General features: G+C 66.7%; 99 protein-coding genes, 1 tRNA gene and 1 other RNA gene (1 of these 101 only partly in view). 37 read left to right on the top strand and 64 right to left on the bottom strand.

The window, feature by feature from the left end; translation table 11 throughout:
• The 5 genes from ACQR1E_RS05940 to ACQR1E_RS05920 form a co-directional block, all read left to right on the top strand.
• Nucleotides 1–144, top strand: partial view of an ABC transporter permease gene (locus ACQR1E_RS05940; RefSeq protein ID WP_315715432.1) — the 3' end only. 585 nt of this gene lie to the left of the window's left edge; 144 of the gene's 729 nt are visible here — the last part of the coding sequence; its start codon lies beyond the left edge, outside the window; the stop codon is at nucleotides 142–144.
• A complete protein-coding gene (locus ACQR1E_RS05935) occupies nucleotides 144–1127 on the top strand; it encodes a 2-hydroxyacid dehydrogenase (protein WP_434896804.1) in 984 nt (327 codons plus the stop codon). Before ACQR1E_RS05940 ends, ACQR1E_RS05935 begins: the two co-directional genes overlap by 1 nt.
• Nucleotides 1128–1219: 92 nt before the next feature.
• The gene (locus ACQR1E_RS05930) at nucleotides 1220–1816 is read left to right on the top strand and encodes an AprI/Inh family metalloprotease inhibitor (RefSeq protein ID WP_315715433.1); all 597 of its coding nucleotides are present in this window, start codon (nucleotides 1220–1222) and stop codon (nucleotides 1814–1816) included.
• A 159-nt stretch (nucleotides 1817–1975) separates the two neighbouring features.
• On the top strand, nucleotides 1976–3628 hold the full coding sequence (locus tag ACQR1E_RS05925; RefSeq protein ID WP_434896803.1) for a PAS-domain containing protein: 1653 nt from the start codon (nucleotides 1976–1978) through the stop codon (nucleotides 3626–3628).
• A 107-nt stretch (nucleotides 3629–3735) separates the two neighbouring features.
• Nucleotides 3736–4065, top strand: coding sequence for a hypothetical protein (locus ACQR1E_RS05920; RefSeq protein WP_315715302.1), 330 nt, complete (start codon nucleotides 3736–3738; stop codon nucleotides 4063–4065).
• A gap of 3 nt (nucleotides 4066–4068) precedes the next feature.
• Here ACQR1E_RS05920 and ACQR1E_RS05915 read toward each other — a convergent pair whose 3' ends face one another.
• Entirely contained in the window at nucleotides 4069–5544 is a 1476-nt protein-coding gene (locus ACQR1E_RS05915; RefSeq protein ID WP_434896802.1) for a PLP-dependent aminotransferase family protein, read from the bottom strand.
• Nucleotides 5545–5629: 85 nt separating this feature from the next.
• Between ACQR1E_RS05915 and ACQR1E_RS05910 the strand changes: the two genes are divergently transcribed.
• On the top strand, nucleotides 5630–6490 hold the full coding sequence (locus tag ACQR1E_RS05910) for a DMT family transporter (protein ID WP_434896801.1): 861 nt from the start codon (nucleotides 5630–5632) through the stop codon (nucleotides 6488–6490).
• Between the two features lie 11 nt (nucleotides 6491–6501).
• On the opposite strand, the gene ACQR1E_RS05905 is transcribed toward ACQR1E_RS05910, so the two are convergent.
• From ACQR1E_RS05905 to ACQR1E_RS05890, 4 genes are all read right to left on the bottom strand, one after another.
• Nucleotides 6502–7215, bottom strand: coding sequence for a hypothetical protein (locus tag ACQR1E_RS05905; RefSeq protein ID WP_434896800.1), 714 nt, complete (start codon nucleotides 7213–7215; stop codon nucleotides 6502–6504).
• Nucleotides 7216–7364: 149 nt separating this feature from the next.
• On the bottom strand, nucleotides 7365–8078 hold the full coding sequence (radC, locus tag ACQR1E_RS05900) for a RadC family protein (protein ID WP_315715434.1): 714 nt from the start codon (nucleotides 8076–8078) through the stop codon (nucleotides 7365–7367).
• A gap of 71 nt (nucleotides 8079–8149) precedes the next feature.
• Entirely contained in the window at nucleotides 8150–8317 is a 168-nt protein-coding gene (locus ACQR1E_RS05895; protein ID WP_434896799.1) for a hypothetical protein, read from the bottom strand.
• 36 nt (nucleotides 8318–8353) lie between these two features.
• Nucleotides 8354–9904, bottom strand: a complete 1551-nt coding sequence (locus ACQR1E_RS05890; protein ID WP_434896798.1) for an alpha/beta fold hydrolase — start codon at nucleotides 9902–9904, stop codon at nucleotides 8354–8356.
• A 148-nt stretch (nucleotides 9905–10052) separates the two neighbouring features.
• Here ACQR1E_RS05890 and mddA point away from each other — a divergent pair, with 148 nt between their 5' ends.
• Entirely contained in the window at nucleotides 10053–10838 is a 786-nt protein-coding gene (gene mddA, locus ACQR1E_RS05885; protein ID WP_315752241.1) for a methanethiol S-methyltransferase, read from the top strand.
• A 209-nt stretch (nucleotides 10839–11047) separates the two neighbouring features.
• Entirely contained in the window at nucleotides 11048–12238 is a 1191-nt protein-coding gene (locus tag ACQR1E_RS05880; protein WP_434896797.1) for an MFS transporter, read from the top strand.
• Here ACQR1E_RS05880 and ACQR1E_RS05875 read toward each other — a convergent pair whose 3' ends face one another.
• The 3 genes from ACQR1E_RS05875 to ACQR1E_RS05865 form a co-directional block, all read right to left on the bottom strand.
• A complete protein-coding gene (locus ACQR1E_RS05875) occupies nucleotides 12239–13042 on the bottom strand; it encodes an intradiol ring-cleavage dioxygenase (RefSeq protein ID WP_315752320.1) in 804 nt (267 codons plus the stop codon). It abuts the gene before it with no gap.
• Between the two features lie 96 nt (nucleotides 13043–13138).
• Nucleotides 13139–13963, bottom strand: coding sequence for a type I methionyl aminopeptidase (map, locus tag ACQR1E_RS05870; protein WP_434896796.1), 825 nt, complete (start codon nucleotides 13961–13963; stop codon nucleotides 13139–13141).
• 97 nt (nucleotides 13964–14060) lie between these two features.
• A complete protein-coding gene (locus ACQR1E_RS05865) occupies nucleotides 14061–15380 on the bottom strand; it encodes a mechanosensitive ion channel family protein (protein WP_315715311.1) in 1320 nt (439 codons plus the stop codon).
• 209 nt (nucleotides 15381–15589) lie between these two features.
• Between ACQR1E_RS05865 and ACQR1E_RS05860 the strand changes: the two genes are divergently transcribed.
• Nucleotides 15590–17383 (top strand): potassium/proton antiporter, encoded by a 1794-nt coding sequence (locus ACQR1E_RS05860; RefSeq protein ID WP_315715312.1) that lies wholly within the window; start codon nucleotides 15590–15592, stop codon nucleotides 17381–17383.
• Nucleotides 17384–17386: 3 nt separating this feature from the next.
• On the opposite strand, the gene ACQR1E_RS05855 is transcribed toward ACQR1E_RS05860, so the two are convergent.
• Together ACQR1E_RS05855 and mepA are read right to left on the bottom strand one after the other, a co-directional pair.
• Nucleotides 17387–17905 carry a hypothetical protein gene (locus tag ACQR1E_RS05855; protein ID WP_434896795.1) on the bottom strand — a complete coding sequence of 173 codons (519 nt, stop codon included), beginning with the start codon at nucleotides 17903–17905 and terminating at the stop codon, nucleotides 17387–17389.
• 173 nt (nucleotides 17906–18078) lie between these two features.
• Complete coding sequence (mepA, locus tag ACQR1E_RS05850) at nucleotides 18079–19020, bottom strand: penicillin-insensitive murein endopeptidase (protein WP_434896794.1); 942 nt, start codon at nucleotides 19018–19020, stop codon at nucleotides 18079–18081.
• Nucleotides 19021–19415: 395 nt separating this feature from the next.
• Here mepA and ACQR1E_RS05845 point away from each other — a divergent pair, with 395 nt between their 5' ends.
• Nucleotides 19416–21635, top strand: a complete 2220-nt coding sequence (locus tag ACQR1E_RS05845; RefSeq protein WP_315752237.1) for a putative bifunctional diguanylate cyclase/phosphodiesterase — start codon at nucleotides 19416–19418, stop codon at nucleotides 21633–21635.
• On the opposite strand, the gene ftrA is transcribed toward ACQR1E_RS05845, so the two are convergent.
• Nucleotides 21609–22640, bottom strand: a complete 1032-nt coding sequence (gene ftrA / locus ACQR1E_RS05840; protein WP_434896793.1) for a transcriptional regulator FtrA — start codon at nucleotides 22638–22640, stop codon at nucleotides 21609–21611. The two genes, ACQR1E_RS05845 and ftrA, sit on opposite strands and share 27 nt — an antisense overlap.
• Before the next feature lie 99 nt (nucleotides 22641–22739).
• On the opposite strand from ftrA, the gene ACQR1E_RS05835 reads away from it, so the two are divergent.
• Nucleotides 22740–23138: a rhodanese-like domain-containing protein gene (locus ACQR1E_RS05835; RefSeq protein ID WP_316169613.1), complete on the top strand. Its 399-nt coding sequence runs from the start codon at nucleotides 22740–22742 to the stop codon at nucleotides 23136–23138.
• A gap of 125 nt (nucleotides 23139–23263) precedes the next feature.
• On the opposite strand, the gene ACQR1E_RS05830 is transcribed toward ACQR1E_RS05835, so the two are convergent.
• Both ACQR1E_RS05830 and lepA read right to left on the bottom strand, forming a co-directional pair.
• Nucleotides 23264–25231 (bottom strand): methyl-accepting chemotaxis protein, encoded by a 1968-nt coding sequence (locus tag ACQR1E_RS05830; RefSeq protein ID WP_315752234.1) that lies wholly within the window; start codon nucleotides 25229–25231, stop codon nucleotides 23264–23266.
• A 151-nt stretch (nucleotides 25232–25382) separates the two neighbouring features.
• Nucleotides 25383–27194, bottom strand: coding sequence for a translation elongation factor 4 (gene lepA, locus ACQR1E_RS05825; protein ID WP_315715319.1), 1812 nt, complete (start codon nucleotides 27192–27194; stop codon nucleotides 25383–25385).
• Between the two features lie 116 nt (nucleotides 27195–27310).
• Here lepA and ACQR1E_RS05820 point away from each other — a divergent pair, with 116 nt between their 5' ends.
• The gene (locus ACQR1E_RS05820) at nucleotides 27311–28915 is read left to right on the top strand and encodes a glycosyltransferase family 39 protein (RefSeq protein ID WP_434896792.1); all 1605 of its coding nucleotides are present in this window, start codon (nucleotides 27311–27313) and stop codon (nucleotides 28913–28915) included.
• Between the two features lie 47 nt (nucleotides 28916–28962).
• On the opposite strand, the gene ACQR1E_RS05815 is transcribed toward ACQR1E_RS05820, so the two are convergent.
• The 6 genes from ACQR1E_RS05815 to ACQR1E_RS05790 all read right to left on the bottom strand — a co-directional run bounded on the left by ACQR1E_RS05815 (nucleotide 28963) and on the right by ACQR1E_RS05790 (nucleotide 33696).
• Nucleotides 28963–29496: a putative immunity protein gene (locus tag ACQR1E_RS05815; protein ID WP_434896791.1), complete on the bottom strand. Its 534-nt coding sequence runs from the start codon at nucleotides 29494–29496 to the stop codon at nucleotides 28963–28965.
• An 89-nt stretch (nucleotides 29497–29585) separates the two neighbouring features.
• Nucleotides 29586–29915 (bottom strand): HPr family phosphocarrier protein, encoded by a 330-nt coding sequence (locus ACQR1E_RS05810; protein WP_315715321.1) that lies wholly within the window; start codon nucleotides 29913–29915, stop codon nucleotides 29586–29588.
• Complete coding sequence (locus tag ACQR1E_RS05805) at nucleotides 29912–30313, bottom strand: PTS sugar transporter subunit IIA (RefSeq protein WP_006611446.1); 402 nt, start codon at nucleotides 30311–30313, stop codon at nucleotides 29912–29914. Before ACQR1E_RS05805 ends, ACQR1E_RS05810 begins: the two co-directional genes overlap by 4 nt.
• Before the next feature lie 195 nt (nucleotides 30314–30508).
• Nucleotides 30509–30970 carry an HPr kinase/phosphorylase gene (locus ACQR1E_RS05800; protein WP_315752232.1) on the bottom strand — a complete coding sequence of 154 codons (462 nt, stop codon included), beginning with the start codon at nucleotides 30968–30970 and terminating at the stop codon, nucleotides 30509–30511.
• Nucleotides 30967–32772, bottom strand: a complete 1806-nt coding sequence (locus tag ACQR1E_RS05795; protein ID WP_316174523.1) for a sensor histidine kinase — start codon at nucleotides 32770–32772, stop codon at nucleotides 30967–30969. The genes ACQR1E_RS05800 and ACQR1E_RS05795 overlap by 4 nt, the downstream gene beginning before the upstream one ends.
• A gap of 222 nt (nucleotides 32773–32994) precedes the next feature.
• Nucleotides 32995–33696: a response regulator transcription factor gene (locus ACQR1E_RS05790; RefSeq protein WP_006611449.1), complete on the bottom strand. Its 702-nt coding sequence runs from the start codon at nucleotides 33694–33696 to the stop codon at nucleotides 32995–32997.
• Nucleotides 33697–33914: 218 nt separating this feature from the next.
• On the opposite strand from ACQR1E_RS05790, the gene ACQR1E_RS05785 reads away from it, so the two are divergent.
• Nucleotides 33915–34640, top strand: coding sequence for a HugZ family protein (locus tag ACQR1E_RS05785; protein WP_316167253.1), 726 nt, complete (start codon nucleotides 33915–33917; stop codon nucleotides 34638–34640).
• A 682-nt stretch (nucleotides 34641–35322) separates the two neighbouring features.
• A complete protein-coding gene (locus ACQR1E_RS05780) occupies nucleotides 35323–36936 on the top strand; it encodes a phosphoenolpyruvate carboxykinase (protein WP_434896790.1) in 1614 nt (537 codons plus the stop codon).
• 154 nt (nucleotides 36937–37090) lie between these two features.
• On the opposite strand, the gene ACQR1E_RS05775 is transcribed toward ACQR1E_RS05780, so the two are convergent.
• From ACQR1E_RS05775 to ACQR1E_RS05760, 4 genes are all read right to left on the bottom strand, one after another.
• On the bottom strand, nucleotides 37091–37912 hold the full coding sequence (locus ACQR1E_RS05775) for an acyl-CoA thioesterase (RefSeq protein ID WP_434896789.1): 822 nt from the start codon (nucleotides 37910–37912) through the stop codon (nucleotides 37091–37093).
• Nucleotides 37902–38261 carry a hypothetical protein gene (locus ACQR1E_RS05770; protein WP_316167258.1) on the bottom strand — a complete coding sequence of 120 codons (360 nt, stop codon included), beginning with the start codon at nucleotides 38259–38261 and terminating at the stop codon, nucleotides 37902–37904. The genes ACQR1E_RS05775 and ACQR1E_RS05770 overlap by 11 nt, the downstream gene beginning before the upstream one ends.
• A gap of 126 nt (nucleotides 38262–38387) precedes the next feature.
• Nucleotides 38388–40895 carry a glycogen/starch/alpha-glucan phosphorylase gene (locus ACQR1E_RS05765; protein WP_434896788.1) on the bottom strand — a complete coding sequence of 836 codons (2508 nt, stop codon included), beginning with the start codon at nucleotides 40893–40895 and terminating at the stop codon, nucleotides 38388–38390.
• A gap of 218 nt (nucleotides 40896–41113) precedes the next feature.
• On the bottom strand, nucleotides 41114–41362 hold the full coding sequence (locus ACQR1E_RS05760) for a hypothetical protein (protein WP_315752226.1): 249 nt from the start codon (nucleotides 41360–41362) through the stop codon (nucleotides 41114–41116).
• 137 nt (nucleotides 41363–41499) lie between these two features.
• Here ACQR1E_RS05760 and ACQR1E_RS05755 point away from each other — a divergent pair, with 137 nt between their 5' ends.
• Nucleotides 41500–41931 carry a hypothetical protein gene (locus ACQR1E_RS05755; RefSeq protein WP_315715329.1) on the top strand — a complete coding sequence of 144 codons (432 nt, stop codon included), beginning with the start codon at nucleotides 41500–41502 and terminating at the stop codon, nucleotides 41929–41931.
• Nucleotides 41932–42028: 97 nt separating this feature from the next.
• Here the strand turns inward: ACQR1E_RS05755 and ACQR1E_RS05750 are convergent, their stop codons facing one another.
• Together ACQR1E_RS05750 and pyrE are read right to left on the bottom strand one after the other, a co-directional pair.
• Complete coding sequence (locus tag ACQR1E_RS05750) at nucleotides 42029–42850, bottom strand: DUF2865 domain-containing protein (RefSeq protein ID WP_315715330.1); 822 nt, start codon at nucleotides 42848–42850, stop codon at nucleotides 42029–42031.
• A gap of 188 nt (nucleotides 42851–43038) precedes the next feature.
• The gene (gene pyrE / locus ACQR1E_RS05745; protein WP_315715331.1) at nucleotides 43039–43596 is read right to left on the bottom strand and encodes an orotate phosphoribosyltransferase; all 558 of its coding nucleotides are present in this window, start codon (nucleotides 43594–43596) and stop codon (nucleotides 43039–43041) included.
• 168 nt (nucleotides 43597–43764) lie between these two features.
• Here pyrE and ACQR1E_RS05740 point away from each other — a divergent pair, with 168 nt between their 5' ends.
• Nucleotides 43765–44391 carry a glutathione S-transferase family protein gene (locus ACQR1E_RS05740; RefSeq protein ID WP_315715332.1) on the top strand — a complete coding sequence of 209 codons (627 nt, stop codon included), beginning with the start codon at nucleotides 43765–43767 and terminating at the stop codon, nucleotides 44389–44391.
• 129 nt (nucleotides 44392–44520) lie between these two features.
• Here ACQR1E_RS05740 and ACQR1E_RS05735 read toward each other — a convergent pair whose 3' ends face one another.
• From ACQR1E_RS05735 to ACQR1E_RS05720, 4 genes are all read right to left on the bottom strand, one after another.
• Nucleotides 44521–45156, bottom strand: a complete 636-nt coding sequence (locus ACQR1E_RS05735; protein WP_434896787.1) for a LysE family translocator — start codon at nucleotides 45154–45156, stop codon at nucleotides 44521–44523.
• Nucleotides 45157–45240: 84 nt separating this feature from the next.
• Nucleotides 45241–46440 carry a glycosyltransferase family 87 protein gene (locus ACQR1E_RS05730; RefSeq protein ID WP_434896786.1) on the bottom strand — a complete coding sequence of 400 codons (1200 nt, stop codon included), beginning with the start codon at nucleotides 46438–46440 and terminating at the stop codon, nucleotides 45241–45243.
• Between the two features lie 1007 nt (nucleotides 46441–47447).
• Nucleotides 47448–50516 carry a DNA polymerase I gene (gene polA, locus ACQR1E_RS05725; protein WP_316195673.1) on the bottom strand — a complete coding sequence of 1023 codons (3069 nt, stop codon included), beginning with the start codon at nucleotides 50514–50516 and terminating at the stop codon, nucleotides 47448–47450.
• A gap of 72 nt (nucleotides 50517–50588) precedes the next feature.
• Complete coding sequence (locus ACQR1E_RS05720; protein ID WP_316192246.1) at nucleotides 50589–51440, bottom strand: LysR family transcriptional regulator; 852 nt, start codon at nucleotides 51438–51440, stop codon at nucleotides 50589–50591.
• Between the two features lie 99 nt (nucleotides 51441–51539).
• Between ACQR1E_RS05720 and ACQR1E_RS05715 the strand changes: the two genes are divergently transcribed.
• Nucleotides 51540–52508 carry a quinone oxidoreductase family protein gene (locus tag ACQR1E_RS05715; RefSeq protein ID WP_315715337.1) on the top strand — a complete coding sequence of 323 codons (969 nt, stop codon included), beginning with the start codon at nucleotides 51540–51542 and terminating at the stop codon, nucleotides 52506–52508.
• Nucleotides 52509–52516: 8 nt separating this feature from the next.
• Here the strand turns inward: ACQR1E_RS05715 and ACQR1E_RS05710 are convergent, their stop codons facing one another.
• Nucleotides 52517–53569 (bottom strand): acyltransferase family protein, encoded by a 1053-nt coding sequence (locus ACQR1E_RS05710; RefSeq protein ID WP_316169604.1) that lies wholly within the window; start codon nucleotides 53567–53569, stop codon nucleotides 52517–52519.
• A 151-nt stretch (nucleotides 53570–53720) separates the two neighbouring features.
• Between ACQR1E_RS05710 and ACQR1E_RS05705 the strand changes: the two genes are divergently transcribed.
• From ACQR1E_RS05705 to ACQR1E_RS05690, 4 genes are all read left to right on the top strand, one after another.
• A complete protein-coding gene (locus tag ACQR1E_RS05705) occupies nucleotides 53721–55040 on the top strand; it encodes a UDP-glucose dehydrogenase family protein (RefSeq protein ID WP_315825860.1) in 1320 nt (439 codons plus the stop codon).
• A gap of 116 nt (nucleotides 55041–55156) precedes the next feature.
• On the top strand, nucleotides 55157–57631 hold the full coding sequence (gene hrpB / locus ACQR1E_RS05700) for an ATP-dependent helicase HrpB (RefSeq protein WP_316169644.1): 2475 nt from the start codon (nucleotides 55157–55159) through the stop codon (nucleotides 57629–57631).
• A 161-nt stretch (nucleotides 57632–57792) separates the two neighbouring features.
• On the top strand, nucleotides 57793–58293 hold the full coding sequence (locus ACQR1E_RS05695; protein WP_315799204.1) for a TIGR02281 family clan AA aspartic protease: 501 nt from the start codon (nucleotides 57793–57795) through the stop codon (nucleotides 58291–58293).
• A 224-nt stretch (nucleotides 58294–58517) separates the two neighbouring features.
• The gene (locus ACQR1E_RS05690) at nucleotides 58518–60017 is read left to right on the top strand and encodes a phosphomannomutase/phosphoglucomutase (RefSeq protein ID WP_316169603.1); all 1500 of its coding nucleotides are present in this window, start codon (nucleotides 58518–58520) and stop codon (nucleotides 60015–60017) included.
• Nucleotides 60018–60070: 53 nt separating this feature from the next.
• Here ACQR1E_RS05690 and ACQR1E_RS05685 read toward each other — a convergent pair whose 3' ends face one another.
• The 5 genes from ACQR1E_RS05685 to ACQR1E_RS05665 all read right to left on the bottom strand — a co-directional run bounded on the left by ACQR1E_RS05685 (nucleotide 60071) and on the right by ACQR1E_RS05665 (nucleotide 63998).
• Entirely contained in the window at nucleotides 60071–61537 is a 1467-nt protein-coding gene (locus ACQR1E_RS05685; protein ID WP_316167266.1) for a methyl-accepting chemotaxis protein, read from the bottom strand.
• Between the two features lie 20 nt (nucleotides 61538–61557).
• Nucleotides 61558–61887 carry a hypothetical protein gene (locus ACQR1E_RS05680; RefSeq protein WP_316169643.1) on the bottom strand — a complete coding sequence of 110 codons (330 nt, stop codon included), beginning with the start codon at nucleotides 61885–61887 and terminating at the stop codon, nucleotides 61558–61560.
• Nucleotides 61888–61999: 112 nt separating this feature from the next.
• Entirely contained in the window at nucleotides 62000–62500 is a 501-nt protein-coding gene (locus tag ACQR1E_RS05675; RefSeq protein ID WP_315715344.1) for an Lrp/AsnC family transcriptional regulator, read from the bottom strand.
• 130 nt (nucleotides 62501–62630) lie between these two features.
• A complete protein-coding gene (gene nudC, locus ACQR1E_RS05670; RefSeq protein ID WP_315752214.1) occupies nucleotides 62631–63575 on the bottom strand; it encodes an NAD(+) diphosphatase in 945 nt (314 codons plus the stop codon).
• Between the two features lie 3 nt (nucleotides 63576–63578).
• On the bottom strand, nucleotides 63579–63998 hold the full coding sequence (locus ACQR1E_RS05665) for an HIT family protein (RefSeq protein ID WP_315715346.1): 420 nt from the start codon (nucleotides 63996–63998) through the stop codon (nucleotides 63579–63581).
• A gap of 145 nt (nucleotides 63999–64143) precedes the next feature.
• Here ACQR1E_RS05665 and ffs point away from each other — a divergent pair.
• The 5 genes from ffs (at nucleotide 64144) to ACQR1E_RS05640 (ending at nucleotide 67705) form a co-directional block, all read left to right on the top strand.
• Nucleotides 64144–64240: signal recognition particle sRNA small type (gene ffs / locus ACQR1E_RS05660), an RNA gene on the top strand.
• A 131-nt stretch (nucleotides 64241–64371) separates the two neighbouring features.
• Nucleotides 64372–66210, top strand: a complete 1839-nt coding sequence (locus tag ACQR1E_RS05655; protein WP_316201553.1) for a DNA polymerase III subunit gamma/tau — start codon at nucleotides 64372–64374, stop codon at nucleotides 66208–66210.
• 103 nt (nucleotides 66211–66313) lie between these two features.
• Nucleotides 66314–66634, top strand: coding sequence for a YbaB/EbfC family nucleoid-associated protein (locus tag ACQR1E_RS05650; protein WP_434896785.1), 321 nt, complete (start codon nucleotides 66314–66316; stop codon nucleotides 66632–66634).
• 25 nt (nucleotides 66635–66659) lie between these two features.
• Nucleotides 66660–67259, top strand: a complete 600-nt coding sequence (gene recR, locus ACQR1E_RS05645) for a recombination mediator RecR (RefSeq protein ID WP_315715349.1) — start codon at nucleotides 66660–66662, stop codon at nucleotides 67257–67259.
• Nucleotides 67260–67279: 20 nt separating this feature from the next.
• The gene (locus tag ACQR1E_RS05640) at nucleotides 67280–67705 is read left to right on the top strand and encodes a hypothetical protein (RefSeq protein WP_315715350.1); all 426 of its coding nucleotides are present in this window, start codon (nucleotides 67280–67282) and stop codon (nucleotides 67703–67705) included.
• A 159-nt stretch (nucleotides 67706–67864) separates the two neighbouring features.
• Here the strand turns inward: ACQR1E_RS05640 and ACQR1E_RS05635 are convergent, their stop codons facing one another.
• Both ACQR1E_RS05635 and ACQR1E_RS05630 read right to left on the bottom strand, forming a co-directional pair.
• Nucleotides 67865–69250: an AmpG family muropeptide MFS transporter gene (locus ACQR1E_RS05635; RefSeq protein WP_316167268.1), complete on the bottom strand. Its 1386-nt coding sequence runs from the start codon at nucleotides 69248–69250 to the stop codon at nucleotides 67865–67867.
• Between the two features lie 117 nt (nucleotides 69251–69367).
• Entirely contained in the window at nucleotides 69368–70603 is a 1236-nt protein-coding gene (locus tag ACQR1E_RS05630) for a DNA recombination protein RmuC (RefSeq protein WP_434872037.1), read from the bottom strand.
• Nucleotides 70604–70772: 169 nt separating this feature from the next.
• Between ACQR1E_RS05630 and def the strand changes: the two genes are divergently transcribed.
• The 3 genes from def to truA all read left to right on the top strand — a co-directional run bounded on the left by def (nucleotide 70773) and on the right by truA (nucleotide 73235).
• Nucleotides 70773–71300: a peptide deformylase gene (gene def, locus ACQR1E_RS05625; protein WP_315715353.1), complete on the top strand. Its 528-nt coding sequence runs from the start codon at nucleotides 70773–70775 to the stop codon at nucleotides 71298–71300.
• Between the two features lie 141 nt (nucleotides 71301–71441).
• The gene (gene fmt, locus ACQR1E_RS05620) at nucleotides 71442–72377 is read left to right on the top strand and encodes a methionyl-tRNA formyltransferase (RefSeq protein ID WP_315825867.1); all 936 of its coding nucleotides are present in this window, start codon (nucleotides 71442–71444) and stop codon (nucleotides 72375–72377) included.
• A gap of 120 nt (nucleotides 72378–72497) precedes the next feature.
• Entirely contained in the window at nucleotides 72498–73235 is a 738-nt protein-coding gene (gene truA / locus ACQR1E_RS05615) for a tRNA pseudouridine(38-40) synthase TruA (protein ID WP_316192254.1), read from the top strand.
• An 83-nt stretch (nucleotides 73236–73318) separates the two neighbouring features.
• Here truA and dapE read toward each other — a convergent pair whose 3' ends face one another.
• From dapE to rpmH, 11 genes are all read right to left on the bottom strand, one after another.
• Nucleotides 73319–74473 (bottom strand): succinyl-diaminopimelate desuccinylase, encoded by a 1155-nt coding sequence (dapE, locus tag ACQR1E_RS05610; protein WP_316186627.1) that lies wholly within the window; start codon nucleotides 74471–74473, stop codon nucleotides 73319–73321.
• Between the two features lie 17 nt (nucleotides 74474–74490).
• Nucleotides 74491–75141, bottom strand: a complete 651-nt coding sequence (locus ACQR1E_RS05605; RefSeq protein ID WP_315825869.1) for a DUF805 domain-containing protein — start codon at nucleotides 75139–75141, stop codon at nucleotides 74491–74493.
• Nucleotides 75142–75209: 68 nt separating this feature from the next.
• On the bottom strand, nucleotides 75210–76055 hold the full coding sequence (gene dapD, locus ACQR1E_RS05600) for a 2,3,4,5-tetrahydropyridine-2,6-dicarboxylate N-succinyltransferase (RefSeq protein ID WP_316186629.1): 846 nt from the start codon (nucleotides 76053–76055) through the stop codon (nucleotides 75210–75212).
• 255 nt (nucleotides 76056–76310) lie between these two features.
• Nucleotides 76311–77003 carry a pyrimidine 5'-nucleotidase gene (locus ACQR1E_RS05595; RefSeq protein ID WP_316192255.1) on the bottom strand — a complete coding sequence of 231 codons (693 nt, stop codon included), beginning with the start codon at nucleotides 77001–77003 and terminating at the stop codon, nucleotides 76311–76313.
• Between the two features lie 220 nt (nucleotides 77004–77223).
• Entirely contained in the window at nucleotides 77224–78288 is a 1065-nt protein-coding gene (locus tag ACQR1E_RS05590; RefSeq protein ID WP_316192256.1) for a DUF1036 domain-containing protein, read from the bottom strand.
• Nucleotides 78289–78398: 110 nt separating this feature from the next.
• The gene (gene argB, locus ACQR1E_RS05585; protein WP_012047096.1) at nucleotides 78399–79295 is read right to left on the bottom strand and encodes an acetylglutamate kinase; all 897 of its coding nucleotides are present in this window, start codon (nucleotides 79293–79295) and stop codon (nucleotides 78399–78401) included.
• Nucleotides 79296–79370: 75 nt separating this feature from the next.
• Nucleotides 79371–79742: a DUF423 domain-containing protein gene (locus tag ACQR1E_RS05580; RefSeq protein WP_315752203.1), complete on the bottom strand. Its 372-nt coding sequence runs from the start codon at nucleotides 79740–79742 to the stop codon at nucleotides 79371–79373.
• Nucleotides 79739–80398: a ribosome biogenesis GTP-binding protein YihA/YsxC gene (yihA, locus tag ACQR1E_RS05575; RefSeq protein WP_316192257.1), complete on the bottom strand. Its 660-nt coding sequence runs from the start codon at nucleotides 80396–80398 to the stop codon at nucleotides 79739–79741. The genes ACQR1E_RS05580 and yihA overlap by 4 nt, the downstream gene beginning before the upstream one ends.
• Before the next feature lie 145 nt (nucleotides 80399–80543).
• Nucleotides 80544–82409 carry a membrane protein insertase YidC gene (gene yidC / locus ACQR1E_RS05570; RefSeq protein WP_315715362.1) on the bottom strand — a complete coding sequence of 622 codons (1866 nt, stop codon included), beginning with the start codon at nucleotides 82407–82409 and terminating at the stop codon, nucleotides 80544–80546.
• A gap of 22 nt (nucleotides 82410–82431) precedes the next feature.
• On the bottom strand, nucleotides 82432–82842 hold the full coding sequence (gene rnpA / locus ACQR1E_RS05565; protein ID WP_315715363.1) for a ribonuclease P protein component: 411 nt from the start codon (nucleotides 82840–82842) through the stop codon (nucleotides 82432–82434).
• A 31-nt stretch (nucleotides 82843–82873) separates the two neighbouring features.
• Entirely contained in the window at nucleotides 82874–83008 is a 135-nt protein-coding gene (rpmH, locus tag ACQR1E_RS05560; protein ID WP_006609582.1) for a 50S ribosomal protein L34, read from the bottom strand.
• A gap of 513 nt (nucleotides 83009–83521) precedes the next feature.
• Here rpmH and ACQR1E_RS05555 point away from each other — a divergent pair.
• The 3 genes from ACQR1E_RS05555 (at nucleotide 83522) to hisC (ending at nucleotide 86506) form a co-directional block, all read left to right on the top strand.
• Entirely contained in the window at nucleotides 83522–84997 is a 1476-nt protein-coding gene (locus ACQR1E_RS05555; protein ID WP_315715364.1) for a sensor histidine kinase, read from the top strand.
• A 271-nt stretch (nucleotides 84998–85268) separates the two neighbouring features.
• Nucleotides 85269–85345: transfer RNA gene (locus tag ACQR1E_RS05550), tRNA-Arg, on the top strand.
• 93 nt (nucleotides 85346–85438) lie between these two features.
• Nucleotides 85439–86506, top strand: a complete 1068-nt coding sequence (hisC, locus tag ACQR1E_RS05545) for a histidinol-phosphate transaminase (protein ID WP_434896784.1) — start codon at nucleotides 85439–85441, stop codon at nucleotides 86504–86506.
• Nucleotides 86507–86593: 87 nt separating this feature from the next.
• Here hisC and draG read toward each other — a convergent pair whose 3' ends face one another.
• The 10 genes from draG to ACQR1E_RS05495 form a co-directional block, all read right to left on the bottom strand.
• Nucleotides 86594–87484 carry an ADP-ribosyl-[dinitrogen reductase] hydrolase gene (gene draG / locus ACQR1E_RS05540; protein ID WP_434896783.1) on the bottom strand — a complete coding sequence of 297 codons (891 nt, stop codon included), beginning with the start codon at nucleotides 87482–87484 and terminating at the stop codon, nucleotides 86594–86596.
• 12 nt (nucleotides 87485–87496) lie between these two features.
• The gene (locus ACQR1E_RS05535; RefSeq protein WP_316172746.1) at nucleotides 87497–88321 is read right to left on the bottom strand and encodes an NAD(+)--dinitrogen-reductase ADP-D-ribosyltransferase; all 825 of its coding nucleotides are present in this window, start codon (nucleotides 88319–88321) and stop codon (nucleotides 87497–87499) included.
• Nucleotides 88322–88385: 64 nt separating this feature from the next.
• Nucleotides 88386–89219, bottom strand: a complete 834-nt coding sequence (locus tag ACQR1E_RS05530; protein WP_434896782.1) for a TIGR04222 domain-containing membrane protein — start codon at nucleotides 89217–89219, stop codon at nucleotides 88386–88388.
• Between the two features lie 2 nt (nucleotides 89220–89221).
• Nucleotides 89222–89776, bottom strand: a complete 555-nt coding sequence (locus tag ACQR1E_RS05525) for a glycine-rich domain-containing protein (RefSeq protein ID WP_315752198.1) — start codon at nucleotides 89774–89776, stop codon at nucleotides 89222–89224.
• Between the two features lie 93 nt (nucleotides 89777–89869).
• A complete protein-coding gene (locus ACQR1E_RS05520) occupies nucleotides 89870–90952 on the bottom strand; it encodes a M48 family metalloprotease (protein WP_434841775.1) in 1083 nt (360 codons plus the stop codon).
• Nucleotides 90953–92143 carry a vWA domain-containing protein gene (locus ACQR1E_RS05515; RefSeq protein WP_434896781.1) on the bottom strand — a complete coding sequence of 397 codons (1191 nt, stop codon included), beginning with the start codon at nucleotides 92141–92143 and terminating at the stop codon, nucleotides 90953–90955. It abuts the gene before it with no gap.
• The gene (locus ACQR1E_RS05510) at nucleotides 92140–94521 is read right to left on the bottom strand and encodes a DUF5682 family protein (RefSeq protein WP_434896780.1); all 2382 of its coding nucleotides are present in this window, start codon (nucleotides 94519–94521) and stop codon (nucleotides 92140–92142) included. The genes ACQR1E_RS05515 and ACQR1E_RS05510 overlap by 4 nt, the downstream gene beginning before the upstream one ends.
• Before the next feature lies 1 nt (nucleotide 94522).
• Nucleotides 94523–95626 (bottom strand): ATP-binding protein, encoded by a 1104-nt coding sequence (locus ACQR1E_RS05505; protein ID WP_315825874.1) that lies wholly within the window; start codon nucleotides 95624–95626, stop codon nucleotides 94523–94525.
• Nucleotides 95627–95655: 29 nt separating this feature from the next.
• Nucleotides 95656–97050: a DUF5691 domain-containing protein gene (locus ACQR1E_RS05500; protein WP_316200359.1), complete on the bottom strand. Its 1395-nt coding sequence runs from the start codon at nucleotides 97048–97050 to the stop codon at nucleotides 95656–95658.
• A gap of 2 nt (nucleotides 97051–97052) precedes the next feature.
• Nucleotides 97053–98483, bottom strand: coding sequence for an SWIM zinc finger family protein (locus tag ACQR1E_RS05495; protein WP_434842622.1), 1431 nt, complete (start codon nucleotides 98481–98483; stop codon nucleotides 97053–97055).
• A gap of 894 nt (nucleotides 98484–99377) precedes the next feature.
• Here ACQR1E_RS05495 and ACQR1E_RS05490 point away from each other — a divergent pair.
• Nucleotides 99378–99701 carry a hypothetical protein gene (locus ACQR1E_RS05490; RefSeq protein WP_315715405.1) on the top strand — a complete coding sequence of 108 codons (324 nt, stop codon included), beginning with the start codon at nucleotides 99378–99380 and terminating at the stop codon, nucleotides 99699–99701.
• A gap of 102 nt (nucleotides 99702–99803) precedes the next feature.
• Here ACQR1E_RS05490 and ACQR1E_RS05485 read toward each other — a convergent pair whose 3' ends face one another.
• Nucleotides 99804–101360 carry a glycosyltransferase family 39 protein gene (locus ACQR1E_RS05485; protein WP_315715406.1) on the bottom strand — a complete coding sequence of 519 codons (1557 nt, stop codon included), beginning with the start codon at nucleotides 101358–101360 and terminating at the stop codon, nucleotides 99804–99806.
• A 413-nt stretch (nucleotides 101361–101773) separates the two neighbouring features.
• Between ACQR1E_RS05485 and ACQR1E_RS05480 the strand changes: the two genes are divergently transcribed.
• Together ACQR1E_RS05480 and ACQR1E_RS05475 are read left to right on the top strand one after the other, a co-directional pair.
• Nucleotides 101774–102445: a response regulator transcription factor gene (locus tag ACQR1E_RS05480; RefSeq protein WP_315715407.1), complete on the top strand. Its 672-nt coding sequence runs from the start codon at nucleotides 101774–101776 to the stop codon at nucleotides 102443–102445.
• Entirely contained in the window at nucleotides 102442–103890 is a 1449-nt protein-coding gene (locus tag ACQR1E_RS05475; RefSeq protein ID WP_315715408.1) for a sensor histidine kinase, read from the top strand. The genes ACQR1E_RS05480 and ACQR1E_RS05475 overlap by 4 nt, the downstream gene beginning before the upstream one ends.
• A gap of 31 nt (nucleotides 103891–103921) precedes the next feature.
• Here the strand turns inward: ACQR1E_RS05475 and ACQR1E_RS05470 are convergent, their stop codons facing one another.
• Both ACQR1E_RS05470 and ACQR1E_RS05465 read right to left on the bottom strand, forming a co-directional pair.
• Nucleotides 103922–105085, bottom strand: coding sequence for a TAXI family TRAP transporter solute-binding subunit (locus ACQR1E_RS05470; protein WP_315715409.1), 1164 nt, complete (start codon nucleotides 105083–105085; stop codon nucleotides 103922–103924).
• A 289-nt stretch (nucleotides 105086–105374) separates the two neighbouring features.
• Nucleotides 105375–106325: an aldo/keto reductase gene (locus ACQR1E_RS05465; RefSeq protein WP_315715410.1), complete on the bottom strand. Its 951-nt coding sequence runs from the start codon at nucleotides 106323–106325 to the stop codon at nucleotides 105375–105377.
• Between the two features lie 252 nt (nucleotides 106326–106577).
• Here ACQR1E_RS05465 and ACQR1E_RS05460 point away from each other — a divergent pair, with 252 nt between their 5' ends.
• Complete coding sequence (locus ACQR1E_RS05460) at nucleotides 106578–107816, top strand: NF038122 family metalloprotease (protein WP_434896779.1); 1239 nt, start codon at nucleotides 106578–106580, stop codon at nucleotides 107814–107816.
• A 755-nt stretch (nucleotides 107817–108571) separates the two neighbouring features.
• Nucleotides 108572–109012, top strand: a complete 441-nt coding sequence (locus ACQR1E_RS05455) for a hypothetical protein (RefSeq protein ID WP_316172733.1) — start codon at nucleotides 108572–108574, stop codon at nucleotides 109010–109012.
• A 246-nt stretch (nucleotides 109013–109258) separates the two neighbouring features.
• Here the strand turns inward: ACQR1E_RS05455 and ACQR1E_RS05450 are convergent, their stop codons facing one another.
• The 3 genes from ACQR1E_RS05450 to ACQR1E_RS05440 form a co-directional block, all read right to left on the bottom strand.
• Entirely contained in the window at nucleotides 109259–109435 is a 177-nt protein-coding gene (locus ACQR1E_RS05450) for a hypothetical protein (protein ID WP_434896778.1), read from the bottom strand.
• Between the two features lie 77 nt (nucleotides 109436–109512).
• Entirely contained in the window at nucleotides 109513–110700 is a 1188-nt protein-coding gene (locus ACQR1E_RS05445) for a TCR/Tet family MFS transporter (protein WP_434896777.1), read from the bottom strand.
• A gap of 446 nt (nucleotides 110701–111146) precedes the next feature.
• The gene (locus ACQR1E_RS05440) at nucleotides 111147–113216 is read right to left on the bottom strand and encodes an acyltransferase family protein (protein ID WP_434896776.1); all 2070 of its coding nucleotides are present in this window, start codon (nucleotides 113214–113216) and stop codon (nucleotides 111147–111149) included.
• Between the last annotated feature and the right edge of the window lie 883 nt (nucleotides 113217–114099).

Raw genomic sequence — 114099 nt, 5'->3', positions numbered from 1 at the left:
GGCTATCGTCTCAACATACCCCGCATGTTCGCAGCGCTGGTGCTGCTGTCGGTCGCCGGGATTGTCATCTATGGCTTGCTGGCGCTAGTTTCGCACCTCGTTTTGCGGCGCTGGCACGAGAGCGCGCTTGGAAAGGACAACTGATGGCGGCTACTTCGTCTGACAAGATCGATGTTCTGATCTATGGGCCGCTGCGGCCGATCCTGGAGAAAGGGTTCCCGGACGGCTTCACCGTGCACCATGCGACGACGCAGGCCGATCTCGAAGCGCTGCCGGCGGACGTGAAAGGGCGGATCCGCGGCGTCGCCGTGACCTTCCACACCGTGAAGACCGATGCCGCCGTGATGGCGATGCTGCCGAAGCTGGAGATGATCGCAAGCTTCGGCGTCGGCTATGACCATATCGCGGCCGCCCATGCCGGCCAGCACGGCATCATCGTCACCAACACGCCGGACGTGCTGACCGAGGAGGTCGCCGACGTCGCGCTCGGCCTGCTGATCGCCACCTGCCGCGAGTTCATCAAGGCCGATCGCTTCGTGCGCTCCGGCGAGTGGATGTCGAAGCCCTATCCGCTGAGCGTCGGCTCGCTGCGCGACCGCACCGTCGGCATGGTCGGCATGGGCCGCATCGGCCAGGCGATCGCGCGCCGGCTCGAAGCCTCGCTGGTGCCGGTGGTCTATCACTCGCGCAACCCGGCGGCGGGCGTCACCAACAAGCACTATCCCGACCTGCTCGCGATGGCCAGGGACGTCGACACGCTCATCGTGATCGTGCCCGGCGGCGCCGGCACCAACAAAATCGTCAACGCCGAGGTGCTGAAGGCGCTGGGGCCGCGGGGCGTCGTCGTCAACGTCGCCCGCGGCTCGGTGATCGACGAGCAGGCTTTGGTCGCGGCGCTGAAGTCCGGCACGATTCTCGGGGCCGGCCTCGACGTGTTCGAGAAGGAGCCGGCGGTGCCGGACGCGCTCAAGGCGATGGACAATGTCGTGCTGCTGCCACACATCGGCTCGGCTGCCATCGTAACCCGCAACGCGATGGATCAGCTGGTGGTCGACAATCTCAAGGTCTGGTTTGCCGGCAAGCCGCCGCTGACGCCCGTTCCGGAAACGCCGGTGAAAGGCCGCTGATGAAACGCTCGCTCCCAATGCTGATCGCGCTGCTGTCGTCAGTGGCGAGCGTCCCTGCCGTCGCGCAGGACGCCGCCGGCCTGAAGAAAGCGATGATCGGGCAGTGGGAGCTTGCGACCACCGAGCGCAGCAAGACCTGCGTCGTGACGTTGAAGCCGGACGCGGCGCCGCGCGGGCAGAAGCTCGAGCTGGAGCCGAGCTGCGCCGCCGCGCTGCCCTTCACCAAGGACATCGCCGGCTGGAACGTGAAGGGCCTCGACATCGTCAGTCTCCAGGCCGCCAATGGCGAAGCGGTGATCGACTTCACCGAGGTCGAGGCCGGCATCTTCGAGGGACTGCGCCAGGGCGAAGGCGTCTACATCCTGCAGAACCTGGCGGCGGCGCGGTCGCTGGCGAAATCGATGGACCAGATGATCGGCGACTGGGCGATGGTCCGCGGCAATGGCGCCACGATCTGCAGCCTGGTGCTGACCAACAACGACGCCGGCCACGACAATTTCCAAGTGTTCGTGAAGCCGAAATGCGACCCCATGATCGCAGCGTTCGCGCCGAGCCAGTGGCGGCTCGAGCACGGCCAGATGATGCTGATGTCGGACCGCGGCGAGACCTGGCGGTTCGAGGCGGACGACAATGCGCAGTGGCGGCTGGTGCCCGACAGCGCCAATCCGCTGATCATGCTCAGGCAGTAGGACGAGACGCGCGCCGTTGAGCGCCCTTGCCGCGCGGCGGGCAAGCTTCTTCCGGCATCGGATTTGGTTAACGGCCGGTTACACGCCTGTTCCACTGATTGGAACTTGTTGTTTACGCATCTTGCGTCTGATGGTTGTACTCCATCGAGGGGGACCGCCATGCGTGAGTTGTTGCGCCGGTTCAACAGGTCGCTGCCGTCGTTCAGCCTCAACGACAAGATCTCTGCGGCTGCGGCCGCGTTCGCCGTCCTGGTGATGCTGTCGACACTGGGCGCGCTGTCGGCGCTGCGCGAGCAGCGCCTGTTCTACGATCGGCTCGAAGCGCTTTCCATTGCAGCCCGCAACATCGAGCGCACCAACGCGCTGATCTACGCGGTCGTGATGGAATCGCGCGGCATCTACATGTCGTTGGACCGCACCGTCGCGCGGCGCTACGCCGATTCGCAGCTTGCGAAGATCGCGCAGCTGAGCAAGGTGGTCGACGAATGGGAAAGCCGGGTCACAGATGACGACGCCGCGCTGTTCGCCCCGTTCAGGAAGCGGATCGATCAGTTCGTCGCATTCCGCACCGAGATGGCGCGGCAGACGATCTCGGTCGGATCGTCGGCGGCGCGCGAGCTCGGCGACAATGACGAGAATCGCGCGGTGCGCACCGCGCTCAACGAGGACCTCGAGAAATTGTCGCGGCTCTATGCCGACCGCACCCGCGAGCTCGGCGAGGCGGCCGACGCGCGCGGCATGGCCGCGTTCTATCTGGGCGCGCTCGGGGCGGTGATCATCGTGCTGATCGCGGCCGCGGCGCTGGCGCTGCGCTGGGGCGTGCTGATGCCGCTGCTGGACATCGCCCGCGTCACCGACCGCATCGCCGCCGGCCGCATCAAGCTCAAGATTCCCCATGCGCGGCGCCATGACGAGATCGGACGGGTCGCCCATGCGGTGGAGACTTTCCAGAACGGCGCCTTCCGGATTCAGGAGCTCGAGCAGCACGAGGTCGAGATCGAGCGCCAGCACGCCGACATCCTGCGCGAGCACGAGCGGCTGGAGCAGGGCGCGCTCAGCAACCAGCAGCGTCTGGATGCCGCGGTCGCCAACATGGCCCAGGGCCTGATCATGCTCGACAGCTTCGGCTACGTGCTGATCGTCAACGAGCAGTACCGCAAGCTCTACGGCCTTCCTGCCTCGGTTGCGAAGCCCGGTGCGCATGTACGCGAGATTCTCGCACATCGCGCCAAGCTAGGCCTGCTGCGCGAGAAGCCGTCGGAGTTCCTCGCCGCGCTACGGGAGCGCATGAAGGAGCGACGGGCCGAGATCGTCGAGGTCGAGCTCGCCGACGGCCGCATCATCCGCATCTCGGAGCGTCCGATGGACGGCGGCGGCTGGATCGCCACTCATGAGGATTTCACCGCGCAGCGCCGTGCCGAGCGCAAGCTCGCGCGCGCCGAATATTTCCTCGCCGCATTGCTGGAGAACATCCCGCAGGCGGTGCTGGCCAAGGATGCGCAGTCGCTGCGCTACATGTTCGTCAATCGCGCCGCCGAGCGCCTGTTCGGCGTGCCACGCACCGACATCATCGGCCGCACGCCGGGCGAACTGTTCTCCGCGCCGACCGGCGCAATCCTCGAGGAAGCCGCCCGCGACCAGCTCGCAGGGCGCGGCGACGATGAGCCGCGAGCCCATAGCATCCTCACACCCGGGAACGGTCCGCGCGACATCGTCGTGCGCCGGCTGCCGGTCTCGATCGGCGAGGGCGAGCCGAAATATCTCCTCAGCATCATCGAGGACCGCACCCAGGATCAGCGCGTGGCGGCATGATGCGTCACGTGGCAAGGCCGTGGATTGCCCTGCCTTGACGTCGCCTTGATCTGCATCAAGAACGGCCGCGCCGGGCGGACTAGCGTGCCCGGAACGGAGGCCTGTCCATGATCCGACGTCTGGGGATTCCCTTTGCTACCCGCCTCGGCGCTGCGGCGCTGCTCACGCTCGCCGTCGTCGCGCCGGTGCATCAGGCTGCCGCGCAGGACGTACTCGGCGGAGCGATCCTCGGCGGCGCCGGCGGAGCGATCCTGGGCGGCGCGATCGGCGGCGGCCGGGGCGCTGCGATCGGCGCCGTGATCGGGGCCGGTACCGGAGCTGCAATCGCGGCCGATGGCGAGCGCCGTCGTGGCGGTTATTATTCCTATCGCAATGGCTGCTATTTGCAGCGCGGCGACGGGTCATGGGTCCGCGCACACCCGCGCTACTGCTACTAAGCCTTATCCGTCGGCCGAATCGGCCGCTTGGCGGCGCGACGAACGCGCGGCCGGTGGCTTTGTCGCGCGCTCCAGCGCGTTGATGACGCGCGGATCCTCGCAATGCGCGACGTTGAAGCGCATCATCGTCGCGGCGGATTGCGCCGCGCTGAAGACGTCGCCGGGCGCGAGCACCACGTGTTCATCGAGCGCGGCCTGGGCCACCTCGATTGCCGTACAGCCGTCCGGCAACCTGCACCACAGATGAAAGCCGCCGCGCGGCATCAGCCATGGGGCGATACCGATGCGCTGCAGCCGTGCCGCCACGCGCGGCCGTGCTCGCCCAAGCCGTGCGCGCAGCTCCTCGACGTGCTTGCGGTAGCTGCCGCTGGTCAGCACCTGGGTCAGGGTCTCCGCGGCGAATTGTCCGGGACCGCCGAAGCCGGTCGCGATCTGCAGGTCGATCAGCGGTTCGATCCAGTCCGCGCGCGCCGCGATGTATCCGCAGCGCACCGAGGCCGACAGTGTCTTGGAGAAGCTGCCGACCAGGATCACCCGCGTCAGCCCGTCGAGTGCGGCGAGCCGCGGCGACGGCTCGGGTTCGAAATCGCCGTAGATGTCGTCCTCGACGATGATCGTGTCATGCGCCGACGCGGCGTTGAGCAGCCGGTGCGCCGTCTGCAGCGACAGCGTCGCCCCGGTCGGATTGTGCAGACCGGAGTTGGTGATGTAGAGCCGCGGGCGCTCGGCCGCGAGTATCGCCTCGAACTGCCCGATGTCGGGTCCGCCCGGCGTCATCGGCACGCTGATGATCCGCGCCTGATGCGCGCGCAGCAGCGCGAGGAAGTTGAAGTAGCAGGGATCGTCGACCAGCACGGCGTCGCCGGCACGCAGCAGCATGCGGCAGATCAGGTCGATCGCCTGCGTGCCAGACGAGGTCAGCACCAACTGCTCGCTGAACGCGTCGATGCCGATGCCGGCAAGGCGGCCCTGCAGCAGCCGTCGTAGCGCCGGCGATCCTCGCGCTGCGCCGTAGTCGCTCAGCACAGGGCCGGCGCTGCGCGCCAGCGCGCGGACCGCGCGCCGCAGCGCGTCCTGCGGCATCCACTCGGCCGGCAGCCAGCCGCAGCCGGGCGTCAGCGTTCCCGGTCCGGCGTCGAGCGACTGCCGCGACACCCAGAACGGGTCGACCGCGCGCGGGCGGCGCGGCTCGCGATCGGCGAGGGCCAGCGGCGGCAGCGCCGTGTCGGCGACATAGAAGCCGGAGCAGCGCCGGGCACGGATCACGCCCTCGGCGGCGAGCCGGTCATAGGCCTCGACCACCGTGGCCGGCGACACGCCCATCGCCGCGGCGAAGGCGCGGATCGAGGGCAGGCGCTGGCCGGCGCTGAGCGCGCGCGTCGCCAGACGCTGGCGGATCGCATCGACCACGGCGATGGTCCGCGAGCCGCCTCGGCGGGAGTCGGGCGTCCCTGGTCCCAAGTGTGTTGCCCTTTGCATCAGTACAGATTGTGGAAATTGTATCGGTTTGTCGCTGCCGCAACAAGCCTGATCGGGCTATGGGATCTGCGAGGAGGAGCCGTGCATGAAGGGTTCGATCGAAGGCTGGGGGAACGGCATCATCGGCATGGCGATCTTCAGCGGCTCGCTGCCGGCGACGCGGGTGGCACTGGAGGGCTTTTCGCCGCTGTTCCTGACGGGCGCACGCGCGACGCTCGCGGCCGTGCTGGGCGCGCTTTGTCTCACGCTGTTGCGGCAGCCGCTTCCCGGCCGGCGCGACCTGATGTCGCTGGCGGTCGTGTCGCTCGGTGTCGTCATCGGCTTTCCGCTGCTCACCGCCCTGGCGCTCCAGCACATCACCTCGGCCCATGCGATCGTGTTCGTCGGTCTGCTGCCGTTGTCGACCGCCTTGTTCGGCGTGCTGCGCGGCGGCGAGCGGCCGCGGCCGTTGTTCTGGCTGTTCGCAGCACTTGGCGCTGCGGCGGTCTCGGGCTTCGCCCTGTCGCGGGACGGCGTCGCGGCGCCGATCGGCGATCTCGCGATGATCGCTGCGATCGTCGTCTGCGGCCTGGGCTATGCCGAGGGCGCCATGCTCACGCGCCGGCTCGGCGGCTGGCAGGTGATCTCGTGGGCGCTGCTGTTGTCTGCACCGCTGATGCTGTCGATGGCGGTGCTGACGCTGCCCGGCGCGTCACACGACATCACGGCCGCGGCGTGGCTGGGCCTCGCCTACGTCTCCGTCTTCAGCATGTTCGTCGGCTTCGCCTTCTGGTACCGCGGGCTCGCGCGCGGCGGCACTGCGACGGTGGGCCAACTGCAACTGCTGCAGCCCTTCCTCGGCCTCGGCTTCGCGAGCCTGCTGCTGCATGAGCCGGTGTCGGCAACGATGATTGCCGCAGCCGGAATCGTCGTCGTCTGTGTGGCAATGGCGCGCCGCTGGGCATGAGCCGTCGGCGGCTATTTGCGATGATAGAGTCCAGTGAAGCTGACGCCGGCACCGCCGCAATCATTGTTGTCCTCGACCAGCAGAAGCGCGCCGATTCGCTGCAGGCGCACGCGGCATTCGTCGCCGGCATTCGGCCGCTCGAACGGTGTGCTGCCGTCGTCGACGAAGGCGATCAGGCCGCCCTTGGGCTCTGCCGTTGCGCCGAGCGATCCGTTGCGCAACTCGCGCCCGGCCGGCAACACCTGATCGCCTTCGATCCTGAGCCGGTTGCCGGCCTCCTTCCTGATCGTCAGTCCCCCTCCAGGGTGCTCCCAGCTTCCGGACCAGTCGGCCGTCGCCGGCGCGGCCATCGGCTCGACAGAGGTGAGGGCTGCGCGCGGCAACCAGCCGGTGGTCCAGATCTGGGCCTTCGCATGCGGCTGCTGGTAGCTGACGCAGACGAAATCGCCGCGGGTCCTTCCGATCAGCACGAGGTCGTCGCGGACGAGGTACGCCTTCTTCCGGCAGGCCTCGGTCGCGGCGGGACAGCCTGCGGCCTTGAAGTCATCGTCATAGGGGCTCTTGACGAAGTTCACGCGTGGCTGGCCACTCACTTTGGCGACGACGAGCGGCCGCGCATCGTCCCAGCCGATGCCATTGCAATTGGCGGGATCGTTGGCGTCGTAGGCAGCCGCCGCCGTGACGGTCAGGACGCTCAGGATCAGTCCGATGAAGGGCGCGCGCATCCGTCATTCCTCTCCACGCTTCGCCCGCATTAGCCGGCGCGGGAAGACGTCCGGTTCAAACCGGCCCGACGTTTCGTCCATCCCGCGGCGATCTTTTGGCAGCTCCGACCGCAGCACGCTGCATGCGTCGTCTCGTCGGCGTCGCGCCTTCACATCACCCCGATGCTCTTCAGGCTGGTGTGGCCATTCCTTCCGACGATGATGTGGTCGTGAACCGTGATGCCCAGCGGCTTGGCGATCTCCACGATCGTCTTGGTCATCCGGATGTCGGCCTGCGACGGCGTCGGATCGCCCGAAGGGTGATTGTGCACCAGGATGATCGCAGTGGCCGACAATTCGAGCGCGCGCTTGATCACCTCGCGCGGATAGACCGGCGTGTGATCGACGGTGCCGGTCTGCTGCACCTCGTCGGCGATCAGCTGGTTGCGCTTGTCGAGAAACAACAGCCTGAACTGCTCCTTGTCGGCGAACGCCATGCTGGTGCGGCAATAGGTGATGACGTCCTGCCATGACGCCAGCGCGTGCTTCTGCCGCACCTCGCCCTTGGCGATGCGGTGCGCGGCGGCGGCGATCAGCTTGAGCTGGGTGATCGAGGCGTCGCCGACGCCGTCGATCTCGCGCAGCCGCGGCTCCGGCGCGTGGATCACCTCGGCGAACGATCCGAACGTCTTGAGCAGCGCCTTCGCCAGCGGCTTGACGTCGCGCCGCGGCAGCGCGGCGAACAGCACCATCTCCAGCAGCTCGTAGTCGTTGAGGGCGTCGGGACCGGCGCTGTGAAAGCGCTCACGCAGCCGCTGCCGGTGGCCGTGATAGTGCGGCGTGTCCGGCGGCGTATCGTTGGGAGGAGGGGCTTTCTCGGGCATCGGCATCAGCATGCCGTGACGCCGCATTTTTGCAACCTCGAAGTGCTCGCGCCCCGCAGGGCGCAGCCTTGCTAGGCCGCGCGTCCGGTCAACACGATGGCGAGGCCGACGATGAGCGAAAATGCTGTGGGGTAGAAGGTGAGCGCAAAGCCGAAGGCGCGGCCCGCGGCGCCGCTGGCATAGCCGAGCCAGAACAGCAGCCGCCCGAGACCGAACAGGATCACGAGCGTGAGCAGCACCGGACGACGTCCTTCTCGTCCGTCGGGCGATCCTGCTTATGGCTGCAGACTGCCGATGAAGGCGTCGATGCTGGCGAGGGCCGGCCTCTGGTCGCCGGCGAACATCCAATGGTCGGCGCCGTCGAGCTCGACGAAGCGCGCGTGGCGGATATGGCTGGCGAGATGCCGCCCGGCCCCGACGAGCACGGCGCGATCGTGGCGACGGTGCAGCACCAGGGTCGGTGCAGCGACCCGGGCGAGCAGGTGGCGGACGTCCGTATCCCTGAAGGCTTCGAGCAGGCCCTTGATGGCGCCGGGGCTGGACGCCGCGCGAAGCAGTCCGGCCCACCAGGCGCGCGCCTGGGGATCGCCAGCCAGACTCGGAGCGAATGTCTCGATGCCGGCGGGGCCGCCCCATTCGGCCACCAGCTGCCGCAGCCAGATGCCGTACTGGCTGGCCTGCAGCGCATGCGGATAGCCGGGCGCGGCGCTGCCCTTGGCGAGCGAGGCGAACAGGATCAGCCCGGCGACACGTTCGGGATGGTCGGCCGCGAAGGTGATGCAGGCCGGTCCGCCCTCGGAGGCGCCGAGCAGCACCGTGCGCCGGCTGCCGGCGGCGTCGAGCACGGTCGCGATGTCGCGCGCCGTCGCCTCCACGCTGGGGCTGAAACCGACCCGGTCGGAGAGCCCGATGCCGCGGCGATCGAACAGGATCAGGCGGCCGATTCTGGCGAGCGCGGACAGCAAGGCCCGACAGTGCGGCTCCTCCCAGATCCGCTCGACATGCGAGACGAAGCCGGGCAGCAGCAGAATGTCCTGCGAACCTGTGCCGTAGGTCTGATAGGCGAGATGAACGCCGCCGCCCAGGACATAGCGCGTCGGCGGTGCGCTGTCGCCTGGCGGCGCAACGCCCTGCGCCAGCAGCGCCAGCGTGTCGGTTTCGGGGGCGACACCGAGCTCGTCGCGCAGGCGCTGCGTCAGGGCGTCGAGATGGCGCTGGGCGGCGGCGCGGTCGCCGGCCAGCATCAGGCTGCGGATCAGGGCGCGGCCATAGACCTCGCTGAGCGGGTCGAACGCGACGAGGCGTCCGGCGTGGGCCGCAGCCGCGGCATGGTCGCCGGCCGCGCTGCGATCCCGCACCACGCGCTCCAGCGCCTGGACCGCCCGGCCGCGCAAGGCTTCACGCCGGAAGAACGCCCATTCCTCGAACTGCGGACAGTCGCCGGGCGCGAAGCCGTCCAGGAAGTCACTGGAATAGAGGCGGCAGGCCAGCTCGAATTCGCCGCGGTCGCAAGCCGTTTCGAACAGCGCCGATTGGACCTCCAGCTCGACCGCTTCCGCCCACCGAATCGTCGCGCGATCGATGGTGAGGCAGCCGTCGCCGAGTGTGAGCTGGAGCCGGTGCAGCAGGCGGCGCAGCCGCGCCCGCGCGACCTCCTCGGAACACTCCGGCCAGAGCATCGTCGCCAGGACGTCCCGCGCGACAGGGCCTTTGGCCTCCGCCAGATAGACCAGCAGAGCGAGGCCCTTGCGCAGCGCCAGCGGGCACGGCTGGCCGTCGCGATGCAGCTCGGGAAAGCCTAATGTCCGGACGCGGAACTGAACCATCGGGGGTGCGACCTGGGTGGCTGCGTTCGGGGGACGCTCGGGGGACGGTCGATTGGTAAGGGCTCAGGCTCGCGCGAGACGCGACCGATCCCAGGATCTGGCGTCTCGATCACGGCCACGCCGTCCTCGCAGCAACAAGGAAACCTTCATGTCCGGGCGTCTCCTCATCATGCTCTACGCCGTCGCGAGCTATGCCGTCTTTCTTGGGTCGTTCGTGTGGGCGGTCGGTTTCGTCGGCAATTACAACTATCTCACGGCCAAGTCGATCGATGTGGGCGTGTCCAGCGCCGTGACCGAGGCCGTCGTCGTCGACGCGCTGCTGCTGGCGCTGTTCGCGATCCAGCACAGCGTGATGGCGCGGCCGGCGTTCAAGCGCGCGTTGACGCGCATCATTCCGGCGGCGGCCGAGCGCAGCACCTATGTGCTGCTGTCCAGCCTGATCCTGCTGCTGCTGTTCTGGCAATGGCGTCCGATCCCGAATCCGGTCTGGCACGTCGAGGGTGTCGCAGCGGGCGTGCTGACCGGCGTGCATTGGCTCGGCTGGCTGATCGCGCTCTCCTCGACCTACATGATCGATCATTTCGATCTGTTCGGCCTCCGCCAGGCCGTGCTCGCCCTCCGCGGCAGCGCCGGGACGGCGCAGCCTTTCAGAACGCCGCTGCTGTATCGGCTGGTGCGCCACCCGCTGATGCTGGGCTTCCTGCTCGCCTTCTGGGCCACGCCGGAGATGTCGGTCGGCCACCTGCTGTTCGCCGCCCTCAGCACGGCCTACATCCTGGTCGGGCTGCAGCTCGAGGAGCGCGATCTGATCGCCCAGTTCGGCGACACCTACCAGCGCTACCGCCGGCGGGTGCCGATGCTGCTGCCGCGACTGATCGGCGGCCGGCGGACCGCCGAGACGGAGACGGAGGCGGAGGCGCGCGGCGCGCAGTAGCCGGCGCCGGCTCGACGTCCGCAGGGCTCGTCGGGCACGCTCGCTTTTGATCACGGCTTGCCCGGTGCCGCGCCCACGCAGACGTGAATTGGTGCGGGGACCTCAGCACCTATGTCGGGCTTGAATGCTGCGATGCAAAATCACAGCTCGACAGCCTCCGTTCTCATAAGGCCCTATGGCCTGCCTGTTCAGTCCGAGAGAGATCCGCGTTGACCACCATCACGTCCGATTCCGGCGACTCGCTGTCGGCCTGGATCACGCTGTTATTGGCCTTTTCCTGCGGGCTGATCGTCGCCAACATCTATTACGCGCAGCCGCTGATCGGGCCGATCAGCGCCGAGCTTGGGCTGCGGCCGCAGCTCGCGGGACTGCTGGTGACGATGAGCCAGATCGGATACGGCGCAGGTCTCTTGTTCGTGGTGCCGCTCGGCGATCTCATCGAGAACCGCAAGCTCGTCATCATGACCATCATCGTCGGCGCGGCCGCGCTCGGTTGTGCGGCCCTGGCGACGAGCCCGTCGACATTCCTGCTCTCGGCGCTGCTGATCGGCTTCGGCTCGGTCGCGGTGCAGATCCTGATCCCCTATGCCGGGCATATGGCGCCGGAGGCGATCCGCGGCCGCACCGTCGGCAACGTCACCACCGGCCTGATGCTCGGCATCATGCTGGCACGGCCGCTTGCGAGTTTCGTCGCGGCGCATGCCTCCTGGCACGTGATCTATGCGGCCTCGGCGCTCGCCATGGTGATCCTGGCCGGGGTGTTGCGCCTCGCCCTGCCGCCGCGTGAGCCGCAGGCGCGGCTGAGCTACGGCCAGCTGCTCGGCTCGATGGTCGAGCTCTATCGCGACACGCCGGCGCTGCGCCGCCGCGCGCTCTACCAGGCCGCGCTGTTCGGCGGCTTCAGCGTGTTCTGGACCACGTCCCCGCTGCTGCTGGCCGGGTCCGATTTCCGGATGTCGCAGACCGGCATCGCCCTGTTCGCGCTGGCCGGCGTCGCCGGCGCGATTATGGCGCCGGTCGCCGGCCGCATCGCCGATCGCGGCTGGACGCGACCGGCGACCGTCGCATCGATGCTGATGTGCGCGATCGGCTTCGCGTTGACGCTTTCGGTTCCACTCGGAACGAACGGGTCGCTGGCCACGCTGGTGATCGCCGCCATCGCCATCGATTGCGGCGCGCAGCTCAGTCTCATCCTCGGCTATCGCGTGCTGTTCGTGCTCGGCGCCGGCCAGCGCAGCCGGCTGAACGGGCTCTATATGACCACCTTCTTCGTCGCCGGGGCGGCGGGCTCCGGGATCGGTGCCTGGGCATATGCGCATGGCGGCTGGACGGCCGCCGCCGCGCTCGGCACGGCGCTGCCGCTCGCGGCGCTGGCCTATCAGTTCACCGAGCCGAAATGATCAGAACGGGCTGCGCTTGAGCCCGGGCACCAGCGCCGCCAGCCGGTCCTTGATCCAGGGTGCGGGCGGCAACTTGCCTGTGGGCATCTCGACCGCGGCGGCCGGGTTGCGGCTTACGGCCAACGTGAGGGTCGCCAGATAGTGATCGCGCTCCTCCTTCACCGCGCAATGCGCGCGGTGTTCGGGATCGGCCTCGGTCGCGACGCGGTCGTTGGCATTGATGACGAGCCGTTGCTTCGGCCGTCCCGTGTAGTCGGGCACGTTGGTGTAGATGAACTCGTTCAGCGCCTCGGGAAAGAAGGTTTGTCCGGTCAGCACCGTGGCCTCGTCGACAAACACCCTGAAGTGGATGTGCGTCGCGCGGCCGGCATACCAGCCGGGATAGATGGTCCTGAAGCCGGCCCAGCCGGCGGCGTCGGCCATCTGCGTGCCGCGCAGGAACGTCTTTCCGCTCTGGTCGAGCTTGTGAGTGTCGCTCTGGCCAGGATAGCCCGAATAGATGCCGCGGGCATCGCAGTGCCAGATGTCGACGCGCGCGCCGGGGAGTGGCGCGCAGGAGCCGGCCTCGATGACGCGAAGGCGCAGCCTGAGCGGCACGCCCGGCCGGTCCTCAGCGATCTCGGCGCGCACCAGCTTGGGATCGAGATAATAGGGACCGGATTCCGACTGCGGCGTCAGGATGCAGGCGTCGTCGGCATTCGCCGATGCGGGAGCTGTCTCCGACGCTGCGCGCGCCGGCGGCGTCAGCAGCGCTGCGCCCGCCGAGAGCAGGCCGAGAACGCCACGGCGTGTTGCGTTGGTCAGAGCAGCCTCCCGCAGTCGCATGCGATGGAAGCGGTAGTCGATCAGCCGGGCATGGCAACAATCGGACGCCCGGCGGCCATTCGGCCAGGAGCCCGCTCACACCTGCGTCAGCGGCTTCTCTCCATGGCGCTCCGAGAGCGTGAAGATCTCGACGCCGTCGGCGGTGACGCCGACCGAATGCTCGAACTGCGCCGACAGCGAGCGGTCCCGCGTCACCGCGGTCCAGCCGTCGGACAGGATCTTCACATGCGGCTTGCCGAGATTGATCATCGGCTCGATGGTGAAGAACATGCCGGGCTTGAGCAGCACGCCCTCGCCGGGACGGCCGACATGGATGATGTTCGGCTCGTCATGGAACAGCCGGCCGAGACCATGGCCGCAGAAGTCGCGCACCACGCTCATGCCCTGCGGCTCGACGAAGCTCTGGATCGCATGGCCGATGTCGCCGGTGGTGGCGCCGGGCTTCACCGCGGCGATGCCGCGCATCATCGATTCGTAGGTGACCTCGATCAGCCGCTCGGCCTTGCGCGCGATCGGGCCGATCGCATACATGCGGCTGGAATCGCCGTACCAGCCGTCGACGATGAAGGTGACGTCGACATTGAGGATGTCGCCTTCCTTCAGCGGCCGGTCGTTCGGCATGCCGTGGCAGACCACGTGGTTGATCGACGTGCAGGTCGAGTAGCGATAGCCACGATACATCAGCGTCGCCGGATAGGCGCCGTGGCTGAAGGCGAAGTCCCGGACGAAATCGTCGATCCGCGAGGTCGGCACGCCCGGCTTGACGATGTCGGTGAGCGCATCGAGGCACTTCGACACCAGCGCGCCGGCCTTGCGCATGCCGGCAAAGCCGCTCGGGCCGTGCAGCTTGATCTGGCCGTTCTTGCGCGCAGCGGTGTCGGTCGCTTCGATATAGTTCATGGGCCTGTTTCGTTCTCAGGGGTGTCGCAGGGTGATCGCCTAATTTAATGATCGTGCCGGCCGGTGCAAGCCGGGTGTGCACGGCCGGATCTGCCGCCTAGCCGGTCGGCACCTCCAGCGTGGTCTCCACCGGCAGCGCACCTCCGCGAACGCGAAGCTCTCGCACCGGATACGGCACCCTGATGCCCTCGCGCTTGAAGGCCTCCCACAGCGCCAGCATCACCTCGCTCTTGACGCTGTCCATGTAGCTGGGGTCGGCGATCCATGTGGTCAGCGAGAACTTCATGCCGGCCTCGGTGAACTCGGTCAGCAGGCAGTTCGGCGCCTTCGATTTCAAGGTGCGCGGCGTCTCGGCCGCGATCTCGGTGGCGAGCTTGCAGACGACCCGGGGATCGGCGTCGTAGTTGGTGCCGAAATTGACCTTCACCAGCGTGTTCTTGTCGGTGTAGGTCCAGTTGGTCACCTTCTGGGTGACGAGGTCCTCGTTCGGGATCAGGAACTCGCGGCCGTCGCCGGCGGCGACCGAGATATAGCGCGTGTTCATCGCGCTGATGCGTCCCGAGCTGTCGCCGATGGTGACGAGATCGCCCGGCTTCACCGATTTGTCGGCCAGCAGGATGATGCCCGCGACGAAATTGGCGACGATGCGCTGCAGGCCGAGGCCGATACCGACACCGGCGGCGCCGGAGAAGATCGCGAGCGCCGACAGGTTGATGCCGACCGCGCTGATCGCAATCGCGACGCCGAGGATCATCAGGCCCATGCGGACCATCTTGATCAGGAGCACCTGGATCGACGGCGTCAGGTCCGTCGAGCGCGTGATGCGGCTCTCGACGAAATTGCTGGCGATGTTGGTCAGCCACAGCACCGCGAGCAGCAGCACGCCGAGCTTGATCACCAGCAGCGGCGTCAGCCTGAGGCCGCCGAGCACGACAGAGATGGAATCGAGCGCGTCGACGACGTTGTCGAGCTGGCCGATGATGCTGAGCGCGGCCACCAGCCAGGCCGAGATCGACACGATCTGCACGATGAAGGTGCTGCGGATCACCGAGGTGATCAGCCGGATCACGAGCCAGGCGAGCGCCAGCTTGAGCGCGACGGCGAGCAGGTAGCTGCGGCTCGGCCAGGTCCACAGCAACATGCCGGTGCGGGCGATCCGCATCAGGATCACGAACACGACCGTGGTGACGCTCTCCAGCAGCACCCGTAGCAGCTGCCGCAGCGGGCCAGGCCAGCCCATCGCCAGCGAAGTCAGGTCGATGCGCGCACGCACGGCGGCGCTCGCCGCAAAGGCGATGCCGGCGCCGCTCAGCACCAGTCCGAGTTGAAGATAGAACCACGGCGAGGTGACCTCGGCGCCGATCGAGCGGCCAACGGTCTGCAGGAAGTCGAGAACGTCTTTCAGGTCGAGGTCCATCAGCGGGGTCTCGGAGGGGAACAGTGGCGCGGGTTGGCCGGATCAGCGGAATTTAGTTCGTTTTCGTCACAGGCGATTGCCGCGAAATATACCCCGAACGCGGGCAAGGATGGAAAAATGGGCATATCGCCGCGATAAGAGCAAATCCGGTTGGCGTGCAAGTGTGGCGACGATAAGGATGTAAAACTCGGATCCATCAACGTTTTTTCATGTCATCCCTCGACGCCGTCAGCATTGCGATCCTCCTCGGTGCGGTCCTCGTGATGGCCGGCATCCTGTCGAGCCTGCTGGCGTTGCGCTTCGGCGCACCGCTGCTGCTGGTGTTCCTGGTGATCGGCATGCTGGCGGGCGATTCCGGCCCTGGTCATATCGAATTTCAGGACGTCCGTACCACCTATCTGGTGGGCTCCGTCGCGCTGGCGCTGATCCTGTTCGACGGCGGTCTGCGTACGCGCTTCCAGAGCATCCGCACCGTGCTGGCGCCCTCGATGGTGCTTGCGACCGTCGGCGTGCTGATGACCGCCTTCATCACCGCGCCCGTGGCGAAATATGCCCTCGACCTCGGCTGGACCGAGGCGATGCTGGTCGGCGCCGTCATCGCCTCGACGGATGCGGCGGCCGTGTTCCTGCTGGTCCACGCCCAGGGCCTGCGGCTGCGCCCGCGTGTCGGTGCCACGCTGGAGGCGGAGTCCGGCAGCAATGATCCGTTCGCGGTGTTCCTCACCCTGATGCTGGTCGAGCTGATCTCGGTCGGTCACGGGTCGTTCGGACATTTCGTGTTCGAGCTGATCCGCGAGGCGGTGCTCGGCACGCTGTTCGGCATCGTCGGCGGCCGCCTCGTCGTCATCGGCCTCAACAAGGTCGCGCTGCCGCAGGGCCTCCACGCGCCGTTCGTGACCACGGCCGCGCTGGTGATCTTCGGCATGGCGCAGATCGCCCACGGCTCCGGCTTCCTCGCGGTCTATCTCGCCGGCCTCATCGTCGGCAACCGGCCGACCCGCGCGCACAACTCTGTCGTCACCTTCCTCGATGCCGCGACGTGGCTCGCCCAGATCGTGATGTTCGTGCTGCTCGGGCTGCTGGTGTCGCCGCAGCGGCTGCTCGACAGCCTCCTGCCGGCGATTGCTGTTGCGCTGATGCTGATGCTGGTGGCGCGACCCGTTGCGGTGTTTGTCTGCCTCTATCCGTTCCGCTTCAACTGGCGGGAGAAGGCGTTCATCGCCTGGACCGGCCTGCGCGGCGCGGTCGCGATCTTCCTCGCCTCGATCCCGCTGCTGGTCGGCCTGTCCAGCGCCTATCTCTATTTCGACGTCGCGTTCGTAGTCGTGATCATCTCGCTGCTGGCGCAGGGCTGGACGCTCGGCGTGGCCGCGCGCAAGCTGCACGTGGCGCTGCCGCGCACCGACCGGGGCCCGCGCCGCATCGAGCTCGATCTGCCCGGCCAGCTCGAGCAGCAGCTGGTCGGCTATTCGATCCGCTCCAAGAGCCTGTACTTCCGCCGCGGCCTGATCCCGTCCTGGTCGAAGCCGACCCTGGTGATCCGCAACGAGCAGATTCTGTCGCCGCCCGAGGCCGAGCCGATCGCGCCGGGGGACTATCTCTATCTGCTGGCGCCGCCGGAAAAGGCCGAGTCGCTCGACCGCTTCTTCGTCGACATGCCGCCGTCGGCCGCGCCCGACCCGCATCTGCTCGGCGACTTCATGGTCTCGGCCGAGCATACGCTCGACGAGGTCGCCGGCATCTACGGCGTCAAGCTCGGCGAGGGCGAGGACAAGCTGACGCTCGCCGACTATTTCGACATCCATCTCGACAACGCGCCGAAGGAAGGCGCGACCGTGGCGCTCGACACCATCGTGCTGGTCGCCCGCTCGATCTCCGGCGGCCGGGTCAACGTAGTCGGACTGCGTCTGCCGGAGGACGAGGAGGATGTGCCGGTGCTGACGCGCAAGGAGCGGATGAAGCGCAAGCTGGCCAGTGTCTGGTCGTCGGTCGCAGGGGTGTGAGCGTCATTCTGCCGCCGGCAGGACGGCGATCGAGATCGCATTCTCCGGCGCGCCGCTGACCTGCAGCACGAAAGGCTTTGATCCCAGCTCGTACTTCATGGTCTTGCGAATGCCGTCGCAATCGGTGGCGCCGCTGAAGCCGGCCGGCTTGAGGATCTTGCCGTCCTGCACCACGTCGATCCAGGCCGCGGCCGACAGGCTGATGGTGTAGACGCCGGCCTTGGGCGCTCCGGCGATCCGCGTGAGGCCGGCGAAGCTGCCGTCCCTGGGCGCGCGCTCCGGCGGCATCGCCAGCTTGGCGTCAGCCGTCGGACGCAGCTCCAGCACAATCCCGGTCGCGGGAATAACGGCCATCTCGGCGCCAGATACGAGCTTCTCGCGCTCGGCTGCGGTCAGCGCGGCGTGCTCGCGCGCGATGTCCCATTTGAACTTGTCGCAGCCGCTCGGTTCGGCGGCAACCGCAGCCGAGCTCGCGGCCACCGTAACGAGGAAGGCGGTCGTGGCGGGACGGATCAGGATCATGACGGACTCGCGACTGTTACGCCGCGCAGCGGCGCGCGGCATCTTGTTACCGCGATAACAGGAGGTGGAGGGACCGTCATCCCCTTCGATCGCCGCGCTGACGGCGCGAGCAATATCATCCTATGGCAATCGTCCCGCCGCTGCGACTCCCAATCACGGCAGCGTCGGCCGAATCAATTCTTGGCGTCCGGCGCATGCAGCACCGCTCGGCAGCCAGGCGGCAGTTGCGCCATCGTCAGCGGTTGCGGCGGCTTAGGGGGCTCTTTCGGCGGCAGCGGATGCAGCACCGCATCCGAGAACCAATAGTCGAGGTCGCCGCAGCCATCACCGCCCTCCTGGTTGGCCTGGCCGTGGCAGTCCGGATTGCCCGGCGGGCACACCATGCGGATGTGGAAGTGATAGTCGTGGCCCCACCACGGCCGCACCTTGGTGAGCCAGCTACGGTCCCCCCTCGCGTCCCGGCACAGCGCCTTCTTGATCGCGGCGTTGACGAAGATGCGCTGCACCGACGGCTCCTGGGCCGCGGCGCGGATCACGGCGACGTGGCCCTTCGTGAACACCCGCGGATCGACATCGAGGCGATCAGGCCGAACCATCATGACCGCCGACATCTCCTCGCGCTCGTTGCGCGACAGCCTATGGTCGGGCATCGGCGTCAGCCAGATGTCGGCGTCGAGCCCGATTTGATGGCTGGCATGGCCGGACAGCGCTGGTCCGCCGCGCGGCTGGCCGATGTCGCCGACCAGGATGCCGGGCCAGCCGGCATCCTTGTGCGCGCGGGTCGCCAGCCGCTTCAGCAGCGCGATCAGGTTGGGATGGCCGAAATTGCGGTTGCGCGACAGCCGCATCACCTGCCAGCCCTCGCCGTTGACCGGCATTCGCTCGGCTCCGGCGATGCAGCCGCGATTATAGGTGCCGATCACCCTGGTCGGTTGCGCCGACGGCAGGATCCTCCGGGCGAACAGCTCCTTGGCCGGCGTATTCGGATCGTCCGGATGCGCCAATGGCGGCAGGGCCTTTGGCTCGACGCTGCCCTTGTCCTGGGCATGGGCCGGGGCCGCCGCGGCAATGACGGCCGAACTGATGATGGCGACCAGAATCAGGCGGACATGCATGGCGCCAGTGTAGCGTCTGCCGACCGGCCGAGGTTGCCCAATTCTACGTCAACAGCGGGTCATTCGAGCCGTTTTAACCTGGCTCTAACCCTGCTGCCGGATTGGCGGAACCGGCTGAACACGGCTCAATTGCGTGAGTTCGTTCGGTAAACGAACAATAACCGCAGGGCCATTGCACGGTATGCGGGTCTTTTCTGGCCCGTGGCAACCGACGTCACTTATCGCTGGTTGTACAGCAGCCCTTGGTTGATCCTCCGCGCAGGTCTCAACTCTCCAAATGCGCGAGTGCATCCACCTGTTCCCGTAACCAGTGGCTGTCGCGCCCTGCATCAAGATACCATTTTTTCAGAAACGTGGCCGAAAACTGCCGTTCGAGAAGGAGAGTGAGGCACGCGATGCGGCCCGTTCGGCCACCCACGGCAAAAAAGCGCAATCGCGTGCCAAGCGCCCGCGATGCAGTTCACCCGGTCAAGCCAAGCCCGAGATTGCGTTGGCACAATTTGCGCAAGCTCGCCCCCGTCGATGAGATCGGCGGCAAGTGCGCCGAAGTGGCGATGGCTGAGGCGAAGAAGGCGCATGATCGGCTCATCGAAGCGATCGACATTCTTCCCGAGGGGATCGTGTTCCTCGACGCCGACGGCCGCTACATTCTCTGGAACAAGAAATACGCCGAAATCTACAACCGCAGCTCGGACCTGTTCGAATCCGGCGCCCGGCTGCAGGATACGATCCGGATCGGCGTTGCCCGCGGCGACTATCCGGAAGCCGCGGGCCGCGAGGAGGAGTGGATCGCCGAGCGGCTCGAAAAGCTGTTCCATCCGAGCGGTCGCCACGAGCAGAAGCTGTCGGACGGCCGTACCATCCTGATCGAGGAGCGTCTGACCGGTGATGGCGGCATCGTTGGCCTGCGCGTCGACATCACCGAATTGAAGCAGCGCGAGGAGTCGTTCCGCCTGCTGTTCGACGGCAATCCGGTGCCGATGATCGTCTGCGCGACGGATGACGGGCGCGTGCTCGGCGTCAACGAAGCGGCGGCCCAGCATTACGGCTACAGCCGGGACGCCTTCGAGCGGCTCAGCATCCGCAGCCTGCAGGCCTATGATAGTGAGCCGCCCTGGGCAGGCGAGCAGTCCAGCGAGGAGCAGGCGGCGCGCACCTGGAAGCATGTCCGCGCCGATGGCGCCCTGATCGATCTCGCGATCTATTCGCGCCATCTCGTCCACAACGCCCAGCCCGCGGTGCTGCTGGCGCTGATGGACATCACCGAACGCAAGCGCGCCGAGGCGCGGCTCGCCTTCCTGGCCCAGCACGACGCACTGACCGGCCTGCCGAGCCGCAACCTGCTGCGCCAGAAGATCGATGACAAGCTCACCCAGATGCGGCGCGGCTCCGAGAAGATCGCCGTGCTGGTGCTCGGCCTCGATAATTTCAAGTCGATCAACGATACCCTCGGCCACGCGGTCGGCGACCGGCTGTTGCGCGGGGTCGGCAAGCGGCTGCGCTCGGTCCTGCGTCAGGAGGACATCGTCGCGCGACTGAACTCCGACGAGTTCGCGGTGGTGCAGGGCGGGCAGGCGCGGCCGGAGGATGCGGCCCAGCTCTGCCGCCGGCTGCTGGAGGCGATCGCCGATCCCTATCTCATCGACGGCAGTTCGGTGACGATCGGTGCCACGATCGGCATCGCCATGGCGCCGAACGATGGCGACGACGCCGAGAAGCTGCTCAAGAATGCCGACATGGCGCTGTCGCGCGCGAAGAACGAGACGCGCGGCTCCTTCAGCTATTTCGAATCCGGCATGGATGCGCGGGCGCAGAGCCGGCGCAAGATCGAATCCGAGCTGCGCGAGGCCATCCAGCGCGACGTGCTGCAGCCGCATTATCAGCCGCTGATCGACCTCTCGACCGGACGCATCACCGGTTTCGAGGCGCTGGCGCGCTGGCCGCATCCAGAGCGCGGCATGATCCCGCCGTCGGAGTTCATCCCGGTCGCCGAGGAGACCGGCCTGATCTCGGCGCTCGGCCGCGCGATGTTGCGGCACGCCTGCAACGACGCCGCGAAATGGCCGGACGACGTCCGTGTCGCCGTGAACATGTCGCCGCTGCAGTTCCGCGTCGGCAACGTGCTGTCGCTGGTGATGGACGTGCTGAAGCAGTCCGGCCTGCCGCCGAGCCGGCTCGAGCTCGAGATCACCGAGACGCTGGTGCTGGAGAAGAGCGGCCAGGTGCTGGCCACCCTGCATGCGCTGCGCGCGCTGGGCGTGCGCATCTCGATGGACGATTTCGGCACTGGCTATTCCAGCCTGAGCTATCTGCGCAGCTTTCCGTTCGACAAGATCAAGGTCGATCAGTCCTTCATCCGCGGTCTCGCGGCCAATCGCGAGGCGCAGGCGATCGTCCGCTCGATCGTCAGCCTGGGCAAGGGGCTCGGCGTCATCATCACGGCCGAGGGCGTCGAGACCGAGGCGGAGCTGCGCTGTCTGCGCGCCGAGGGCTGCCATGAAGGGCAGGGCTATCTGTTCAGCCGGCCCCGGCCCAATGTCGACATCGTCCGGCTCTTGCAGGCGCAGCGGGATGCCATGGACGGTACCTCACCCGGCAACGCGCTGGTGGCTTGAGCGAGCGACGTTGGCCGCTGTTGGACGCGCCTCGAAGCGCCGCCGATAGGCCGCGGGCGACGTTCCGACGATGCGCCGGAAAGCGACGCGAAACGTTTCGAGCGACCGGTAGCCGCACTGCGCCGAGATGTCCGCCAGGGAGAGCGTCGCATTCTCCAGCAGCTCCCGCGCCCGCGTCATGCGCTCCTGCTGCAGCCAGGCCGCAGGGCTCGCGCCCGTGCTGTCCTGGAACGCCCGCAGCAAGGTCCGCTCGCTCATCCCGGCGCGTTTTGCCATCGCGCTGACCGCAATCGGCTGCGCCAGTCGCCCCCGTGCCCAATCCATGACGTCGCCGATCGTCCGTCCCGGGCGGGCCTGGACCGGTGCGACGACGTATTGCGCCTGCCCGCCGTCCCGGTGCGGCGGCATCACCAGCCGCCGGGCAACGCTGTTCGCAACCTTGCTGCCGAAATCGCGCCGGACCAGATGCAGGCAGGCGTCGATGCCCGCCGCGCTGCCGGCCGAGGTGATGACATTGCCCTCGTCGACATAGAGCGTGTCCTCTTCGACGCGAATATTCGGATAGAGCCGCTTCAGGTCGGGAATGTGCCGCCAATGCGTGGTGGCGCGCCTGCCGTCGAGCAGGCCAGCGGCGGCCAGAACGAACACGCCGGAGCAGATCGACAAGCACCGCGCGCCGCGCGCGGCCGCCTGCGCGATGGCGCGCAGCAGGCGCTGGGGCGGCCGCTCGGTGCGATCGCGCCATCCTGGAACGATGATCGTGCTGGCTTGCTTCAGGCGTGACAGGGGCGCGCCGGCCTCGACCACGATGCCGCCGGTCGCGCGGGCACGCCGCGCTTCGGCAGAGACCACCGTGAACCGGTACCAAGGGAAGTCGAACTCCGGCCGCGGCAGCCCGAAGACTTCGACCGCGATGCCGAACTCGAACGTGCACAGCCCGTCATAGGTGATGACGGCGACCAATCCCGGATTCGGGTGTGGAGCATGGGTTGCGGCGCGGGGCATTGGCGGAAACTTACCGAACTTTGTCCGATCCGTCACTTGGGTCGCCCCGCGTAGCGCGCGAGATTGGAGGAGCTCACGCAACGTCGCAGGAGAGAGACGATGACGACCCATGTCACCGAGGTGCCCGCAGCCCCGTCAGCCCAGGCGCTCGCCCATTTCGAGGCGATGCTCTCATTCGAGACCGATTGCTGGGACGTGCACGAGAGTCTGCATGCAGCAGCTCCGGACTTCATCCTGGTGGATGTCAGGGGCCCGGCCTCGTTTGCCAAGGGGCACATCACCGGCGCCATCAACATCCCGCACCGGACCATGACCGCGGAGCGGATGGCCGAGTACGCGAAGGACAGGCTGTTCGTGGTCTACTGCGCCGGCCCGCACTGCAACGGCGCCAACCGCGCCGCGATCCGGCTTGCGCGGCTGGGACGGCCCGTGAAGATGATGATCGGCGGCATCACCGGCTGGCTCGAGGAGGGCTTTGCACTCGCGACCGGCGATTGAAGCGGAGGCCCGGCTGTTACCTCATCACCAGCGTCGTCCCCGCGAACGCGGGGACGACACCGATTTTGGAGCTCGCCGCCTTGGAAGGCTGCGAGCCAAGAGGGCGGGATGGCGAAAGTCGCCCGCTACGCCGCCTTGCGCAGGCCGGCGAGGAAGGTGTCGACGCTCTTGAACAGGTCGTTCGCACGCTTGCCGAGGTCGCGCGTGGCGACCATGACGTGGTCGGCGAGCTCGCGTGACTGCTCGGCGGCGTCACTGGCGCCGACGACGTTCTGCGACACCTCGTTGGTCCCGGACGCCGCCTGCTGGACGCTGCGCGCGATCTCGCGCGTCGCCGAGTCTTGCTGCTCGACGGCGGCGGCGATGGTCGCGGCAATGCCGCTGATCTCCTGGATCGTTGTGCTGATGCCGCCGATGGCGGTCACGCAGTCGGACGTCGCGGCCTGGATCGAGGTGACCTGGCCGGCGATCTCCTCCGTCGCCTTGGCGGTCTGTCCGGCCAGCTCCTTGACCTCGGCTGCCACGACCGCGAAGCCGCGGCCCGCCTCGCCGGCACGCGCCGCCTCGATGGTCGCGTTGAGCGCCAGCAGGTTGGTCTGGCTCGCGATCGCGTCGATCAGGCGCAACACGTCGCCGATCCTCTCGGCGGCTGCGGCGAGGCTGCCGACCATCTCGGTGGTCTGGCGCGCCTTGACGACCGCGGCATCGGCCACCTTGCTGGAATGCGCGACCTGGCGACCGATCTCGGTCACCGAGGAGGCGAGCTCCTCGGAGGCCGCAGCGACGGTCGACACGCCGCTCGAGGCTTCCTCGGACGCGGCCGCGGCGGCCGCTGCGCGCTGCGAGGTGCCGTTGACGCTGACCGTGATCTCGTGGACGACGCGCTCCATGTCCGCCGTGGCCTTGGCAACCGAGGACACCACGCCCTTGACGTCGGCCTCGAACCGGTCGGCCATCTGCCGCTGCAGCGCCTGCTTCTCCTGCTCGGCGCGGTGTTGCGTCGCCTCCTGCGCCTCGCGCAGGCTGGCCGTCTCGATCATGTTGCGGCGGAACACGTCGACCGCCTGCGCCATCGTGCCGAGCTCGTCCTTGCGCTGGCCGCCGGGGATCGCGACCTCGGTGTCGCCGCTCGACAGCCGGTGCATGACGGCGGTGATGGCGACCAGCGGGCGCGAGATGCCGCGAGCGACGAACAGCGCGACGATGACGGCGAGCAGCAGGATTACGACCGTGCCGATGATCAGCTGCTGCTGCGCGCTGGCGGCGGCGGCCTCATAGGCGGTGGTGTCCTTGATCAGCTCCAGCACGGCGATCGGGTCGCCGGCGTAGTTCCTGATCTGGCCAGCATAGACCGCGGCGGGCTTGCCGGCCAGGGTGGCATCGCGCAGCAGCGCCGTGCCCTTGAACACCGCGAGCACCTCGTCCGGGGTGGCGACGGTCTCGTCGCCGAACGTCGAGGACAGCCGCTTCGGCTGGCCGTCGTTGATCCAGTAGACGGCGAGATCGATGCCGAAGCGCTGCTTGGCGCGCTCGACGAATTCCTTGCCGAAGGCGGCGCCGACGTCGACGGTCGCGATCACCTTGCCGTCGCGCACGATCGGGGTCATGCCGAAGATGCCGAGCGACAGCCGGCTCTGCTCGACGCCGGCGATCAGGCGGCCGGTCTGGTTGGCCTGCACCACGGTGATGCGGCGCTTCGAGGTGTCGTCGCCGAACACCTTGGGCTCATGCACGCGATAGAAATTGGTGGCCGGCGGCGCCCATACGTTCACCAGCGGAATGCCCTGCGCCTTCAGCGACGTCATGGCGCCGCCGAGCAGGGCGCCAAGCGCGTCGCGGTCGCCCTTGAGGTAGGCGTCGGCGATCGGGGGCAGCGCCGCCAGGGTGGAGCTGACCGCCAGCGCGGCGCGGCCTTCATAGTCGATGCCGGCCGACACGCTGTCGAACTGCAGCTTGAGTTGCTGCTCCAGCGCCAGTCGGGTCAGAGCGCGCTGCTGGATGACGGAGAAGGTGCCGAGCACGGCACAGGCGATGGCGACGGTCAGCGAGAGCGCGATGATCAGGCGGGCGGAGATCGACCGGAGGCGGGACATTCGGGGCATTCCTTGCTTTGCAGCAAGGGTCTCAGGATACCATTAAGGAACAGATACCGTAGTTGCACGGGAGCGCTGGTTCCGCTTTGGAATCCGGATTTTCTTCAGCCTATCGTGCTGATGAAACCAGAGAGGGGGGCGGGCCCGCGCCTCAGCTATCCACCTTGAGGGCGGCGATGAAGGCTTCCTGCGGGATGTCGACCTTGCCGAACTGCCGCATCTTCTTCTTGCCTTCCTTCTGCTTCTCCAGAAGCTTGCGCTTGCGGGTGATGTCGCCGCCGTAGCACTTCGCGGTGACGTCCTTGCGCAGCGCGCGCACGGTCTCGCGCGCGATCACCTTGCCGCCGATCGCCGCCTGGATCGGGATCTGGAACATGTGCGGCGGAATCAGGTCCTTCATCTTCTCGACCATGGCGCGTCCCCGGCCTTCGGCGCGGGTCCGGTGCACCAGCATCGACAGCGCATCGACCGGCTCGTTGTTGACGAGGATCTGCATCTTGACGAGATCGGCCGGCTTGTAGTCGGTCAAATGATAGTCGAACGAGGCGTAGCCCTTGGAGACCGATTTCAGCCGGTCGTAGAAGTCGAACACCACCTCGTTGAGCGGCAGGTCGTATTTGACCATCGCGCGGCTGCCGACGTAAGTCAGCTCCTTCTGATTGCCGCGGCGGTCCTGGCAGAGCTTGAGCACGCTGCCGAGATATTCGTCCGGCGTCAGGATCGTCGCCTCGATCCAGGGCTCCTGGATCTCGGCGATCTTGACCACGTCGGGCATGTCGACCGGGTTGTGGATCTCGATCTCCTCGCCGTCGGTCAGCTTCATCTTGTAGATGACGCTCGGCGCGGTCGCGATCAGGTTGAGATCGAACTCGCGGGAGAGACGCTCCTGGATGATCTCCAGATGCAAGAGGCCGAGGAAGCCGCAGCGGAAGCCGAAGCCGAGCGCGGCGGACGTCTCCATCTCGAACGAGAAGCTGGCGTCGTTGAGCCTGAGCTTGCCCATCGCCGCGCGAAGAGTCTCGAAATCGTCGGCGTCGACCGGGAACAGGCCGCAGAACACGACAGGGATCGCCGGCTTGAAGCCCGGCAGCATCTCGGAGACCGGCTTGCGGTCGTCGGTGATGGTGTCGCCGACGCGGGTGTCGGCCACCTCCTTGATCGCGGCGGTGATGAAGCCGATCTCGCCGGGCCCGAGCTCGTCGACCTGCGTCATCTTCGGCGTGAAGAAGCCGACGCGCTCGACGTCATAGGCGGCCCCGGTGCCCATCATCCGGACGCGCTGGCCCTTCTTCATCACGCCGTCGACGATGCGCACCAGCACGACGACGCCGAGATAGACGTCGTACCAGCTGTCGACCAGCAGCGCCTTCAGGGTCGCCTCGCGGTCGCCCTTGGGCGGCGGCAGGCGGGTGACGATCGCCTCCAGCACGTCGGGAATGCCGAGGCCGGTCTTGGCGGAGATCATCACCGCGTCGGAGGCGTCGATACCGATCACGTCCTCGATCTGCTGCTTGATCTTCTCGGGCTCGGCCGCCGGCAGGTCGATCTTGTTGAGGACCGGGACGATCTCGTGATTGTTGTCGAGCGCCTGATAGACGTTGGCGAGCGTCTGCGCCTCGACGCCCTGGCTGGCGTCGACCACCAGCAGCGAGCCCTCGCAGGCCGCCAGCGACCGCGAGACTTCGTAGGCGAAGTCGACGTGGCCGGGCGTGTCCATCAGGTTGAAGATGTAATCCTTGCCGTCCTTGGCATGGTAACGCAGGCGCACGGTCTGCGCCTTGATGGTGATGCCGCGCTCGCGCTCGATGTCCATCGAATCGAGCACCTGCTCCTTGCCCGCCATCTCGCGGTCCGACAGCCCGCCCGTCATCTGGATCAGGCGGTCGGCCAAAGTGGACTTTCCATGGTCGATATGGGCGACGATGGAGAAGTTGCGGATGTTGGGAATGGGGGCGGTCGTCATGGGTCGCGCAGATAGCACCCCAAGCCCCTCACCAGCAACCATATTGCTGAATTTCCAGGGGCTTTCTTCACGGCAAGCTGATTCCCCGCGCCGCCAAAACAGGCTACCGAGGGCGGATGTCGAGTACCTCTCTTCCGCCTCTCGCGGCGAGCATGCGCGGCCGTCTCGGACCGCGGCGAATCTCCGCCTGGCTGGTGGCGCGCGCCACGGCGCCGGCAACGTCGCTCTGGGTCGTCGTCACCTTCGCGGTCGTCCATGCCGTGCTGTGGACGGCGATCCTGACCAATCTGAAGGCGGCGCAGGACGTCCATATGGACGTCGCCGAGGCCTATGCCTGGGGCAGCCGCTTCCTGCTCGGCTACGGCAAGCATCCGCCGCTGTCGGGCTGGATCGCCGGGCTGTGGTTCGCGGTGTTTCCGGTCAAGGACTGGGCGAGCTATGCGCTGGCGATGGCCGTGAACGGCAGCGGTCTCGTCATCGTCTGGCTCGCGAGCCTCAAGGTGGTCGACCGCCGCCGCGCCTTCTTCGTCGTGGTGATGGTCGCGCTGTACCCGATCTTCAATTTCAAGGGCTTCAAGTACAACGCCGACCTGGTCCAGCTGCTGACCCTGCCGCTGCTGGTGCTGGCCTATCTCAACGCGTTCGAAAAGCGCAGCGCCGCCTCCGGCCTGTGGCTCGGCCTCGCCGGCGCGGCGGCGCTGATGACCAAATACTGGGTGCTGACCATGATCGGCGCCATCGGCCTTGCGGCGCTGCTGCACCCGGAACGGTTGCGCTTTCTGGCGTCGCCCGCGCCGTGGGTCGCGATCGTCACCATGCTGGTGGCGATGATCCCGCATCTGGTGTGGCTGTGGCGGGTAGATTTCGTCGCCATCACCTATGCCGGGGATGTCTATACGCTGTCGGACCGCGGCCGCGCCGCCGAGCTCGTGCTCGGCTATGTCGGCCACAATCTGGCGCTGCTGGCTTTGCCGGTGGCGCTGGCGGCGCTGGTGATGGCCTGGCCGCCGCGATTCGCCTTCTGCAACTGGCGCGGCGGTCCCAATCCCGGCGTGAATGTAAGCCAGGCGATCAATGTTTGGCTGGTGCAGGCGATCGTTGCCGTCGGGCCGCCGCTCGGCGGCCTCGCCTTCACGATCTACATGAAGACCGATTGGGGCATCTCGCTGTTCTTCCTGGTGCCGCTGGCACTGGTCGCAATTCCCGCGCTGCGGCTGCGATCGGTCATGCTGCCGCGGCTCGCCGCCGTCTGGCTCGTCCTGTCGCTGCTCACGCTGATCGCCTCGCCCTGGATCGCCCGGCGCGAGATGGCCGCCAATCCGAACGGCGCCACCGGCTATGGCGCCCGTTCGGAGCTGGCGCGGGAGCTGACCAAGGCCTGGCATGCCCGATTCGGCTCGCCCTGGCCGCTGGTGGCCGGCTTTGCCGAGATGAACACGCCGATGACCTTCTACAGCCCGGACCACCCAAGGCCGTTCACGGTGCCCACCACGCCCGAGGAGACCTGGAGTTCCGGCCTGAGCGCGCTGGAGGACCTCAAGCGCGAGGGGTTCATCGGCATCTGCGACACCACCGACAACCGGATCGCGGCCTGCGAGGCCTGGATGGCCAAGGAGGCCCCGAAAGCCGAGCCGCTGGTCATGACCACGCAGCGCTTCTTCCACGGCCAGGCGGGCCCTGCAATCGTTTGGAAGGTGTATATTCAGGCATCGGGGGGATAGCTCCGCGGTCGTCCCGGCCAAGCGCTCCTGCGCGCGAGGCCTCCCGATCACCGGAGCAGGGAATCGAGCTGGCGGATCAGCTCTCCGACCCGGCCTCCTCCGGGCGGCGGACCAGGATAACGCCTGAGGACGTCCACGACCTCTCGAGAAGCAAGGAGCCGTGATCGCGCGAGGTAGTCGGCGCCGACGGCGGGAACGTCTCCGGCCGAGATTTCGAAAGCTCGCGCCGCGTGGCCGGCAGCTCCGAGGATGTGCTTGACCTGGGAAGGGTTCGCGAGGGGATGAAGGAAGCCCGCGCCCGCCGCGGCGAGGGCAGCGCGAGCGGCCTCATAGGCCGCGCGCAACCCTTCATCGCGGGCTTCGGTTGCCGCCCGCTGCGCCGCCCACGCGCTATCCCGTAGGGATTTGCTCCGACTCCCGCCGCTCGCAAAGCTTCGGGCGGCCTGTATTGCGGCTCGTGCACGAAGATCATCCGGTCGGTCGCGTTCGAAGATCGCCAGCGCCGGATGTGCAGAGAGGGCCGCGTATTCAGCCACGGCTCGCAGGTCTGCCTCGCTCAGCCGAATAGTGCTACTGGACATGCCATCCTTACCGCGTCGCTATGCGAGGATAGGCGCAAATCGGGTAGAATGCCCCATTGCGGCATGGCGAAACGCGTTTCGGGAGGCCCTTACACGCCTTCTTCGTGGAACTTGTCGTTCACCAGGTCGGTGATCGCCTGCAGCGCGGCCTCCGCCTCGGGCCCGGTGGCGGAGACCAGGATCTTGGTTCCCGGCGCCGCCGCCAGCATCATCAGGCCCATGATCGAGCGGCCGCCGACGGTCTCGCCGCCGCGCGTCACCCAGACCTCGGCCTGGAACTTCTCGACCATCTGCACGAATTTCGCCGAGGCCCGCGCATGCAGGCCGCGCTTGTTGGTGATCAGCAGCTCCCGCGAGATGGCTCCGGCAGGGACAGCCGGGCCGGCGACGTTGTCCTGCTGAGCATCCTCGTCGCTCATTTGCCGGCGAGCACGCGGCTGGCGATGGTGACGTATTTGCGTCCCGCCTCCTGCGCCATCGCGATGGCGTCGGGCAGCGAGCGCTCCTCGCGCACCTTGGCGAGCTTCACCAGCATGGGCAGGTTGATGCCCGCGAGCACCTCGACCTTGGGCCGGCTCATGCAGGAGATGGCGAGGTTCGACGGCGTGCCGCCGAACATGTCGGTGAGAATGGCGACACCGTCCCCGGTGTCGACGCGGTTCACGGCTTCGATGATGTCGCTGCGACAGAGATCGGAATCATCGTCGGCGCCAATCGTGACCGCTTCGATTTGTTTTTGAGGACCCATGACGTGTTCCAGCGCCGCCCTGAACTCGTCGGCGAGGCGCCCATGGGTCACCAGTACCAGGCCAATCATCGGATACTCCTCGCGGGCGCCTTGGGTGCACCGCACGAACGCGCCACTTTGACCATCCGGAGCCCTCGCGCAAGAGGGCATATTCGCGAGTCTCCCGGATTCTGGCATACAGAATGGGAGGGGGCGGCGGTCTACTCGGTCGCGATAGTGGGGCTGATATGGTTACCAATTTGCCCCACACAATCGGCCGAAAGATTACCGGAACATGAAAGCTTGAGTGGTAATTAGTTCCGCTGCAACCAGCGGGAGGGGTGAGAAGCCCGGGCCGACAGGTATCCGTGGCAATTCGATACCGTTGAGATGAATCCGAAGCGATTCGGCGTTCGGCAGGCGGGCAGCGTCCTCGGCCATCAGGTCAACCACAAGCCCAAGTTTCGCCTCCGACACATGGTCGCAGGCGCGGATTCCAAGGCCGCGGATCTCGATCAGCCCGGCCAGAGCGGGCGCGGGGCTCACCCACATTTCCCCGCCGCGTGTGGCGAGATGAACACGGTCGTCGCCCACCAGAACCGTTGGCGGCAGCTGTCCCGCGCGCCCGGCGAGGATCAGATCGAAGGCGAGTCGGGATTTACCGGAACCGGAGGGGCCCCGGATCAGGACGGCCTGCTCCCCCACCTGGACGGCAGACGCATGGATGCTCGCCGTTTCGTTCGTCACGACGCCGGCAGCCGGACGACGAAGCGAGCCCCGGCCGAGGTCGGATGTCCGTCGGCGTCAACAGGGCCGGGCCGGTTCTCGGCCCAGATCCGCCCGCCATGGGCGTCGATGATCTGCTTGGAGATCGACAGGCCCAGCCCGGAATTCTGGCCAAAGCCCTGGTGCGGCCGGTCGGTATAGAACCGCTCGAAGATGCGCTGCAGGGCGTCCTCGCGAATGCCGGGACCGTCATCATCGACGGTGATCTCGATCTCCGAGCGCACGCGCCGGCAGGTGATGCGCACCTTGCCGCCGGCCGCGGAGAACGATTGCGCGTTCGAGAGAAGGTTGGAGATCACCTGGCCGAGCCGCGAATCATGACCGGGCACCGAGAAGGTGTCGTTGGCGCCGCGGCCCTCGAAGCGGACCTCGACGGTGACGTCGGTTCCGAGCTTGGTCTCGTTGGCGACCGAGGTCAGCGTGTTCAGCAGCCGGCGCAGATCGACCAGGGTCATGTCCTGGCGCTGCAGCTCGGCATCGAGCCGGCTGGCGTCGGAAATGTCGGAGATCAGCCGGTCGAGCCGCTTCACGTCGTGCTCGATCACGGCGAGCAGGCGGGCGCGGCTGTTGTCGTTGCGCGCCAGCGGCAGCGTCTCGACCGCCGAGCGCAGCGAGGTCAGCGGGTTCTTGAGCTCGTGGGCAACATCGGCGGCGAACATCTCGATCGCCTCGATGCGGTTGTAGAGCGCGTCCGTCATGTCGCGCAGCGCCCCGGAGAGATGGCCGATCTCGTCGCGGCGGCGGGTGAAGTCGGGGATCTCGACGCGGGTCTTGATGCGGCGGCGGACCCGCTCGGCACTGTCGGCGAGCCGGCGCACCGGACCGGCGATGGTGCTGGCGAGCAGCAGCGACAGCACGATCATGACGGCGGAGGCGACGCCGCCGACCTTCAGAATGGCAAGACGCTCGGCGGTGACCATCTGGTCGATGTCGTCGCCCTGCGTCGACAGCATCAGGGCGCCGTGGATGGTGCGCGAGCGCTGCACCGACACCGCGACCGAGACGATCACTTCGCCGCGCGAATTGACCCTCACCATGCTGCGCTTCTGGCCCTTCAGCGCGTCGGCGACTTCCTCGTAGCCGTTGCCGTTCTCCGGGCCATATTCGCGGTACAGCGGCAGGTCGCCGCGATTGAGCCAGGTGCGTACCGAGATCAGCGCACGCTCGACGAAGCCGGGCTTCTCGCTCGACGGCGGCGGCAGGTCGAAGCGCAGCACGTTCTCCAGGTTGCGGCTGTCGAGCAGGAGCCCGCCATTCGGATCATAGATGCGCGCGCGCGTCTTGGTCGGCGAGATCAGCGTGCGCAGCACCGGCGCGACGCGTTCCGGATTGATCGGGAAGTCGAGCGGCGAATATTCGTCCGGCGCGCCGTAGCTCTCGCCGGGCTTGAGATCGAGCAGGCGCTCGGGATCGATGGTGATGGTGTTGGTCTGCACCGTGGCCGAGGCGGCGATGGCGCCGGCGATGATCTCGGCCTGCACCAGGAGGCTCTGCGCACGCGCATCGATCAGGCCGGCGCGGAACTGCGACAGGTACAGGATGCTTGCAACCAGTGCGAGCAGGCCGGCGATGTTCAGCGAGACGATGCGGCGGGTGAGGCTCGAGAACGACAGCGCGAACAGGAACTGTCCGGCGCGGCGCAGCCAGCTCAGCGGACGCTGCCAGCCGGAGACGTGCGGGGTCTCGTCCGCCGCCTCGGACGCGATCGCGGCGGCGGCGTCGTGGGCATTCACGGCTGGGTCAAGCTGCGTGCGATCGAGCAATGTGAGTGCTCCGATTCCGAATTTCGTAGGGGTTGTGCGGCGAATTCCCGCGAGAACTCGACTTGCCGCACCCGAATTCGCCGCAACAATGGCCCCGTTCCGGCATCTGCGCTCGGACAAACGCGCAGGAGGCGTAGCCTATCCAATCGAGACCGCGACGTCAGCGCGCAATTTCGCATGACGTCGCGCAAGGCAATGCTTCAGGTCCCTTGCTGCAGGGCTTCAGGTTTCCTTGAAGCGATAGCCGACGCCGTAGAGGGTCTCGATCATCTCGAACTCCTCGTCGACCATCTTGAACTTCTTGCGCAGCCGCTTGATGTGGCTGTCGATGGTGCGGTCGTCGACATAGACTTGGTCGTCATAGGCCGCGTCCATCAGCGCATTGCGGCTCTTGACCACGCCCGGACGTTGCGCCAGCGCCTGCAGGATCAGGAACTCGGTGACGGTCAGCGTGACCGGCTCGTTCTTCCAGGTGCAGGTGTGACGCTCCGGATCCATGCGCAGCAGGCCGCGATCGAGCGCCTTGGCGTCGTTCTCCTTCGGCAGAGCCGTCGGATCCTTCGGCTGCGAGCGGCGCAGCACGGCCTTGACGCGCTCCACCAGCAGGCGCTGCGAGAACGGTTTGCGGATGAAGTCGTCCGCGCCCATCTTCAGGCCGAACAGCTCGTCGATCTCCTCGTCCTTGGAGGTGAGGAAGATCACCGGCAGGTCGGACTTCTGGCGAAGCCGCCGCAACGTCTCCATGCCGTCCATGCGCGGCATCTTGATGTCGAGGATGGCGAGGTCAGGCTGGCTGGTCCGAAAACCGTCGAGCGCCGACGCACCATCGGTATAGGTCATGATCCGATAACCCTCGGCCTCGAGCGCGATGGAGACGGATGTCAGAATGTTGCGGTCGTCATCGACCAAGGCGATTGTGGGCATGAGCCTGCTTTCAGAGTCTGGTTACGCCGAGACTTCGAGAATCAAGATAAGGGCCGCATATTTGGGCTTCGAACATGGTCAACGAGCAATGCAAGCTGGGCTGAAGTGTGACCGAGTTCCACAAATACCATGGCAAAGTCTTGTGCCGCGCCCAGGTTTGTGGCCCGTTTAGCCGAAAAAAGGCCTTCATTGCAACTGGATGGACGAGGGAAAAGACGATGTCTGCGAGCTTTAACCCTAACCGCGTGACGCAATCCCTGCTGCGCCGAAGCCGGCAGGGCGCACTTGCGACCTTGATGGTTGGTACGGGCGATCCCTACTGCTCCCTCGTCAACGTCGCCACCGCGTCCGATGGTGCTCCGATCATCCTGATCTCGCGATTAGCTGTACACACCAGGAATGTACTTGCCGATTCGCGCGTATCGCTGATGCTCGATGAACGGGCGCCGGGCGATCCGCTGGAGGGAACTCGCATCATGCTGTCGGGCAAGGCCGAGCAGGCCACCGACGACAATCGCGAGATGATGCGCCGTCGGTATCTCAATGCGCATCCGTCCGCTGCGGACTATGCGGATTTCGCCGACTTCTCGTTCTTCGTGATTCGTCCGTCAGGCGCGCATCTCGTCGCCGGATTCGGCCGCATCGTCGATCTCAAGCCCGAGCAGTTTCACACGGATATCTCCGATGCTGATGAACTGATTCTGGCAGAGCAGGGCGCTGTCGATCACATGAACGAAGATCACCGCGAGGCGCTCGCCCTCTACGCGACGAAGCTGCTCGGCGCCGAAGCCGCGGAGTGGCGGTGTAGCGGCTGTGACCCGGAAGGATTGGATCTGATGGCCGACGGCAAGACGCTACGGCTCGGGTTTCCCGAGCGCGTAACCACGCCCGGGGCGTTGCGCAAGATGCTTGTGCGGCTTGCTGACGAGGCACGCGCGAAGTGAGGTGTAGTTCGAGCCCGCTTTGATGGCTGTGTTCATCCTCTCGTGACGAAAGACGACAAAGTTCACGCATGAACGCAGTTGCGGTGAAGCTCGATGAGTACGCTCCCTGTCCAGCGGAGGGTAAGCGCCGCGCAAACCCATTGGCGTGGGCGCGAGTGAGCTCGTTGACGTCGCGGCCGGGCGAAGTCGGGATTATGTGATCCCGCAAGCGCGAGGCAATCGTGAATGGAAGCTGGCTGATCGGGTGGGCGACGACACGGCTGATCACCGACGCATTCCGTCGGCTCGGGCGGCGTCCCTTGATCGGTTGCAGCGAGGCGGTGCGACGGGCGTTGGCCGGATGCTCGGTCTTCGCCTTGGTCTTCGCTTGCCGGCGCGAATTCGTCGATTTGAGCGTCGTTCGTCGTTCTCGTGAAACCCAACCGCGCTGATATATCTGTTGCGTTGCAGCAACTCGGCGGGGCGGAGGCGGCTGCTGCTGGAATGTGCATGGCGTGGCAAAACATGAGCTACGTACATCACGGTTTGCCAATAACCAATTGGGCCGGATCGTCTTGGCAAGACCAGCGTTGATCAGTATTAGGTCGGCGACCGCGCTTCGATAAGGCGATGTAACGGCAACGGTCACCGCGCAACGCGCGCGACTGCGCGCAACAGATGCGGGCTCTCAGGAGGGATCTTCGTGCAAGAGACGGGTATTCGCAACGGCGCCTTCGGTGCCGACAAGTTCGGCTTAAAGAACCTCAAGCAGGTGCACTGGAATCTCGGCGCTCCCCAGCTCTATCAGTATTCGCTGGCGGCGGGCGAGGCGGTGCTGTCGGCCGACGGGGCGCTGTGCGCGGATACTGGCGAGTTCACCGGCCGCAGCCCGAAGGACAAGTTCACGGTGCGCGACGCCTCCACCGAAAAGATGTGGTGGGCGGGCAACCAGGCGATCACGCCCGAGCAGTTCGAGGCGCTGCATCAGGACTTCATCAAGCACGCCGAAGGCAAGACCCTGTTTGCGCAGGATCTCTATGGCGGCGCCGATCCGAGCTTCCGCATCAAGACGCGCGTCTTCACCGAACTCGCCTGGCATTCGCTGTTCATCCGCACGCTTCTGATCCGCCCCGAGAAGATCGAGCTCGACACCTTCGTGCCGGAGCTCACGATCATCGACATGCCGAGCTTCCGTGCCGACCCGAAACGCCACGGCGTGCGCTCGCAGAACGTCGTCGCGATCGATTTCGCCCGCAAGATCGTCCTGATCGGCGGGTCCTATTATGCCGGCGAGATGAAGAAGAGCGTGTTCACCACGCTCAACTACTACCTGCCCGAACGCGGCGTGATGCCGATGCACTGCTCGGCCAATGTCGGTTCGAACGGCGACACCGCTGTCTTCTTCGGCCTGTCCGGCACCGGCAAGACGACGCTGTCGGCCGATCCGAACCGCACCTTGATCGGCGACGACGAGCATGGCTGGGGACCGTCCGGCGTGTTCAACTTCGAAGGCGGCTGCTACGCCAAGTGCATCAAGCTGTCGCAGGAAGCCGAGCCGCAGATCTATGCGGCGTCGACCCGGTTCGGTGCGGTGCTCGAGAACGTCGTGCTCGATGAGGATACGCGCGTTCCCGATTTCGACGACGGCTCCAAGACGGAGAACACCCGCTCGGCCTATCCGCTCGACTACATCCCGAACGCCTCGCGCACCGGCCGCGCGCCGCATCCGAAGAACGTCGTGATGCTCGCCGCCGACGCCTTCGGCGTGCTGCCGCCGATCGCAAAGCTCTCGCCGGCGCAGGCGATGTACCATTTCCTGTCCGGCTACACCGCCAAGGTCGCGGGCACCGAGCGCGGCTTGGGCTCCGAGCCGCAGCCGGAATTCTCGACCTGCTTCGGCTCGCCGTTCCTGCCGCTCGATCCGTCCGTCTACGGCAACATGCTGCGGCAGCTGATCGCCGAGCACAATGTCGACTGCTGGCTGGTCAACACCGGCTGGACCGGCGGCAAGTATGGCACGGGCTCGCGCATGCCGATCAAGGTGACGCGCGCGCTGCTGACGGCGGCGCTCGACGGCAGCTTGCGCAACGTCGAGTTCCGCACCGACAAATATTTCGGCTTCGCGGTGCCGACCGCGCTGCCGGGCGTGCCGACCGAGATCCTCGACCCGGTCAACACCTGGAAGGACAAGGCCGAGTTCGACAAGACTGCGCGCGCGCTGGTCGGCATGTTCCAGAAGAATTTTGCCAAGTTCGAAGCCCAGGTCGATGCCGAGGTCCGTAACGCCGCGCCGGATCTGAAGCTGGCGGCGGAGTAGGGCTGCAAACGTCAAGGGGGCGGTCGCGTTGCGGCTGACCCCACATTTTCCCGCTCCGCCCCGTTCAATGCACGAGAGGCGCGAGCTCAAGCCATACCTGTCGTCCCGGCTCAAGGCCGGGACGACGCCGTTTTCTTGGCTTGCGTCCCGGCTTTCACGCCTTGAAATACGCAATCTGCGTCGTCGTCGCGAGCAGCCGGCCGGACGGCGACCACAGCTCGCCATGCTGGTCCTGATAGCTGCGGTTGAAAATCTTGGCGTCGGCGGTCGCGAGCACGTGCGTGATGTCCTCGGCCGCGAGCTCGTCCCGGCTGACGTGGAAATAGGTCGTCAGCGACACCGTGCCGAACGGCACCAGCTGGCCGCGGGCGTGGAAGACGCGGCCGAAGAAGGCGTCCGACATCGATAGCACCGACAGGCAGTCGAGCTTGCGCGGCTTGCGGTCGGAGATCCACAGCCGGGAATAGCTGCTGTGCGGCTCCCCCGACGACGATGCACCAAACGTTGGACGGCCCTCGATGAAGCGGAAATCGTACTGCTTGGTCCAGGACATGTTCGTGTCGGGATGTCGCTTGACCTGATCGAACGGCGGCGCCTCGGGCTTTGTGGCCGGCTGATGCGACCAGGACGGCCGGCGCTCGGCGAACACGGCGGTGGCGAGCGTCGCCGCGTCAGAGTCGCCCTGGCTCAGCTCGACGCACCAATGCTGCGAGGAGCGGTTGGCTTTCACCAACCGCACGTCGAGATCGAACGGCCCTTCCGCGATCGGCGCGCAATAGTTCACCGTCATCGCCAGCGGATCGCCCTGAATTTGCGGATGCTGGATCAACGCGCGCAGCACGGTCGCCGCCGTGACGCCGCCAAACGGGCCGACGAACGCCCAGTAATCCGGGCTGGTCCTTCCCTGCCAGCGGCAGTCGCCGGCGGTGACGCGGGTGGCCTCGTCGAACAGGTGGCTCGTGCTTTCAGGAGGCATGGTTCGTCTGCACCTCGACTGGCGTGCCGTCCCACCGCCGAAATTCAATCGTTTCGGTCGGTTCGCCGTATTGCTGATAGCTTGCAAGATCATCGGATGGATCATCCGAGATCCAGGCGTCTGTGATGTTGCCGCCGATACGCCGGACCGTGATGACGCTGATATTCGTCATGAGGTCGGTCACCAGGCGCTCGGTGGCTTCGGCCTCACTCAATCCGGACAGGTCCGCCAGGATGCTGCCGTGGGTATGCCAGGGGTAGCCATCGAACCCCATGGTCAGATCGCCGTCGGGGCAGATGACCAGAAACTTCAGCTGGCCGTCGGGGCTGACATATTCGCGCTCTTGCATCGACAGTGACTACTCTCGATCTCTGCCGTCATTGCGAGGAGCCCTTGCGACGAAGCAATCCAGTGTTCTTGTTCGGCCCTGGATTGCTTCGCTTCGCTCGCAATGACGACGGGTAGGTCTCACCGCTCACGCCCGCTGCGCTTGCACCGGCGCCATCGCCAGCCCGACCGGCACGTTCCAGATGTCGTCGGCATATTCGCGGATGGTGCGGTCGGAGGAGAACCAGGCCATGCGCGCGACGTTGAGGATCGAGGCGCGGTTCCAGGCCGGCACGGTCTGCCAGCGCGCATCGATGCCGCGCTGGGCCTCGTAGTAGGAATCGAAATCGGCCGAGACCATGTAGTGGTCGAGATGGCGCAGCGCATGGGCGATCGGCTCGAATCGGCCGGGTTCGTCTGGCGAGAACGCACCGGTCGCGATCGCATCGATCGCGCGCGCCAGCCTCGGTGACCGGTGGATCACGTCGGACGCGTCCAGTCCCTGCTTGCGGCGGAGCATGACCTCGTCGGCCTCCATGCCGAAGATCGCGATGTTGTCGGCGCCGACATTGTCGCGGATCTCGATATTGGCGCCGTCCAGCGTGCCGATGGTAAGGGCGCCGTTCAGCGCCAGCTTCATGTTGCCGGTGCCGGACGCCTCCATGCCGGCGGTCGAGATCTGCTCGGACAGGTCGGCTGCGGGAATGATCGTTTCCGCCAGGCTGACATTGTAGTCGGCCATGAACACGACCTTCAGCTTGCCGCCGATCGCGGGATCGTTATTGACGACCTCCGCGACGTCGTTGATCAGCTTGATGATCAGCTTGGCATAGCGGTAGCTCGCCGCCGCCTTGCCGGCGAAGATCTTCACCCGCGGCACCCAGTTAGCTTGCTGGTCGTCCTTGATGTCCAGATACAGCGCGACCGCTTCGAGGATGTTCAGGAGCTGGCGCTTGTATTCGTGAATGCGCTTGATCTGCACGTCGAACAGCGCGCCCGGGTCGAGGCGCACGTTCATGCGCTCGCCGATCAGACGCGCCAGCTGCACCTTGTTGTGGTGCTTCACGGCGCGGAACTTCTGGTGGAAGCCGGCGTCGGCGACGTAGCTCTCGAGGCTCGAGAGCAAGGTCGGATCGTCGACGACGGCGTCGCCGCAGGCCTCGCGCAAGAGGTTCGTCAGCTTGGGATTGGCCAGCATCAGCCAGCGGCGGAAAGTGATGCCGTTGGTCTTGTTGGTGATGCGGCCGGGATAGAGATGATTGAGATCGTGGAACACGGTCTCCTTCATCAGGTCGGAATGCATCGCCGAGACGCCGTTGATGCGGTGCGAGCCGACGAAGGCGAGCTGGCCCATGCGCACGCGGCGGCCGCTCTTCTCGTCGATCAGGGACACCGAGGCGCGGTAGTCGATGTCACCCGGTGCGCGCTGCTCGGCGAGCGCGAGATGCTGCGCATTGATGCGATAGATGATCTCGAGATGGCGCGGCAGCAGCCGCTCGAACAGCTCGACCGGCCAGGTCTCGAGCGCTTCGGGCAGCAGCGTGTGGTTGGTATAGGACAAGGTCGCGATGGTGATCTTCCACGCCTCGTCCCAGCGGAAATTGTGCAGGTCGACCAGGATCCGCATCAGTTCGGCCACGGCGAGCGAGGGGTGCGTGTCGTTGAGCTGCACCGCGGCCTTCTGCGCCAGGCTGCGCAACTGGCCGTCGGAGCCGAGATGGCGCTTGACGAGATCTTGCAGCGAAGCCGAGACGAAGAAATATTCCTGGCGCAGCCGCAGCTCGCGTCCCGCCGGGCTCTCGTCGTTCGGATACAGGAATTTGCAGATCGCCTCGGCGCGCGCTTCTTCTGCCGAGGCGCCGAGATAGTCGCCGGAGTTGAACACGTCGAGCTTCAGCGGATCGGGCGAGCGCGCCGACCATAGCCTGAGCGCATTCACGTGCTGGCCGCGCCAGCCGACGATCGGCGTGTCATAGGCCACCGCCTGCACGGTCTCGCCGGGATGCCAGATCGCGCGGGCCCGGCCCTTGTCGTCGATGTGCTCGACGCCGCCGCCGAAATGAACGTGATAGACCACCTCGGGGCGCTGGAACTCCCAGGGATTGCCGAACGACAGCCAGACGTCGGGATATTCGTGCTGCCAGCCGTCGACGATGACCTGGCGGAACAGGCCGAAATCATAGCGGATGCCGTAGCCGATCGCCGGGATCTGCAAGGTCGACATGCTTTCCATGAAGCACGCCGCGAGCCGTCCGAGGCCGCCATTGCCGAGCGCGGCATCGGGCTCGCATTTGCGCAGGTCCATCAGGCCGACGCCGAGATCGCCGAGCGCGGTCTCGAACACCTTCATCAGGCCCATGTTGTTGAGCGCGTCGGTGAACAGGCGGCCGATCAGGAATTCGAGGCTGAGATAATAGACCCGCTTGCGCCCGGCGTCGTAGCTCTCCTTGTCCGCGGTCAGCCAGCGATGCACGATGCGGTCGCGCAAGGTCAGCGCCGCGGCGTGGTACCAGTCCTGCTGCGTCGCCTGGCTCGCCTCCTTGCCGATGGCGAGGCGAAGCTTGGCCAGGATGTCGCTCTTGATCTCCGCGACCGCCAATTCGTCGACGGGCTGGCCGGTGCTTACGAAGCTGCGCTGGGACGGCTGATCTGTCACCTTGGAAACCTGTGATGCTACGAGGAACCGGTAAAAGCATACGATGGTTGCGCGCGGTCCGAAACCCGGGGAAAGGCTGGTCCGCACAGCAAGGTGATGGAAAATGATGCAAAAACGGGGCCGGAGTTCCGGGGGCGGAACGCGCTAGGATGGTGCAGGTGCGTCGTGGAGTTGAGGGCTCTCCCCATCGTCATCCCGGCGAAAGCCGGGATCCCGGCTCACGTTGTGAGGCGAGCGACGAACATCTGCTCGATCCGACGGCGCCAATCCGGCTCGTATTCCGCGTTCATGCCTTCGGCCCGCAGTACGGCCGCGGCGAACGCCTGCGGAGAGGGCGGTTGGCCGTCCAGCATCAGGTCGTCCGCGGTGAGGCGGCTGCAAAAGCCCCAGTCCACGCATAGGTCGCGCAGCAGCCAGTCGAGACGCTTGCGCAGGGCTGCATCGGTTTCGGTGTTGGAATTCTCCATGAGAGCGGCGCGCCTCCTTTGAGAAGGGATGGACAATCGGCCAGGAACAAATTAAGAACAATTTAGCAAGCGATCGTTATCCTGACAGCGATTTGATCCGCCAGCCCCCGGCATCAGTGCATCCCGCGAGGACACCCATGTCCAATATCGCCTTCGATCCCCTGGCCCTGACCCGCATTGCCGACTTCGCGCGCAGCCTGACGCGGCTGCACAAGGCCGCGCGGCGGCGGGCCGTCGACGACGACCAGATCGACCGCGCGTTCAATGCGGTGTGCATGTCGGTCTGGGGCTACACCACCGACGACATTTCCGACGATCTGTTCTCGGCCACCGACCACACCTTTCTCGATGGCCTCGACGAGGCGCGGGCGCGCATCTTCGCCGCCGAGCAGGGCTACGACCTGGTCGACGACGAGGGCATGCTGACCGATTGGTGGGGCTTCTGCTGGATGATCCTGGCCGAGAAACGCGGCCTGCTGACGCCGGACAACCGCGCCGCCGCGCGGGCGGCGATCGAGGAGAAATATCTGGAAGCGCCGAACGTCATCGGCGTGATCGTCGCGCGCTAGGTCAGCATTCCGTCATTGCGAGCGCAGCGAAGCAATCCAGGGTGGTGTGTCGGGACTCTGGATTGCTTCGCTCGCCCGCAATGACGAGTCCCCGGGCTCAATCCACATCCGCGCGCTTGGCGCGGCCGGTGGCCGGCTTCGGCGCGATCGTCAGCGGCGGCGCGACGCTGACATTGCTGGCGCTGGCCTCCGGCGGCGGCATCGCGGCGAGCGCATCGGCCGCCAGCATCTCGGCGCGCACCGGTGCGACCTTCATCTCGCTCAGCTTGGCCCGCATGTCCGAGTTCAGCCCGGGATAGGAGGCGACCGGCTTGAAATCGGCCGGCTGGCCGCCGCTGCCGCGCGTGCCCGAATAGGCGACGAGGCCGTCGCTGGTGGCGACGACGTCGCCGGGGCGCAGCGAGGTGTCGAGCGACAGGTCGACCGGCGCCAGCCCGGCCGGATCGCGGCCGTTGCAGGTGCAGTCGGCGCGCAGCGCCTGGCGATAGGCGAACGCGTTCTCGCTGTCGGCATAGCGCTCGCCGTTCGCCGCCGTGGCGTAGTCGATGTTGGAGCCGAAATAGATCCTGGTCGGGCTGGCCGGGCAGAACGCCTGGCACATCTGGGCCGGCGAGGCGAGGCCCCGCGTCAGCGGAAAATAGCGGCCGTCGCAGGTGCGCACGCAGAACGCTGCGCCCGATCCGCCGCTCGCGGCGCGCGGCTGGGCGGAGGCCTGCGGGTTGGTGCCGAACGGATCGGCGAAGAAGCCGCCTTGCGCCGGCCGCTGCGATTGCGGCTTGTTGAAGCCGCCGAACAGGAAGTCGAACAGGCCCTGGGCCGACGCCATTCGCGGCGCCAGCGCGCCGGCCGCGACGAGGCCGACCGTCGCCGCGACAGCGACGTGGCGGGACCTCCGCCGAAACGACAACACGCTACGCAACGCCCGCTCCATCGCCAGGATCTTCACCGCAAAGCCACGCCGTGACGCGGCAACCCGCGTCGCTCGATCATGTGCGATCGAACGCGCCTTGCCCAAGGCATGGCGCCATCAGCTTTGCGGTAACCTTAACGGGCGTTGGTAAATGAGCGGTATGCGCGGGTCGCGAATTGCGCCGCGCGCCAGGCGCCTCAGAGGAATTCGTGCGCCTTGTAGAGCGCCTGGAACGGCAGGCCGGCCTGGGCGAAGGTCTCGGCGGCGCCTTCCTCGCGGTCGACCATGGTGAACACCAGCGCCACCTCGGCGCCGGCCTCGCGCAGGGTTTCCACCGCCTTCATCGCCGAGCCGCCGGTGGTGGTGACGTCCTCGACCACGACGATGCGTTTTCCCGCCAGGGTCTCGTCCCGGGTCAGGCCCTCGATCGCGAGCCTGGCGCCGTGCTCCTTCGGCTTCTTGCGCACGAAGAAGGCCGCGATCGGATGGCCCTTGATCCAGGAGATCTGGGCGATCGCGCCGGCGAGCGGCACCGCGCCCATCTCCAGGCCGCCGATATAATCGAAGCCTGCGTCCTTCAGCGCCTCATAGGTGAGCTCGGCGAGCAAGGTGGCGCCCTCCGGGTCCATCATGGTTGGCTTCAGGTTGAAATAGAAATCGCTCTTGCGGCCGGAGGCCAGCGTGACCTCGCCACGGCCGAACGAGCGCCTGCGGATGATCTCGAGGAGGCGGGCGCGGGAGGCGGATTTGGACACGGCGTTTCCCCTGAGGGTGGATTCTTGAGTGGCGCAATCTATCGGGGGCGGGCGGCGGAGACCAGCCGCCACGATGTCCCATCAACAACGGTACGTTTGAAGCCGGATGCAGTTTCGAGCTAATGGGAGCCCGCGACCAAGCAAGGACGGTTGGGAAGGATGCCCCGCATGACGATCGAGCTGTACACCTGGAACACCCCAAACGGGCGCAAAATCTCGGTCGCGCTGGAGGAGATGGGGCTGCCCTACCGCGTCGTTCCGGTCGACATCACCAAGGGCGCCCAGATGGCGCCGGAATTCCTGGCGATCAGCCCCAACAACAAGATCCCGGCGATCGTCGATCCCGACGGCCCCGACGGCAAGCCGGTCAGCGTGTTCGAATCCGGCGCCATCCTGCTCTACCTGGCTGAGAAGACCGGCCAGTTCCTGCCGAAATCCCTCGCCGAGCGGATCCCGGTCTATGAATGGCTGATGTGGCAGATGGGCGGTTTCGGCCCGATGCCCGGCCAGGTGCACCATTTCATCGCGCTGACCAACGAACAGGACCGCGCCTACGGGCTCAAGCGATACATGGCCGAGACGGTCCGGCTCTATGGCGTGCTCGACCGCCGGCTGGCGCAGCACGAGTTCGTCGCAGGCGCTCTCTCGATCGCCGACTTCGCCATCGTCGGCTGGGCCTGGCGCCACCCGCGCCACAAGGTGGATCTCGCCGACTTCCCGAACGTCAAGCGCTGGTACGACACCTTGATGGCCCGCCCCGCCGTGAAGCGCGGCATGGAAGCTAAGCTGGACTGAGAAGCTCATCGGCCGTTCCTTGCCGACGATGACTTCCGAGATCTTTCCGCACGCGCGGTGCCCCCTCTCCCGCTCTCGTCCGCCTTTGCCGAGAGGCTTCGGCGGACAAGGTGGGGGAGCCGATGGAAATCACCCCCGCCGCGCCTCCAGCGCCATGCGCACCGCAAGTCCCGCGAGCACCGTGCCCATCAGATAGCGCTGCACGAGCGCCCAGCTCGGCCGTGTTGCCAGGAACAGCGCGATCGATCCCGCCGCCATGGCGATCATGGCGTTGACGCTGACGCTGATCACGATCTGGATCGCGCCGAGCACCACCGACTGCGTCAGCACGCTGCCGACAGCGGGATCGATGAACTGCGGCAGCAGCGCCAGATACAGCATCGCGATCTTCGGGTTCAGCAGATTGGTGACGAGCCCCATCAGGAACAGCCTGCGTGGGCTGTCGATGGCGAGCGTCCTCACCTGGAAGGGCGAGCGTCCACCCGGCTTCACCGCCTGCCACGCCAGATAGAGCAGGTAGGCAGCGCCGGCGAGGCGCAGCGCGTCATAGGCGAACGGCACGGCAAACAGCAGCGCCGTGATGCCGAACGCCGCGGCCAGCATGTAGACCAGAAAGCCGACAGCAACGCCGCCGAGCGAGACCAGGCCCGCGACGTGACCCTGCGTGATCGAGCGCGAGATCAGATAGATCATGTTCGGCCCTGGTGTCAGCACCATGCCGAGCGAGACGAGGGCGAAGGCGAGCAGGGATGATGTGTGCGGCATCACTGGTTCGATGATCGGGATCTCTGCCGCTGCTTTAGCGCGGACGATCACGCATCGTCATCCGGTCAATTGCACCGAGAGCAATCAGCCCGCCGCCGGCGGCGCGACGTCCAGCGCAGGCAGCGGTCTGCCGGAGCGGTCGAACACACCGGCGATGCTCAACGCCAGCAGGACCAGCAGAATGGCCGCCGCGAGCGGCACGGAGTGCCCGATCATGGCGAGCAGGCAGGCTCCCAGCGCGATCACGAGGCCGATCTCCAGCGGCGCGATCGGCTCGCCGGCGTCGCTCCGCGCCTTCCAGTGGATCGCAATCCCCGCCGCCACCATCGGCATGTCATAGATCATCGCATAGGGCGTGGCGATGATGCTGCCGACCGCGACCAGCGCGATCGCCTGCTGCGTTGAGCCGCGTCGCCAGGCATCCCAGACCATCACGACGACGGAGCAGGACAACAGGAGCTGAACCAGGTAGCCGATCGGCGGCGGCGCGCCGAGCGCGTGCAAGCCAGCGATGACCGTCGGCATCATGTGATCGAGGCTGACCTGGTTGGCCTGCAATTGCGCCTGATAGCTCGGAAATTTCACGATCCATTCGAGCCAGATCCACGGATCGAGCGCAGCGCTGGTGACGACCGCGACGATCACGGTCGTGGCGATGGCCGAGAGGATGGCGCGCCAGTTGCGTGACGCCAGCAGCACGACCGGCATCAGCAGCACGAATTGTGGCTTGTAGGCGAGCAGGCCGAGCAGCGTGCCGGCAACGATCGGGTGGCACGCGAGCAGGCGCAATCCGCCGATCAGCAAGGCCGCCGACAGGAAACCGTTCTGGCCGGTGATCGCGTTGATGAGCGTGGTTGGCGCCGCGAGCAGCGCCAGAGAGGTTAACGAGCGCCAATCGCGCCCCAGCGTCGCCAGGCCATAAAGCGCGAAGGTGACCGAGATCCAGCAGACATAGGCTACCGGCAGCGCCAGCATGCCCAGGGGTATCAGCACCAGCAGGAAGGTCGGCGGATAGGGATAGGGAAAGCCGCCGCCGCCCAGCGTCGGATCCAGCATCTGCTGATAGCGCGCGAGCGCAACCGGATCGTAGATGCCGGCGCCGGACAGCGCGGCAAATCTGCCGAACGACCATAGCCCGAAGAAGTCGCCAAACGCCGGCTGCGGCGACGACAGCGCCCAGCCGACGAGATAGGCGCCGTTGTAGAGCGCCATCGCGACCAGCAGGATCAGCACCGCGCGCCGGTCGCGCGTCTTGGGGTGAGCTGCGGATGAGGTCGCGGTCATGGTGCTCTTCGTTCTGCGCCCTCGGCGCAGTCGTGGCATGGGGATGATCGGAGCTGTCAGCGATCGCTCGCGTGCGGTGCCTCTCCAACCTTGCCAGGGTGCGCTGCACGTCGTGTTACCGTCCGTCCATCCGGCCAGGCGCGATCTCATCGTGCCTAACGAGGGGTAAAATCGCCGCGTTCCGAGTGACCGTGAACAGGGGACGGCGTCATCGCTCCGCATCGGGCAACGCGCTCGTCAAGATTTATATTGCTATTTTTCAGAAATCGTGCTCTATTCAGCGCATCCCGTCCTCATGCAGAGGGGCGTACGCGTCGTCACGATACGTTGAGGCGGGGAGCGGTGGCCGCGGGCCTGTCAGGTGCTGATGCGCTGGACGATTGGCAGCTCGCGGACGTTCAAGCCGTGTGGTCCTGGCGCCCCGAAGCTGGCGCCAAGCCTGCGTGACATCACGTGTCGCGCTGGTGACGGGGGCAAACAAGCCGGTCCCCGGGGAGAGCGCGGAGCAGACGTTAAGCCCATCGCGCAGGGAGGGCCGGGTCTGTCCGGCTGAACCTGTGGTACCTGCCGCCTGCATTTTTTTCCGCAGGCGGGCCACGGGCCTCAGCCGAGGCCCGGCCTTCCCTGCGCCCTCTGCAAAATTCAGAGGGCGAACGACATGCATCCCTCGAGCAAATCATGCTGCGAGAAGGCTGAGGCATGTCTACGGCTGCGCGTTGCAGCCAATGATCATCGTATCAGGGAGCATCAAACGGATGCGTATGAGGGCTGCGTTGCGAGGCACGCTGCCCACCCTCCCCTGGAGGGGGAGGGTGGCCTCTCATGAGCGCAGCGAATGGGAGGTGGGGTGGGGTGATCTCTCCACAGGCGCCAGCGCCCGCGGCTCACCCCACCCCGCTCGCCCGCTTTGCGCGCGATCGACCCTCCCCCTCCAGGGGAGGGTGGCATCTCGCTCGTGGACGGATTTCGGCGCTTGTGATGACGAAGCAGAGATCACCGCGATCAGCTCAATGCGCCTCGTCCCAATTGTCGGCGGCCCGCGCATCGACATGCAGCGGCACCGACAGCAGCACCGCCGGGAAGGGGGCGTCCTGCATGACGTGCTGCACCACCGGCAAGGTCGCGGCGACCTCGTCGTTCGGTACCTCGAAGATCAGTTCGTCATGCACCTGCAGCAGCATCTGAGCCGACAGCTTCTTTTGTGCCAGGGCCTCCTCGACGCGGGTCATGGCGCGCCGGATGATGTCGGCCGCGGTGCCCTGCAGCCGCGCGTTGATCGCGGCGCGCTCGTTGAAGGCGCGCACCGAGGCGTTGGAGGCCTTGATCTCGGGGTAATGGCACTTGCGGCCGAACAACGTGGTGACATAGCCGTGCTTGCGGCAGAACTCCCGGGTCGCGTCCATGTAGTCGCGAATGCCGGGGAAGCGCTCGAAATAGCGCTTGATGTAGGCCGATGCCTCCTCGCGGGCGATGCCGAGCTGGTTGGCGAGGCCGAACGCGGAGATGCCGTAGATGATGCCGAAATTGATCGCCTTGGCGCGGCGGCGCACCTCGCTCGGCATGTCCTTGATCGGCACGCCGAACATCTCGGATGCCGTCATCGCGTGGATGTCGAGCCCGTCCTTGAACGCCTGTTTCAGCACGGGGATGTCGGCGATCTCCGCGAGCAGCCGCAACTCGATCTGCGAGTAGTCGGCCGACACCAGCTTATGGCCCGGCGTCGCGATGAAGGCGCGGCGGATCTTGCGGCCATCTTCGGTCCGCACCGGGATGTTCTGCAGATTCGGCTCGTTCGACGACAGCCGGCCGGTGGTGGTCGCCGCCAGCGCGTAAGTGGTGTGCACGCGATGCGTCTGCGGGTTGACATAGGTCGGCAGCGCATCGGTATAGGTCGATTTCAGCTTCGAGACCTGGCGCCATTCCAGGATCTTGCGCGCGAAATCGTTGCCCTGCTCGGCGAGGTCATCGAGGATGGAGGCAGAGGTCGACCAGGCGCCGGTCTTGGTCTTGGTGCCGCCCGACAGGCCCATCTTGCCGAACAGGATGTCGCCGATCTGCTTCGGGCTGCCGACATTGATCGGCTCGCCGGCCAGCTCCTGCAACTCGGCCTCGACGCGCGCCGCGGTCTGGGCGAAGTCGCCGGACAGGCGCGACAGCACCTGGCGGTCGATCGAGATGCCGCGCCGCTCCATGCGCGCCAGCACCGACACCAGCGGCCGCTCCAGGGTCTCGTAGACCGCGGTCATGCGCTCCGCCGTGAGGCGCGGCTTCAGCACGCGCCAGACCCGATGGATGACATCGGCGGCTTCCGCGGAATGCGCGGTCGCGCGATCGATGGCGACCTGCTCGAAGGTCAGCTTGTTCCGGCCGCTCCCGATCAGCTCACCTTCACTGATCATGGCGTGTCCGAGCACGTGCTCGGACAGCGAGTCGAGCTTCTGCGATCCACGTCCGGCATCCAGCGCGTAGCTCATCAGCTGCACGTCGTCGGTGTTGGTCAGGGTGATGCCGGCCTGCGCCAGCATCACGGCCGTGAACTTGATGTTGAAGCCGATCTTGAGCAGGCCGGCCGATTCCAGGATGGGGGTCAGGGCAGCGAGCGCCTCGCTGTCCCTGATCTGGCCAGGTGCGAGCCCGGCATCGAACAGGCCGCCGCCATCGCCGGCCTGGCGATGCGCCAGCGGGATGTAGCAGGCGTCGTTCGGCGCCAGCGCCAACGCGATGCCGCACAGGCTGGCCTGCATCGGATCGATCGAGCTGGCTTTGACGTCGATGGTGACCCGACCGAAGTCATGGACGCGGGCGAGCCACGCATTCAGCTCCGGTACGGTGCGCACGGTCTGATATTTATCGCGATCGATCCGCGCGCTCTTGGCCGCCTCGGCCCTGGACTCGGCGAGGCTGGCGGGGGTGCCTTTGCTCATCGCCGACTTGTCGGTGCGCGGGTCACCGCCTCTAGAGCTCCCTCCCCCCTTGGTTGGGGATGGGGGGGCTGCGGCGGCACCGTTCGTGGGGCGCCCCCCTCCCTGACCCTCCCCCACAGGGGGGGAGGAAACAGAGGCAGCAGTGCCCGCACCACTCTTCAACTGTTCATCCGCCGACACGTCGGCCGGATCGATGTGCGAATACTCGGCGACGCGGCGCGTCAGCGTGGTGAACTCCATCGCCTTGAGGAAGGCGATCAGCTTGCGCGGATCGGGCTCGTGCACCGCGAGGTCGTCGAGTGGCACATCGAGCACGACCTTGTCGTCGAGCAGCACCAACTGGCGCGAGATCCGCGCCTTCTCGGCGTTCTCGATCAGAGCCTCGCGCCGCTTCGGCTGCTTGATCTCGCCCGCGCGCGTCAGCAGGCCTTCGAGATCGCCATAGTCGGTGATCAACTGCGCGGCGGTCTTGATGCCGATGCCGGGCACGCCCGGCACGTTGTCGGTGGAATCGCCGGCCAGCGCCTGCACCTCGACGACCTTCTCCGGCGGCACGCCGAACTTCTCGATCACCTCGGCGACCCCGATGCGTCGGTCCTTCATCGTGTCGTACATCGTGACGCAGTCGTTGACGAGCTGCATCAAATCCTTGTCGGAGGACACGATGGTGGTGGTGGCGCCGCGCTCGCAGGCAAGCCGCGCATAAGTCGCGATCAGGTCGTCCGCCTCAAAGCCCGACTGCTCCAGGCACGGCAGGTCGAAGGCGCGGACGGCCTCGCGGATCAGCGCGAATTGCGGGATCAGGTCGTCGGGCGCCGGCGGCCGGTGCGCCTTGTAGTCGGCGTAGATCTTGTTGCGGAACGTGACCTCGGACTTGTCGAACACGATGGCCAGATGCGTCGGTCGGTCGGTCTCGGGCATGTCGCGCAGCAGCTTCCACAGCATGTTGCAGAAGCCGAGCACGGCATTGACCTGCAGCCCGTCGGACTTGCGGTTGAGCGGCGGCAGCGCGTGATAGGCGCGGAAGATGTACGACGAGCCGTCGACCAGGAACACATGGTCGCCGTTGGCCGCGCCCTTCGCCAAATTCTTGGCGGCGGCAGGCACAGGGGCGGCGGGCGTAGCGGCGGCTTTCTGGGGAGCTTTGGGCATGGCCGCAATGTAGGGATTTTCGCTCGCATTGACAGCCGTGACGACGCCATGCGCACCGGATTTTTCCGCTCCTCAGTCCGGTCGGACGCAGCGGGTCAGGAACTCCATGACGGCGCGAATGAGGGGCGTGCGCCTGAGGTCGCGATGAACGATGAGCCAGATGTCCCTGCTGATGGCCGCGCCGGCTTCGAAGCGGGTGAGGTCGGGATCATGATCGCCGACAAAATGCGGCAGGGCGGCGAGCCCCAGCCCTGCGCGCGCCGCTGCGGCCTGGCTCTCGAGATCGCTGCTCCGAAACACGATCGGGCGCTGCCCGGCGACCGCCTTCAGCCATTGCTGCTGGGGTGCCGAGTCCATGCTGGCATCATAGGCGATGAATCCGAGCGCATGCTGCGGCGTCTCCTTGAGATAGTGCGGCGCGCCGTAGAGGTTGAAGCCGAAGCGGCCGATCTTGCGTGCGATCAGGCCGGGCTCGTCGGGACGGGACAGTCGCAGAGCGATGTCGGCTTCCCGTCGGTTGAGCGAGGCGCTGCGCTTCTCGCCGATCAGCTTGATGATGATGGCGGGATGCCGCCGGTGCAGCTCGACCAGCCGTGGCGCGATCAGCCTGTTGGCGAGCGTCGGCGGCGCGCTGACCGAGACCTCACCGGCCAGACCGGGACGCGATGCGACCACGGCGCGCTCGATCGCGAACGCGGCCTGCTCCATCGGGCCGGCGGCCGCGGCGAGGCGGCGGCCGTCCTCGGTCAGCTCATAGGCCCGCGCTCGGCGGTCGACCAGCTTCAGCCCGGTGGCCCGTTCCAGGGCCGCGACCCGGCGGGCCACCGTGACATGATCGACGCCGAGACCACGTGCGGCGGCCGACAGCGTGCCCTCGCGGGCCAGCGTCACGAAGTGGTGAAGGTCGGTCCAGTCGATCCGCATGTTCGAATATTCACAATAGGGGAGTCAAATTGGGCAATTCCGCAGAATGCCAACGCTGACCACACTGTCCGGATCAAGGCAAGATGTGTGGAGACGGGCATGGTTGCTATCGTTCGACTGAAGGCACCGGGTGGCGCGGAGAATCTGGTGTTGGAGAATGTTGAGCTGCCGGCGCCGGGCGCCAACGAGATCCGGCTGCGCCACACCGCGATCGGCGTGAACTTCATCGATATCTATCAGCGCAGCGGCCTCTATCCGCTGCCCGATGGAATTCCTGGGGTCGAAGGGGCGGGGATCGTGACGGCGAAAGGCGCGGACGTGACAGAGTTGTCCGTCGGCGACCGCGTCGCCTATGCCGGCGCCCCGGTCGGCGCCTATGCCTCGGAGCGAAATCTGCCCGCCTGGCGCGCGATGCCGCTGCCCGACGCCGTGTCTGAAGCGAGCGCTGCGTCGACCCTGCTGAAAGGCATCACCGCGGTGATGCTGCTCAATCGTACCTATGCCGTCGGAGCCGGAACGACGCTGTTGGTGCACAGTGCCGCCGGCGGGCTCGGCCAGGTGCTGACGCGAATGGCTCGGCTGCGCGGCGCGACCGTCATCGGCACGGTGAGCTCGGAGGCCAAGGCGGAGCTCGCGCGTGCCGCCGGCGCGCGCCATCTGATCGTCGGCCGGGATGCTGACTTTGTCGATGCCGTGAAGCGATTGACCGACGGGCGCGGCGTCGATGTCGCCTACGATGGCGTCGGCGGCAAGACGCTTGCGCAAACGCTCGCCTGCGTCAGGCCGTTCGGGACGGTCGCCAGCATCGGTCAGTCCGGCGGTCCAATTCCAAGCCTTGCCGTCGAGGAGCTGGGGCCGCGCCGCAGCCTGTCGCTGGCACGCCCGAGCGTGATGGCCCATGTCAACGATGTCGCCGACTATCGCAGGGATGCGGCGACGGTTCTCGCCGCGCTCGCCAATGGCGATCTCGTCGGCCACGGCACCGTGTATCCGCTGGCGCGGGTCGTCGAGGCCCATATCGATCTGGAGAGCGGCCGCAGCCGTGGCGCGCTGCTTCTGGTGCCCTGACGGTGACGCTACTCCGCCGGCTGCAACACGGCTCTTGGCTTCGGCGGCGCGATCCAGAATGCGATCGGGCGCTCGAACAGGAAGCGTGCGCCGAGGCGCAACGCGAGGCGCCAGATCGCGAGCGCGCCGAGCACGCCGGCGATGGTCACGAGCAGGGAGATCGTGCCGATGTCGGCGATGGCGCCCGTCTTCAGCAACAAGGTGCGGGTCGCCGCCATCGGCAGGAAGAAGGCGAGATAGATCACGATCGAATGCTCGCCGCAGAACCGCAATGCGTTGAGGAGCTGCGCGCGCGCCAGCAGCGTGCCGGCGATGATGATGGCGACGGCGCCGGCATAGCCGAGCATGAGGGAGACAGCCGGCCATTCGCTGACACCGAGGTTCACCAGCGACTGGTTGATCACCGCCCAGGCGAGCAGGCCGACGATGGCGAGCATCGGCTGCGCCCGCGCGCGATCCGACAGCGCGAAGATGGCAGGCGCGAACAGATAGCCCGAATAGATATAGACGAAGCGGGCGCAGAATTCGTCGATCACGGTCCAGCCGGTGACGATGTGCGCCATTTCGAGGCCGGCCGCGACGCCCCAGATCACCGGCGCCGGCAGCTTTCGTGTCAGTTTGATGACGACGAAGAAGATCGGCAGCAGATAGATGAACCACAGCGTGCCGAACGGCTCGATGAAGGATTCCAGGTACAGGTAGCCGGCGTGCGGCCAGTCGGACGCGGCGGCGAAGCCGGGCGCCTTGAAGCCGAACTGGATGGTCACCCACAGCACGTAGAAGTAGGCGAAATGCACCACCTTGCGGTCGAGATAGGTACGCCAGTCCCGGTCGATCACCAGTGGCAGAAACAGGCCGGAAATCAGGAAGAAGTCGGGCATCCGGAACGGCTTGGCGAAGGCGACGACGGCGTGCATGAAGCCGGTCTCGCCGGCGGCGAGCTCGACGCCGAGCACCGAGTGCATCATCACCACCATGATGATGCAGATACCCTTGGCGTAGTCCACCCAGTCGATGCGCGTCTCGGTTCCGGCCGTTTTCGGCGTACCATTCGCGGTCATGCTGTCCCTCTTTGGCGCGGAGCTGCCGCATTGTCGGGCAGAGCCGTTAATACTCCTCCTTGTCATCCAAACGTCATGCCGTTTTCTAAATTCCCCTTGAACCGCAAATGGTTTAAGACGCGAAAGTATTAACCTTGAAGGATGGGTTTCGATGCGAATTGCGATGATCGGCACGGGCTATGTGGGTCTGGTGTCCGGTGCCTGCTTCGCCGATTTCGGTCACCAGGTGACCTGCGTGGACAAGGACGAGAGCAAGATCGCCGCGCTGCATCGCGGAGAAATCCCGATCTTCGAGCCCGGCCTGGATGCGCTGGTCGCGGCCAACGTCAAGGCCAAGCGGCTCGATTTCACCACGGACCTCAAGCAGCCGGTCGCGGAGGCCGACGCCGTTTTCATCGCGGTTGGTACGCCGTCGCGCCGCGGCGACGGACACGCCGACCTCACCTACGTCTATGCCGCCGCGCGCGAGATCGCGGCCTCGCTCACCGGCTTCACCGTGGTCGTGACGAAGTCGACGGTGCCGGTCGGCACCGGCGACGAGGTCGAGCGCATCATCCGCGAGACCAATCCGACGGCCGATGTCGTCGTCGCCTCCAATCCGGAATTTCTGCGCGAAGGTGCTGCGATCCGCGATTTCAAATGGCCGGATCGCATCGTCGTCGGCACCGCGGACGAGCGTGGCCGCAAGGTGCTCGGCGACATCTATCGCCCGCTGTCGTTGAACCAGGCGCCGATGATGTACACCGAGCGCCGCACCGCCGAGCTGATCAAATACGCCGCCAATGCGTTCCTCGCCACCAAGATCACCTTCATCAACGAGGTCGCCGATCTCGCCGAGAAGGTCGGCGCCGACGTGCAGGAGGTGGCGCGCGGCATCGGTCTCGACAACCGCATCGGCTCCAAATTCCTGCATGCCGGTCCGGGCTTCGGCGGTTCGTGCTTCCCGAAGGACACGCGTGCGCTGATCAAGATCGCGCAGGACTACGACACGCAGCTGCGCATCGTCGAATCGGTGCTGGCGGTGAACGACAACCGCAAGCGCGCGATGGCGCGCAAGGTGGCGCATGCCGTCGGCGGCAATCTGCGCGGCAAGACAGTCGCGGTGCTCGGCCTCACCTTCAAGCCGGAGACCGACGACATGCGCGAGGCACCGTCGATCCCGCTGGTGACCGGTCTGCTCGACATGGGCGCCAAGGTCCGCGCGCATGATCCCGTCGGCATCGAGCAGGCCAAGAAGGAGCTGCCGGAGATCGCCTACTACGACGATCCCTATGAGTGCGCGACCGGCGCCGATGCGATGGTGCTGGTCACCGAGTGGGTGCAGTACCGCGCCATGGATCTCGATCGCCTCAAGGAGGTGATGGCGCATCCGGTCGTCGTCGACTTGCGCAATGTCTACCGCCCCGACGAGATGGCCGCCCACGGCTTCGTCTACGAGAGCGTCGGCAGGCCGTCGGTGAAGGGCGGTTGACATGGCATTGTCATACCCCGCGCAGGCGGGGTATCCAGTACGCCCGATCTTCGTGATCCGCGAGATTTGCGCTTACTGGATCATCCGCCTTCGCGGGTGATGACGGGTTGCTGCTATTGCCCCTTCGCTTCGACACACCGCTGCCCATCGATGCCGTGCTGGATGAACTGTCCGGCACGCTCGAACGCAGCAACACCGCCGTGCTGGTGGCGCCGCCCGGCGCCGGCAAGACCACGCGGGTGCCGCTGGCCTTGCGTGATGCAGTCTGGGTTGGGGACAAGAAGATCATCGTGCTGGAGCCGCGCCGGATCGCGGCCCGCGCCAGCGCCGAGCGGATGGCGAAGTCGCTCGGCGAGCGCGTAGGCGAAACCGTCGGCTATCGCGTGCGCTTCGGCTCGAAGGTCTCGCGCGCGACCCGCATCGAGGTCGTCACCGAGGGCATCTTCACCCGGCAGATCCTCGATGATCCCGAACTGACCGGCGTCGCTGCCGTGCTGTTCGACGAATTCCACGAGCGCTCGCTCGACGCCGATCTCGGCCTCGCATTGGCGCGCGATGCGCAGCAGGGGCTGCGCGAGGATCTCCGTATCCTCGTGATGTCGGCGACGCTCGACGGCGCCCGCGTCGCCAGACTGCTCGGCAATGCGCCGGTGGTCGAGAGCGAGGGCCGCGCCTATCCGGTCGAGACCCGTTATGTCGGCCGCAAGCCGGATGCGCCGGTCGAGCGCCAGATGGCCGAGACCATCGCCAGCGCGCTGCGCGCCGATGCCGGCTCCGTGCTGGCGTTCCTGCCGGGCGCGGCCGAGATCCGGCGTACCCAGACCATGCTCGCCGAGCGCGTTCATGATGCCAGCGTTGAGATCGTGCCGCTGTTCGGCGCACTCGATTCCGCCGTCCAGGACCGCGCCATCTCGCCCGCCCCGAAAGGGCAGCGCAAGGTGGTGCTGGCGACCTCGATTGCCGAGACCTCGCTGACCATCGAAGGCGTCCGCATCGTGGTCGATTCCGGTCTCGCCCGGGTGCCGCGCTACGAGCCGGACATCGGCCTCACCAGGCTGGAGACGGTGCGGGCTTCGCGCGCCGCTGTCGATCAGCGCCGCGGCCGCGCCGGCCGCACCGAGCCTGGCGTCTGCTACCGGCTATGGGACGAGCCGCAGACGGCCTCGCTGGCGGCCTATACGCAGCCGGAAATCCTCAGCGCCGACCTGTCCTCGCTGGTGCTCGACCTGGCGCAATGGGGTGTCAATGACCCCTCCGCGCTGAGCTTCCTCGATCCGCCGCCACAACCGGCTTGGAAGGAGGCAAGGGACCTGCTGCGCGAGCTCGATGCGCTCGATGCCGATGGCAGGCTGACCGACGAGGGCCGGCGGCTGCGGGCGCTGGCGCTGCCGCCGCGGCTGGCGCGGATGATCGTCGATGCCGCCGACCACGGCGCGGCGGCGCAGGCCGCCGACATCGCCGCCATCCTGACCGAGCGCGGGCTGGGCGGCGACAGCGTCGATCTCGAGGTGCGGCTCGATCAGTTCCGCCGCGACCGCTCGCCGCGCGCGCAAAGTGCCCGCGACCTTGCGCGGCGGTGGGCGCAGCAGGTGTCGTCCGCGTCCGCCCGCGCCGGAGACGCGGACATCTCCACCGGCCTGATGCTCGCCTTCGCCTTTCCCGACCGGGTCGCGCGCAATCGCGGCAATGGCAGCTTCGTGCTCGCCAATGGCCGCGGCGCCGCCGTCGACCCCGCCTCGTCGCTGGCGCGCGTGCCCTATATCGCGGTCGGTGAGCTGACGGGAACGGCGGCCAGCGGCCGCATCCTGCTGGCGGCGCCGCTGGCGATCGAGGATATCGAGCGGCATTTTGCTGCACATATCGAAGCGAGAGACGAGGTCAGCTTCGATCAAAACGCGATGGCGTTGCGGGCGCGCCGCCGGCGCAAGCTGCATGCGATCACCATGGCCGATGCGCCAGTCGCGCTGACGCCGTCGGAGGAGACCGCGCGCATCTTCGCGGAGGGGATCTGCGCGGCTGGGCTCGACCGGCTGCCCTGGTCGAAGGCCGCCAGGCAGTGGCGTGACCGCGTCACCTTCCTGCGCAAGGCGGAAGGCGACAGTTGGCCGGACCTGTCGGAGGCGGGCCTCGCCGAGCGGCGCGAGGACTGGCTGGTGCCGCTGCTCGCCGACAAGACCTCGCTCAAGGATGTCTCGCCCGGCGACGTCTCCGACGCCGTGATGGCGCTGCTGCCCTGGGATCTCCGCGCCCGGCTCGACCGGGAGGCGCCGACCCATTTCGAGGCGCCGACCGGCACCATGCTGGCGATCGACTACGAGGCCGAGCAGGGGCCCACCATCGCGGTGCGGCTGCAGGAGCTGTTCGGCCTGAACGTCCATCCCTCGATCGCGCGCGGCGCGGTGCCCCTGGTGCTGGAGCTGCTGTCGCCGGCGCAGCGGCCGGTGCAGGTGACGCGCGATCTGCCCGGCTTCTGGCGCGGCTCCTATGCCGCGGTCCGCACCGACCTGCGCGGCCGCTATCCGCGCCATCCTTGGCCCGACGATCCGGCCCATGCCGAGCCGACCCGGCGGGCCAAGCCGCGGGGGACGTAGCTCATGCAAATTGTACCGCCGCCGTCGTTGTCGTTAACGCTTCACTCATCGTTTTCGCCAAAATGGCGGCGGCAGCCGGTCGCTCGCAGTCGCCCGTCAGCGGCTTTGATGGTCAAATCGGTTGCGGGGTAAAGTCGGGCGTTTGCGTCATGCGTAACATAATGATCTTCGCGGCCGTTCTCGTCGGTCTCGGCACCTTCATGGCGCAACTGGCCGATCGCCTGACCCCCGCGTCGGCATCCGCGACGCCGTCCGCGCGGGTTGCCACGGCGGAACCGTCTGCTGCGGGCCAGCGCAGCCTGAGCATTCCGACCGACCGCCGCGGTCACTTCCGCGCCGACGGCCGCATCGACGGCCAGCGCATCAGCTTCATGGTCGATACCGGCGCCTCGATGGTCGCGCTGAACGAGAGCTCGGCCGCCCGTTTCGGCCTGCGTCCGGCGCGCGGCGACTACACCGCCACCGTCACCACGGCCAACGGCACCGTGAAGGCCGCCCGGGCCAGGCTTGCGATGGTCGAGCTCGGCGAGCTCACCGTGCGTGACGTCGATGCCCTGGTGCTGCCCGATACGGCGCTGTCGGAGAATCTGCTTGGCCTGTCGTTCCTGTCCAAGCTGAAGCGTTTCGCCTACGCCAACGGCCAGATGGTGCTGGAGCAGTAGGCTGCACCGAAGCGGAATGTTGTTTCGCGCGTCACCGGCCCCCACATACCGGCAGGCAGGCCGATCCCGAGTCGCAGTCATTGAATAGTTCGTCGGGTGGCCTACTCGAGCGGTCCTGCCCGATTGTTGCCTGCATTCCTCTGCCTTCTGACACTGTTGTCTGACGTCGTGCTAAGCACGAATGCCTTCTTCCATTGATGTGATATTGCCGAGGCCGTCTCCAGATGTTTCCGAAACCCAAGCCCGTCCTGGTTCCCAATACCTACGCCTTCGAATCCGAGCCGATGGTGAAGCCGACGGGCTTCCGCGAGTATGACGCGCGCTGGCTGTTCAACAAGGAGATCAATCTGATGGGGGTGCAGGCGCTCGGCATGGGGCTGGGCGCGCTGATCGCCGAACGCGGCGTCAAGCAGGAGATCGTGACCGGGCACGATTTCCGCGGCTACTCCGCCTCGATCAAATACGCCCTGATCTCGGGCCTGATGGCCGCCGGCTGCAAGGTGCATGACATCGGCCTTGCCGTGACGCCGATGGCCTATTTCGCCCAGTTCGATCTCGACGTGCCCTGCGTCGCCATGGTGACCGCCTCGCACAACGACAACGGCTGGACCGGCGTGAAGATGGGGGCCAACCGCCCGCTCACCTTCGGCCCCGAAGAGATGACCCGGCTCAAGGAGATCGTGCTCGAGGCCGCGTTCAAGAATGGCAGCGGCGGCTCCTATCAGTTCCATGAGAATTATCCGGCGCGCTACATCGCCGACCTCACCAGCCGTCCCAAGCTGAAGCGCAGGCTGAAGGTGGTCGCGGCCTGCGGCAACGGCACCGCGGGCGCGTTCGCGCCGCAGGTGCTGGAGGCGATCGGCTGCGAGGTTGTCCCGCTCGACACCGAGCTCGATCACACCTTCCCGAAATACAATCCCAATCCCGAAGACATGGAGATGCTGCACGCCATCCGCGATGCCGTGCTCGCGCACGAGGCCGATGTCGGCCTCGGCTTCGATGGCGACGGCGATCGCTGCGGCGTGGTCGACAATACCGGCGAGGAGATCTTCGCCGACAAGGTCGGCGTGATGCTGGCGCGCGACATGTCGGCGATCCACAAGGACGCGCAGTTCGTCGTCGACGTGAAGTCAACCGGCCTGTTCATGACCGATCCGGTGCTGCAGGCGCAGGGCGCGAAGACCGCCTACTGGAAGACCGGCCATTCCTACATGAAGCGCCGCACCAACGAGCTCGGTGCGCTCGCCGGCTTCGAGAAGTCGGGCCACTTCTTCTTCAACCGCCCGTTCGGGCGAGGCTATGACGACGGTCTGGTCTCGGCGATCGCGATCTGCGAGATGCTCGACCGGGCGCCGGGCAAGTCGATGGCCGACCTGAAGAACGCGCTGCCAAAGACCTGGTCGTCGCCGACCATGTCGCCGCATTGTGGCGACGAGGTCAAATACGGCGTCGCCGACGCTGTCGTGAAGCACTTCCAGGCGCTGCAGCAGCGGGGCGGCAAGGTGGCGGGGCAGAAGATCCGCGATCTCGTCACCGTCAACGGCGTCCGCGTCACCGTCGAGGACGGCAGCTGGGGTCTGGTGCGAGCGTCATCCAACAAGCCCGAGCTCGTGGTGGTGGTCGAAAGCCCGGTGTCCGAGCAGCGCATGCACGACATGTTCGAGGCGGTCAACGAGGTGCTGCGGACGCATCCCGAAGTCGGCGCCTACAACCAGACGATCTGAGGCCGCGTCGATGATGTCGCGCTAGGGCGCTGATCCCATCCTACTCGATGGGATCAAGCGGCCCTCAGGGAGCTCAGGAACTGATCGACCTCGGATTTGAGCCGGGTCGATTGCGAGGTGAGTCCGGTCGCGGACTCCAGCAGGCGCGAGGCGGCGCTGCCGGTCTCGTCGGAGGCACGGGTCACGCTGCCCATGCTTTGGCTGACCAGCCGCGTGCCTTCGGCCGCCTGCTGCACGTTGCCGGAAATTTCTCCGGTGGCGAGGCCCTGCTGCTCGACCGCGGTGGCGATCTCCTTGGAGATGTCGTCGATCTCGGCAATCGTTCCCCCGATCGCCTGGATGGCGGAGACGGCGTCACCCGTTGCGCTCTGGATGCTCTGCACCTGGCTGGAAATTTCCTCGGTGGCCTTCGCGGTCTGGTTGGCGAGTGCCTTGACCTCGCTTGCCACGACGGCAAAGCCCTTGCCGTGCTCGCCGGCGCGCGCCGCCTCAATGGTGGCGTTCAGCGCCAGCAGGTTGGTCTGGCTGGCGATCGTCTGGATCAGCGTCACCACCTCGCCGATCTTCTGAGTGCCGGCAGCCAGGCTCGCGACCACGGTGTTGGTGCGGCGAGCTTCGTCCGCCGCTTTCGCGGCGATCTCCGCCGACCGCGTCACCTGCTGTGAGATACTGTTGATCGACGCAGTCAGCTCTTCCGTTGCGGCAGCGACCGTCTCGACATTGGTCGACGCCTGTTGCGAGGCGCCGGCCGCGGCCGACGTCTGGCGCGAGGACTCCGCGCTGCTCCGGCTCATCGACGAGGACAGGCTCTGCATCTCGTTGGCGGCGACGGCCACCGCCTCGACGATGCCGCCGATCTTGCGCTCGAAGCCTTCCGCAAGCTCGCGACGGGCAAGATCAGCCTGCTGCTTGACGCGTTGCTCGGCCTCGAACCGCTCGGCGGTGGCGCGCGCCTCGGCAGCGATCGCCGATTCGGCTTCCGCGGTCTTGCGCGCGCTGGTTTCGAACAACTGCGTCAGCTTGAGCGCAAGGGCGATGAGAACACCGGCCTCGATCAGCAGGATGACCGCATGCAGCACAACGCGGCCGAAATCAGCGCCGCCCGGGTAGATCGCTGCAGGAAAGACGAAGTTCAGGACCAGATGGTGAAGCGCGACGGCGACGGTGCCGGCCAGGATCGGCCGGTAGTCGCAATATGCGACCAGACAGGCGAGCGCGGCGAAAAAATACATGTGCATGTCGATCTGCCAGGCATGTCCGGACATCTGGTAGACAAGCACAGATACACCGCCCATGACGGCGACCGCGACCGTGAGCTGGGTCGACAAGGTGTCGCCGGCGCTGCGCCAGGAAAGGGTCGCCACCACCGCCATGACGACCATGAGCATGGTCGGCATCAGCCAGTCGCCGCGCGACAGCCCGATGATGAGGGAGAGCGGAACGTGAACCCAGAGTACCGCCAGCAGAAGCTTGCTGGTCGTGTGCCGGAGGGTTGCCAGATCGCTGGTCTCGACGTTCATTTCCGATTCCCCCAAAGAGATCATTTTGCAAGGCAGGCGGAGACCGCCTGCGGATCGATGATGAGCCAGGCTCCGGCCTCGCGCAGCCGCGCCGAGCCGTCGTGTTCGCCGGGACGAACGACCAGCAGCGATGAAATGGTCGTTGTGCGCACGAGCGCGGCGTCAGCCGAGGCCGCAGCGAGCATCGCGTGTTGCGCGCTCCACCAAGGTGGGAAAGCGACGGCCACGATTTCGCTCCCCGCGCGCACTTGGAGTGACAGCGCTGCGACCGCGACAAAGCTCGCGATCAGAAGCGCCGTGGCATTGAGCCACGGGCGCGAAGACGGAGGTATGGTTGCACCGGACGTCATCACATCCAAGAATAGAGGGATGGGAATAACTTCCGGTAAACGTTCGTTAGGGATGACGACTGGAGTTCGGGACGCCGGCGCTGCAACGTCCAAGCGGCCCGGAATGCTCGGCTCAGACCGGCGGCACCGGCAGCGCCGTGACCGACTTGATCTTCTCCATGGCGAAGCGCGAGGTGACGTTCTTCAGGGGCACCGCGCTGATCAGCTTCTTGTAGAAGACATCGTAGCTCTGCATGTCCGCAACGACGACGCGCAGCATGTAGTCGACGTCGCCGGCCATCCGGTAAAACTCCATCACCTCCGGCATCGAGCTGACCGCCTCGGCGAATTTGCGCAGCCAGGCCTCGGAATGGTCGGCACTCTCCACCGACACGAACACGGAGATGCCGAGCCCGATCTTGTTCTGATCGACCAGGGCCACCCGGCGCAGGATCACGCCATCGGCCTCCAGCCGCTGGATGCGCTTCCAGCACGGTGTCGACGACAATCCGACCCGATCGCCGATCTCGGCGACGGAGAGCGATGCGTCCTCCTGCAGGACCATCAGAATCTTGCGGTCAATGGCATCGAGCCGGCGATTGGCCTCGGAGCCTTGGGCGGCGACATCGGTCATGGAGAAACTTGTTCCATAGGAAGGCTATAAAACCCTCATATAGAGAAAATCGTTCCAAGGCAAGGATCGGCCGTTCAGCCCTTTGCGGCCGGGTCTGGCCGTTTCCGCAGAGGGCCGGGCTGGTTTCCTGTTACCGCTCGTCGTTCTCCTTCAGCCAGCGGCCGACCAGATGATGAGCAATGGCGAACGGATGCGGTCCCGCCAAGCCATCCGGATGCTGCCGCAGTAGCATCTGCCGGGCCTCGTCGCGGCTGAACCAGCGCACGTCCTCGAGCTCGGTGCGGTCGATGACGATGTCTTCGTTGAGCGCTCGGGCGCTGCAACCGATCATCAACGACGACGGATAGGGCCAAGGCTGGGTCATGTAATAGGTCACGTCGGTACAGCGAATGCCCGATTCTTCGAACACCTCGCGCCGGACGGCGTCCTCGATCGTCTCAGCCGCCTCGACGAAGCCGGCGAGGCAGGAATACATGCCGGCCGGAAACTGCTTCTGCCGCCCGAGCAGGCACTTGTCGCCCGAGGCGACCAGCGAGATCACGACCGGATCGGTGCGCGGGAAATGCTCCGTCTTGCAGCTCGGGCATTCGCGCTTCCAGCCGCCCTCGCGCATCGCGGTCTTGGCGCCGCAATTTGCGCAGAAGCCGTGGCGCTGATGCCATGATACCAGGGACTTCGCCATCGCGATCGTCGCCAACTGGTCGACCGGGATCGCGCCCTGCATCGCCACCCCGCGCAGCTCGGTGACCGCCACATCGTCGCGCCCGGCGAGCTTCTCGACGGCCGCCGGCGAGATGCCCATGCCGAACACCGCCGCGCCGTCCTGCAGCCCGAGGAAGATCGTTCCCGGATTGGCACCGAACTTCAGCGCCTCGTCGATCGACAGCAGCGCGCGCAGCTTGTCGCCCTCGCGCTTCAGCACCAGCGAATCGCGATGCACGACATAGGCCCGCGTCGACGGCTTGCTCTCGAAGCCGAGCAGCCTCTCGTCATGGAAGCGCAGATGGGCGGCGCGATCGATCGGATGGCCGACGAAGGCCGGCTTGCCCAACGGAAACAAGTCGAATGGCGACATCTCTCACCCTAGCCAGATCTTGCGCCTGATAGCGCTGATGAACTGCTGCACCTCCTGCGCATCGTGGGGCACAGGCGGCGCGGCGCCCCACACCGGTCGCGGCCAGGCCACGTCACTTGTGCGTCGCGCGATGATGTGGACGTGCAACTGCGGCACCATGTTGCCGAGCGCGGCGACGTTGAGCTTGTCGCATTTGGTGATCTCTTTGAGCGCGCGTGACGCCCGCGTGATCTCGGTCATCAGCTGCGCCTGCGCGACCTCGTCGAGATCGATGATCTCGACCGCGCCCTCGCGCCGCGGCACCAGCAGCAGCCAAGGATAGTTCGCGTCCTTGATCACCAGCACGCGGGACAGCGGCAGGTCGCCAATGTCGATCGTATCCTTCGCAAGTTGCGGATGCAGCGACCAGGCTGATTCGGGCATGCGGCGGTTCCTGGCGGATGGTCAGGTGGGGAGCTCGCGGGCACCTAAAGCCTTTCCGAGCTGCGGCACAAGCCCGCGGGGCGGTAGACTAGGCCGGCGAAGCTCGCGCTTGCTTTCCGGACCATTTGGCCCCAAATAGGCAGCGGGAGATTGGCGGTGGACGAGCCACTCGCCAACCGGGTCAGGTCCGGAAGGAAGCAGCCCTAACGAGGTCCGGATCGGGTCGCTCGTCAGTCTCCTACCTGTTTTCTCGAGCGAATCGCGCAAAGATGGCGGGGACCCCGCGCAGGGCGGGCGCTCGACCGCGCTCCGGCTGATTGCGTCGACGATCGCGATCGATGCCGGCCTGGAATGCTCACTTGCGGATCGCTCGATGACCGACGCTGGCGCCCCACCTGTTCCGCCTGACAGCGCCGACGCTCCCGCCAAGCCCTACCGGGTGCTGGCGCGCAAATACCGCCCCTCCAGCTTCGCAGATCTGATCGGCCAGGAGGCCGTGGTGCGCACCGTCTCGAACGCGTTCGAGACCGGCCGGATTCCCCAGGCCTGGATTCTGACCGGCGTCCGCGGCGTCGGCAAGACGACCACCGCCCGCATTCTCGCCCGCGCATTGAATTACGAGCTGCCGGACGGCTCGGTGAAGGGGCCGACCATCCATATGCCGGTGCTCGGCACCCATTGCCAGGCGATCATGGAAAGCCGGCACATGGACATCCTCGAGATGGACGCGGCGTCCCACACCGGCGTCGATGACGTCCGCCAGATCAATGACAGCGTCCGCTATGCGCCGGCCAGCGCGCGCTACAAGGTCTACATCATCGACGAAGTCCACATGCTGTCGACAGCGGCGTTCAACGCCTTCCTGAAGACCTTGGAGGAGCCGCCGGAGCACGCCAAGTTCGTGTTTGCGACCACCGAGATCCGCAAAGTGCCGGTGACGGTGCTGTCGCGCTGCCAGCGCTTCGATCTGCGCCGCGTCGAGGCCGACGTGCTGATGAAGCATCTTTCGGGCATCGCGACCAAGGAAGGCGTGACGATCGAGCCCGAGGCGCTCGGCATCATCGCGCGCGCCGCCGAAGGCTCGGTGCGCGATTCGTTGTCGCTGCTCGATCAGGCGATCGCGCACAGCGCCGGCGAAGTCCGCGCCGACGATGTCCGTCAGATGCTGGGCCTCGCCGACCGCACCCGCGTGATCGACCTGTTCCACCATCTCGCCAGCGGCGACATCGCCGCCGCCTTCAAGGAATTCCGCGAGCAATATGACGTCGGCGCCGACCCCGTGGTCGTGCTGTCGGATCTGGCCGAGTTCGTGAACTTCGTCACCCGGGTGAAGGTCGTGCCGGCCACGGCCGACAACGTCGCCTTCAGCGAGACCGAGCGGCTGCGCGCGCGCGACTTCGCCACCAAGCTGTCGATGCGGGTGCTGTCGCGGATGTGGCAGATGCTGCTCAAGGGCATCGCCGAGACCCAAGGTGCGACGCGCCCGGCCGCCGCCGCGGAAATGGTGCTGGTACGGATTGCCTACGCGGCCGATCTGCCGACGCCCGACGAAGCCATTCGGATGATCGACCAGAACGGCGGCGGATCTCCCGTTGTCACGAACGGCGGCGGAGCGCGTGCTGCGCCGGCATCCACCATGAGCGCGGGAACGCCGCCTGTGATGACGTCGGCGCCGATGCAGGCGCCGCGCGCGCAAGGCCCGACGCTCGCCGCGGTCGGCGGTTCGATGCGCCCGCAGGCGATGTCGTCACAGCCGGCGCCGGCAACACACGACCAGCCCGCGCTACGCATCGCGAGCTTTCAGGAACTCGTCGCGCTGGCCGGCAAGAATCGTGACCTGATCACCAAGAGCGCGCTGGAGATGGACGTGCGGCTGGTCCGCTTCGAGGAGGGACGGCTGGAGATCGCGCTGGAACGGACGGCGCAGCGCTCGCTTGTCTCGGACCTCGGCCGCAAGCTGGAAGACTGGACCGGCCGGCGCTGGACGGTGATCGTTTCCAACGAGCCGGGTCAGGCGACCTTGCGCGAGCAGAATCTGCGCGCCAAGAGCGAGCGAGAGGCGGCGGCGGAGGCCGATCCGCGCGTACAGGAGATCCTGGCGCGGTTCCCGGGCACCAAGGTGGTCGAAGTGCGCCGGCTCGCCCCCGAGCCGCCCGAATCGGACGCCAGTGCTGTCGAGCCGCCCGACGAGTCCGACGATGATGATTTCTAGAGCATGATCCGGAAAAGTGGAAACCGGTTTTCCTCGCGACAAACGCCAGAGGCGTTTGCGCGGAGATCATGCTCAACAAGGTGGCTGATGATGAGGTGCTCCGATGGCTGACTTTCTCGGCATGATGAAACAGGCGGCGCAGCTGCAGACGAAGATGCAGGAGATGCAGGAGGAACTCGGCAACGTCGAGGTCGAGGGCATCTCGGGCGGCGGTCTGGTTGCCGTGCGCATGACCGCCAAGATGGACGTGAAGAGCATCAAGATCGATCCGTCGCTGCTCAAGCCGGATGAGGCCGAGATCCTGGAGGACCTGCTGGTGACCGCGCATGGCGATGCACGGCGCAAGGCGGAAGCCGCGATGCAGGAGAAGATGCAGGCCATCACCGGCAAGCTCGGCCTGCCGCCCGGCTTCGGTTTTGGTTAGTTGACCTGATGACATTCGTGAACTGATGGCCGTCGCTGGTCCTGAGATCGAACGCCTGATCCAGCTGCTCGCGCGCCTGCCCGGCCTCGGGCCGCGTTCGGCGCGGCGCGCCGCCCTGCATCTGATCAAGAAGCGCGAGGCGCTGATGGTGCCGCTTGCCTCGGCGCTGCAGGTCGCGATCGATCGCATCCAGGTCTGCAAGACCTGCGGCAACATCGATACGCAGAATCCCTGCACGGTGTGCACCGATCCGCGGCGCGATCCCGCGATGATCGTCGTCGTCGCCGATGTCGCCGACCTCTGGGCGCTGGAGCGCGCCAAGGCCTCGAACGGCCGCTATCACGTGCTCGGCGGCACCTTGTCGCCGCTCGACGGAGTCGGTCCGCAGGATCTCACCATCGACGCGCTGGTGCAGCGCGCGCATGCGCCGGAGGTGCAGGAGATCATCCTCGCTCTGAACGCGACGGTCGACGGCCAGACGACGGCGCACTACATCACCGACCTCCTGCAGGAGGCGAACGTCAAGGTCACGCGGCTGGCGCATGGCGTGCCGGTCGGCGGCGAGCTCGACTATCTCGACGAAGGCACGCTCTCGGCCGCGATGCGGCAGCGGACCTTGTTCTAAGCACAGACGGAAGTGAATTGATGACGAAACGCGGATTCGGCAAACGGCTGGCTTTGGGCGCGATTCTGGCGGCACTCTCGGCGCCGTCGGTGCTGGCGCAGCAAAGCGAGGCACCGCAGAAGGCGGGGCGTCCGCTCAATGCCGGTGACGTGCTGTCGGGCGAGCTGACGGCGCTGAAGCTGAAAGGCGCCAAATCGGGCCAGCCCTCCGCCGCCTATCAGATCACCAGCGAGCCGCGCCGCCTGCCGCCGCCGAGCGGGCTGTGCAATCTCGAGACCGGACCGGAGACGTTCCAGCTCGTCACCGCGAACACGGCGCAGGCCTCGCAGCTCAAGGGCCTGCTCGGCAAGCAGATCGCGGTCAAGGTCGACGAGATCGCCTGCGCCCAGGATGCGGGGCAGATGAGTGAGGCGGTCGTGACCAAGTGGAGCTTGGTGAAGCGGTGACACTTGGGACGCTGCGAGCGCCGCCTCCTGACTTCTGCAGTCATCGCTCGGCTCGACCGGGCGATCCAGTACGCCGCGGCCCTCGGTTGATAGCTGACGTCTCTGGAATACTGGGTCATCCGCCTTCGCGAGTGACGACAGTTGACGGTGAGGCGGCAGCTACAACTTCACCGGCCCCAAATCATCGAAATGCCCACGCCGTTGCAGCCAAGCGAGCAGCACGAGGCTCGGGATCGCGACGAGCACGCAGATGACGAAGAATGCAGGCCAGCCGGTCGCTTTCGCCACATAGCCCGCGCCCGATGACAGATAGGTTCGTCCAACCGCGGCGAGCGCGGTGAGCAGCGCATATTGGGTCGCGGTGTGCAGCGGGTTCTGGCACAGCGCAGAGAGATAGGCGACGAAGATCACGGTGCCGATCGCGCTGGTGAGGTTCTCCGCAGAGATCGCCAGCGCCAGCGCCCACTGATTGACGCCGACGATGGCGAGCCATGAGAACGACAGGTTGGCCAGCGCCTGCACGATGCCGCCGATCCACAGGCTGATGGCGAGCGAATAGCGCCGCGCGACGAAACCGCCGGCAAAGCCGCCGGCGAGCGTGGCGGCGAGGCCGACGCCTTTCACGATCGCGGCGTAGTCGACCTTGCTGAAGCCGAGATCGATCACGAACGGCGCGGTCATCGTGCCGGAGAAGGCGTCGGTGAACTTGAACAGCACGACGAAGGCGAGCGCCGTGAGCGCATCACGTCGGCCGAGGAACTCGACGAAGGCCCCGGCAGCCGCATGCATCACGCGGGTGAGCGCGGTGTCCGCCCCCATCGCGGCCTCCGCCTGCTGCGACTGGGCCGGCTCGGTCGCCGCGAGGGCCGTGATCGTGCCGATCAGCACCAGTCCGGCCATCGCAACATAGCCCCACATCCAGGACGACGGACGCGTCAGCCCCGAGTTCTCGAATGCACTGACCACCACCAGTGCGCCGGCGGTCGAGACCAGCATGCCGATGCGGTAGGCGGCGACATACGCCGCCATGCCCGCGGCCTGCTCACTCTCCGGCAGGCTCTCGACGCGGAAGGCGTCGACCACGATGTCCTGGGTCGCCGACATCGCGGCGACCAGCAGCGCGGCCAGCGCCACCATGAACGGCGCGTGCGCCGGATCGGTCAACGCCAGCAGCAGGATGGCGGCGATCAGCAGCAGTTGCGCGAACACCAGCCAGCCGCGCCGCCGCCCGAAGGCGCGCGTCAGCAGCGGCACGTGCAGCGCGTCGACCAGCGGCGCCCAGAGGAATTTCAGCGTGTAGGGCGTGCCGACGAGCGCGAACAACCCGATGGTCCCGAGGTCGACGCCGAGCTCGCGCATCCAGATCTGCAAGGTCGAGCCGGACAGCGCCAGCGGCAGCCCCGACGAAAATCCGAGGAACAGCACCACGAGCACGCGCGGCTGCAGATAGACGGCCATGCTCTCGCGCCAGGTGGGGGCTTTTGGCGCAGCCTCGGGCTTTGCGCCGGTCGCGGTGATGTCGGAAGAAGCCTCAGGTACGGTCATGGGTGGGTGGTAGCAGATTTGCGCAAGAAACGCTCTCCATCTCAGCTGTCATCGTCCGCGAGCCGGGCGATGACAGTCTTGGCAAAATTCAAGCTGCGACAAGGGCGAGCTACCCAATCACTCCCCCGCCTGCGCGCGTCCCGCCAGCGGAAACAAATCCGGCGCGGTGCCTGTAGCTGGCGCGATGCGTGGTGACGCCACCGGCGTGTCCTGTTTGCTGAAGTCGAGCTCCTCGATCCGCGCGGCGCGCTTCTCGATCTTGTCGGCCGAGATGAGGATCTGGCGGATGTCCTCGCCGACATCGCCGAAATGCTTCTGCAGCTTGAGCACGCGCTCGCGCAGGCGGCCGAGATCGTCCCCGAGATGGATCACCTCGTTGCGGATCTGGTCGGCGGCGTCGCGGATGCGTGCGTCCTTCATGATCTGCTGCATGACCTGGATCGCGAGCATCAGCAGCGACGGCGACACCAGCACGACGCGCGCGCGATACGCTTTCTGGATGACGTCGTCGAAGCCATCATGGATCTCGGCATAGACCGATTCCGACGGCACGAACATCAGCGCGGTGTCCTGCGTCTCGCCGACCACCAGATATTTCTCCGCGATGTCGTTGACGTGACGCAGCACGTCGGTACGCAGGCGCTGTGCGGCGGTGCGCTTCTCCTCGTCCGTCTCCGCATCATGCAGCGCGGTCACGGCTTCCAACGGAAACTTGGCGTCGATGCACAGCGGTCGCGCGTCGGGCAGGAACACGACGCAGTCCGGCCGCTTGCCGCTGGCGAGCGTGTACTGGAACGCGTAGCTGCCCTTCGGCAGTCCGTCCTGCACGATCGCCTCCATCCGCGCCTGGCCGAACGCGCCGCGCGACTGCTTGTTGGCGAGGACGTCGCGCAGGGTCGCGACCTGGGTCGTCAGCTCGCTGAGATCACGGTGGGCATTGTCGATGATGCCGAGCCGCTCGTGCAGCACGCGCAGACTATCCATGGTGTGGCGCGTACTCTGCTCCATCGACTGTCCGACGCGATGAGTCACCGCATCGAGCCGCTCGTTGACGCTGCGGGCAAGATCAACCTGCCGGCCGGCGAGCAGCTGCGCCATCGCGTCGACCCGGCCGGAGGCCTCGCTCTGGACGCGGATCATCTCGCTGAACCGATGTTCGATCTCATCGCTGCGCATCGCCTGCTGGGCCGCGAGCTCGGCGCCGCGCCGGCCGGAACGCACCACGGCCGCCACGATCATCACGAGCAGCAGCACCACCAGCAAGCCAAATCCGATCAGCGCATCGCTGGCGCGGACCGGAAGGTCGCCGATCATGATGACGACAGGATTGAGAGACTGGCTGGCGGCGGTCATCACGCCCGTCTATCCGATTCGCACAAGCTCGCGAACGAAGCGAGAACATTTATGGTTAAGGCCGGGTTAAGAATCATGGTTAACGAGGCATTGAAATTCATGGTTAGCGAAGTCTTAACCGCGAGCCATCACATTGACCGCGCCGGTTCCGCGGCTTAAATCGCGCGCCATGTCCCTAAGAGAAATCATCATCCTGCCGGACCGGCAGTTGCGGCTGGTGTCCAAGCCGGTCGAGAAGGTCACGCCGGAGATCCGGCAGCTGGTCGACGACATGTTTCAGACCATGTACGACGCGCCTGGCATCGGGCTCGCAGCGATTCAGGTCGCGCAGCCGCTGCGCGTCATCACCATGGATCTGGCCAAGCCCGACGCGAACGGCGAAGGCAAGCGCGAGCCGCGCGTCTTCATCAATCCGGAGATCGTTGCCAAGTCGGACGAGCTGTCGGTCTACGAGGAAGGCTGCCTGTCGATCCCCGAATATTACGAGGAGGTCGAGCGGCCGGCGCGCGTGCGCGTGCGCTTCACCGATCTCGACGGGCTGGTTCGCGAGGAGGATGCCGAGGGGCTCTACGCCACCTGCATCCAGCATGAGATCGACCATCTCAACGGCGTGCTGTTCATCGACTATCTGTCGAAGCTCAAGCGCGACCGCGTGATGAAGAAGTTCGCCAAGGCCGCCAAGCGCGCCAGCGAGTAACGATCAACTCTCTCCTCCGTCATGCCCGGGCTTGACCCGGGCATCCACGTCGCGCCGCGCGTTACAGGCAGCTCGACGTGGATGACCGGGACAAGCCCGGCCATGACGCGGAGGATTCGGCAATGCAGGATCTTCCACCAGATGCCGCTTCGCCTGATCTTCATGGGCACGCCGGATTTCGCCGTGCCGACCCTGCTCGAACTCGCCGGCCACGGCCACGAGATCGCGGCGGTCTATACGCGCGCGCCCAAACCCGGCGGCCGCCGCGGCCTGGCGCTGGTGCCGACGCCGATCGAGACCGAGGCGCGCCGGCTCGGCATTCCCGTGCTCACGCCGAAGACGCTGAAGACCGAGGACGCGCTGGCTGGGTTCCGCGCCCATGAGGCCGATGCCGCCGTTGTTGTCGCCTATGGCATGATCCTGCCGCAGGCGATTCTCGATGCACCGAAACTCGGCTGCTACAACCTCCACGCCTCGTTGCTGCCACGCTGGCGCGGCGCCGCGCCGATCAACCGTGCCATCATGGCAGGGGACGCTGAAAGCGGCGTGATGGTCATGAAGATGGATGTCGGTCTCGACACCGGCGACGTTGCGATGGCCGAGCGTCTGCCCATCACTGACGCGATGACGGCGTCCGATCTGCACGATCGCCTCTCGCGGATCGGTGCCGACCTGATGGTGCGCGCGATGGCGGCGCTGGAGCGCGGCGGGCTGACGTTGACGAAGCAGGCCGAGGGGGGCGTCACCTACGCTGCCAAGATCGAGAAGGCGGAGGCGCGGATCGATTGGACGAAGCCGGCGCATGCGGTGCTGCGGCACATCCACGGCCTGTCGCCGTTCCCCGGCGCCTGGAGCGAGGTCACGCTCGATGGCGAGGCGGTGCGTTTGAAGTTCCTGCGCTGCGCGCTCGCCAGCGGCGCGGGCGAGCCGGGCGCCGTGCTCGACGAGCAGCTCACCATCGCCTGCGCCGACGGCGCGATCCGCATCACCGAGCTGCAGCGCGCCGGCAAGGGCCCGATGAAGGCCGCGGATTTCCTGCGCGGCACCCCATTGAATCGCGGTGCTCGTTTTTCGTAACGCTGTCATACCCCGCGAAAGCGGGGTATCCAGTACGCCGAGACGTGCATTGTCGCGCCGAGACGTCGGCGAATACTGGATCGTCCGCCTGTGCGGGCGATGACGGCAGCAATAGACCGAATGCCCCGCTACAAGCTCACCATCGAATATGACGGCGCGCCGTTCTGCGGCTGGCAGCTGCAGGAGACCTTGCCGTCGGTGCAGGGCGCGCTCGAAGCGGCGGTGCAGGCGACCTGCGGCGTGCCCACGCGTGTGCACGGCTCGGGCCGCACCGACGCCGGCGTCCACGCTACCGGCCAGGTTGCGCATTGCGACATCGCCAAGGAGTTCCGCCCGGACAAGCTGCGCGACGCGCTCAACGCGCATCTGCGGCCGAACCCGGTCGCGGTGCTCGCCGCCGAGATCGTGCCCGACACCTTCGAAGCGCGGTTCTCCGCGCGCAGGCGGCACTACCGTTACCGGATCGTCAATCGCCGCTCCAACCTCGCGCTGGAGGTCGGCCGCGTCTGGCGGGTGCCGCAGCGGCTCGATTCCGATGCAATGCATGCAGCCGCGCAGCGGCTGATCGGCAAGCACGACTTCACGACGTTCCGCGATACCGAATGCCAGGCGAAATCGCCGGAGAAGACGCTGGATCAGCTCGACGTCGTGAGGGACGGCGATGCGATCACCATCCTCACCTCCGCCCGCTCCTATCTGCATAGCCAGGTCCGCTCGATGGTCGGCTCACTGGTGTGGGTCGGGCAGGGTCGCTGGACCGCCGATGATCTGGCCGCCGCGCTCGCCGCGCGCAACCGCGCCGCCTGCGGCGTCGTCGCGCCGCCGGAAGGGCTTTACCTCGTGAAGGTCGACTACTAATTGCGGCCGCTCCACTCGATATCGCTGCCGCGGAGACGTCCTGGATTCCTTCGCTGCGTTCGCAATGATGCGCAGAGAGGGGGTCACGCGAAGTAGCGATCGAGAATGCCGCGATAGATCTTCGTCAAGGTCGCGATGTCGGCGACCGAGGCGCGCTCGTCGATCTGGTGCATGGTCTGGCCGACCAGGCCGAACTCGATCACCGGGCAGTAGCTCGAAATGAAACGCGCGTCCGAGGTGCCGCCGGTGGTCGACAGCTCCGGCTTGCGGCCCGTCACGCTCTCGATCGCGGCGACGGCGAGCTCGGTGAACGGTCCGGGCTTGGTCAGGAACACGTTGGAGTTCGACGGCAGCCAGTCGATGCGGGCGCGGATGCGATTGCCGCAGGCCTTCGTCAGCCGCTCTTCGACCAGCGCGCGCAGCGTCTCCTGCGTATGGCAGTCATTGTAGCGGATGTTGAATTTCGCCCGCGCCAGGCCCGGGATGACGTTGCTGGCGGTGTTGCCGACATCGACGGTGGTGAATTCGAGATTCGACGGCTGGAACTGCGCGCTGCCGTTGTCGAGCGGTTCGTCCGACAAGGCCACGATCAGGCGCGAGATGTCCGGCACCGGGTTGGAGGCACGGTGCGGGTAGGCGACGTGGCCCTGCTTGCCCTCGACGATCAAGGTGCCGGACTGCGAGCCGCGGCGGCCGATCTTGATGCAGTCGCCCATGACCTCTTGATTGGACGGCTCGCCGAGCACGCAATGGTCGAACCGCTCGCCGCGCTCGGCCGCCCACTTCAACAGCTTGATGGTGCCGTTGATCGAGACGTCCTCCTCGTCGCCGGTGATCAGGAACGAGATCGAGCCCTTCGGCTGTCCGCTGTGATCGCGCAGATAGTCGAGCGCAGCCGCGACGCTGCAGGCGATGCCGCCCTTCATGTCAACGGCGCCGCGGCCATAGATGTAGCCGTCCTTCACCTCGCCCGAGAACGCCGGCAGGCTCCACGCCGCTTCATCACCGGGCGGCACGACATCGGTGTGACCGGCGAAGGTGATGTGCGGCCCGTCGGTGCCGATGCGGGCATAGAGGTTGTCGATGTCGGCCGTGCCTGCTTCGGAGAACGTCACGCGATGCGTCGTGAAGCCCGCGTCTTTCAGCAGGGCCTCGAGCACGCCGAGCGCGCCGGCATCGGCCGGGGTCACGGAGGGGCAGCGGATCAGGTCGCGGGTGATGGCGAGGGCATCGGTCATGCCTTTCGCTTAACATGCTATTTTGCCGGCGGGCTAGTGCTGCCGATTGCCGCTTCCCCTCGCGGCGGGCTCGCAACGTGCGGGGTGAACTCCAGCTCCTTGTGCTGGTTCCAGGCGGGCGCGGGCGGTCTTGGCTGGCCGGAGCGTTCGCTGGATCGGACCTTCGGCAACGGGTTGGGCCCGAAGCGATTGGTCCAGGGATCGCCGGCAAGGCAGTACAATTCGATGAAGGCCCACAGCGAGAGCAGCGCACCAGCGCCGCCCACGATCGCTGGAATGACCGTCCCGGGAATGCGCTCCGCGTACTGGTTGACCAGCCCGGGCACGACGAAGAACGGAACCGTCCACCAGCCGCTCCTGTCGCGGTCATGCAGCCGCTTGATGGCGCCTGCGGCAAACACCCAGACGAACACGGGGGTGAGGATGACGTGGAAGGTGGCGGGGACGATATCGGCGCGGGTCAAGCCGCGAAAGGTGTCCGGGTCGAGGACCGCGAAGATGTCGGTCAGATTGAAGCTGAAGGCCGTCGGGCCGCCCAGCAGCCTGCTCGCGCCCGCCACCAGCGCGGCGGCAAAGACCATCCAGCAGAGCACCACCAGCAACGACAGCCAGAGCTTGGCGCGGTTGATCCGGCCGTGGAAGCGAAACAGAAACCAGGTCCAGTCCATGGACGTCCTCCGGACCGATGGCTTGGCCGGCCCGGAGATTCGTTGCCGCGGCCGCAGCCGCGGTTCAATCAGTCGCGCAACAGCTCGTTGATCGAGGTCTTGGAGCGGGTGCGCTCGTCGACGCGCTTGACGATGACGGCGCAGGCGGTGGAGGGGCCGATCTGGCCGTTCTTCATCGGCTTGCCCGGCAGCGCGCCCGGCACCACGACGGCATATTCCGGCACCTCGCCGACGAAAACCTCGCCCGTCTCGCGGTCGACGATCTTGGTCGACGCGCCCAGGAAAACGCCCATCGACAGCACCGCCCCCTTGCGTACGACCACGCCCTCGGCAACCTCCGAGCGCGCGCCGATGAAGCAGTCATCCTCGATGATCACGGGGCCGGCCTGCAGCGGCTCAAGCACGCCGCCGATGCCGACGCCGCCGGAGATGTGCACGCGCTTGCCGATCTGGGCGCAGGAGCCGACCGTCGACCAAGTGTCGACCATGGTCGCCTCGTCGACATAGGCGCCGAGATTGACGAAGGACGGCATCAGCACGACGTTCCTGGCGATGTAGGCCGAGCGGCGCACGATCGCGCCGGGCACGGCGCGGAAGCCGGCGTCGCGAAAGCGGTTCTCGCCCCAGCCCTCGAACTTCGACGGCACCTTGTCCCACCACGACGCCTGGCCGGGGCCGCCGGGGATCACGCTCATGTCGTTGAGGCGGAACGACAGCAGCACGGCCTTCTTGAGCCACTGGTTGACGCTCCACTTGCCGTCAGTGCCGCGCTCAGCGACCCGGGCCTCGCCCTTGTCGAGCAGTTCCAGCGCGCTCTCCACGGCGTCGCGGACCTCGCCCTTGGTCGTGGTCGAGACGCCATCACGGGCATCGAAGGCGCTGTTGATGGTGGATTCCAGGGCGGACAGTGACATCGGTCGATCCTCGCTTGGTCCCTGGGCAGAAAGCCGGGGACGGCCGTGTACGAGCATGGTGGGCAGGGCGGCTTTTTCGGGATTTGGACCCGGAGAGTCAAGGACGCATCGGTGGCGGGGGCCGTCCGCGCGGGAGGTGCGGCTTATCATGCTCCGTCATTCCGGGATGGTCCGAAGGACCAGGCCCGGAATCTCGAGATTCCGGGTTCGATGCTTCGCATCGCCCCGGAATGACAGCTCAATGCGTGGCGGGTTTCACCCCACCAGCCGCTGCAAGAACCCGGTCAGATCGTCCGTGACATGATCGACATGCGGATCATCGCGCCCCGCCAGCTCCCAGTCCTCGCGCACCACCTCCTTGGTGCCGTCGGGCACGACCAGCACGGTCGTCATGCCGAGGTCGTGCGGGACGACGAGATTGCGGGCGAGATCCTCGAACATCGTGGCCCTGGCAGGATCGACGTCATGGAGCTTGAGGAATTTGTCATAGGTCTCGCGCGCCGGCTTCGGCGTCAACTCGGCGGCGATGATGTCGAATACGCCGTGGAAATGCGCGGCAATGCCGAGCCGCGCCAGCACCGCGTCGACGTGGTCGAGCGAGCCGTTGGTCAGGATCAGCTTGCGCCCCGGCAGCTTCTCGATCGCCGCGCCCATCGCCGGGTTCGGCTCCAGCGGCGAGTGGTCGATCTTGTGCACGTAGGCGAGGAAGTCGTCGGCGTGCACGCCGTGCTCGGTCATCATGCCGCGCATCGTGGTGCCGTAGCGGCGGTAGTAGTCCTTCTGGATGCGGCGCGCCTCCTCCGCATCGACCTTGAGCCAGTTGGAGACGAACTCGCCGATCCTGGCATCGACCTGCTGCCACAGATTGACGTGATGCGGATACAGCGTGTTGTCGAGGTCGAACACCCAGGTGTCGACGTGATCGAAGGCGCGAGGGGATTTTGTCATGTGGGCGTCGGTCCATCCTGCCTTCGGTCATCATGCCCGGCTAGGGCGGCATATTCCGCTGTCGTCCCGGCGAACGCCGGGACCCATACCGCGGAAGCTATCTTGCGGCATGATGGCTGATGCCGATGGCCCAAACCTCGGCCGGTGGTTATGGATCCCGGCGTTCGCCGGGATGACAGCTGTGGGTGTGGTGGCAACGTGGGCAACATCGCTATGCCCATCACGGCAACCCGAAGCGCAGCGTCTTGCCGCCGCGGGTGATGTCGACGGCGGTGAATCCGGTGGCGGTGAAGCCGCGGCTCGGGCAGTCGCCCTGCTCTGATGTCTCGAACTTGTTCTCGCGGGTGCAGAGCTGCACCAGCCCGCCCCAGTTCAGCGGCTTGTTCTTCAGTTTGATGGTGCGGTTCTCATCGTCGACCGCCTCGGCGAAGCTGTAGACCTTCTTCGGCTGCCCGGTGATGTCGGGATGCAGGCATTTGCCGGCATCGATGCGGTACCAGCCGCGGCTGACCACCGTGCGGCCGTCGTCGGTGCCGACCGCCGCCATGACCTTGTGCGGGGTGTCGTTGCACCAGGTCAGCCCGGTGGGTGAGGGCGTCTGCACCGCGTCCACCATGGTCGCGAAGAAATTCGGCTGCGACACGACGTCGGATGACAGCCCGCGGCTTTTCAGGAACGCCGCGAGCGCGGCTTGCGTCTTCGGCCCGTCGACGCCGTCGATCGGCGAGGCGTCATAGCCGGCGATGCCGAGCAGCCGCTGGATGCCGGCGAGCCGCGCCTGCTCGTCGTCATATTCGGCGCTCTCGGCGAGATAGGCGATCAGGGTGCCGTCGTCGGCCTTGCTCGGCGTCACCTGCGTGAACGCCGCCGGCGTCTGACCGGTGCGGCACTGGCGGGCGGCGGCGATGACGAAATTGTCCGCCGCCACGCACAGCTGATCGTTGCCGTTCTCGGCGAGCGGCGACGCGCCGTAGAGGCTGAGCGCGCGTGCATGCAGGAGAATGCGGTCGGCGGTCATCGTCCCCTGCAGCACCACGCGGCAGGTCGCCGGATCGAGCCGGAACCAGCCGCGGGTCGCGGTTGCCGCCTTCTCGTCGATGCCGATTGCGGCCTCGACGACGTAGCTCATTCGGTTGCAGAGCTTGAGGTCGGCGCGGGCGGGGGTGAGGGAGGCGAACAAGGCCAGAAGGATCACAGTGAGGCTGAGCGGAGCGCGAGTCCGGAAGGGTTTGATACGCCCCGCTCTCTCCCCATCGTCATGCCCGGGCTTGACCCGGGCATCCATGTTTCTCGCTCCGAACTCGCCGAACAACGTGGATGGCCGGGCTGTCTGCATTGCGAAGACGCGCTCCGCGCTTTCGCCCGGCCATGACGGAGAGAGTTGGCGGGAAGTGCTCACTTGTGGATCAGCGTGCCCGTGCCCTGGTTGGTGAACAGCTCGAGCAGCACGGCATGCTGCACCTTGCCGTCCAGGATGACGACGCCCTGCACGCCCTGTTCGAGTGCGTAGATGCAGGTCTCGACCTTCGGGATCATGCCGCCGGAGATGGTGCCGTCGGCGATCAGCTTGCGTGCGTCCTTCACCGACAATTCCGGAATCAGCTTCTTCGACTTGTCGAGCACGCCGGGCACGTCGGTGAGCAGCAGGAGGCGCTTGGCCTTCAGCGCACCGGCCACGGCCCCGGCGAACGTATCGGCGTTCACGTTGAAGGTCTGGCCTTCCTTCGAGGTCGCCAGCGGTGCGAGGATCGGGATCAGCTCGTAGCCGATCAGCTGATTCAGCAGCGTCAGATCGACCTTGTCCGGCTCGCCGACGAAGCCGAGATCGACCACCTTCTCGATGTGACTGTCGGGATCGACCATGGTGCGGGTCGCCTTGACCGCGCGCACCATGTTGCCGTCCTTGCCGCACAGCCCGACGGCCTTGCCGCCGGCCTCGTTGATGTAGCCGACCAGCTGCTTGTTGATCGAGCCGGCCAGCACCATCTCGACGATCTCGATCGTCGCCGCGTCCGTGATGCGCAGGCCGGCGGCGAATTCGGAGACGATGCCGAGGCGCTTGAGCATGGTCGCGATCTGCGGGCCGCCGCCATGCACCACCACCGGATTGATCGCGGTCTGCTCCAGCAGCACGATGTCGCGCGCGAACGCTTTTGCGGTGTCCTCGTCGCCCATGGCGTGGCCGCCATATTTGATGACGATGGTTTCGTCGTCGTACTCCTGCATGTGCGGGAGCGCTTCGGACAGGATGCGGGCCTGATCGAGCGGGCTGATGGTGGTCGCGTCGGTCATGTCTGGGAGGTCTCGGCTGTCGGGGGCGTCGCGCCGCGTTCTAGCCGATTGCCGCCCGCGGCGCAAAGCGCCGGATCACGCCCGCCGCGGCCACAGCGCGCAGACCGCGAGTGCGAGCCAGCTCGCGATCTGCAAGCTACCGCCGATCGGCGCCGCGAACGGAAACAGCCGGTCGCCGGTGAACTGCCGCATCAGGAGGTCGCTGGCGAACAGGGCCGGGCCGAGCACGAAGCCGATCGCCGTGACCAGGCCGATGCGCCGATGAACCACGCCGCGCTCTGCCAGCGCGATGGTGCCGAGCAGGGCGCAGGCGTGGAACAGCAGCATGGTGGAGGCGGTCGCGAGCCGCGCTGCGTCGGGCTCGTGCGCGGCCTTGGCCGCCAGCGCGACGCCGGCGGCGCCCATCAGCCCGGCCATTGCGACCAGGATTCGCCACGGCGTCATCATGTGCTGCGCTCTTCCAGCAGCCGCACCATGGCGGCACGCAGCTCCGGCATGCCGGTGCCGGATCGCGACGACGTCGCCAGCACCTGAGGAAACGCCGCCGGATGCTTGGCGAGCGCGGCCTCGGTCTCGGCGATCCGGCTTGCGAGCTCAGCCGGCTTGATCTGGTCGGCCTTGGTGAGGACGAGCTGATAGCTGACGGCGGACCGGTCCAGCGTCTTGAGGATCTCCTGATCGACTTCCTTCAGCCCATGACGGGCATCGATCAGCACATAGACGCGGGCGAGCGAGGCGCGGCCGAGCAGGAATTTGTGGATCAGCTCGGTCCAGGACGCGACCTTGGTCTTCGCCGCGGCGGCATATCCATAGCCGGGCATGTCGACCAGCCGCAGCGGCGCATGCTCGGGCCCCTCGAAGAAGATCAGCTCCTGGGTGCGGCCCGGCGTATGCGAGGTGCGCGCGAGCGCGTTCTGGCCGGTCAGCGCGTTGATCAGGCTGGACTTGCCGACATTGGAGCGGCCAGCGAAGGCGACCTCGATCGCCCCCATCGGCGGCAGGCTTTCGATCGAGGGAGATGCATGGGTGAAGCGCCACGATTGGGCGAACAGCTTGCGGCCTTTTTCGATCAGGCGCTCGTCGGTGTCGTGGCTGGTGGTCATGACAAGGCCTCGCTCTTCGTCATGCCCGGGCTTGACCCGGGCATCCACGCCCATTGCGCGGGATATCAAAACGTGGATGGCCGGGACAAGCCCGGCCATGACGGTAGATGGTTGGTTGCTTCAGCGGCTCACGCCGCCTTACTCGTCACGCCGCTTTTTTTTTGAACGTGCCGCGGATGTTGTCGAACAACTCCACCTTCACGCCATTGCGGCGCATGATGAAGCCCTGCTGCAGCACCGAAAGCGTGTTGTTCCAGGCCCAGTAGATCACGAGGCCGGCCGGGAAGCCCGCGAGCATGAAGGTGAAGATCAGCGGCATCCAGTTGAAGATCATCGCCTGGGTCGGGTCGGGCGGCGTCGGGTTCAGCTTCATCTGGAACCACATCGTGATGCCCATGATGATCGGCCAGATGCCGAGCGCGAGGTAGTGGCCGAACAGCGGCAGCTGGGTCGGATCGAACGGGATCAGGCCGAACAGCGTAAACAGGTTTGTCGGATCCGGCGCCGAGAGGTCCTTGATCCAGCTGATGAACGGCGCGTGCCGCATCTCGATCGTGACGAAGAGAACCTTGTAGAGCGAGAAGAACACCGGGATCTGCAGCACGACCGGGAGACAGCCGGCGACTGGGTTGATCTTCTCCTTCTTGTAGATCTCCATCATCTCCTGCTGCTGCTTCATCCGGTCGTCCGGATAGCGCTCTTTCAGCGCCTGGAGCTGCGGCTGGATCGCCTTCATCTTGGCCATCGAGGCATAGGACTTGTTGGCCAGCGGGAAGAACAGGGCCTTCACCAGCACCGTCACCAGCAGGATCGAGACGCCGAAATTGCCGAAGAAGCGGAAGAAGAAGTCGAGCGCCAGGAACATCGGCTTGGTCAGGAAGTAGAACCAGCCCCAGTCGATCAGGAGATCGAAATGGTTCAGCGCGAGCTTCTGATTGTAGCCGCCGAGGCCGCCGATCGGGAAGTTGATGCCGACCACGCCGGCCTCCTTGGCGCCGGCGAACAGCCGGGTGGAGACGCTGGCCGAGCCGCCGGCCGGCACCGTCTGCGGGGTCTCGACATAGTCGGTCTGGTAGCGATGCTGGTTGTCGACCAGCTTCGACGAATAGTTTGCCTGCAGCCGCGCATCGGTCATCGGCAACAGCGCCGCCGCCCAATATTTGTCGGTGATGCCGAGCCAGCCATTGGTGACGTCGAACTTCGCCGCCTTCTCGTCGTCCATCTTCTTGTAGGTGAACTCCTGCAGGCCCTTCTCGCCGAGATAGCCGATCAGGCCTTCGTGCAGGATGTAATAGCCCGACACGTGCGGCGTGCCGTGACGCGAGATCAGGCCGTAGGGATACAGCGTCACCGGTGCGTTGCCGGCGTTGGTGACGTCGTCCTTGATGGTGAAGAGATAGTGATCGTCGACGCTGATGGTGCGCTGGAAAGTCAGGCCGTCGCCGTTGGTGGTGGTCAGCTTCACCGGGGTCGACGGCGTCAGCGCATTCGAGCCGTCCTGCTGCCAGACGGTGTTCTGGTCGGGCACCTGCACCTTGGCGCCGGCGGCGTTCACCCAGCCGAACTCGGCATAATAGGGCTCGGCGGTGTTGGACGGGGAGAACAGCACGATCGCCGGCGATTTCGGATCGACCGTCTCGCGGTACTGCACGAAGGCCAGGTCGTCGATGCGTGCGCCCTTGAGCGAGATGCTGCCGGTCAGCCGCGGTGTGTCGATCTTGACGCGCGGCGTGGCGGCGATGGCGGTGTCGCGCGGCATCACGCCGGTGCTGGTCACGGCGCCGCCCGGCGCGCTCGGGCTGCCGGTCGCGGCCGCACCCGGCTGCGGGGTGGCCGACGGCGCGGCGCTGTCAGGCTGCGTTGCCGGCGCCTGCTTCTTCGCGAGCTCGGCCTGCATCTGGGCCTGCGCGCGCTGCTTCTCCATCTGCGGTCCGTTGTAGAAGACCTGCCAAAGGATCAGCACGAGGCCGGACAGAATGACGGCGAGGATGGTGTTGCGATTGTCGGTCATCGTTTTCTTATCGTCTCGTCGTTCAATCCGGTTTGCGGGAATGCGCGTCCGGTGCGGGAGCGTTTGGCTTGTCCGCATCCGACGGCTTGCGCGGCTGCGGCTTGGCCTGCGGCCGGTCGAGGCGGCGGAGCGTCGCCTGGAGATCGGCGAGCATGGTCTGGAAGTCGCGTGACAAGGCATCCCGCCGGCCGACCAGCACGTAGTCAGTGTGCGGCCGCATCGACAGGGGATCGAGCCGTTTCACAAGCTCGCGCAGCCGCCGACGGATGCGATTACGCTCCGTGGCGGTGCCATTCTTCTTGGTGACGGTAAAGCCGATCCGGACCGGGCCCCGGTCCGGCCGTTCCCGGCGCTGGACGACGAAGGCAGGGCTGTTCGCCCGCACGCCATCGGCAACGGCGAGGAAGTCCGCCCGCTGCCGTAGCCGATCCATGATGGAAATCTCCGGGACAGACGCCCTGGCTTCAGGCGCTGAGACGCTTGCGGCCCCGGGCGCGACGCGCGGCAAGGACCTTGCGGCCGCCGGTGGTGGCGAGACGGGCGCGGAAGCCGTGACGGCGCTTGCGCACCAGTTTGCTGGGTTGATAAGTCCGCTTCACGGGTCGTTCTCCGCTGACGGGCAATTTGCCAGTTGACAACTTGCCTGCTTGAAATGTCGATTGATGTCCGATGATGTTTACGGGCCCGAAATGGACCGCTGCCGGCCCTGAAATCGAGCCGCTCCCGGGCGAGCCGGGTCATCGCGGACGGTTGGCGCGGCTTATAAGGGAGCGTCCTGCCTTCGTCAATCGCGGCAAGACGTCATAGGCGGTGCAGGGATCGACGACGCCGAGATCTCGTCAAGACCTTCGTCACCAGCCGTGGGTCAGCGTCGCGAACGACACGAGGCAGGACGAGAACGCAAGTCCCTGCGCACAAGACCCTGCGCACACGACGAAGGCAAGAATGGCTTCGGCGCGGCGGGGTTGAAGACGTTAGAGATCGTGCAGTTTCGGGTTCCATTATGAACGATTTGGAAACCGGAACATGAGCGATCCGTAATTTGACCGGACTCCGGTGCAGTCCCATCTTGCGGTCCCGTAAGGGTGGGGTGTCTCTTACAAGGGCGATACGTGACCGAGAGCGACAACCAGCCAATCCTGGAGCGCCTGCGACCGAAACGGTCGCGGCGGCTCGGCTTGTCTGGAAAGCTGCTGCTGTTGACCATTCCGCTGGTGATGATCGCGGAGGTGCTGATCTACGTGCCGGCGATCGCCAATTTCTGGACCAACCGGCTCAACGACCGCCTGGCGGCCGCAAATACCGCTGCCCTGGTGCTCGACGCCGCGCCGTCCGGCATGGTGCCGGATTCGCTGGCGCGGCAGATCCTCACCTCCATCAACGCGCGCGGCGTCGCCATCAAGATGGGCCAGCAGCGCCGTCTGCTCGCGAGCGCCGACCTGCCCGCCTCGATCGACCACGACTTCGACATGCGCGACATGACGGCGTGGTCGTCGATCGTGAACTCGCTGACGATGATGACGGAGACCGGCGACCACACCATGCGGGTGATCGGACCGGCGCCCGGCCGAGCCCAGTTCATCGAGGTCGTCACCGACGAGAAGCCGCTGCGCAAGGCGATGTACCGGTTCTCGCGCAACCTGCTCGGCGTGTCGCTGCTGCTGGCGGTGCTGACCGCGGCGCTGGTCTATCTTGCCCTGCATTTCCTGTTCGTGCGGCCGATGCGGCGTCTCACCGCGAGCCTCGTCGGCTTCCACGAAAATCCGGAGAGCGTGGCGCGAATCATCGTGCCGAGCCAGCGTTCCGACGAGATCGGCGTCGCCGAGCGCGAGCTCGCCGACATGCAGCGCGACCTCGTCTCGATGCTGCATCAGAAGAGCCGGCTCGCCGCGCTCGGCCTCGCCGTGTCCAAGATCAACCACGATCTGCGCAACCTCTTGGCCTCGTCGCAGCTGCTGTCGGATCAGCTCGCCAGCGTGCCGGATCCGCGGGTGCAGCGCTTCGCGCCGAAGCTGATGCGCTCGCTGGAGCGCGCCATCGCGTTCTGCCAGTCGACGCTGTCCTACGGCAAGGTCCAGGAGCCGGCGCCGGACCGCCGCATGGTGGTGGTCGAGCCCGTCGTCGCCGAGGTGCGAGAGACCGCCGGCCTGTCGCCGGATGCCTCGATCACCTGGATCGCGGCGATCGAGCGCGGGCTGAAGATCGATGCCGATCCCGACCAGCTGTTCCGCGTGCTGCTCAACCTGGTGCGCAATGCCGCCCAGGCCCTGGACAGCCTCGCGGCGGACGCCGGCGTGCGCCAGATCCGCATCACCGGCCGCCGCGAAGGCGGGGTGGCGATCCTGGAGGTCTCGGACACGGGTCCCGGTGTCCCGGCGAAGGTGCGGGAGCACCTGTTCGAGGCCTTCCGCGGTGCCGGTCGTCCGGGCGGCTCGGGGCTGGGCCTTGCGATTGCGGCCGAATTGGTCCGGGCCCATGATGGCGACATCCAACTGGTCGAAGGGACCCTGGGGGCGACCTTCCGAATCACGATCCCCGACCGTCCTGTCGAGTTGCAGACCTTCTGGACCGAGCGCGCCAGCGCCTGAACCCGATCGGCCTCACCTGCCATTCCGGCGGGCGATGCCGCAGGCGTCGAGCGCGGAACTCCTGGCGTGTCGGAACGAAGCCCGTCCGCTCCGGCCATGCCGAACCGCACCGGCGCGTCTGCGGAAAAATGGTCGCAAAATGTCCCGCTCCAGCCTTGCCAAGCGGTCTCCGAGCCGTTAGTCAGGGGCCCTTCGCGAGGCCTGCCGGCGTTTGCCGCTCCGGCCTTCCGGGATCCGGCCCCTGGCCCGGAGCCTGCCAAATGCGAAAAACGCGCCCGTAGCTCAGCTGGATAGAGCATCAGACTACGAATCTGAGGGTCGGACGTTCGAATCGTTCCGGGCGCGCCATTTGCCGATGATCCACACCACGTTCAGTTCGCACGTCCATCGCTTCCGATCGATGCGTCGATCGGCGGATCTCGGGTGCGCAGGAGAACAATCTTGAGTCGCTTCTGGTCCGAGCTCGTTCATCGGCTGTCGCCCTATGTGCCCGGCGAGCAGCCGCAGATCCCGGGCCTGGTCAAGCTCAACACCAATGAGAGTCCGTTCGGGCCCTCGCCGAAGGCGATCGGGGCCATACGGGCCGCCGCGGCCGACACCTTGCGCCTCTATCCCGATCCCCAGGCAACGAGGCTGCGCGAGGCCCTCGCGGCCTATCACAAGGTCTCACCCGAGCAGGTGTTGGTCGGCAACGGTTCGGATGAGGTGCTGGCGCATGCCTTCGCGGCGCTCCTGAAGCAGCCGGCGCCGCTTCTGTTCCCTGACGTGACCTACAGCTTCTATCCGGTCTACTGCCGGCTGCTCGGAATCGACTACGCGACCGTTCCGCTCGATGCCGAGATGCGCGTGCGTATCGACGATTATGTCGGCCGTCCCGGCCCGGTGATCATCGCCAATCCGAACGCACCGACCGGAATTGCGCTGTCGCGTGCCGAGATCGCACGGCTGGTTGCTGCCCGCAGCGACGCGGCCGTCGTCATCGACGAGGCCTATGTCGATTTCGGCGCCGAGACCGCGATCCCCTTGATCTCCGAGCATCCCAACCTGCTGGTGGTGCAGACGATGTCGAAATCGCGCGCGCTCGCAGGACTCCGCGTCGGCTACGCGATCGGCGACGCCGCGCTGATCGAAGGCCTGACGCGGGTCAAGGACAGCTTCAACTCCTACCCGCTCGGCCGCCCCGCCCAGGCCGGCGCGATCGCCTCGATCGAGGACGACGCTCATTTCCAGCAGGCGCGCTCGGTCATCATGAAGAACCGCGCGGACCTCACCGCCGCGCTGGTTCGTCTCGGCTTCGAGGTGCTGCCGTCCAGCGCCAATTTCGTCTTCGCCCGGCATCCGGACCATTCCGGCCAGGCGCTGTCCGCAGCGTTGCGCCAGCGCGCCGTGCTCGTCCGCCATTTCACCGCCCCGCGGATCGTGGACTATCTGCGTATCACCATCGGCTCGGAGACGGAGCTCGCGCGGCTGACGGACGCGCTGCGCGAGGTGTTGGCGCAGAATGATTGAGGGCCGTGGCTGAGACGACGATCGGTCGGAGCCGATCCGCCACGGCCGGCACACTCTGCGACGTCTGGATGCCATTGCTCCAAGACATCAGGCCCGGATCGCGCGCGCAATCGCCAGTAGCCGCGGCACCTGCACCTCAATGTCCGCCGTCACCTCGCGGTCGAGCCTGTCGCGCCAGCGCGCAGGAATCGCCGCCAGCCCATGGGTGGCGCCGGCCAGCATGCCCGCGAGCGCACCCGTCGTGTCGGCATCGCCGCCCTGGTTGACGGTCTGCACAAGGCATTCGGTGAACGAGTCGGCGGCAAGATAGTGGTGCAGCACGGTCTGCATGGTGTCGACGACGAAGGCCGAGCTCCGCCCCGGATAGGGGACGAAGCTGAAGGCGCGGTGCTTGCCGATCAGAGCATCGGCTTCGCGGCGGACGGCGTCCTGGCCCTCACCCAGCAGCAAGGCGTGAGTCATGCGCACCAGCGCGATGCAGGCGTCGTCCGACAGCGGATGATGGTGCGTGGCGCGTGCCTGCGCCAGCGTCCAGGTCTCGGCGTTGTCCGGTGCCTCGAGCGTCGCGAGCGCCACCGGCAGCACGCGCATCGCCGCGCCATTGCCGGCGTCGCCTTCGGCGTAGACGCCTTCGACCGTGCCGTGCATGACGTAGCGGCGGATGCCGCGGCGGCAGGTGTTGCCGACATCGGCCGGCCCGGTCCGGAGCCAGGCGGCAAACTCCTCGCAGACGTCGCGCGCGTCGAAGCCGCGCTTGCGGATCAGCGAGCGTCCCAGCGCCAGCGACATCTCGGTGTCGTCGGTGACCTCCCCCGGCCTGAGCTTGAGCCAGCCGCCGCCGATGATGTCGCGATGCACGCCGTATTGCGCGACGATCTCGCCTCGGGTCATGAACTCGACGGTGGCGCCGAGCGCGTCGCCGATGGCAAAGCCGAGATAGGCCGCGAGCGCGCGTTCCTCGACGTCGGGTGCGGTCATGCTGCGATCCGCTCACACATAGTCGACGCTCACGCGGTAGTCGCCGCCGATCACGAGGTATTCGCCTTCGCCCTTCAGCGCATGTGACGACAGCAGGCCGTTGAAGAACACGATCTTGCTGACGGGAATCCGCGCGGTGAGGATCATGTCGCCGAAGCAGCCCGCAGTGTCGCGGTCGGAGGAGAACGAGACGAGGTTGTTGAGCCGGACCACCGCCTCGCGCCGCGTTGTTCGCGCCACGATCCAATGCTCGTCGAACGAATTGACGCCGCGATGCAGCGTCAGATGCGTCTCGCCTGGAAAGGCGAAGCGGCGGATCGCCCATTGGCAGAATTCGAACAGCAGATCGAGCTGCACCCAGATCGCATTGTTGTGGAAGCGGCTCGACATCTTCTCCTGGACATAGGTCGTCCAGGCCCGGCTTGCCACGCGTTCGATGATCTCCTTGTGGTAGGACGGACCGAGGCCGAACCGGCTCTCGACCCAGCCCTTGAGCACGGCGCCTTCCGGGCCGTTGCTGTCGAAGCCCCAGCCCTGGATCAGCCGCAGGAAGGACGAGCGGAAACGCCGCTGGCCGCCGGACGTCGCGGCGCGTTGCTCGGGATCGAGGCCGAACATCGCCATCATGTAGGCCGAGAAGGCCTGGCCGGCCTCGTTGAGATGCTCCGCCTGCGCGAGCATCGTGAACAGGCTGGGGTTCATCTCGGTGACGCCCCAGATGTGCAGCGGCGCCGCGCTGTCGTTGAAGGCGCAGCTCGCCAGCCATTCCGAGGGACGTCCCACGAGATTGGTCGAATGGCCGATGCCGCGCCGTGCTTCGTCGTTCATGACGCGCATGATGCCGCGTCGGATGCGAACAGGAAAGTCTACGGCGGTGACACCGGCGAGGAGCGATTGATTGTCAGCTGCAGCCGCCGCAGCCGCCGCCACCACCGCCTCCACCACCACCTCCGCAACCGCCACCGCCGCAACCACCGCCACTGCTGCTCAGCGCCTTGGATGTTGCCAGCACCGAAGCGTAGGCGGTGCCGGACAGCACCGCCGCGCCGGTCAGTGCGACGGCCAGTAGCAATTCATGCTCGCGCGGGGCGCGGGCTGCGCGCGCATGCGTCGCCTGATAGCTCCGCAGCACCTCGTTGCCGGCGTATGTGCGGGAGGGCGCCTTTGCGATCATCGCCGCGCCCAGCGCCGTAAGACCGAGTAGTAGTATTAGAAAGCCTACGTCGTGTTGCCGCGAAGCGCCGACGAGGACCTTGATCAGTCCGAACAGGATGAGCGCGCCGACGAATGGCAACACGGTCTTGCGGAATGCCACCATCTGGCTGTCGGTCGGTGCATAGCCGAGAGCCTCCAGCCGCGCCTGAATGCGCGCCGCAAGCGGCGCAAGCGCCTGCTGGAATTCCTGCCGTGTCATCTCCGGGCGGAGTGCAAGCCGCGGCGGACGGTCCATCAGCGCCGCCAGCGACGTCTGATCAGTCACTGTTATTTTGTGATCGCGGGCGGTGAAGGTTGCTGCGCCGTTCGCAGCGAAGCCGAGCAGCACGGTATCGCCGAAACGTGGCGCGCCGCCGGCGAGATAGGCCAGCTCGAGCTCGTTCAAAGGCGGCTGGGGCTTGGCCGCGGCCGGGCCGATCGTGCCGCGTAGGGCGAAGGCCTTGAGGAAAATGATGGCGCCGAGAACGATGTAGACGAGTAGGAATGGGCCGGCCGTCCAGTCGAACGGATTGAGCGCCATATTCATCTCCTGAACAGCCGCCGCAGCCATGCGCGGGGCCGGGGCAGAATGAGCCAATGGGTGAGGTCGGTGACGTGATAGCGCGGTCCGGCGAAGCGGATGTGTGTCGCAGGCCACAGATCGGGGCTGGGCGGACCGAAGAAGCGTTCATGCAGTGCCAGCGTCTCGGCATATTGCCGGCGGTAGGTCATCTGCGCCTGCGGTCCGCCGGGCGTCGGATCATGATGCAGCGGGGCCTGGAGCCGTTCGCCGCACCAGATCACCCAATAGTCGCGCGAATAGATCAGATGCTGGTGCCAGACCTCGTCAACCACCTCGCTGGGCGTCACCGGCGTCGGCGAAACCATCGCGAGAAAGCAGAAGCGGCGATAGGCCTCGATCGCGGCCCGGGCCTCATCGAGGCTCCAGCCATGGTCGCGCGCCAACCGCTGGGTGAAGTTGAACGGCGTATCCGGCTCGAAATCATGCGCGGCAATGCGCTGCCATAAGTCCTGTCGCGCAGGTGCCCAGTCCGGCTCGTCGGCCTGGACATCGACCTTGACCTGCGCGCGTCGCACCGAAGGCTCCCGGAGATCGTGCACGGCAGCACCTTAGCATAGATGCGCGCCGAGTTCCACGGGGGCAGGCGTCGCCGGCAGGTATGCTGAATATCAGCCTCCAAGACGGACCCTGGTCTGTGCCAATTTGCGCCACTCGGCGTCGAGTTGGGCCGAAAGGTCGCGCGCCGCATCCGGTGAGAGCAGTCGCGCGATGGCCGGGGCCTCGATCGGATCGACCGCGGGGAGCGTGGCACAGCCCAGATTGGCAAGGCTCGCACGGAGCGGCGGGTGGGTCGAGTTCGGGTCCTCCATGGACTCCTCCTCGATCGTCTTGGCCGCAGCAGCGGTGAGCGCATCATGGTCGCGGATGTCGACGAGATGGGTCGACATGCGCTGCAGCGGCGTCGCCGGCAGGCTGATGGCGCCGAGCATGTCGGTCTCCAAGGGAGAGAACACCAGCTCGCGCAGTCGCGCCACGCCACCGGCGATCAGCACGAGCGATCGCGCCATCTCGGATGGTCCCATAAGCGCGGCCGCGCGCCGGTCGGCGGCCAGCTCATTCTGACGTGAGAGTGCGAGATACTCCCTGTTGACCCATCCAAGCACGGCACGCAGCAGCCGTGCTGCAATCCGGCCGGTGATGGTGCGATCGGGGTTCGCATAATGCAGAACGTTCTCGCAGGCGCGCAGAAAGTCGAACAGATTGCCGGCCCCGGTGATGTGACGCAGCTCGGCATGGGCAACCTCGTGGGCGATGGTGGCGCGGATTGCCCGCTCGTCGAGGATCATCAGCAGCGGCAGTCCGACGGTCATCGTGACGTGCTGGCGGAAGATGCCGGCATAGCCGCGCGCTTCGCTGATCGACGCATTGAACTCGGCGTCGAACCGCAGCGTGCGCGTCGGCTTGGCGAAGGCTGGATCGAGCTCCTGCCAGATCCGCCAGAGCGCGGGCGCCATTGCTTCGTCCAGGACGTTGCTCCGCTCGCGCCGGGCCGGCACGAAAAGAATTCCGAGCGCCAGCGCGACGGCGGCCGCGACCACGCAGAACATGATGGGGGCGGTGATGAGCGCAACTCTCGTGTAGTCGTCCAGCGCGATCAGCCAGATGAACAGCAATCCGGCGGCCAGCGCGACGACCGGCAGAACAGCGTAGCGCCCGAGCAGCAGGATGCATGACAGAACGAGACGCTTCATTCACACGCCCGGTACGCCGTCCTCGGGCCGCACCAGCTTGATGTCCTGTGCTGCGGCCCACGACCAGATGTCCTGGCGCTTCAGCGCGGTTGCCATCAACTCCGGAAACTGATGCGGCGTGCAGGCGAACACCGGACAGCCGAGCGCGGCCAGGATCGCGGCGTGCTTGGCGTCGTAGGCCGGGCGGCCGTCGTCGTTGAGCGCGAGCAGCACGATCAGGTTGACGCCCGACGAGACCAGCGCCTTGGCGCGGGCCAGCATCTGCTCGGCGATGCCGCCCTCGATGAGGTCGCTGATCAGCACCATGTGCGTGCGCGCCGGCTCGCGCACCAGGCGCTCGCAATAGGCCAGCGCCTGGTTGATGTCGGTGCCGCCGCCGAGCTGCACCGAGAACAGCACCTCGACCGGATCGGCCAGCTCCTCGGTGAGGTCGATGATGTTGGTGTCGAACACCACGAGCTTCATCGCGGTCGCCGGGATCGAGGCCAGCACCGCGGCGAAGATCGAGGAGTAGACGACGGAGGTGCCCATCGAGCCCGACTGGTCGACGCACAGGATCACCTCCTCAAGATTGGTCCGGCGCGCGGCGCGCGCGTGCCCGATCAATGTCTCCGGTACGATGGTGCGATGCTCGGCCTGCCAGTGGCGCAGGTTCTTGCCGATCGTGCGCGGCCAGTCGATGTCGCCGGCGCGCGGTCGGCGGGTGCGGCGGCGGCGGTCGACCGCACCGCGGATCGTCTCGGTGGTGCGGGCATCGAGCTTTTCCATCAGCTCCTTGACGACCTTGGCGACGACTTGGCGCGCCGTCGACTTGGTCTTCTCCGGCATCACCGAGCGCAGCGCCATGAGGTCGGCGACGAGATGCACGTCGGCTTCGAGGGCTGCGAGAAACTCAGGCTGCAGCAGCATCTCCTTCAGGCCGAGCCGCTCGAACGCGTCCTTCTGGATCACCTGCACGACCGGTGCCGGAAAGAACTCCCTGATGTCGCCGAGCCAGCTCGCGACGCGCGGCGCCGAGCCGCCGAGACCGCCGCGTCGGCCGCCGCCGCGCTTGCCGCCGGAGCCGGCGTCATAGAGTCCGGCCAGTGCCGCATCGAGGCGCCGATCGCGATCGGACAGGCCGGCCTGGTCGTCGCCGCCAAGCACGAGGCGCCAGCGGCGGTTGCGCTCGGCATCAGCGTCGTCGCTCATCGATTGGCCTCCTTGATCGGCCGGTCGGCGCCGAGGATGGTCAGCAGCAAGGGCAGGGCCGCGTCGAAGCCGGCGGCGGTGGCCGGCAGCGGCGCGGGCGGCAGCAGCGGGCTGGCGTCGGAGGTGGAGCCGACGGCCAGCGGCCGCTGCCTGGCCAGTTCGTCCAGCAGGCGCCGCCGCTCGTTGCGGTCGAAGCTCGCGAAGGCACGGCGCATCACCGGCAGCAGGTTGTTGAACGCCTCGTCGTCGATCGCAGCCAGCCAGCCGTCGATGATCCGGCGCAGCATCTGGTCGTGCAGCAGCACCTGGCCGCTCTGGCCGAGAAACCCGTCGAGCCAGTCGCCGGCCTCCAGCGTCGGCACGCTGTGGGACAGCGCGCGCGACAGTGCCAGCGCGGTCTGCTCCGGTGACACGATGCCCTGATCGTACAGCACGCGGTTCGCCAGGCCCTTCAACAGCGGATGCGCCGCCGCATCGGCGGCGACGTGCAGCAGCGCGCGGCTCCAGCCGTCGCGCAGGCCGCGATCCTCGATCAGTCCGATCGCGACGTCGAGCCGCGCCAGCCTGCCGCGGAGATCGGCGGCGACGTCGGCCTGCAGGCTGCGGCAGGCATAGACGAGGCCGGCACAGATCGCCTCGACGAGGCTGGTCACCAGCAGGCGCAGCGCCTCGGTCGGCAGCGCCCGTGCGGTGCCGTAGCGCAGGATTTCGGCGAGCGGCGGCACGGCCTCGGTGAGATCGGCAACATCGCTTGTCGCGGCCGAGCGCTGCTGCAGCAGCGCGATCGTCGTCTCGGCCGCCTCGCTCAGACCCGCTTCGAGACAGCCGCGCACCATGGCCGCGACGGTGTTCAACGAGGTCGCCGCCTGTGCGTGGGTGACGGCGGCATTGCCCGCAGCCTGCGCGACGGTGGTGCCGTGCACCAGCGCCTCGACGAGACGCACTGAGAATTCCGGCTCCCAGCGCAGGCGCCAGTTCTCGCGAAAGGTGCCGCGGCTCTGTCCCGATCCCTGCAACCGTCCCCACGGCACCTGGATCAGGCCCAGCCGGTGCAGGAGCTGCGACTTGGCAAGCCCGGCCTCGCTGCGCAGGTCGAGCGCGATGTCGGTGTCGAGCGCCTCGGGCTTCAGCTTCAGCTTGCGCTGCCAGCGCGCGAGATCGGCGGCGAGCGGCATCTGCGGCACGCTGTCGTCGATCTCGCCGACACGTTGCCCGATGATGAGCTGCTGCTCGATCAGGCGGAACGGCGCCGTCTCGCCCTCGCAGAGCGTTGCAAGGCTCGCCTCGCGCATCTCGGCCAATCCCGGCAAAGCGACGTCGCGCAACGCGGCCAGCGTGATCGCGAGCCGGGACGCCTCGATGACAGATGCCGTCGATGCCGGCCGCCCGTGCCGCCGCAGCAGCTCCGCAACACGGGCCTGCCAGCGGGTCGTGAAGCCGGTGGCGTCGAGCGCGGCGGCCTGGCCGTGCTGCAGTCCCTGCCACAGATGCGCGTACCAGCCCGGCGAAATTACGCCGGCGCCATAGCCGGACGCGGCCGCGAGGCGCGTCTCCGTCCACGGCACCCAGGTGGCGGTGACCTTGACCTGCGGCAGCCCCTTCAGCAGCGCGCGATCATCCTTCAGCGCCACTTTCCGCCGCAGTGCCGGCACGTGCCAGGCGCCGCAGATGACGGCAACGGCCCCGTCCTGCTCGCCGAGCGCCGCCGCGATTTCCAAGCGCATATGCGCTTCGCGGCGCAGCTCGCGCCGGGCTTCATCGGCAGGCTGGTAGCGCAGCGGATCGATCTTCTCGCGCAACGCCGCGATCGCGGCTTCCAGCGCGGCAAAAATCTCCGGACCATGCGCCCCCTGTTCGACGATCGCATTCCACCAGGACTCGCTGTCGTCATAGCCGGCAAGGGTGGCGAGATAGGCCAGCGGATCGCGCCGGATCTGCGCCAGCTCAGGATCGACCGTGTCCGGCTCATCTGGCGCAGGCGCATCGGCGTCCTCCGGCGCGGCCTCGCTTTCATTGCCCTCCGGCTGCTTCGGCTTGGCCCGTTCGGCGAGGCGGTAGGACGCCGGCAGGTCGATGAAGCGGACCGGCCGTCCCCTCGCCAGCGCCCAGCGGATCGCCTGCCATTCGGGCGAGAACAGCGCGAACGGAAAGAAGCTCGCATTGGCGGCATCGTCCTGGGCGTGGACCAGCAGCGCGATCGGCGGCGCCATCGCGGGCGAGGCGGCGAACGCGATCAGCTCATCGGCATCCGGCGGCCCTTCGATCAGCACCACGGCCGGATCGGCCGCGTCCAGCGCTGATAGCACGGCGCGCGCCGATCCCGGCCCGTGATGCCGGATGCCGAGCAGATGCAGGCGATCGTGCTGCGGCGCGGCCATGTCAGATCACGTCGCGGATCGCGCCGTACAGATCGGCCCACGGCTTGCGCTCGCGCACCACCGTTTCGAGATATTCCTGCAGCACGACCTTGTCCTGCACCGGATCCTTGACGATGGCGCCGACGAGGTTCGCCGCCATGCTCTGCGCATCGATCACGCCGGAGCCGAAATGGCCGGCTTCCGCCCAGGCGCCGATGGTCACCGCGATGGCCTCCGCCGTCGACAGCGAGCCCGACGGCGACTTCAGCTTGAGCCGGCCGTCGAGCGTCTGGCCGTCGCGCAGCTCGCGGAACACCGTGACGATGCGCATGATCTCCTGGTCGGCCGGCGCGATCTTCGGCAGCTCGAGGCCGCCGCCGATTTCGCCGACGCGCTTGGTGACGATCCTCACCTCCTCATCGAGGTCGGCCGGCAGCGGCAGCACCACGACGTTGAAGCGCCGCTTCAGCGCCGAGGACAATTCGTTGACGCCCTTGTCGCGCGCATTCGCCGTCGCGATCATGTTGAAGCCGCGCCGGGCGTGAACGGCGTCGTTGATCTCCGCGATCGGCATCAGCTTCTCCGACAGCACCGTGATCAGCGTGTCCTGCACGTCCGACGGCATGCGGGTCAGCTCCTCGAAGCGTACGATCCGCCCCGCTTCCATCGCGCGCATCAAGGGCGTCGCCACCATGGCCTCGCGCGAGGGGCCCTTGGCTAGTAGCAGCGCGTAGTTCCAGCCGTAGCGGATCTGGTTCTCGTCGGTGCCGGCCGTGCATTGCACGATCAGCTCGGACGAGCCGGAGATCGCGGCGGCGAGATGTTCGGAGACCCACGACTTCGCCGTGCCGGGCACGCCGAGGATCAACAGCGCGCGGTCGGTCGCGAGCGTCGCCACCGCGGTCTCGATCAGCCGGCGGTTGCCGATATATTTCGGCGTGATCTCGACGCCCGATTTGGTGCGGCCGCCCATCAGATAGGTCACGACCGCCTGTGGCGACAGCCGCCATTGCGCCGGCCGCGCCCGCGTGTCCTCCTGCGCCAACGCCTCGAGCTCGTGGGCATGCAATGCTTCCGCGGAGCGGCGCAGCTGGCCGTCGCTTGGGCTCGCATCAGCGTTTGTCATGGGCGTGCTCCGGACTGTTTGATGGTGCGTTACGTCGGCAACGCGAGAACGAGGTCGGTGAAATCCTTGGCCGCGCGCGCGGTCGCGGGGGACAGCGGGGTGAGCGTGGCGACGAAGGCGGGCATCGTCGCGCGCGGCATCAGCGCAGCCATGAGCACCAGCCGGCCGTCGTCCTTCTGCGCCGCCGGCGTCGTCGCGTCGGCGAGGTCCTGAATCGCCTTCTGCCAGGCCGGCGATGCGAGCACGCGTTCGGCGACCTGCGGCGCGAGCGGCTGGCGGGCCTTCGCCGCCAAGGACATCAGCGCATATCCGTGCAGTGCGTCACCGCCGCAGAGGCGCGCGCCGATGATGCGCAGCACGGTGTCGTCATCGCCCTCGGCCGCGGCGGCATCCATCAGGAGCGTGAGCACGCGGTGCTCGGACGGCGGCAGTGAAGCGATCAGCGCCTCGGGCGGCGCGCCGACCGCCGTGGCGAGCGCGGTGAGCCGCAGCCCGCCGAACAGCCGCTCGCGCAACGCCTCGGCCTCCTGCCATTTCAGGCCGTCGGCCGGCAGCTTGAAGGTCACTGTCGACGCCGCGCCGAGGCCGATCTTGGCCAGCAACGAGCCCGCGCGCTGGAAGCACCGCGCGGCCTCGGTCAGCCGGGCGCCGTGCTCGGTGCGTTCGGCGATCCGGGTCAGGAGCTGTGCGGCGAGCTGCTTGACGCTGTCGGCGCGATCGGCGCTCAGGCTCTCCAGAAACGGCCGATCATCGGGGCCGAGGCCGACCATCAGTGCATCGAGCAGCGCAGCGCGGACCGGCGCGGGCTCGCTCTTCCAGACCGATTCGATCAGCGCGCGGCCGTCGGCGGGATTGTTGCGGCGCTGCTCCGCCACGAAGGCGCGGCGCTGCGTCTTCGGGAAGGTGGTCCAGTTCTCCATGGTGATGCGTTCGAAGAACAGGCCCTTGGTGGCATCGTCATCGGCGTCGGAGGCGATCAGCGCCAGATAAGCGCGCTCGGCGAGGCCTTGGTCCTCGGCATTGGCTTTGATGTGCGGCACGAAATCCGGCAGATCGAATGGATGCAGCCGGCAGCCGGCGGCCTGGATACGGCGCAGCGCGAGCGGCAAGGCGCTCGACGCCAGCGACTTCTCGACGCTGCGCGCCAATGCCTTGAGCGCGCGCCGCGCCGCCTCGGGCAGGATGGGCCGCGCGTCCTGGTGCAGCCGCAGGGCGGCATCCGCCATGGGATCGGCGACAGGCGCCGTCGCGCCGGCGAAGCGCTGCCATTGCGCGGCCAGCGCAAGGAGTGGCAGCGCGGGCTCGCGTCCGTGTGGCAACAGTTCGGCCAGCGCCGGCGGCGTCGTCAAGGGCTGCCGCGCCAGGCCAAGCAGGAAGGATTGGCGCAGGCGGGCATGGCTCTGGGGATCGATCGCGCTCGCCATCGTCAGCCCTCGTGATGCCAGCGGCCGAGCGCCGTTTCGGCGGCCAGCACCTGCGCAATGCGGCCGTCCCACAGGCACAGCAGCGACAGGTCCTCGAGGCCGAGCAGCGGCGTCAGTTGGTCGAACTGGCCGCGCTCCACCGCGATCGCAGCTCCGGCCTCGTCGGCGATGACGAGCGCACCCTTTCCCGCGGTGTGAAGCGTGACGCCCGCGAGCAGCAGCGGCCAGCGATCGAGCCACGGCAGCGCGGCGAGCCGCGCCGTGTAGTCCTGCAGCGCTGGGGCGAGCCCCGGCGATGGCCGCGGCCAGGTCGCGGTCGCCGCGGTCTTGCGGCTCGCCAGCAGCCCGCGCAACGGCGCGGCCGACGGATAGAACACGACCTCGCCGTCGATGATCTCCCCCGGCGCGAACGGAAATCCGGCGCCGCCGCCGGACACCGGCACGAAATCGATCAGCACCGCGGCGCGCGGCTGGCCGGGGTCATCGCCCGTGTTGACGAGCCACGTCTCCAGCCTGCGCAGCTTGTCCGGCTGCACTTCGGACAGGTTGGCGGCAACGATCCACACGCTGCTCGCGCGCGGGGCCGTGGCGTCCGCCAGCAGCTCCTCGCGGCGCAGCGACCAGCCGACCGCGCGTCGGACATCCTCGCGCAGCGGTGCCGGCAGCCGGTCCTGATGCCGGTAGGCCGAGGCGATCAGGGACATGGTGCCGAGCTGCTCGATGGCGAGATCGGCGCGGCGATCCTCTCCGACGCGAAACAGTTCGGATGAGAGCTGGTCGAGCCGCGCAGCGAGGCCGCCGGCCTTGGCGTCGACCAGTCGCGTCGACAGCGTGCGCGCGGCGGACGCGGCGCGGGCGGCGAAATCGGCAAGCCCCTGGTTGAGCTGATCCGCGATCCAGCGCTCCAGCTCGTCGAGTCCGGCGAGGATCGCCGCCTCGCGCTCGGCCCTGATCCGCTCGCGCTGCGCCTCGGCGCGCGCGGCAGCCTTTGGGTCGGCGGGAGCAATCGTCGCGGCCTCTGCCAGGGCAGCATCGAGCGACGGTGGCGCGCCCGCATCGTCGCCCTCCGGCTTGGGCTTGCCCGGTGCGCGGCCGCTCGCGCCGCGCCGCCGCGCGCTCCAATCCTCGACCCATTGCGGCGGGCTGGTGGTCTCGAACCGCTCGGGCTTGTCGACCCGCTGCCACAGCACCGCCAGCACGTGCTTGCAGGGAAACTTGCGGCTCGGGCAGGTGCATTTGTAGCCGCTGCCGTCGGCCGCGGCGACCACGCGATACGGCGTCGCGCCGGAGCCCTGGCATTCGCCCCACAGCACCTCGGCATCGCTGCTCGCGGCCAGCATTGGCCAGTTGGCAGGCTTCACGAGCTTCAGCGCTGCGGCGAGCGAGGCCTGATCAGGCGCGAGCCCTTCGATTCGTTCGCGTGTCAGAGACACCCACTCTCCCAACCGGCTGATCGCGCGATGCCGCACTCCCTAGCAGATGGCGGCGGAGCCGCACAACAATTCCAGCGCGATGCCTGCTGATTTCGCTTCGCGTCGCACGGGAAAGAAACTGAGCGATCTGCGCAACGCTCGTCGCGTCACGCGCACGCCGGCGGAACTGCGGAGTTTCCTGGGCGGGCATGAGGCGGGCGCGATATCTCCGACGCCGCGGTGAGCTCGCGCACCGGACGCTCTGAAATCGCCGCCGCTCATACGGAACTACATCGCCGTTTCGCCGTCGGAACGGCTCGTCCGTGAAGCACATCAGCGCGCTGTCGGGCCCGTTGTCTTCCATCACATCGAACCCCGCTGCTCGCGCGCGCTGTGTTCAGCACGGAGGCCATCAGCATGGCCGCCCTTGGAATTTTTCCCGGCCATGCACTGGTGAGATGCCCGGATCATCCGCGTCGTACTGTAATCCTGCGGTAAGGCCGTGACGCTAGCTTCAACGCGTCCTTGATCGAGGTCACATCGGTTTGCCATCGACAGCGTGTCATGATGAGCATTGCTCGCCGTCTCTCGATGTGGCGTTCGATCGGAAGGACATTGGAGCGCCGCCGCAGACCCGAAAGCCCGGCCTGATCAGGTCGGCTCCGTCCCACCTGCGGCACCTTCCATCATGATCTGGCGCCGCATGGCTTCGAACGTCGTCGGAGTCCAGTGAGCAGGCCGTTCGGTTTGTGTCCCAGCCCCACACGTCCGAACGGCCTGCCATGATGGAGCTCGCGGCGGTGCTCGCGCTCACATGCTCGTTGTGCATCTGCCATCCGCCGTCTGTAATGATGCGGTAAGCCGCAGACACGAGTCTCCCGCAGCGACGGCCGAGCCGATCGCAAGGAGAACCCAATGAAACGAATTTGCGCGCTCATGATCATGGCCTCGACCATCGCAGGCACGATCGCCACGCCGGCCAACGCTGGCGGGAATCGCGGAGCGGCGGTCGCCGCCGGCGTCGTCGGAGGTCTGGCGATCGGAGCCCTGATCGGTTCGGCGGCAACCGCCCGTTCCGCGCCCACCTATGTCTACAGCTACGACGACTATCCGCCGCCGCGGGTCGTCTATCGTCGTCACCGCGTCTATGAGTACGACGCGGAATACGGCAACTATGGCGACGGCTATTTGTCCGGCTACCGGGACGGCTATTCCGACGGATCCTGGGACAACGACTGAGACCGCCGCCCGAGCGCAAGGTCCCGCCGACGCGGGACCTCGTCCTTGATCCGAATGTTCGGATCCGCTGACGAGGCTGCCGCGTGCGGCGTTGCCTCAACCCTATGGTTCCTTCCGCCGTGTCACCAGGAATGCCACCACCGTTCGTGTGCATCCTGTCCAGCCGAGCAGCCGCGCCTGCACCGCGAACTCGCGCTTGACGTAGGTGCCGGATCGGGCGGCCACCGCTTCCGCGGCGCCGATGCAATCCGCCTGGTCACGGAAGCACAACGAAATCCAGCCTTCGCTGCCAGAGTCCGCACCGGTCTCGTGGATCGAGACGGGCAGACCGTAAGCGGGATGATCAGCGCTGTAGAAGGCGGTTGCGAGCGCGAGACTCTCGGTGCCGCCGACATGCTCGAGCGGCTTCCCCGTCAACTCCCGCCATTGGCGCGTCGCTTCCCGCGCGGTCTGCTGGTAGAAGGTGCGACCTTCCTCATAGCCGTGCCTGTTGCGGTAGAAGGCGTGGAGCGGCGCCGCGACGATCGCAGCCAGGACGGCGATCCCGACCGTCAGCACCGCGATGTTGACGGTGTGGAAGCGCGCGATCGGATAGCTTGCGCCGCAGACGATCACCACGACGAACAGGAACAGCCCCTGCAGCGCCCATAGCGACGGCAGGTCGGTGCCCATGATCAGCGCGTTGATGACGGGCAGGCCGACCGTGCCGATGGCGATATAGGACAACAGCCGGAGGCCGCCGTTCAGCGCGGCCATCTCCGTGGTGAAAGACCTGATCCTGGCGCCGGCGACGATCAGCCAGGTGGCAGCCGGAACGGCCATCGCGGCCGCGAGCCCCAGCACGAAGAACAGGGCATCCCGCGACGATGTCGCCAGGGTGGAGCGCGCGTGCATCAGCGCGTGCTGGATGGGCGCCGCGTCATGTCCGACGAGCCAGTCGAGATGCATCGACAGCGCGGCGAGGCCTGCGGCCGTGGAGATCCATGGCGACGCCGAGGTGAAATAGGCGCGTCGCTGCGGATGCGCCATGGCGGCGAATGCGAAGCTCACCACCAGAAAGATCGAGTAGTACTTGCCGAGCAGCGCGAGCGCGGCCGTCAGGCCGGCGGCGGCCGCCCAGGGCAGCGTTCGCGTTTCGAACGCGCGCAGGAAGCAGTAGGTGGCGAGCGGCCACGTCGCCAATTGCACCGAGTTCGCGTTGAAGCGCTGGGCGTGAAACTGATAGGCTGGCGTCAGCATCAGCAGCAGCAGCACGATCACCCGCTTGTCCCCGACGACGAAGCGGCGCGAAATCAGGTCGACGAACCACAGCGCCAGCGCCGCATTGGTCATCGCCATCAGGTGGAACGACCAGTCGGAAAGAGGGAAGACGGCGGTCCAGGCACCGGCGATCCAGCCCATCAGCGGCGGATGCTTGTCGTAGCCCCAGGCGAACTGCCGTCCGAATGTCCAGGTCTCGATCACGTCGGGATGCAGGCCGGCGCCGGCGTAGGCGATCGAGAGATAGGCCGTCCACACGGCCACGAAGCACACCAGCAGCAGCGGCACGGCCCAGCCGGCCTCGATGCCGTCGAGCCAACGCAGGAACGGACGGCGCCAGGCCGCCGGATGACAGTCCGACCGTTCGGCGACGGTCGAGAACGCAAAGCCATGGAACATGTCGATGTTGATCAATGATGAGGCGACGGATGTGACGCGCGATCGGCAGCCGCGGCCGACAAGAATGGCTGATCGCCCGGTGTGTCCGGTCGATCATGCGGCAGGCTTCATGCGGGCGAATCCTCGGCGCGTATTTGAATGCCAGTCTAGGCCGAGACGATTACGAAAGGCTGACGTCGAAAATCGGATCAACGCGGCATGGCACGTCATACCACTGCAATCGCGCCGGCCGAGAAGTCGTTCCGCTTGCAACTGAGATATCGCGATGGAGGCTCGATCAGCCCTGGCAGAACGGCTCGACTTCGATTAGGCGCTGAAGAAAACAACGGTACCACAATGCCTCCGACGTAATCCTATTGTAATCCGTCTGTAATGATAGGAACAGCCGATTGTCGATGTTGCGGGAGGATGGCGTGCGCGTTCTGGTCGTTGAGGACGATCCCCAGCTCGGGCTCTGGCTGCGGGATGCACTCGCGACGGCGTTCGGCTCGTCGGACATCGTCACGACGCTCGACGAGGCGCGGGCGGCGATCGCGGTGCGCAATTTCGAGCTCGTGGTGATTGACCGCGGACTACCGGACGGCGACGGGCTGGCGTTATTGCCGGACCTGCGGCAGCAGAAGCCGAGCCCCGCGACCGTGGTGCTGACGGCGCTCGACGACCCCGCCGACATCGCGCGTGCGCTCGACGAGGGCGCGGACGACTACGTCGCCAAGCCGTTCGAGCCGATCGAGCTGGTGGCACGGGCGAGGGCGGTGCTGCGCCGGCTGTTTCTCGACCGCGGCGCGATGGTCTCGATCGCCAATCTGGGCTTCGACATCGTCAATCGCGCGGTCTGCGTCGACCAGGCGCCGATCGTGGTGCCCAGGCGCGAACTGGCGATCCTCGAGGCGCTGGTTCGCCGCAGCGGGCGGGTGGTGCTGCGCGAGACCTTGGAGACCGCTGCCTACGGCTTCGAGGACGAGATCCAGTCGAACGCAATCGAGGCCCATGTGTCGCGGCTGCGCCGCCGCCTGCGCGAAGCCAATTGCAGGGCGACGATCAGGCCGGTGCGCGGCCTCGGCTATCTCCTGAGCGGCGAGTGACGCAGGTGAGGTGGCAGAAGCTCAGCCGTATCCGCCGCTCCATCACGCTGCTCTCCGCGACGCTGATTGCGGTCGTCACCACCATCATGCTGATCTGCGCCGCTGCCTTGCTGATCCGCTTCGGCGGCGACGATGACGGCACGTGGGGCGCGGCCGACGTTGCCGATGCGCTGAAGGAGGCCGTGGCTCGCGATGCTGGCGGCCAATTGCTCGTGAAGCAGACGCCCCGGCTCGACACGATCATGCAGGACTTCCCGACGTTCTGGTACGTCGTCTCCGACAAGAGCGGCGAGGTGAGCTACGGGCCGATTCCGAAATGGCGACCGCACAAGGGTCCGTCGTCGCAGAACGGCACCAGCTTCCTGGCCTATGCGATCGACGGCGAGACCCGGCGCCTGAAACGGATGATGGCGGTCCGCAATACGCCGGTCGGCGAGGTCTTGATCGAGACCGGCGGCGTCGCCTACACGTCGACGCAGCTGATGACGGGCACCTTGACCGACGCGACCATCGTCGCGCTTCCGATCATCCTGGTCCTGGTCGCGACCGTGCTGGCGGCGCTGTTGTTCGTGCCGACGCTGATCGCCCGCCCGGTGCGTGCGGTCGCACGCGCGGCCGAGATGATCGACGGCGTGCCCGACGGCCGAAGGCTGCCCGAGCGGGACGCGCCGGCCGAATTGCTGCCGCTGGTCACCGCCTTCAACCGCGCCTTGTCGCGCATCGACCACGCCGCCGAGGCGCAGCGCAACTTCCTGTCCAATGCCGCCCACGAGCTGCGGACCCCGCTGACCAACGCCCGCACCATGCTGGAGGCGGTGCCGGATGCCGGCCTGCGCGCCAAACTGGTCGGCGAGAACCAGAAGCTGTCGTCGATCGTCACCATGCTGCTGCAACTGGCGCGGATTTCGCTGGAGCCGGACGAGCTGGGCGAGATCGACCTGGTCGCGTTGGCGCGGCGCGTCACCGCCGAGCACGTGCCGATGGCGCTGCAGGCCGGGCTCGAGATCGGCTTCGCCGGCTGCGATGCGCCGGTCCGGATCCGCGGCTCGGAGCCGGCGATCGCGGTCGCGCTCTCCAACCTGATCAGGAATGCGGTCGCGCATGCCGGCGCGGGCGGTCCGATCCTCGTCGAGGTCGACGCCGCGGCGCGCCTGCGCGTGATCGATTCGGGGCCCGGCCTGCAATCCGATCAGCCCGAACGCCTGCTGCGGCCGTTCGAGCGCGGCCACACCCGCGGCGAAGGCATGGGGCTCGGGCTTTCGATCGTCTCGCAGGTCATGGCGACGCATCAGGGCGGCGTCGCGCTGCGCGAGACGCCGGGCGGCGGCACCACGGTCGAGCTCAGCTTCGCGCGCGCCGCGCCTTCGCAAGGCGGCGCTGCGGATGCGACATTGCCGGCCGTCCGGCGCACGGCCGATCAGGCGGGATTGCCGCCGCGCTCCTGATGCCGGGACGTCGCTTCCGGCGGTTCGGCGCTCAGCGCGGCTCCCTGCTCCGCTGCCACTTCAGGAAGTCGCTGTAGAGTCGCGCGGCCTCGTCCGGCGACATCCTCGCCTGCGCCTTGCGCTCGTCGAGAAACTTGCGGAATTCGGCCGGGTTGGCATCCTGGCCCGGCGACTGCATCGCGCGGGCGCCATCGAGCCATTCCTGCGCCGCCTTGAAGCGGACCAGGCCCTGCACCGGCGCCGACAGCACGGTGTCGCGCCATTTCGGATGCCGCGGCGGCGATTGCAGCACCTGGATCTTGCCGAACAGCGCGTCGACGAACCGCGCCGTGCGGCGATAGCGCTCGCTGTTCTCCGGCCAGTTGTAGACCATCAGCACGGTCGAGGCGGCGACGGTCTCGACCTTGGTGCCCGGCGGCACCAGGTTCGGATATTCCTCGGACGAGAATGACGACGGCAGATAGATGTCCTGCAGCGCGTGGTCATAGGGGATCGTCAAGAGATGCAGCCGGCCGCCCTCGTTCTTGATGCCCTTGATGATCGGCGCGTCCTTCGACACCGATGCGATCCAGGCGTCGCCCTGGCCGTCGATCAGCTTTTGCAGCCCGCCGGTCGGATCGGTCTGGGAGTCGATGTCGGCGCGAATGCCGAGCCGGCGGAAGATCGTGCGCGCTGCCGGCAGGCCGATCGAGCGCTCGGCGAACACCCGCCGTCCATTGAGATCCTCCAGCGAGCGGATCTCGCGCCGCGCGACGATGTGGACGTCGTTGTGGAAGAGCTGCGCGATGTAGCGCACGCGCTGGGCAATGTCTGGAATGTTGTATTCCGTCTTCACGAATTCCAGCGCGTCGGTGGTGACGAAGCCCATGTCGATGTTCTTCAACATGATGATGTCGATGAGGTTCTGCGCCGAGCCCCTGCCGAGGATCGGCAGCACGCGCAGGCTCTCGCCCTCGTCGAGCACCGCGGCCATGTCGGAGCCCATGACCGACATCGGCCCGCCGATCGGCGCGGTGATCACGGTGACGGTGCCGGAGTTCAGCGCCTCGCGGTCCGGCAGCGTACCGACGGCGCCGCCGGTGGGCGGGCGCTGCGGCAATTGCTGCGCTCGGGCGCTGCCAGACAGCGCCACGAGGGATGACAGACCACATGCAAATACGAATGCGCCAACAGTTACGCGCGCGACACGATTCACCGAACGCTTCCTCGATACATTCTAAATTGACAGTGGACTTAGCAGTTCGATCCCGGCCGAAGTTTGGCCGTGAGGTGGCGATCCGCGAGATGCTGCAAAGTCGCCCGGCCCGCTTCACCGCTGTGCTGAAAATGCGGTGCAGGAGCGTGATCGGGTGTTGCGATCGAGGACCGGCACTGAGCGCGCCGAGTCCTCCATCACAGGCCCTGTTCGGTGGAGAACGACCGTCCTGCGTGCGTGTCGAAACGTCGCACGCCTGGCGCTGAATGGTGGCGTCGCGCGCCGGCGCTCACGCGCTCGCCGCGTCGAGCCGCGCGACCTGGTCCGCGGTCAGCGCGAGCTCCGTCGCCGCCACCAGCGTGTCGACGTGCTCGGGCCTGGTGGCGCTGGCGATCGGCGCCGTCACCGAGGGCTTGGCCAGCAGCCACGCCAGCGCGATCGAGGCCTGCTGCGCTCCGGTCTCCCTTGCGACCGCGTCCAGCGCGGCGAGGATGCGCATGCCGCGCTCGTTCATGTATTTCGGGATGCCGCGCTGTCCGCGCGGGCTCTTGCCGAAATCGGCCTCCGAGCGATACTTGCCGGTGAGGAAGCCGGCGGCCAGCGAGAAGAAGGTGATGACGCCGACGCCGTAGTTCTCGCAGACGCGTTGCAGCGCGCCTTCGTAGGATGCGCGCTCGGCGAGGCTGTATTCCGGCTGCAGGCTCTCATAGCGCGGCAAGCCGCTCTTCGCCGACAGCTCGAGCGCGGCCTGCAGCCGCTCCGCCGAGAAGTTCGAGGCGCCGATGACCCGCACCTTGCCGGCCTTGATCAGCCTGTCATAGGCCGCCAGCGTCTCCTCCTGCGGCGTCGTCTCGTCGTCCTTGTGCGACTGATAGAGATCGATCACGTCGGTCTGCAGCCGGCGCAGGCTGTCCTCCACCGCGCGCGCGATGTAGTCGGCCTTCAGCCCGACCTTGCCGTCGCCCATGTCCATGCCGACCTTGGTGGCGAGGATGACACGATCGCGATTGCCGCGCAGCTTCATCCATTTGCCGATGATGGTCTCGGACTCGCCGCCGCTGTGGCCGGGCACCCAGCGCGAATAGACGTCCGCCGTGTCGAGGAAGTTGATCCCGGACTCCAGCACCTTGTCGAGCAGGCGGAACGAGGCCGCCTCGTCCACCGTCCAGCCGAACACGTTGCAGCCGAAGCAAAGGGGCGGAACGTTGAGGCCGGAACGGCCGAGCGGGCGCATCTTCATGGGAGGCTCTCGATCTGAATGATGTTGGCTGCATCCGTCGCGGACGCCTGCCGCAGATTGCCGTCATTCGTCGCGCGAGACCAGCGCGGCAGGAGCATGGCGGGCCCGCCCGGCCGCATCCAAACCGTGGCACGGCTGCCCCGAAGTGGGTCCGGCAGCGTCAGACTTTTCACTCACTTGCCGATGATGGTCGCAGCCTGCGAACGCCTCGCAGCTGGAGACGCGGGGGGCCATGATCAAGGAGTCCGTCTGATGAACACGCTGACCCATGACCAGCTCGGGCTGAGCTCAGATGGTCTCATGATGCCCGATCCGGCCGCGGCGGCGAAGAACACGACGACCAATATGGCTGCGGCTGCCTCGCCTGTCGTGCTGCCGCCCGGCGCGGTGTCGGATCCGGTGGTACACGCCGACGGCTCCGAGACCGTCTCGGTTCACACCGGCGGGCTCACCTTCAACCTCACCTTCGATGCCGCCGCCGCGGCCGCGCCCGAAAGCTTCCGCGCCGGCGTCGAGCAGGCGGCGGCGATCCTGTCCTCGGCGATCACCGATCAGGCCACGGTCAACCTCGCGATCGATTTCGCCGGCACCGGCGGCGGGGCCGGCGCCAATGTCTCCAATGGCGTGCTCACCAGCTACGCGCAGCTCCGAACCGATCTGCAGGACCACGCGGCGGCCGGCGACACGGTGTTCGACAACCTGCCGACGGGGCGGGCAGTGCAGGGCCATTCCCAGGTGTTCGTCGCCAACGCCCAGGCCAAGGTGCTCGGGCTCATCGATCCAAACAGCACGACGACGGAGGACGGCTTCGCCGTCTTCAACACCGACATCCCGACGCAGTCGCTGGTCGGCGTCGCGCTGCACGAACTGTCGCATGCGCTGGGACGGGTGCCGTCGCCGGGCAATCTCGACATCTTCGACCTGTTCGACTTCACCAAGCCGGGGCAGCATCTGATCAACAACAGCATCAGCTCGGCGCCTCCCGCGTATTTCTCGCTCGACGGCGGGCTCACCAAGATCGCCGATTACGGCCAGATGTCGGACCCGGCCGACTTCCTCAACACCGGCATCCAGGGCGCCCGCGATCCCTTGAACGAATTCTATAATCCGACCACGTCGCAGACGCTGTCGCCGATCGATCGCGTGGTGCTGGAGACGCTCGGCTACAATATCTCGACCCCCGACACGCAGGCGCTGCTCGCCCAGATCCCGCACGCCGCCGGGGTCGCCGCACCGGTGCAGACGCCGCAGCAGGCCGTCGCGATCGCCTCCGCGGTGGCCGCCGAGACGGCCGCCAGCCTCACCAAGCTGGGTGATGCCGCCGGCGCCGCGCAGGTGCTGGCGAATGCCCAGGCCGACGCTGCTGCGCTGAATGGCGCCGATGCCGGCGCGAACCATGACCAAGCAACGGCCTATGCGTCCTATTCCGCCGAGCCGCACCACGATCCGATGATGCTCGCGATGCATCTGCACGCGATCAGCGCGAACTGAGGCGGTCGCTACCAGCAGAGGATCGATTGGGCGCGAGAAGGCCATCGCGTAGTCGATCTAAGTCATGCCCGCCATTTCATCGTCGTCATGGCCGGGCTTGCCCCGGCCATCCACGTCGCACTCGCCTGAACTGAAAGGCGTGATGTAGCCAAGCGATCGGGCGGATCGGAGGTGCGGTCCGCTCACGATCGATCGCATGTGTCCGACGCGACAGGTCAGGATCGCTCGCGGTCGCGTTGTCGGTCGAGTTGACGCAAATAGCTCAAGCCGCAGACGGTCAGCCGGCCGGGATCATGCACGCCCTGATCGGCCATCCCGCGCATGTGCCGCGCCAGCGCGCCGCGTCCCCTGGTCCAGATCGTGTCTGGCCATGCGGCGATAGATCTGCATCGCTCGCGAGAGCGGCTTGGCAAGTTCGATCCGAGGCATCGAAGTCAACGGAAGCTGGCGGCGATCGTTCCGAATGCCGGCCCATCATCGGAGCCAACTGGTGCGCCGCTGATTTTCGCTCACGCGCAAACGATGCGGATGGTCCCCGCGTTCGGCTCCTACCGATAGACGACGACCGCTGCTGGCGGGTTGACCTCGACCTCAGTCTCCGACCGCCATGTCAAGACATCTCCGGGGCAAAAGCACCAAGTCTGGACGCGTCGCATATTGCACGGTTCACGGGAACTCGCGTATCTTTCAGGTAGCGCGAATACGACGGTGATTACTCGGGGGCGAGGCGATCGTTGGGCGCTGGGGGATCGTTCATGGAAATGAAGTTCGCTTTGCGTGCGGCGCTGATGGGGGCTGCCATGGCGCTGCTCGGTGGATGTGCGATGTCGCCGGAGGGCCTGAATTCGCGCGACGTCGCCGACAGCAAAAGCTTTTCCGAAAGTTACGAGGAGATCTTCCGCCGCTTGAGCGAGACCGGCAAGCGCTGTTATCCGCCCGTCCGGGTCTTTGGCAATCCGGGCAACCCGGGCGGGGGACAGATCGAATCTGAAGGCGAGCTACACCGCGACCGCGGCTTTGCGGAGTTTCGCCTGGTCGCAGGCAGCTATGGGGTCCGGATGAACTACTTCGTCGCGGCGCGCATCGAAAAGTCCGGCTCCGGATCGCGCGTGACCATCAAGGTCAGCAACCCGATGGGAGCGGGCCCCCTGAGCGACCGCATCTACCGCTGGGCCGGTGGGGACTCGAGCTGCTAGCTCCGAGCTTCAAGAGCTGCCGTAATGACCAAGAAGCTCGAGCCGATGCATCCCGGAGAGGTTCTGCGCGAGGAGTTCCTGGTTACGCTCGAGATGTGAGCGGGCGCTCTCGCCAAGATTCCGGGCGGCTTGAGGACCGGAGGCTTGGCGTGTCCGCGGGCAGGGGGATCTCAAGCTTCGTGCACTGTCACCGTGACCGCGGGGCGGCGAGCTGGCCGATCGCCCGCCGCGTCCCGGCACGGCAGATCAGGATTGGTCGGAGCCGCGTTGTCGGTCGAGCTTGCGCAGATAGCTGAGGCCGCAGACGGTCAGCCGGCCGGGATCATGCACGCCTTGTTCGGCCAGTCCGCGGATATGCCGCGCCAGGGCGCGCCGCGCTCCCTGGTCCAGATCGTGTCTGGCCACGTGACGATAGATCTGCATCGCTCGAACGAGCGGCTTTGCGAGTTCGATCTCAGGCATCCGGGCCAACGAGCGGCGACGGCGATGGTTCCGACGCATCAGGGCGCAGACGCCGGCTTGGCCGGGCGCAGCGTGACGACGACGGGAATGGCGATCGCGTAGATGGCGACGACCGACAGCCAGATCGCCCCGGGCCATTCGTCCCTGACGGCGAAGTACAGGCTCGAGAAGCCGAGCGGCGCAACGATCGAGGCGAGGCTGACCGTGGCGGCGAGCACGCCCTGGAACTGGCCCTGCAAATGTGCGTCGACCTGACGGGTGGCGATCGACTGCAGGGCCGGCATGCCCATGCCGCCGAGCGCGAACAGCGGCGTCGCGCCAAACACCATCCAGCTCTGGTTGGCGAACGCCATGGCGGTGAGGGCCGTGCAGACACAGGTCACTCCGGTCAGGATGGCGCCGCGCTCGGTCAGCAATCTCACGGCCGGACCGGGAAGGAATATTTGGGCCAGCATCTGGCACACCCCGAAGGTGCCGAGCGACAGGCCGATCCAAAGACCGCTCCAGTGGAAGGTATCGCCGCCCCACAGCGCCCAGCAGACGCCATAGGCCTCGCCGGTCGCGCTGAACAGGAAGAAGAGGAGAACGACCGGCAGCAGGCTCTTGACGGCGAACACCCAGCGCAGTGGCCGCAGCGGGTTCAGAACTGCGATCTCGATCTTGCCAGGGCCCCGCGGTCGCGATTCCGGCAGCATCAGCAACGCCAGAAGGACGTTGCATCCGTTCAAGGCCGCCGCCACGACGAACGGCAGCCGCAGCCAATGGTCGCCGAGCGCGCCGCCGAGCACGGGCCCGATGATGAATCCCATGCCGAACATCGCATTGAGGAGGCCGAAGCGGCGGGCCCGCTCGTCCTCGCGCGAGACGTCGGTGATGTAGGCGGTGGCCACCGAGACGTTGGCGCTGGTGATGCCGGCGATGGCGCGACCGAGCAGGAGCATCCAGAGATCGGGCGCAGCCGCCAGGAACAGGTAGTTGACGATGGCGCCGGCCAGCGAGACCAGCAGCAGCGTGCGCCGGCCGAGCCGATCGCTCAGCGAGCCCAGCACCGGGGCGCAGATGAACTGCATCGCGGCGTAGAGCGCCGTCATGACGCCGAGAAGGAACGCCACGTCGCCGGTGTGGGTCACGTCGTGCAGCAGCGCCGGCAGGATCGGAAAGATCAGCCCGATGCCGGCGGCATCGAGCACGATGGTGAGATAGATGACGGCAACAGCCCTGGTCATGGCGCGCTCCGGTCGACGCGAGCCGATGGCGCAAACACGCGCGACCGCTCGCTGGAGCCTGACGATCCGTCAGGCGATTGATGTGTGGGAGACGCTGGGCCGGTCCATGCCAGAAAGGCAGATGGACGGCTTGTACTCGGCCGCAGGCAACGGCCGCTTTTCGCGACAGGCGCCATCTATACGTGACGATCGGGCAGCGCAAGCCGCTTTTTCCGAACGACGATCGGCGCATTCAATGCATATTCATCGATCCATCGCCGGAGCTCTGCCTCAATCTGCAGACCGAGTACGACGTCCGCGAGGCGCGATCTCGGCAAGATTCTCGATCGCATCGAGACGGTGAACAAGCCGCGGGCGGTTTGAGCGGACAGGTCGGGCGATGGCAGGCGGATGTGGATGGGCTGCGCGGGACGTCTCGTGATCCGCCCCGGCAATGCGCCGTATCTTCACTGCACTCCTGGCCGGTCATCGAGAGTCCCCGTCCTGCCACCATGCGGCGGCGCGTCGTCACGCGTCCTCGGCGGACGGACGTCGCGTTGGATCAGCGGGGTGAGCAGGTGCTCGGCGAGGTAGAGGGACGCAAGCGGTCGCAGGTGCGCATTGTCGAAGCTCACGAGACCCTCGCGCCGGTTGCGATCGAGATAGATGAGGCAGCCTTCTCGATTGCAGAAGAAGTCATGAAGGCTCTGGTACTCGAACGGTTCGTTGGCCTGGAGCTCGTCTCGAAATGCCTTGTCGATGCCAAGCGCATGCTGGTCGAGGTGCGTCGAGATTCGTGCCGGTGTGAACTTCCAATAGTGCTGCATGACCACCTTGAAGAGGAACGGTTCCCAATGAGGCACCAGTCCGAGCACGATCACCCGTTTCACGCCGATCCGTTTGATGTCCCGAGACACCTCGCGCAGGTACTCGGTATCGAAGGAATTGTTGAATGAGATGACCACGACATCAGGAACGACCTCTTTGATTGTCGACAGCGCAAAGGAGTTGGACATCTCGCAGTAGTCGGTCGTCAGTCTGGTCAGATCGATTGGGTGTGGACGGCACCCCGACGCATAAACGAGCAGCAGGGACGTATCGGACGGAAGCGTCTTCCGTAAGCCGTGGAAGAGATGCGCCGAATGAGAGTCGCCCCAGAGCAGCACCGTTCTGCGAGAGTGGCTAGTGTAGCAGTCCGGGCTGATGCCGTCCCGAGGGACGCGCGTGGGAAGCGCACTCTCGAAGTTGTAGAAGTTGCATTGGTTCTGGTTGATTTCCACCAGCTCTTCCCGAGCCGGCGACACGCCCGTGCGGAATGAGTCGAAATAGGCTGCGTAGCTGTTCAGATCGCCCGGCTTGAAGGTCCAGCCGTAGGTCATGGTCAGGGCGCCGATTCCTGCGAGCGTCGCCGAGGCACCGCAGAGCAGTGGGACCGACCGCAAGGGCGATTGCCCAAACCGGATCGGACGTTCCAGAAATCGATAGGTGATCCAGGCCAAACCGGCGCTTAGCGCGATGACGCTGGATCGAAGCGGTGCGGAGCCTGCCTCGCCCATCCAGGCGCGAGTCAGGACGAGCAGAGGCCAATGCCAGAGATAGAGCGGGTAGCTGATCAGCCCGATTCCGACCAGGAAAGGATGCGAAAGAACGTGTCGGGCGACCCAGCTATACGGTCCGGCGCCGACGAGCATGCAGGTCGCTGCGACAGGCAGCAGGGCTGCCCACCCGGGAAATGGAGTACTTCTCGAAATCAGGATCAGGCTCGCCGCCAATAGGACTATTCCCGACGCCGCGAGCCGATCGGAAATGGGTGATCGAAGCCCCGTGTCAGGGACAGCGCCGAAGAGCGGCCGGGTGTATGGGGACGACGCTATCGCCAGCAGGCCGCCTGCAAACAGCTCCCATGCTCGCGTAAGCGGGGAGTAGAAGGCCTCGGTCGGGCTGGTGCTCATGGCTTTGATGTTCAGCAGAAATGATCCGACGAGCAGCAGCCCCACGAGGTACGGCAGGGTGCGCTTCCTTGTCCGCCAGCACAGCCACAGCAGCACCGGCCAGAGGATGTAATATTGCTCTTCGATGCCCAGCGACCATAGGTGAAGCAGCGGCTTCGTTTCCGCGGCCAGGTCGAAATAGTTGGCCTCCTTCCAGAACAGCAGGTTCGCGGCAAATCCGGCGCTCGCCGCGACCTGCTTGCCGAGCTCCTTGTATTCGTCAGTGTATAGAAAAATGCATCCGAGCAGGAGGGCGGTAAGAAGAACCACGATGAGGGCTGGGAAGATGCGCTTGACGCGACGCGCGTAGAAGGTCCGAAGACGAAATGATCCGTTCGCCAGGTCTGCAACGATGATCGAGGTGATCAAGAACCCGGATATGACGAAGAAGATGTCGACTCCTATGAAGCCGCCGCGAAGCACATGCGGAAAGGCGTGGAACACGACGACGGACATGACTGCGACAGCTCTCAGTCCGTCGATATCCGGCCTGTAGGCCGTGCCGACCACGGGAACCGGTTTCGAGCCGGCCACTGGCGCGTGCATGTGCGCTCTCTCCCCAAAAGAACGTTCGGCTTCCAATCGTCTTGGCTGCAATCAAACTCGCGAAAATGTCTGTTGTACAATTATGGCGGACAGTGCGGGGCAAACGCAATCATGAATGAGCGTCGTGAGGAGGTGGTCGCCATCGGTGGCGAACGTCGGCCCGTCCGTGCTCATCAGTTCTCTGTCGGCCCGACGGGCAATTCCCGCATCCCCGTTATGCGCAGATTGCCCGTCGAGCCAGTTTGTCGCACGCTGTTCGGCTTGCATCGATCGTCACGGAGCGTAGCAGCGGGGAGCGGTGGACGTGTCGGGCTCGGGGCTTTCGCGCAAGCGGGCCGACGAATGAGCCTAGTGCGTACGGTCAAGTCGCGTGGTCGTGGCCTCCCGATGCTGAGGTCAAGCCGGTCGATGATGCGTCAGACGCGTCTCGGCGGTGATGGGGGCAAGACAGCCCGGTCCCCAGGGAGATCGCGAAGCAGCCGTTAAAACCAGCGCGCGGGGAAGGCCGGGTCGTCCGGCTGAACCGTGGTACCTGCCGCCTGCATTTTTTTCTGCAGGCGGGCCACGGGCCTCAGTCGAGGTCCGGTCTTCCCCGCGCCCTCTCGTTTGTCGAGGGCGATGTCGGCAGCATGACCCGGGCGCGGATGCGTCGCGGGGCTGCGGCGGGCTGTTTGGGAAGATCGTGGAGTGGATGTGGTGCGTGGGCGTGGATACGTCGCGCTTGCGATGCTCATCACGCCTGTGAGGTGAAACGGCCATGCGACACACTGAGTGTCGTCCCGGCCTTGAGCCGGCAACTGTTATGTTGATGGAGTGATCGCATAAGGTTTTCGGTCGCGCATCATGGCATTCAGGATGGTTAGAAGCTTCCTGGCGACGGCGA

The sequence above is a fragment of the Bradyrhizobium sp. HKCCYLRH1030 genome (assembly GCF_051168395.1).
Taxonomy (GTDB): domain Bacteria; phylum Pseudomonadota; class Alphaproteobacteria; order Rhizobiales; family Xanthobacteraceae; genus Bradyrhizobium.
The sequence above is the reverse complement of the archived record's forward strand: the minus strand, read 5'-3'. Positions and strand labels throughout refer to the sequence as shown.

Excerpts from the sequence above, each read along its gene's own strand:
- ACQR1E_RS05935 (WP_434896804.1), top strand. The coding sequence starts at position 144 with ATGGCGGCTACTTCGTCTGACAAGATCGATGTTCTGATCTATGGGCCG.
- ACQR1E_RS05930 (WP_315715433.1), top strand. The coding sequence starts at position 1,220 with ATGATCGGGCAGTGGGAGCTTGCGACCACCGAGCGCAGCAAGACCTGC.
- ACQR1E_RS05925 (WP_434896803.1), top strand. The coding sequence starts at position 1,976 with ATGCGTGAGTTGTTGCGCCGGTTCAACAGGTCGCTGCCGTCGTTCAGC.
- ACQR1E_RS05920 (WP_315715302.1), top strand. The coding sequence starts at position 3,736 with ATGATCCGACGTCTGGGGATTCCCTTTGCTACCCGCCTCGGCGCTGCG.
- ACQR1E_RS05915 (WP_434896802.1), bottom strand. The coding sequence starts at position 5,544 with ATGCAAAGGGCAACACACTTGGGACCAGGGACGCCCGACTCCCGCCGA.
- ACQR1E_RS05910 (WP_434896801.1), top strand. The coding sequence starts at position 5,630 with ATGAAGGGTTCGATCGAAGGCTGGGGGAACGGCATCATCGGCATGGCG.
- ACQR1E_RS05905 (WP_434896800.1), bottom strand. The coding sequence starts at position 7,215 with ATGCGCGCGCCCTTCATCGGACTGATCCTGAGCGTCCTGACCGTCACG.
- radC (WP_315715434.1), bottom strand. The coding sequence starts at position 8,078 with ATGCCCGAGAAAGCCCCTCCTCCCAACGATACGCCGCCGGACACGCCG.
- ACQR1E_RS05890 (WP_434896798.1), bottom strand. The coding sequence starts at position 9,904 with ATGGTTCAGTTCCGCGTCCGGACATTAGGCTTTCCCGAGCTGCATCGC.
- mddA (WP_315752241.1), top strand. The coding sequence starts at position 10,053 with ATGTCCGGGCGTCTCCTCATCATGCTCTACGCCGTCGCGAGCTATGCC.
- map (WP_434896796.1), bottom strand. The coding sequence starts at position 13,963 with ATGAACTATATCGAAGCGACCGACACCGCTGCGCGCAAGAACGGCCAG.
- ACQR1E_RS05865 (WP_315715311.1), bottom strand. The coding sequence starts at position 15,380 with ATGGACCTCGACCTGAAAGACGTTCTCGACTTCCTGCAGACCGTTGGC.
- ACQR1E_RS05860 (WP_315715312.1), top strand. The coding sequence starts at position 15,590 with ATGTCATCCCTCGACGCCGTCAGCATTGCGATCCTCCTCGGTGCGGTC.
- ACQR1E_RS05855 (WP_434896795.1), bottom strand. The coding sequence starts at position 17,905 with ATGATCCTGATCCGTCCCGCCACGACCGCCTTCCTCGTTACGGTGGCC.
- mepA (WP_434896794.1), bottom strand. The coding sequence starts at position 19,020 with ATGCATGTCCGCCTGATTCTGGTCGCCATCATCAGTTCGGCCGTCATT.
- ACQR1E_RS05845 (WP_315752237.1), top strand. The coding sequence starts at position 19,416 with ATGCGGCCCGTTCGGCCACCCACGGCAAAAAAGCGCAATCGCGTGCCA.
- ftrA (WP_434896793.1), bottom strand. The coding sequence starts at position 22,640 with ATGCCCCGCGCCGCAACCCATGCTCCACACCCGAATCCGGGATTGGTC.
- ACQR1E_RS05835 (WP_316169613.1), top strand. The coding sequence starts at position 22,740 with ATGACGACCCATGTCACCGAGGTGCCCGCAGCCCCGTCAGCCCAGGCG.
- ACQR1E_RS05830 (WP_315752234.1), bottom strand. The coding sequence starts at position 25,231 with ATGTCCCGCCTCCGGTCGATCTCCGCCCGCCTGATCATCGCGCTCTCG.
- lepA (WP_315715319.1), bottom strand. The coding sequence starts at position 27,194 with ATGACGACCGCCCCCATTCCCAACATCCGCAACTTCTCCATCGTCGCC.
- ACQR1E_RS05820 (WP_434896792.1), top strand. The coding sequence starts at position 27,311 with ATGTCGAGTACCTCTCTTCCGCCTCTCGCGGCGAGCATGCGCGGCCGT.
- ACQR1E_RS05815 (WP_434896791.1), bottom strand. The coding sequence starts at position 29,496 with ATGTCCAGTAGCACTATTCGGCTGAGCGAGGCAGACCTGCGAGCCGTG.
- ACQR1E_RS05810 (WP_315715321.1), bottom strand. The coding sequence starts at position 29,915 with ATGAGCGACGAGGATGCTCAGCAGGACAACGTCGCCGGCCCGGCTGTC.
- ACQR1E_RS05805 (WP_006611446.1), bottom strand. The coding sequence starts at position 30,313 with ATGATTGGCCTGGTACTGGTGACCCATGGGCGCCTCGCCGACGAGTTC.
- ACQR1E_RS05790 (WP_006611449.1), bottom strand. The coding sequence starts at position 33,696 with ATGCCCACAATCGCCTTGGTCGATGACGACCGCAACATTCTGACATCC.
- ACQR1E_RS05785 (WP_316167253.1), top strand. The coding sequence starts at position 33,915 with ATGTCTGCGAGCTTTAACCCTAACCGCGTGACGCAATCCCTGCTGCGC.
- ACQR1E_RS05775 (WP_434896789.1), bottom strand. The coding sequence starts at position 37,912 with ATGCCTCCTGAAAGCACGAGCCACCTGTTCGACGAGGCCACCCGCGTC.
- ACQR1E_RS05770 (WP_316167258.1), bottom strand. The coding sequence starts at position 38,261 with ATGCAAGAGCGCGAATATGTCAGCCCCGACGGCCAGCTGAAGTTTCTG.
- ACQR1E_RS05760 (WP_315752226.1), bottom strand. The coding sequence starts at position 41,362 with ATGGAGAATTCCAACACCGAAACCGATGCAGCCCTGCGCAAGCGTCTC.
- ACQR1E_RS05755 (WP_315715329.1), top strand. The coding sequence starts at position 41,500 with ATGTCCAATATCGCCTTCGATCCCCTGGCCCTGACCCGCATTGCCGAC.
- ACQR1E_RS05740 (WP_315715332.1), top strand. The coding sequence starts at position 43,765 with ATGACGATCGAGCTGTACACCTGGAACACCCCAAACGGGCGCAAAATC.
- ACQR1E_RS05735 (WP_434896787.1), bottom strand. The coding sequence starts at position 45,156 with ATGCCGCACACATCATCCCTGCTCGCCTTCGCCCTCGTCTCGCTCGGC.
- ACQR1E_RS05730 (WP_434896786.1), bottom strand. The coding sequence starts at position 46,440 with ATGACCGCGACCTCATCCGCAGCTCACCCCAAGACGCGCGACCGGCGC.
- polA (WP_316195673.1), bottom strand. The coding sequence starts at position 50,516 with ATGCCCAAAGCTCCCCAGAAAGCCGCCGCTACGCCCGCCGCCCCTGTG.
- ACQR1E_RS05720 (WP_316192246.1), bottom strand. The coding sequence starts at position 51,440 with ATGCGGATCGACTGGACCGACCTTCACCACTTCGTGACGCTGGCCCGC.
- ACQR1E_RS05715 (WP_315715337.1), top strand. The coding sequence starts at position 51,540 with ATGGTTGCTATCGTTCGACTGAAGGCACCGGGTGGCGCGGAGAATCTG.
- ACQR1E_RS05710 (WP_316169604.1), bottom strand. The coding sequence starts at position 53,569 with ATGACCGCGAATGGTACGCCGAAAACGGCCGGAACCGAGACGCGCATC.
- ACQR1E_RS05705 (WP_315825860.1), top strand. The coding sequence starts at position 53,721 with ATGCGAATTGCGATGATCGGCACGGGCTATGTGGGTCTGGTGTCCGGT.
- ACQR1E_RS05695 (WP_315799204.1), top strand. The coding sequence starts at position 57,793 with ATGATCTTCGCGGCCGTTCTCGTCGGTCTCGGCACCTTCATGGCGCAA.
- ACQR1E_RS05690 (WP_316169603.1), top strand. The coding sequence starts at position 58,518 with ATGTTTCCGAAACCCAAGCCCGTCCTGGTTCCCAATACCTACGCCTTC.
- ACQR1E_RS05685 (WP_316167266.1), bottom strand. The coding sequence starts at position 61,537 with ATGAACGTCGAGACCAGCGATCTGGCAACCCTCCGGCACACGACCAGC.
- ACQR1E_RS05680 (WP_316169643.1), bottom strand. The coding sequence starts at position 61,887 with ATGACGTCCGGTGCAACCATACCTCCGTCTTCGCGCCCGTGGCTCAAT.
- ACQR1E_RS05675 (WP_315715344.1), bottom strand. The coding sequence starts at position 62,500 with ATGACCGATGTCGCCGCCCAAGGCTCCGAGGCCAATCGCCGGCTCGAT.
- nudC (WP_315752214.1), bottom strand. The coding sequence starts at position 63,575 with ATGTCGCCATTCGACTTGTTTCCGTTGGGCAAGCCGGCCTTCGTCGGC.
- ACQR1E_RS05665 (WP_315715346.1), bottom strand. The coding sequence starts at position 63,998 with ATGCCCGAATCAGCCTGGTCGCTGCATCCGCAACTTGCGAAGGATACG.
- ACQR1E_RS05655 (WP_316201553.1), top strand. The coding sequence starts at position 64,372 with ATGACCGACGCTGGCGCCCCACCTGTTCCGCCTGACAGCGCCGACGCT.
- ACQR1E_RS05650 (WP_434896785.1), top strand. The coding sequence starts at position 66,314 with ATGGCTGACTTTCTCGGCATGATGAAACAGGCGGCGCAGCTGCAGACG.
- recR (WP_315715349.1), top strand. The coding sequence starts at position 66,660 with ATGGCCGTCGCTGGTCCTGAGATCGAACGCCTGATCCAGCTGCTCGCG.
- ACQR1E_RS05640 (WP_315715350.1), top strand. The coding sequence starts at position 67,280 with ATGACGAAACGCGGATTCGGCAAACGGCTGGCTTTGGGCGCGATTCTG.
- ACQR1E_RS05635 (WP_316167268.1), bottom strand. The coding sequence starts at position 69,250 with ATGACCGTACCTGAGGCTTCTTCCGACATCACCGCGACCGGCGCAAAG.
- ACQR1E_RS05630 (WP_434872037.1), bottom strand. The coding sequence starts at position 70,603 with ATGACCGCCGCCAGCCAGTCTCTCAATCCTGTCGTCATCATGATCGGC.
- def (WP_315715353.1), top strand. The coding sequence starts at position 70,773 with ATGTCCCTAAGAGAAATCATCATCCTGCCGGACCGGCAGTTGCGGCTG.
- fmt (WP_315825867.1), top strand. The coding sequence starts at position 71,442 with ATGCCGCTTCGCCTGATCTTCATGGGCACGCCGGATTTCGCCGTGCCG.
- truA (WP_316192254.1), top strand. The coding sequence starts at position 72,498 with ATGCCCCGCTACAAGCTCACCATCGAATATGACGGCGCGCCGTTCTGC.
- dapE (WP_316186627.1), bottom strand. The coding sequence starts at position 74,473 with ATGACCGATGCCCTCGCCATCACCCGCGACCTGATCCGCTGCCCCTCC.
- ACQR1E_RS05605 (WP_315825869.1), bottom strand. The coding sequence starts at position 75,141 with ATGGACTGGACCTGGTTTCTGTTTCGCTTCCACGGCCGGATCAACCGC.
- dapD (WP_316186629.1), bottom strand. The coding sequence starts at position 76,055 with ATGTCACTGTCCGCCCTGGAATCCACCATCAACAGCGCCTTCGATGCC.
- ACQR1E_RS05595 (WP_316192255.1), bottom strand. The coding sequence starts at position 77,003 with ATGACAAAATCCCCTCGCGCCTTCGATCACGTCGACACCTGGGTGTTC.
- ACQR1E_RS05590 (WP_316192256.1), bottom strand. The coding sequence starts at position 78,288 with ATGGATGCCCGGGTCAAGCCCGGGCATGACGATGGGGAGAGAGCGGGG.
- argB (WP_012047096.1), bottom strand. The coding sequence starts at position 79,295 with ATGACCGACGCGACCACCATCAGCCCGCTCGATCAGGCCCGCATCCTG.
- ACQR1E_RS05580 (WP_315752203.1), bottom strand. The coding sequence starts at position 79,742 with ATGATGACGCCGTGGCGAATCCTGGTCGCAATGGCCGGGCTGATGGGC.
- yihA (WP_316192257.1), bottom strand. The coding sequence starts at position 80,398 with ATGACCACCAGCCACGACACCGACGAGCGCCTGATCGAAAAAGGCCGC.
- yidC (WP_315715362.1), bottom strand. The coding sequence starts at position 82,409 with ATGACCGACAATCGCAACACCATCCTCGCCGTCATTCTGTCCGGCCTC.
- rnpA (WP_315715363.1), bottom strand. The coding sequence starts at position 82,842 with ATGGATCGGCTACGGCAGCGGGCGGACTTCCTCGCCGTTGCCGATGGC.
- draG (WP_434896783.1), bottom strand. The coding sequence starts at position 87,484 with ATGACCGCACCCGACGTCGAGGAACGCGCGCTCGCGGCCTATCTCGGC.
- ACQR1E_RS05535 (WP_316172746.1), bottom strand. The coding sequence starts at position 88,321 with ATGCGCGTCATGAACGACGAAGCACGGCGCGGCATCGGCCATTCGACC.
- ACQR1E_RS05530 (WP_434896782.1), bottom strand. The coding sequence starts at position 89,219 with ATGGCGCTCAATCCGTTCGACTGGACGGCCGGCCCATTCCTACTCGTC.
- ACQR1E_RS05520 (WP_434841775.1), bottom strand. The coding sequence starts at position 90,952 with ATGAAGCGTCTCGTTCTGTCATGCATCCTGCTGCTCGGGCGCTACGCT.
- ACQR1E_RS05515 (WP_434896781.1), bottom strand. The coding sequence starts at position 92,143 with ATGAGCGACGACGCTGATGCCGAGCGCAACCGCCGCTGGCGCCTCGTG.
- ACQR1E_RS05510 (WP_434896780.1), bottom strand. The coding sequence starts at position 94,521 with ATGGCCGCGCCGCAGCACGATCGCCTGCATCTGCTCGGCATCCGGCAT.
- ACQR1E_RS05505 (WP_315825874.1), bottom strand. The coding sequence starts at position 95,626 with ATGACAAACGCTGATGCGAGCCCAAGCGACGGCCAGCTGCGCCGCTCC.
- ACQR1E_RS05500 (WP_316200359.1), bottom strand. The coding sequence starts at position 97,050 with ATGGCGAGCGCGATCGATCCCCAGAGCCATGCCCGCCTGCGCCAATCC.
- ACQR1E_RS05490 (WP_315715405.1), top strand. The coding sequence starts at position 99,378 with ATGAAACGAATTTGCGCGCTCATGATCATGGCCTCGACCATCGCAGGC.
- ACQR1E_RS05485 (WP_315715406.1), bottom strand. The coding sequence starts at position 101,360 with ATGTTCCATGGCTTTGCGTTCTCGACCGTCGCCGAACGGTCGGACTGT.
- ACQR1E_RS05465 (WP_315715410.1), bottom strand. The coding sequence starts at position 106,325 with ATGAAGATGCGCCCGCTCGGCCGTTCCGGCCTCAACGTTCCGCCCCTT.
- ACQR1E_RS05460 (WP_434896779.1), top strand. The coding sequence starts at position 106,578 with ATGAACACGCTGACCCATGACCAGCTCGGGCTGAGCTCAGATGGTCTC.
- ACQR1E_RS05455 (WP_316172733.1), top strand. The coding sequence starts at position 108,572 with ATGGAAATGAAGTTCGCTTTGCGTGCGGCGCTGATGGGGGCTGCCATG.
- ACQR1E_RS05450 (WP_434896778.1), bottom strand. The coding sequence starts at position 109,435 with ATGCAGATCTATCGTCACGTGGCCAGACACGATCTGGACCAGGGAGCG.
- ACQR1E_RS05445 (WP_434896777.1), bottom strand. The coding sequence starts at position 110,700 with ATGACCAGGGCTGTTGCCGTCATCTATCTCACCATCGTGCTCGATGCC.
- ACQR1E_RS05440 (WP_434896776.1), bottom strand. The coding sequence starts at position 113,216 with ATGCACGCGCCAGTGGCCGGCTCGAAACCGGTTCCCGTGGTCGGCACG.